Below are 115,343 nucleotides of genomic sequence, written 5' to 3' on the forward strand. Positions count from 1 at the left end.
TTCTAAAGTTTCTAAAATCATTTCGTAGCCGACAAAAAGCGATCAACAAAAAATTCCCATGAATACTGTAAATAGCAAAAGGTTCAATGTTTCGTATGGTTTGTTTATTTTCGGAAGAAATGTAATCGATTTTTAAGACTTGATATTTGGTAATAGCCGACTGAATCCGCATTAGGTTATTACTCGTTTTCTCCTCATTATTATTTCCGCCAAAGTAAATTCTGTCTACCAATAAATCTGCATTTCCTTTTTGGGAATATCTCAAGATGGCCTTTATTTTTTCTATGGCACTAGAAACGTTTTCAACTAACGATTGGTCTTTGTTTTTGATTATTAGCTGTTCTATTGTAATTAAAGCGTTGGCTTCGTCCTCCGAAAATAGAACTGGTGGAAGGTGATATCCTTCCATAATAGAATAGCCTTTACCTTCTTCTGTTACAATAGGTATTCCTGATTTCTCGAGTGTACGAATATCTCGATAAACGGTTCTTGTACTTACATTATGTCTTTCGGCAAGTTGCTTTGCCGTAATTATCCGTTTAGATTGCAGCTGAGTCAGAATAGCAGTCAGTCTTGAAAGTCTTGGTTTTTCTTTTTCTTCCATTTTCGTCTTTTCTGCTTGAGGCAAACGATCTCCTTTACCTTGATTTATAGTTAATGGCCAAACTTTAAAAGCGCAGAACTAAAACGGTCTTTAAGATTGGTTTAAGACGTACTAGCCCCCTTTCTCCCTTACTTGTCGCATAGAACCAGGAGTACTAGGTTACCTGAACCCGTTAAAGGAAATAGTTTATGCGACATCTTTAAATAACCAATTATAAAAGTATGGAAATTTATAAAGATGCAATCGATATCAACATTCACAAGTGTAGCTACCATAGCTTCAATTGTATGCAAAACGTCATTCGGATTATGAAATAACCAATCCTTATGATGTGCTTCCCTCATAAACTTATGACCATACAGATACCGGCTACGACCCATTAAGGGCTGATTACGCATAGGATGCAGAGCAAGTTATATCAAAAAAAAGGTGGTTTAAAGCAAACAAGAAAATGTTGATTAACTTTAGGGAACCGGACTAGGGCTTTTCATAAGAGCCATTGTTGGCAGTTGGCTTTAGTTCAGGTCCTAAAGTTATAAAGCCCTAATTCCGCTCAAAAGCAATTGTATTGTTACCGTAATATATTAAGAGCCTTGAGTTTCTAATCTCGAAGTTTTCAGCCGAACTAATGTGAAATAATTTCGTCCATTCGGGTTCGTTAATAAATGTTGTTGTAATTGGCCCAATTACTATTTTCCCCTCTTCTATAATGGTATAGTTTCCATTGTATCCGTTCGATACGGTAATTCCAGAAATCGTTCCCTTTCCATTACTATCGGGGTCTAGTGAAATTTGCGGTAATGTCCCTATTATTTATGTCCGGCCAAGTATTATCTTCAGTTTTGGTTATTTTTTTATTCCTATCCATAAAATAGATTACTTTCCAATCACCAGTCAAATCATAGGAAATTTCATCGTCATTTTTTGAACAACTGTAGAAGATAAATATTGCAACTATTAAAAGCACCAAATTTCTAATTAAGAAGTGATTTTCATATTTCAGCTGATTATATAATCAATAGATGCTCTATCATTCTTATGGTTGTGTAGAATGAGATTTTTAACTTAACTGCCAACAATTGTATAAACGTATCGAGGTACGTTTATTTCCTTTTTAAAAACACTAATCTAATCGATTTTAATAGGTTCATGTCCAAGTTTAATTAAGTTTTATATTCCAAACGGTATAATACGCGTTTAAAAATGGCCAACATTAAACCCTGGCTCGTATGCCGTACACCGGCAAAAGGAAAGTCCGTATACCAATATGGATAATGCATCAAGGAATTTACACAGGATCAAAGCTTAAAACAGCAACGTACTACCTTTATTCCAATTCTTTTCCCGTAGTTGGGAATATCATCAAGGATCAACAAAAGTTAATCCTGTACATCTGAATATGTTAGTTTCCTATATCCGTATCCTTGCTCAGCAATTGCCCAACAATGGGTGCATCCTCGTCCCTATCATTATATTTGCCACGTTCTTCCAATAATCGCTTTTTCATATCCTGTATAATAGTCTTATATCGGGAATCATGTATGGCGTTGTATAATTCCTGTGGATCTTTCTCCAAATCATAAAACTCCCATGCCGGATCGGTATTTACTTTTGAGGTTCCTTTTTTATCCAGTCCCCTACCGTAAAAAAAGGCAAGCTTGTACCTTTGGTCACGCAGACCAAAATGTGCGGGCCTATCCGGGTGGTGCAGCCAATACCTATAGTACATTTGCTTTCGCCAGTTTTCCGGCGTCCTGCCGGATAAATTGGCCCGAAAGCTCTCTCCTTGTATATAATCCGGTATCGGGATACCGGCAAAATCCGCCAATAATGCGGCAAAATCTATATTCAGGATGATATCATCAATACGTTTGCCCGGTTCAATTTCCTTGGGATATCTAATAACAAAGGGCATCCGTAACGACTCTTCATAAATCAGCCGTTTATCAAAAAACCCATGTTCCCCCAGAAAATATCCCTGATCGGCCGTATAGATCACTATGGTATTTTCCGCCAGGCCTTCCGTTTCCAAAAAGTCCAGTAACCTGCCTATGTTATCATCTATGGCGGCACCGCTGCGCATAAAATCCTTGACCAGTTTCTGGTAGATTTTTTTTCGCAATGGTACGCTGTCCAAATTTTCCAAAGGATAGGGCAAACCGGGGTAACTGGTCCAGAACTCCTCGGGGCTTTCGGTGGCCTTGGCCCATCTTAGTGCCAAATTTTCCAAAACCTGCCCCTTAAACGTCCTGCCCGTGGTGCTGGCACCAAAATCCAAAAGCGATGGTGGTTCCGGAATTTCCATACCGTCATATAAAGATTTATACCGCTCGGGATAGTCAAATGGTTCATGGGTCGCCTTAAAGTTGCAGAACATTAAAAAAGGGGCATCCGTATTCCTTTCTTTAAGATGTTGTATGGTCAGGTCCGTAATGACATCTGTTGAAAAACCCTCATAAACGGTTCCCCGGGACGAATCGTACCCGTCTACCCAGTCTTCTTCGGTCTTTAGAATGGGGTTCCAATAGCGCCCCTGGCCCGGTAATACATTAAAATAATCAAAACCCTCCGGTCGGGCTACCAAATGCCATTTTCCTATGATAGCCGTACGATAGCCATTCTCGGAAAAGGTCCTGGCTATATTGGGGTGCCCTTGAGGCAGTGGTTCGCTTAAGGTGTAAACATCGTTAACATGACTGTATTGGCCCGTAAGAATACTTGCCCTGCTAGGGGTACAGATACTATTGGTGCAAAAGGCGTTGTTAAGGACAACACCTTCATTCGCCAATCTTTTGATATTCCCGTTTTGAACATAGCCCGACAAAATACCACCGTATATACCCCATGCCTGTGACGTATGGTCATCGGAAAGAATAAACAGAATGTTCGGCCTGTTTTCCTCTTTATTTTGTGCATTTCCGTTACCACAATATAAAAGGCTCGTTATCGCGGTAATCCCGATACAAATAGTTCCGATAACCTTTCTTGCTTTCACACCAAAAACTTTACCATTTATTCTTCAACAAATAAATAATTCAATTTAAGCTTGTTGAACTCCGTATTGAATTCCTGTAGCTGTTTAGAGACCACTTCATCAAAAATCTTTAACTGTGCATTGATTTTCCCCGTAAGCTCATCTTTTACCGCAATATCCTGTTCTGTAGGCGGAAAATCGTCCAAGGCCACTAAACTGTTCAAATGCCCTAGCTTATTGGTAAGTTTGATCGGAAAATTCAATGGGTCTTGGTTGCTTCTGTTTTTTGTTTGGTACAAGGCTTTTTCCACCCCGGCCAAACGTTCCTTCATGGCCTTGGCTTTTTCGACCAATTCTTCGGTGCTCTCCTCGTTTTTGTACTGCTGTGCGAAAGCGTCCAATTGCGTACTGATCTTCCTGATTTTTTTAATGGATGTATGGGCATTATCGATCGTCATATTGATATCCGTAATAAAATCGAATTGCTTTTTCATTTCTTCTACGGAAACCTCCGCTCTGGGATCCGGAACAATTTTAAAGGTTTCGGATGTATTTTTTCCATTCACGTTTAAATGTACCTTATAATTGCCGGGGACCGCTTTTGCCCCTTTCAAACTGGCCCACCAAAGAATCATCCCGCCCAGTTTTTCAGCTCCCTTTCCACGGGTATCCCAAATAAAAGTATTGCCTCCCTTTTTAATCGTAAGCTTTTTATCCTTCTTTGCTAGGTTACTATACGTGGCCAGGGTATCTCCACCCACAGTAGTGTAGGTTAGATAAACACTGTCTTTTTCGGATAAATCCTTTAGGTAGAAATGCGTTACCACACCATTGGGATGGTTCTGTCCTGCGGTTTTGGATGGTGTTTTGGCGGCACCGCCCTTGGTCCTATAGGAATCTTTTGGTTTATACAAAATAGCATTGGCGGACTTCTTTGCTTCGTCCAATTGATGTAAAACCGTTAGGTCATCAATGATCCAGACACTTCGGCCTTGTGTGGCCACCACCAAATTATTGTCCCTGATCGTCAAATCCGTTATGGGGACTATGGGCAGGTTCAATTGAAACGGGTTCCAATTAACGCCATCATCAAAGGAAACGTACATTCCCGTTTCGGTCCCCGCATATAACAATCCTTGTCTTTTGGGGTCTTCCCGAACCACCCTTGTAAAATGTTCTTCATGGATGCCTTTAGTGATCTTCACCCATGTTTTACCATAATCGGTGGTTTTGTACAGATAGGGCCGAAAATCTCCTAACTTGTACCTGGTGGCCGCCACATAACAAGTACCTTCGTCAAAGGTCGAAGGTTCTATACTGTTTACCATGGCCCATTCCGGCATATGGGGCGGTGTTACGTTTTCCCAGTTGGCACCCCCATCCCTTGTAATATGGATCAAACCATCATCGCTCCCTACCCAAAGCAAGCCTTCTTTTAACGGACTCTCATTGGCCGCAAAAATGGTACAGTAATATTCTACGCTGGTATTGTCCTGGGTAATGGGACCCCCGCTTGACCCTAGTTTTGAAGGGTCGTTTCTTGTAAGGTCCCCACTTAATAATTTCCAACTTTGCCCCTCATTTGTAGAAAGGTGTACATGATTGGAAAAGGTATATAATTTTTTAGGGTCATGTTTACTGAATATGATAGGGAAATTCCATTGGAATCGATATTTCATCGCTTCGGCACCCGCTCCCATAGGATTGTCCGGCCAAACATTGATGCCCCTGATCGTTCCTTTTCCGTGGTTTACCCGGGTCAGGAATCCGTCATAACTACCACCATAAACAATGTCGTTATTGGTCGGATCCACGGCAATATGGGCGGATTCCCCTCCTGCGGTAGGTTCCCAATCATCCTCATCAATACTAAACCCGTCACCGCGATGATTGATCCTTAAGGTTGAATTGTCCTGTTGTGCCACATAAATACGGTAGGGGAACGCATTGTCCGTAGTTACCCTATAAAACTGTGCGGTAGGTTGGTTGTAATAGGTACTCCATGTCTCCCCGCCATCATACGAAACCTGGGCCCCACCATCATCGCCAATGATCATGCGCTTTGCATTTTCCGGTGATATCCATAGATCATGGTGGTCCCCATGTGGTGCATTGAACGTATTGAACGTTTTCCCCCCATCGGTGGATCTGTGATAGCGCACGTTCAGGACATAGACGACATCCTCATCTTCCGTATCCGCATATACCCGTGTATAATACCAGGCCCTTTGGCGCAGTTTGCGCTCACTGTTGACCTGTATCCATTTTTTCCCACCGTCATCGGACCGGTACAGCCCTCCTTTTTCTTTGTTTTCGACTATGGCCCAAACCCGTTCAGAATTTTTTGGGGATACGGCAACCCCAATAATCCCCAGGGTATCTTTGGGGAATCCCTCATTTTTAGAAATTTCCGTCCATGTTTCGCCACTATCCGTACTTTTCCATAGGGCTGAACCCACTCCTCCACTACTCAAACTATAGGGCGTTCTCTTGGCCCTCCAGGTAGATGCATATAAGATTCTGGGGTTGTTAGGGTCAAAAGCAAGGTCCACGGCACCTGCCTGATCGTTTACGTACAAAACCTGTTTCCAGTTTTCACCGCCATCTGTACTTTTATAAACGCCTCTTTCCTTGGTGGGCTTATAGATATTTCCCAAAACGGCAGCATATACGGTATTGTAATCCGTTGGGTGTACGCGCAACCTTGGGATATGCCGACTTGTCTTTAACCCGGCCTCGATCCAGGTTTTACCGGCATCCTCGGTCTTCCAAACCCCGTAACCCGAGGAAACATTGCCTCGCAAGGTCTTTTCCCCACCACCGACGTATATTACATTGGGGTCACTTTTAGCAACCTCCACGGCTCCGATACTGCCCCCAAAATAACCGTCCGAAATATTGCTCCAGGTACGGCCTCCATCCAGCGTTTTCCATACACCGCCCCCTGTTGCCCCAAAGTAAAAAAGATTGGGCTTTCCCGGTACTCCGGTCACAGCTGTGGAACGCCCTCCCCTAAACGGGCCTACAAGCCGATATTCCAAACTGGAATACAATTCCTCCGGATAGGATATGGTAACCCGATCTGTTTTTTTTCTTCTTTGTGCCTCTACTGGATTTGGAAACAAGGACAGGGCGAATGCTAAAATACCCGCAAAAATATAGCTTACCTTCATTTTTTGGTCGTTGGAATTAGTCTAGCTTAAATGTAATGAAAAAGAGATGATCCGAGCACGGGAGCCACTAAAACATTTCTTTGGCCACCCAACTTTCAATACCGTTTCTAACTTAAAATGGCACTATAAATTTGTCGAATCCTTGGGGTATCGGTTTTCCGAAAATTTTAAGCAGGCCGGGGCGGACAGATTCGTTTTGCTTAGAAACTCCAAGGTGCCTGTTTCAACATCTCGTTTAAAAACACAGATATTGTTACTTCTTTGGTTGGCTACCAATAGAAATTTCCCCGTTGGGTCCAAGGTGAAATTTCGGGGCCAATCCCCTTCTACCGATACCCTATCAACCAAGGTAAGTTGCCCATTGTCTTGATTTACCTTAAAGGCAACAACGGTATTTTCCCCACGATTAGATCCGTATAAAAATTTACCGTCCTGTGACAAATGAATATCCGCACAGAAACTTTTCCCTTTAAAACCCTGAGCAAGTGTATTTTTGGTTTCCACAACGGTATAGATTCCGTTATTTTCTTTTTTGAAAACGGTAATGGTGGAATTCAGCTCATTGATTACGTATAAAAACCGTTGTTCTTGACCGAAGACAAAATGGCGGGGGCCTGCACCTTTGGGCAATGAAATGGAGGGTTGGGCCTCAAAAGGAATATACTTGCCATCCTTTTTTACGTATCTTTTTACCGCATCCAGGCCCAAATCGGACACGAAGAGTTCATCATTCATAAATGAGGCCATATGGGCATGCGAGGTACTTGTACTATCCAGAATTTTATGGTCGATCACTTGTGGTGAACCTTTCAAACTACCCTTAGCCTCCAAATCGGCAACGATAAGATTGCCCCCGGTATAGTTGGAAACTACTAAATTGCCGTTATCGGACAAGGCTATATGGCAAGGGTGTGCCCCAGCCGTACCCATACTATTTTGATGTTCCAGAAGACCTTCTTTCAATTTAAACGCCGTAACACCTCCCCCTGAGCTATCAAAATTCGCCGTCTCCTGAATGGCATAGAGATTTTGACCATCTACGGAAATAGCCAAATACGAAGGGTTTGGCAGGGTCGCCACCAAAGTATCATGGGCAAGCTCCCCCGTTTCGGCATTAAAGGAAAATCTGTAAATCCCTTCACTTTCACCATCGGTATAGGTTCCTACGAACAAATTGGGCATCTCCACAGGTTTTCTCTTTTCGGTACAACTTACGGAAACAATGCCAATTACCAGCAATAGGATTTTCTTCATTTGAATTCTGATTTCTACCGAAAGTTAGTAAAACTATCGCTCACACGATCGTTTTTAATTTGGCCCTATCTCAACTCCGGTCGTACGACCTGCGTTAGGCCGGCAAAATTTCTTCTGTTTCCCATTGATCGATCCACCCTGCCATAGTGTTTACCCATGCATCGCTATCATTAAGACAGGGAATGTGTTTGTAGTCTTCGCCACCCGCTTCCTTAAACTGTGCTTTGCCTTCCATGGCAATTTCCTCCAGGGTTTCCAAACAATCGCTCACAAAAGCCGGGGTAATGACCGCCAATCGTTTTACACCTTCCTTGGCCAAACGTTCAAACTCAAAGTCCGTATAGGGTTTTAACCACGGGTCTCCCGCCAAACGGGACTGGAAAGAAGTACTTACCTTATCCTCGGACAGATCCAAATACGCCTTTACCATTTCCGTAGTGTCATATACCTGATGACGGTAACACGTATTGTGGGCAACGGAGTTTATCTGACAGCAACTTCCATTGATCTTACAATGGTAGCGTGTAGGATCGTTCTTGCGGATATGTCGTTCCGGTATGCCGTGATAAGAAAACAGGATGTGGTCATATTCAAAGCCTTTCAATCCTTCTTTTATACTTTCTGAAAGTGCACGGATATAATCCGAATTCTTATAAAAGGCGGGCAATGTGGTAATGTCCATTTCCGGAAAATCCTTTTGCTGTTCCTCCAAGACCTTTACGACCACGGTTTCATAAGAGGACATGGCATAATGCGGATATAGTGGAACCAACAATACCTCATCTACACCCTTATACCTTAGTTCTTGCAATGCCTTTCTTATGCTCATGCTGCCATAGCGCATTCCCAGGGCTACCGGAATTTGTGTACGTGTACGAAGTTTTTTGGCAAACCTTTTGGAAAGTACGATCAAGGGGGAACCCTCTTCCCACCAAATTTTGGTGTAGGCCTTGGCCGATTTTTTTGGCCGCGTACGCAGGATGATCCCGCGCACCAAAAGTGCCCTAAGCCATTTTGGTGCATCTATGACCCGTTCATCCATTAAAAACTCGTCCAAATATGGTTTTACGTCCTTAGGGGTAGGACTGTCCGGCGAACCCAAATTGACCAATAATACTCCTTTCATCGTTATACTATTTTCGTGTGCAAAAATAAGCTTTGCCTTTGTTTATTGTAGTTCGGACATAAAATACTTTTCAATAGCGTCATAGACATTGCCAATTTGTCCTCATTGATCCGTATTTTTGATAAAAAGTAGGACGGCATGAAATTCTTTTTCGGCATTTTTCTTATCATACAGTCAAGCCTGGCCCAAAATATCACCTGTTCCCCAAAAGACAGACAATCCGTTGAAGATAAAATTATAGAAATCAACGGTTTATTGAATGTTGATTTTGGAAAAACGGTCGTTGCCGTAGGCAAGACTTTTTTGGGAACTCCCTATGTGGGCAAAACCTTGGAAATTGGCGAAACGGAATCCTTGGTCATAAACCTACAAGGTATGGATTGCACCACATTTGTGGAAAATGTTATGGCCTTTAGCCTGATGCTCAAAAACGGACAAACTTTATTCAGTGATTTTACCGATATTTTAAAGACCATTCGGTATAAAAATGGCAAACTCAACGGTTATGCCTCTCGTCTCCATTATTTTTCGGAGTGGATCGCAAATAACGAATCCAAAAAACTGCTCAAGGACATTACTCAAGGAATAGGCGGAAAACCCATCGTTAAGGAAATCGACTTTATGAGTACCCATCGCGATCTCTATCCTTTTTTAAAGGATGCCAAAAACTATGAAAAAATTAAGGCTTCCGAAATGTATCTTAACAATGAACCTATTTACATTTTGGCCCAGGCTGAAATAAAAAGGAACGAGCATCTCATAAAATCGGGGGATATCATTGCTTTGACCACAGCTATAAAAGGGTTGGATATTACCCATACGGGAATCGCCGTTCGAGAAAAAGATGGAAGAATACATTTGTTACATGCTTCAACAGCAGGTAAGGTGGTGATTTCTAAACTTCCCTTAACGGATTATCTGAAGAATATAAAAAACAATACCGGGATTATGGTCGCCAGGGTAAAATCATAGTTCTTACCGAACATTGTTAAAACCTATCCTATCCACAATGATTGGATAGATTTCAATCCCCGTGGCGGGCCCAGCGTATCGCCCCCAAGGGAACAACTCTAAAACAAACTTATGGATTTGATAGGGCCATCACATACTTTTTTGGTGTAGTGCCGTACTTCTTCTTAAAAGCGGCTATAAAATGACTTGAAGTGCTATAGCCTATTTTATGTCCTATTTCGTTTACATTGTACTGACCCGACTCTAATAACCTCCGGGCATGTTCCATCTTATATTCAAACAGGAAACTATAGACCGAATCACCATAAATTTGCTTAAAACCTTCTTTGAGTCGTTTTAAACTAAGCCCTACTTCTTTGGCAAGATCTACCAAAGTAGGGGGTTCCGCCATATGATCAATCACCAATTCCTTGGCCCTTCTTATTCGTTTTACATTGTCCTCATCCACCAAAAAGGGACATTGTTCCACATCGGCATCCGTACTTCTATTGAAATAAAGGGATATCAATTCGTATATTTTCCCCTTTATATAAAGCTTTTTAATGGTCGGGTGCAGGTTATAATTAATGATTTGGCTTAAAACTACCGCAACGGCAGGGGAGATGGTCTCTTGTGCATAATATTTTTGCTCCTTGTTTTCATCGGTCAGAAAAGGGATATAATTGGCCTGGTCCGAAAAGAGCGAATGAAATTTCCGTAGGGTCATCACTATAGATACTATAGAAGAGTTTGGGGATACTTCCAAGTGCAGGGGCAAATCCATTTTTGTATTGTAAAGTAACAGCGAATTTTCCTCGGCAATCTCCAGTGCATAATTCCCCTGATTAAAAATAAACTTTCCGCCCCCTTTTAAACAAAAATGAAATTGAATGTACCTTTTGTTAATTTCCCGACATACTTGTGTATCACTGATCCCATTATTCTGAATTTTAAGCACATAGAACCCATCCTCTATCAAAATCTCCTCATATGAACCTTGAGCGACATTTTTAAATTCCATCCTTTTTAAAATTTCATGTAAGTTATTTAGAAAGCATCTAAATAATATTTTACCAAAGCACCGTATTTACTATAAAAATAGCGATATTTGCTCGATTAATATCGATTTATGCCTAAAAATACTTTAATCGATATTAATTGTTCTTCTAGCGTTATTTTTCTTTTGACCTTGCCTCTATTTTTGTGTCGCTTTATGAAGGATTACCATATTTCCAAACACAGCTCTTTTTATACCATTGGACTTAATTACAAAAAGGCCGATGCGGAAGTGCGTGGTAAGTTCAGTCTGGACGAGGTTTCAATGGACAAACTGCTCCTAAAAGCAAAAGAACAGGGCATAGATGGGTTGTTGGCCACCTCTACTTGTAATCGTACGGAATTACATGGTTTTGCACAGCATCCGTTCCAACTCATCAAATTACTTTGCGAACATTCTGCAGGTACCGTAGAGGAATTTCAGGAAGTGGCCTATGTGTACAAGAACAATGAGGCCATAAGCCATTTGTTTCGGGTGGGAACGGGGCTGGATAGTCAGATCTTGGGTGATTTTGAAATCATCAGTCAACTCAAACAAAGTTTTTACCGATCCAAAAAACTGGAAATAGCCAACCCTTTTATAGAAAGGCTCTGCAATTCTATCATTCAGGCCAGCAAACGCATCAAGAACGAGACGGAGATCTCTTCCGGGGCAACTTCGGTTGCCTTTGCATCGGTACAATATATTCTCCAAAATGTTGAACGTATTGGTGAAAAGAATATCTTATTGTTCGGCACGGGTAAAATAGGCCGGAATACCTGTGAAAACCTTATTAAGCATACCAAAAATCCACACATCACCTTGATCAATAGGACCAAGGGCAAGGCGGAGAAGGTAGGAGGAAAATTTAATCTGGCCGTTAAGGATTATGGGGATTTACCGGCCGAGATCAGAAAAGCGGACGTTCTGGTAGTCGCCACCGGTGCGCAACATCCTACCATTACCAAGGAATTGATATATACAAAAAAACCATTGCTTATCCTTGATCTTTCCATACCCAAAAATGTGGATGACACGGTCACGGAATTGGATCATGTAACTATGGTTCATTTAGACCACCTCTCCCAAATTACGGATGAAACCCTGGAACGTAGAAAGCTGTTTATTCCAAAGGCGGAAGCTATTATCAATGAAGTCAAGACAGATTTCATACAGTGGTTGGAGACCCGGAAATTTGCCCCGGTCATTAAGGCCTTAAAAAAGAAATTGAATACCATGAAGGAAGAGGAATTGGATTACCAATCCAAAAAAACAGCTGATTTTAATGCGGAACAGGCCAATGTAATCTCCAACCGGTTTATTCAAAAAATCACGAAACAATTTGCCAACCATCTAAAGGACAACAGTGTAGATTCCGACTCCAGTCTAGAGTTGATCCAAAAGGTTTTTCAAATTGAACTGGACCAACAATGAGCAGAACGATCCGAATAGGCACACGTGATAGTGAATTGGCACTATGGCAGGCCAATACCGTTAAAGAACAACTGGAAGCCCTAGGGCACCAAACCAAAATAGTGCCCGTAAAATCTACCGGGGATATTGTTTTGGACAAACCCCTTTATGAACTGGGCATCACCGGTATTTTTACAAAAACCCTGGATATTGCCCTATTGAACGATGATATAGATATTGCCGTGCATTCCATGAAAGATGTGCCCACGGCCTTACCACAGGGCATAGTGCAAGCGGCCGTATTAAAAAGGGCCAATTACCTGGATATTTTGGCCTATAAAGGAAATGAAGAATTTTTAGGCCAACGGGAGGGTATTATCGCTACAGGGAGCTTACGGCGAAAAGCACAATGGCTAAACCGCTATCCCACCCACACCGTTGTGGATTTAAGGGGCAATATTAACAGCAGATTGCAAAAACTTACCGATAACGATTGGAACGGAGCCATCTTTGCCGCAGCCGGCCTTGATCGTATTGCCCTTGAACCCGAAAACACGATTGGACTCACCTGGATGTTGCCGGCACCCGCCCAAGGTGCCATTATGGTAGTTGCCAAAGAAAATGATCCGGAAGTCATTGAGTTATGTGCGGCGCTCAACCATGAAGAGACTGAAATCTGTACCCGGTTGGAACGGGAGTTTTTACGTGAACTGGAGGGAGGTTGCACTGCACCGATAGGTGCCTTGGCCAAAATCGATGAAGAGAACAAAATTACCCTGAATGGTGTACTGTTAACCTTAGATGGCTCTAAAAAATTGGAGGTTTCCGATTCCGCTCCCTTGGGCAAACATAGAGATTTAGGAGTAGATTGTGCCAAAAACATCTTGAACAGGGGTGGCAGGAGGCTCATGAACGAACTCCATAATATGGGAACGGTACCCCATGTGTTTTCTACTAAAAAACTCACCGATGCCCAAATGAAACTTTTTACCCCGACCATTCGTACGGCTTCGGAAGATTTTATAAAAATCAGCCCCAATCGCATCCCTCCTTCGGTATTAAAACAACGGCACAAAAACGTCATCTTTACCAGTAAAAATGCGGTAGAAAGCCTCCTCACCAATAGCAGTGCCAAAGATCTGGATTTTGAGAACATCTATTGTGTAGGCCGTAAAACAAGGCGCCTGGTCCAAAAAAGAATCGGGGAAGTCAAACATTTTGAAAACAATGCCAACGCCCTGGCCAACTACTTGACGGACTATTTAGAGGGTACCGAGGTCACTTATTTCCGGGGCAACCTCAGTTTAGATGAAATACCCCAGATACTAACCGGCAGCAACATTACCGTAAACCAGATAGAGGTGTATGAGACCAAGCTCTCCGGGCAGGCAATACAAGATGATGTAGAGGGCATTCTTTTTTACAGCCCGTCTACCGTAGAAAGCTATTTAAAGAACAACGGAACGGACAAAGTAGCGTATTGCATTGGGGAAACGACCGCCAATGAGGCCAGAAAACACTTTAACGTTGTACATGTTGCCAAAATACCCACGGCAGAGAGCCTAATAGATTTGGTAAATGGCAACTATGCCTAAAAATGAGGGCTATTGGATTTTTTGAAACCGGACACCCGGGTCTTAAAAAAGAAATATGATAAAAAACGATTTATTCTTAAGGGCATTAAAAGGTGAAACCGTAGACCGGCCCCCGGTTTGGATGATGCGCCAGGCCGGACGTTATTTGCCGGAATTTATGGAAATACGGGAGAAATACGACTTTTTCACCCGTTGCAGAACGCCTGAACTGGCTTCGGAAATAACCGTTCAGCCTATACAGAGATATGGCATGGATGCCGCCATCCTTTTTTCCGATATTCTGGTCGTTCCACAGGCCATGAACATTGAGGTACAAATGAAGCCTAATTTTGGCCCCTATTTGCCCCATCCTATCCGCTCCGAAAAGGATTTGGAAAATGTAATCGTTCCGGACGTGGAAGATGCCCTGGGTTATGTTATGGAAGCCATTAAGGCCACGAAGGAAAAACTCAATGAGGAGATACCCCTGATCGGTTTTGCGGGATCCCCCTGGACCATTCTCTGTTATTGTGTACAGGGACAGGGCAGTAAAACATTTGACAAAGCCAAGGAACTTTGTTTTACACAACCCGTGGTAGCACACAAATTGCTCCAAAAAATTACGGATACCACTATTGCCTATCTAAAGGCAAAGATAAAAGCGGGCGTAAATGCCGTTCAGGTTTTTGATTCCTGGGGCGGTATGCTTTCCCCTACCGATTATCAGGAATTTTCATTTCAATACATCCAACAAATTATAGATGCCGTAAAGGACGAAGCTCCCGTAATCGTATTTGGAAAAGGCTGTTGGTTCTCTTTGAACGATATGGCCAGGTCGGGTGCTGCCGCCCTTGGTGTAGATTGGACCTGTTCCGCCAGGAACGCCCGGTACCTAAGTGGAGGGAATATAACGTTACAGGGGAATTTTGACCCTGCCAGATTATTATCGCCTCCATCAGAAATCAAAAAGATGGTCACGCGGATGATCAATGATTTCGGCAAGGATCGGTACGTTGTAAATTTAGGCCATGGCATTTTGCCCAATGTACCCGTTGAGAACGCCAAAGCCTTTATTGATGCGGTAAAAGCGTACAAACAACCATAAGTTCATTTGTTTTGCTACAGTTTGAATTTGACGACTTCATCATTTATCCCGTTCAAGAGAAGGATGCCTGGCGCCTATGCGATTTTGTCACCATAAATTCGGAACGGTTAAAAAAATATTTCCCAAAAACCTTAGAAGCCAATCAAACTCCCGATCTGGCAAAATATTTTACCATCAAAAAACAAAGGGAATTTGAACACAAAGAGGAGTTTTTATTTGTTCTAAAAGAAAAGGAAAACAGAACCATCATAGGGCTGGTTTACGTAAAAAATATAAAGGAAGACATTAAGCAAGGTGAATTGGCCTATGCCATCAGCTATAACCATGAAAGAAAAGGTTATATAACCAAAAGTGTTTCCCGCTTATGCCATTGGGCCTTTGAAGTACTGAAACTTAAGACGCTTCAAATAATTGCCCATAACGAAAACATACCGAGTATAAAAGTGGCGGAAAATTGCGGTTTTCGTTGGACGAATACTTTAGTGAAGAAATTTACCCCTCCAAATAGCATTGCTCTAGATATGGAGCTATATGAATTGAAGAATGAAAGATAAATTCTATCAATATATACAAGATTTGCAAAACACTATCACTTCTAAATTGGAAGAGGTAGATGGCAAGGCTACCTTTAAAGAGGATATGTGGAAACGTCCGGAAGGCGGCGGTGGTCGTACACGGGTCATTGAAAAGGGCAACGTTTTTGAAAAAGGCGGTGTAAATATCTCTGGCGTACATGGTGCGCTTCCCAAAAGCATGCAGGCATATTTTAAGGTAGGGGATGTAGATTTCTTTGCCTGCGGACTCAGTTTGGTATTGCATCCAAAAAACCCTATGGTGCCTACGGTACATGCCAATTGGCGTTATTTTGAAATGTATGACAAGCAAGGAAATACGGTGGACCAGTGGTTTGGGGGTGGCCAGGACCTGACCCCCTATTATCTCTTTGATGAGGATGCCCAACATTTTCATACCGTATGCAAAACAACTTGTAATCGGCATAATCCTAATTTTTATAGAACATATAAAGAAAAATGCGATGCTTACTTTTGGAACGCGCACCGCAACGAAGCAAGGGGAATTGGCGGACTCTTTTTCGATTATTGTAAAGCGACCGATACAATGCCCCTGGAAGCATGGTACGACTTTGTAACCGAAATGGGCAATAGTTTTTTAGACAGTTATATACCAATTGTTACAAAACGTAAAAAATTGAAATACACCCAGGAACAAAGGGATTGGCAGGAAATTCGTCGTGGCAGATATGTAGAGTTCAATCTAGTGCATGATAAGGGAACCTTGTTCGGCCTAAAGACCAACGGGCGCATAGAGAGTATTTTAATGAGCCTGCCCCCCCATGTACAATGGCATTATGACCATGAGCCTAAAAAAGGCAGTGAAGAAGAACGGCTGATCAAAGTTCTGAAAAAACCAAAGGAATGGATTTAACCATTACTTTTACGTTGTGAAACAGAAAATATATCAAATAGATGCCTTTACGGACCATATTTTTGGCGGCAATCCCGCAGCGGTCTGTATTCTTGAAAATTGGCTTCCAGAGGGTTTGATGCAGAACATAGCCGCTGAAAATAATCTGGCGGAAACTGCCTTTGCCGTTAAAAATAAGGAGAGCTATGAACTCCGATGGTTTACCCCGGAACTGGAAGTAGATTTATGTGGACATGCCACTTTAGCTACGGCTTTTGTATTGTTCAATTATTACGGACACATAGAAGACACCATTCGATTTTATTCGCCTAGAAGTGGGGAATTATTAGTTGAAAAAGGGAACGATGGAACGATGACCATGGATTTCCCTGCCGATGAACTACAAACCCTACCACCGGATACCACCATCGACAAGGCCATTGGCAAAGCACCTTTGGAAACCTTCAAGGGCAAAACAGATTATGTGTTGATTTATGGTTCACAACAGGAAATAGCCCAAATCCGGCCCAATTTTCATTTGTTAAATTCCTTAGATTGTCGTGGTGTAATCATTTCTTCGCCTGGCGAGAATGTAGATTTTGTATCCCGCTTCTTTGCCCCCCAAAGTGGAATCCCCGAAGATCCGGTAACCGGTTCCGCGCACACGAGCTTAACTCCCTATTGGGCCAAAAAATTAAACAAGACCAAACTTACGGCCCGGCAAATCTCCTCCAGAGGTGGGGATCTACAATGTGAATTTTTAGGCCATCGCGTAAAAATATCGGGCCGAGCCGTTTGTTATTTAATGGGAGAAATAACCATTTAAGTCAATAACTATTAAATCAGAAGAAATATGTACCCACTCATACGAAATAGAAGATTACGACACACCAAGGCCATTCGGAATTTGGTACGAGAAACCGTTATAACACCAAATGATTTTCTTGTACCTCTTTTTGTAGTAGAAGGAAAAGGGGTCAAAGAAGAAATCGCCTCCATGCCCAATTATTATCGCCTGAGCCTGGACCATTTGGAAAAAGAGGTCAAGGAACTCTGGAATATGGGGCTTTGTGCGGTATTGCTCTTTGTAAAAGTACCGGATAAGTTAAAAGATAATAAAGGTACCGAGGCCTTAAACCCAAACGGATTGATGCAATTGGCCATTAAAACCGTAAAAAATGCCTGCCCGGATATGTTGGTCATGACCGATGTGGCCCTGGACCCGTACTCTTCCTATGGACATGATGGTATCGTAGCGGACGGGGAAATCCTGAACGATGAAACGGCGGACGTTTTGGCGGAAATGAGTATTTCCCATGCCCGGGCAGGGGCCGATTTTGTAGCACCCAGTGATATGATGGACGGTCGTATCCTCACGATCCGTGAAGCCCTGGAGGACGAAGGGTTTTCCCATACCGGTATTATGAGCTATAGTGCCAAGTACGCCAGTGCTTTTTATGGCCCGTTTCGGGATGCCCTGGATTCTGCCCCGGTAGCTATAAAAAATGTTCCCAAGGACAAAAAAACTTATCAAATGGACTTTACGAACCGATTTGAGGCCATTCGTGAAACCCAAATGGATATTGATGAAGGTGCCGATATTGTCATGATAAAACCGGGATTATGTTATCTGGACATTGTTCGTGAAATCAGAAACGAAGTAGATGTTCCCGTAGCGGTATATCAGGTTTCCGGGGAGTATGCCATGGTAAAGGCCGCAGCGGAAAAGGGGTGGCTTGATCATGATGCCGTAATGATGGAACAACTGATCGCCATTAAAAGGGCGGGGGCCAATATTATTGCCAGTTATTTTGCAAAAGATGCGGTAAAGTTGATTTGAATCCATCTCTTTAAAAGATGTTTTCTGGTTTAACCCTCACATAAAAGTTACTTTGTAGCTAAGGGATTATAATGTAAATTGGTATACTGCTAAATAATTTTCCAATCCCTTTAGGATGTAGAATAAATAACAGACCAATGAGAGCCTTTCTATATATACTTGTCGGTTTTTTTACTGTTCCTATTTTTGCCCAAGAGATTCCCTCTCTTGATATACAATTCCAAAGCACTTCTCGAAGTGCCCATTCATTGCTATCGGAAATCGATGTTTTGTCCGTAAACAATTATGTAGATTCGATTATAACCAACGGTATAAAAAATAAGGCCTTTCCGGGAGCACAAATTCTGGTGGCCGAAAAAGGGAATCTTATTTTTCATAAAGCCTATGGTTTTCATACGTATGACAGTGTACAGTCCGTTGCATTGGATGACATTTATGATCTGGCTTCGGTTACAAAAATTATGGGGCCTTTACCCGCATTGATGAAGCTTGTGGATGAGGGAAAATTGGATTTGGATGTTCCATTTAGTACCTATTGGGAACCCTGGCGCAAACGAAAGGATAAAAAAGACATTACGCTAAGGGAGATATTGTCGCATCAGGCCGGGTTACGACCATACATCGTTTTCTTGGACAAAGTGCTCGCTAAAAATGGAGCACTTAAAAAGAGGTTTATACGAAAATCAAAGAACGACCGATTTGAAAATGAAGCCTATGAAGGCCTGTACGTAAAAAATACATTCGCCAAAAAAATGTATCGGATGATTAACCGGTCCAAAGTTTCAAAGGACAAAAAATATGTCTATTCCGGGCTTACCTTTCTTATCTTTCCGGAACTGATCCGTCAACTTACGGGAGTTCCTTATGTAAAATACATCCAGGACAACTTTTATATACCTATCGGTTCCAAAACTTTGGGGTTTCTTCCCAAAACCAAGGTTTTTCCCAATAAAATAGTTCCCACGGAAGTGGATACCATCTACAGGCACACTACGACACAAGGTTGGGTACACGATGAAAATGCCTCTTTATTGGGTGGTGTTTCAGGTAATGCCGGGCTTTTTGGAACAGCCACCGATTTGGCCAAGATGATGCAGCTCTATCTACGGTACGGAAAGTATGGTCCGGATCAGATCATATCCGAAAATGTGGTCAGGGAATTTATTCAGGTCCAATATCCCGATAATGAAAATCGAAGGGGATTGGGTTTTGACAAACCACTTTTGAACAACTCGGAATTGCCATTGCCCGAAGCTTACCCCGCTCCGGAAGTCAGCCCCCAAAGTTTTGGACATGTGGGATTTACAGGTACTTTTGTTTGGGCCGACCCTAAAAACCAATTGGTATATATTTTTCTTTCCAATAGGGTCTACCCCTCCCGAAACCACCGTAAACTATATGAACTCCATATACGATCTGCGGTACAACAGGTTTTTTATACCGCACTTTCCAAAACGGGACAACATCCATAACTTATAATAAATCGGTATCTTAGATGCTTAAAATTGTTCTATGGGGCTGTTGGTCTTTTATGCATTGATTTCTATTTTTTTCTCATTTTTATGTTCCATTTTGGAGGCGGTACTCCTGAGTATTACACCCACCTTCGTGAATGTTAAAAAACGGGAAGGCAAATCCTATGCCGACACCCTGGAGTCCCTGAAAAATGATGTGGACAAACCGCTCATTGCCATACTTACCTTAAACACCATTGCCCATACCGTAGGTGCCATTTTGGTAGGGGTACAGGCCAAGGTTGCCTACGCCGGACTTTATGGAAGTGAAAAGCACCGTATTTTTGGCATTGACTTTACCGAAGATTTAATGGTAGGGGTCGTTTCCACCCTTATGACCATTCTAATTTTGGTTGCTTCCGAAATTATCCCAAAGACCATTGGAGCCACTTATTGGCGGCAATTGGCCAATTTTACCGCAAAATCGCTCAAGGCCATGGTCATTGCCCTTAAATATACCGGCCTGCTTTGGCTATTACAGCTCTTTACACGCCTGGTCGGCGGCAAAGGTCATCAAGGCAGTGTCTTGAGTCGGGAGGATTTTACGGTAATGACGGATCTGGCCCATGAAGAAGGGGTTTTTGAGAAATCGGAATCCAGGATCATTAAAAATCTATTACGGTTTGACGAGGTTTTGATAAAGGACATCATGACACCCCGCTCCGTCATGAAAATTGCCTCGGAAAATAGTACCGTTCAAACGTTTTTTGAAGAAAATCCCAAACTGCGTTTTTCCCGGATTCCCGTTTTTCATGAGACTCCGGACAATATTTCGGGGTTTGTACTCAAGGACAATGTTTACGAGGAAATTATTAACGATAACGGGGAAATGTCCCTGGCTGAAATCAAACGGGATATCCTGATTACCCGAAGGAATACCCCCATACCCAAACTTTTTGATATCCTTATAGCCAAAAGGGAGCAGATCGCCCTGGTCGTGGACGAATATGGCTCCGTAAGTGGACTGGTGACCATGGAAGATGTTATCGAAACTTTATTGGGCCTTGAAATTATGGATGAGACGGACAATGTAGCCGATTTACAGGTGTTGGCCCGTAAAAAATGGGAGAATAAAGCCAAGGAGTCGGGTGTCATAGAACAACCCCAAACCGCTGCGGAGAAAAATCCTTCGGCCAAAACAAAAACCAAAAAAGAATAGCATAAACCATGGATGTGGCCTTTATACAAACTCCCTTGGGCGTCGCCAAATTAGAAGGCGATGCGAACGGATTGGGCAGTGTCACCATTTTGGATACCAAAGAGCCGTTAACGGACATCATTCCCGAAAATCTGGAAGATGCCGCTTACCAACTCCATGAATACTTTGAAGGCAAACGAAAACACTTTGACCTTAAACTGAATCTTAACGGTACGGATTTTCAACAAGGCGTATGGAAAGCCCTATTGGAAATTCCTTATGGAAAAACGGCCTCTTATCTGGAACTTTCCAAAACCCTAGGCGATGTTAAGGCCATTAGGGCCGTTGCCGCAGCCAATGGAAAAAATCCGTTATGGGTCGTGGTACCCTGCCACAGGGTTATTGGCAGTGATGGTTCCCTGACCGGTTATGCCGGCGGCCTACACCGAAAAAAATGGCTCTTGGAACACGAAAGTCCCGTAAAGCAACAGTCTCTTTTTTGATTCTTTCTTACGGATGTTTTATTCGGGGTAAGTTTCCATAAAGTGTCCGAACCTTCCCGGGGTCAAAACCTCCCAAATGGATGCTACGGTCCATCCTACGGACATATGGGAATTGAGATACCCTTTTCCATTGGCCCCATAATCCCAGACCGTGTGCTGGATAATCTCTGGCATATACCCCTTTTTGCCCACACCTACCATATGACCTTCATAAGGCAACATCTGGTCTTTGATCGAGGAGGTTATGACCTCGGACATTTGTGCGAACCTTTCTTCCCCGGTCATTTGGGAAAGCCATTGCAATACATGGGGGAAATCAAAGGCCCACACATCAATATGGTTGTTCTCGGTGGATACATTGCCCCAGCCCCTAGTCTTTAAGTCCACTTCCTTTAACAAACTGCCCTCGGCAAAGGGCACATCGTACAAATAATACCAACTAAGCCCAAAATAGGCCGCTTTTTTAGCCAGTTCCACATAACGATCGTACTGTTCCCCTTTGGATGCCAGGGCCAAATGATAAAAAGACACAGCGGCAATGGCGGCCGCTTCCTTATCCTCGCAGTTGGCATCCAGGGTGGATGAAAAGTAATCCGCTTTATCAATGATATTTTCTTTCGCATAGCGACCGGCATTTATCGCCACTTCCAAAAACTTGGGTTCCTTAAAATAACGGGAGGCCATAACCATTGGGGTGATAATGCTCTGCGTGCTTCCTTTAGAATTGTCTATGGCCTTATAATCCATATCGAACTTTCTTGGAAGCCCACCATCCGCTTCCTGCATTTGGGCTATTTGATGCATCAGGGAAACGATGCCTGTTTCCAATTGTGGGTGCCGTATGCCCTGCCGTTTATCAAAATCCAAAAGAAATAAAAGGTTCTTCAGTCCCTCACTCTGTTTACGCAGCGTATAAACGTCTTCGGCATTGCTCCCGTACACCAATTCCCTGATCAGGCCGGTTTTAGTAAAACCGTTCTCGTAATAGGAATCCAATATCTTTCTGGCCAATGCTATATGTTCCGGGTTGTTCAATTGATGACCGTATTCCAATAGATTATAGGCGTTGGCAAAAATTTTACCACAGAAACCAATGGACAATACCCCCGTGGTCTCACAAGTACTAGTATTGAACCACAGACCCGAAAACCCTTTGAGGTCTTTTGTCTCAGCATAACTCTCGTAAAAATAGTTGCTAAGAATTTCCTTGATTTCAGGGTCTTTCTTTTTATTCGCTACCGGGGCAGGTCTATACTTGTCAAAGGCGGTCTCCCAGGTTTGGGCCACCAGGGCCGTAAAATCATTGGCCATACCTTGGCTTACCTTCCAACGAACGGTAAGCGTCTCTCCCTTTTTAATGGGATAGAACGCCTTCCAAGTCGGGTTCAGCTTTAGTTTGGACTGATAGGATTTGGGCACTTCCTCAAATGGAAAACCGGCATTCAACTGCACTTGATCATCACCCATCTTCCCTATTCCCAAGCTACCTATATCCGTACGCACCTTTATTTTTCCACCGGTAGCATCGGGGACACCTTCCTGGGCAAGAACATCCATGCGTTCCAACCTTACCCATCCTTTGGAGGTTGGGTCGTGCACCACGGCTAAAGGAGCACTCATTCTATCTTCCCTAAAAGACCATAAGTGGGCCGTTTTAAAAGAAGGGGCATTTTCCGGGGAGCGTAAATTGCGCTTATACCAAAATCCGGGAAGCAAGAATTCCGCCTTATCAAAAGAATAATCGGTAACGGACCAGACTTTATGTAAATGTATGTCCATATCCCGGGAAGCGGTCATTTGATAGGTATAGGTAAATGCTCCGTTTTCGTCTTTTTCAATGGTTTTTTTGACCGAAATGCCCGAATCCTGATCGTTGTCCGTATTTTCAGTGAAAATAACGGTCTCATTATTCCCATTATCATTCAAAACCGAAATTTGCATAGGGTGTTCCACAAGGTTTTCGGGAAGTACAGGTGTTGCATTTTTGCAAGCGGATATCCCTATTAAAAAAATGGCCGTTCCTAAGGTCTTGTTCATTATTTTCATCAGTGGATCTTTGTTATGGCAAGTACTTAAAAAAAATAAGGGTAACCTCTAAATATCGACGAAAGCAGGACTCTGGGTTACAAACGTACAATTTAGGGGTATAAAGTTTGGATCGTGGCCGACCCTCTTTACAACTCTCTTCCGTATTTCGGTATAAGAATAGACAGTACCGATGTTTAAGGGCCTTGTTTTATGGGAAAATCAAATTAATACCCTAAATTAAGGGCAGTATTCATAATGCAATTCCTATGCTCTATAAAATTAATCTGGAACATATTCTTTTTCTGGATATTGAAACCGTTCCCGAAACCGAAAAGTTTCAAGAATTGGACGATGCCAAACAAGATCTTTGGGAACAAAAATCACGATACCAGCGCAAAGACGAGTTTTCGGCAGAAGAGTTTTACGATAGAGCGGGCATCTGGGCGGAATTCGGAAAGGTCATATGCATATCCGTGGGGTATTTTAAATTGAACGGAGATTCCAAAATTTTTCGGGTTACCTCTTTCCATGGAGAAGAAACCAAACTGCTGCAAGAGTTTAAAAACCTGTTGAACTCGCATTTTAATCAACCCAAAAATTTACTCTGTGCCCATAACGGCAAGGAGTTTGACTTCCCCTATATTGCAAGGAGAATGATTATCCACGGTATTTCATTACCCTATAAATTAGACTTGTTCGGGAAAAAACCCTGGGAAGTTCCGCATTTGGATACCATGGACCTATGGAAATTCGGGGATTATAAGCATTACACTTCTTTAAAGTTAATGTCCCATATATTAGGGATCCCTTCCCCTAAAGAGGATATAGACGGTAGTATGGTGCGTGACGTATTTTATAAAGAAAAAAACCTGGACCGCATTATCACCTATTGCGAATTGGACGTGGTCACTACCGCACAGGTTTTTCTAAGATTACGAAATGAAACTTTATTGGAACAGGATGATATTAAAAAAGTGTAACGATCTAGTACTTATAAAACTTGGTGCTTTTACTCATTTCAAAATCTTGAACCTGTAGGATATACAATCCCGTTGCTATATCGGAAACATTAATTTTGGCGTTTTTCGCCTTTCCAAACTTTAGTACGACCCCTAAAGTGGAAACTATACGATACATAGCGGTATCGCTAAGCTCAATATTCAAACTGATTTCGTCCACCGCCGGATTTGGAAAAACCGAAAAATCGATATCCGATGTAGCCGCCAAAGCTTCATGGGCCTCTAAAGTACCGATGACGGTCTCCGTACCTTGAAAGGTAAATATATATTCCATGGTATATTCCGAAGCGATGTTCTGAGAACAAAAAGTACGCAATCTAACCACGTAATCCTTTCCTACCATAAGGCCATTCAATACACTGGAACCCGTGGAGGTATACTCCGTAATCCAATCATTATCTGAGGCATTCTTATATTGCACTTCATACAGACCATCAACGATTTTGTCCCAATTTAAATCGATACTTTCTCCGGTTGCTTCGTCCAAACTTAAATTTTCGGGTGCAACCACACTACATGCCGTCATTTTCGCCCCCGAAATCAATAGGGAAAAATCTTGAATACCGTTCCTTAAAGTTCCCTTATGGGTTATGGTCAGGGTATAAACACCCTTTGCGCCCGGTATTTCAATACGTTCAAAGGGATCAACTTTATTATCTCCTTTTGTGGCAGTCGCATTTGGGTCTGCCGGGTTCAATTTCCAAGGATAAAAGGTACTCCCATCTTTTGTGATGCGTATGTCCAGATCATTGACCAATGCGGGAGTTTTATCATTTAAGACACCCCTGTTAATATATTCCGATTCCGGATCTGTCCAGGAAATAGAGGTCGTTAAGGTCTCATTGCCCATAGCCTCTATGGTAAAACTTATGGTCTCGTTCTCGGAAATATTATCTTCGGAAATCTGTGTACTAAAACCTTTGTTCAATAGCACTTCCGCCGCTTTTTTGGTATTCATAATCCCCCATCCCATTTTGTAGTCCGGGCCTTGGGTACCAACATCATCGGCAGTATGCAATGCCAGGCCTTTTAAGGTAGCGGCTTTTAGGTAGGAACCGTACAACTGTTCATTATACTGTTGCAATAAAAGGAGTGAACCCGTAACTCCCGGCGTAGCCATGGAGGTTCCCGAAGAAACATTATAGCTTGTATCGTTCGTGGAATATGTGGAAAGTATGGAAGACCCGTCTCCTGCCAAATCAGGTTTAACTCTACCATCGTCCACCGGGCCAAAGCTACTATAAGAGGAAACTACGGCTTTTTTCAGTATTCCATTTCTATCGATCTCTGTATTTGCCGCCGCCACGGCAATCCCATTTTTGGCGAGGGTAAACCCGAGCATTACATCAAAACCATCTGTTTTAGTACCTGCGATGGGACTTTCGTTATCCCCTCTCTTTTGTGCATTTCCGGCGGCCGTAACCATTAAGTAATAAGGAGCATTGAACATAATTCTATCCCAATCCTGGGCCACCTTTATATAAGAACCAAAATACCAGTCCGGCACACGGTCCGTTTTAATACCATAGGAATGATTGGAAACCAAAAGTCCGTTGGTAGCAGCTTCCGTTACCTCCAACTTATCACGGGTCCAATCATGGGAAATAGCATTGGCGGCATAAGCAACGCCCTGTGCCTCTTTTTTTATCCCGGATGAAATAATACTGCCGGTCACCAATGTGGCATGGGCATCTATTTCTGTACTGCCATCTACAACTTTGATCCTAGTATCGTATTCTTGGTGCGTAACACGTGCCACGCCGGCATCCCATATACCTACTTGCATACCAAAACCATCAATATCCAATTTTGACTGGAGGGCATCGGCCCTGGAAACTTGACTGGCATTATCCGAATAAGTCTCATAATAAATAGGGGTGCCATCTTCACCCACTTCCTGCAATTCTATCTTCTTGCCATTGGGAAGTTTTTCCTTGATTTTCCAATTGTTCACTTTGGCCAAAGCCAATGTCCTTGCCCTGTTCTTTTCAAAATCAAATTCAAGATCAACATGGAGTGCTCCGATTTTTGAAAAATCGTACTCCCCTTTTATCATTGTTTTCAACTTTTCGGATTGTGCAAAGATATGTGGCCCAACCAACAAAAAGAGCAATAGAAATCCCGTAAAGGCATTCCAATTGTTCGTAGGCTTTTGGCAGTCCATAGTTTATTTAATTAAGGTAAGATTTGGACTACAAATATATTATAATGTCGGTCGTTTCCGACAAAAAGATCCATTTATTCGATGAAACGTATAGTGAACCCTATACTATTGTTGTGAAAGTGCCGATTTTAGATGTTTGTATAGTTTTTCCTTTGTACTAATATCCTCAAAGCAGTAGCTAAACGTTGTATTTTAATAGAATATAAACCGGAAAGTGATCACTGTACCCACCCAAATATTTTTTACCCGCATAGGTCCTGTATGGGTTTCCTTTATATTTTCCAGCAAATTCCTTCAAAGACCTATCATCATAAATATTGGCTTTATCAAAACTATGGGAACCTTTTTTATAGTTAAAAAAACTATGCGAAAGGATTATCTGATCGAACAGGCTCCAATTTCTTTTATAATGCGAACTTCCCCTTTCTTTTGGGGAATGTAATTTCTCCATGGGATTGTACAGGCCGGTTCCTTCGATCAGGGTCTGTATGCTCAAAGAGCTGGGATCATCATTAAAATCGCCCATGACAATATAGTTGGGGTCTTGATTCAAAGCCGCAATCGCCAACATTTTTTGTTTGACAACCTCGGCGGCCTTTAACCTCTTATATTCTGTAAGTTGGCCCCCATCCCTTCTGGACGGCCAATGGTTTACAAAAAGGTGTACCTCTTCTCCGTTCAGCGCACCATGTACATACAATATGTCTCTAGTGGTATCCCGGGCACCATCGGTATTATCGATAAGTAAGGGTATGGGTTCCGAGCTGATTACCTTAAAGTACTTCCGGTGGTATATAAGTGCGGTATCTATGCCACGCTCGTCCGGCGATTGATAATGAACAAAACCATAGTCAACGTGTTCCAATGGTTTGGTGTTCAGCAAATCGTTTAGAACGGTACTATTTTCTACTTCCGCCACTCCTACCAAAATGGGGGCATGGGGGTTGTTGTCTCTTCCGATCGCATAAATGGTCCTGGCCAATTTGGCCAATTTTCGTTCATACCGTTTAGGGGTCCATTTTTTAAATCCTCCGGGCGTAAAATCATCGTCTAGGGTATAATCATCATCCCGGGTATCAAAAAGATTTTCCAAATTGTAAAACGCTACCGTATAAAGTTGTTTGTTCTTTTTCTTTTTAAATAGTGAAAACCGCATAGGAGAAAAATATTGAGTCAATAAATTTACTAAAATAGCTCGGGGACTTTTACTTAATTTTGCAGTTTACGGAATTATGTTAGAGAAGAAAACAACGGAATACGAAAAGGCGGTACTCATTGGGGTCATCAATAGGGAACAGAACGAGGAAAAAGTAACCGAGTATCTGGATGAATTGGAGTTTCTTACCTATACGGCAGGTGGGGAGGTCGTGAAAAGATTCGTACAACGCATGGATGTTCCGAATCCAAAGACCCTGATCGGTTCGGGAAAGATGGAAACGGTGGAAGCTTATGTAAAGGAACATGAAATAGGTTCGGTGATTTTTGATGACGAACTTTCTCCTGCGCAACAGCGCAATATCGAAAAACAATTGCGCTGTAAAATCATAGACCGTACCAGTCTTATCCTGGATATCTTTGCCCAAAGGGCACAGACCAGTTATGCCCGTACCCAAGTAGAGCTGGCACAATATGAATATTTATTGCCCAGATTAACGGGACTTTGGACGCACCTGGAACGCCAAAGAGGGGGTATTGGAATGCGTGGGCCCGGTGAAACAGAAATAGAGACGGATAGACGTATTGTTCGGGACCGTATTAGTTTACTCAAAAAGAAACTGGAGAAAATTGACCGGCAAATGGGGACCCAGAGAGGTAATCGTGGTGCATTGGTACGAGTCGCACTCGTTGGATATACCAATGTGGGCAAATCTACCTTAATGAACGTTGTTAGTAAGAGCGATGTCTTTGCGGAGAACAAATTGTTCGCCACCTTGGATACCACTGTACGAAAAGTGGTCATTGGCAACTTGCCCTTTTTGTTGAGCGATACCGTTGGATTTATCCGTAAACTACCCACCCAACTGGTAGAAAGTTTTAAAAGTACGTTAGATGAGGTACGGGAAGCCGATCTTTTGCTTCATGTGGTGGATATCTCCCATCTGCAGTTTGAAGAACATATTGCTTCCGTCAACCAAATTTTGGACGAAATAAAAAGTGTGGACAAAAAGACCATCATGGTCTTTAATAAGATAGACCGTTATAAAAACGAAACCATTGATACCGATGATCTTGTAACCGAAAAAACTTCTAGACATTTCACTATTGAGGAATGGAAAAGGACCTGGATGGAAAAAGTAGGGGACAGGGCACTTTTTATCTCGGCCCTGAACAAACAGAACCTGGACGAATTTAGAAAGCGGGTCTATGATGAAGTCAGGGATATTCATGTGACCCGATTTCCTTATAATAACTTTCTTTATCCGGAACATTTAGATCAGTACTAACAACAAATGGAACTACAAATTATGTAGTTCATCGATCAATCCGATCCGTTGATATTTTTCACCACATTTTGAGATAGGTTCACAACATAAATTCTTCCAAAGCGAAACCTTGCTGTAGATTTACAGTGTGTTTAAGTGATAGTGTTGACCCCAAATCGATATTTAGCTTACAAGACAACAAGTAAAATCCCAAATTTTACGATACCTACTTAACCAAGAAAAGCCCTCTAAAAAGAGGGCTTTTTTACATGTCCTTCAACAAATCCTAGAATGCATAATTCAGACCGAACAGAAGGTATGTCTGAAGATCATTGTCAATGGTATCAAAAGTAGCCGTTGGATCTGGGGCTGGGCCGTTCAAAGCAAAGTTCAATGCTTCTTGTTTATTATCTCTTAACCCAAATTCAAAACCAAGGCCTATACCGTTCCAAAGGGTATAGCCGAAGGAATTGATCCAGGTAAAATTGGAAAGGTCGCCGCTCTTATAACTTTGGAACATGGAAAGGTTACTCTTAAAATTTACCTTTCCTATTTTTCTGGTATAATCCGCTACGATCTTAGCCCCCAAAGAAGATTCGAAAACGGCATCATTATCGCTAAATACAAAGTTATAGTTCAATGGATGGATCACCACCACCAAATCGGTAATCGGGGTCCAGGTAGCACCAACACCCAAATCCAGATACCCCGGGTCGTTAAAATTGTTCAAAAGTGTCGTCCGGTATTCCCCAAGTCCGGAAATAGCGAATTTATCACTAAGCTTACGGCCGTAAAGCGAGGTAATGGTAAATACATCCGCCGCTTGTTTAAAGCTGTCATCATCGGTCGGATCGTCCTTATCGTCAAATTTTACCCATCCCAAATTAACGTTGGCGGAATTTCTCCAAAAGAATTTATCCTGGGACAGGTTGGCAAAACCATTTACCGTAACCCCTATATTCCCGGAAGAGTTGTTAGGCGTGCCTTGGGCATACCAATTGTTAAAGGTGGAAAGGTTGGCCCCTATGGTACCGAAAGCTCCTGTTTTCCATCCGGGAAGGGCATCTATTTGCGCTTGCAAGGCATCTACCCTACCCTGGATAGCAGCGATCGAGTCCTTTTTTGGACCTATTTGAGTTTTTAATTCTTCTTCTGTCTGGGAGAATCCAAGTACACAGACGAGCAGCAAAACTGCAGTTAACAAAATGTTTTTCATTACGTAATAGTGTTTATTTTTATAGAAACACAAAAGTAAGGATAGTCACTTTTTTAACTGGAAAAATGTATTATTTTCTTTTGTAAAGCGGTACCGAGGAACACGCTTCGCCGTACATAATGGATTTTGCCACAGGTTGCAATTTCCGAACCGCCATCAAGTACGCATTTGGCGGAACCGGCAGGGTACTGCAGCCTTTTATGATTACCGGCCTGTCCTTAAATTCGGTCACCTCCAAATTTTCTATTATGGATCGATAAAGCATTGTTTCCAAAAGTTCCAAATTCCCCTCAACAACCTGTTTTGCATAAGGTTGAAGTTTGGTTACAATAAGCATGTAAGCCCACCCGGGAACAATGGCATCCGTAGAGCAGGACATGGCCACGTAGGCATCCTGATATTGTGTCCAATCATGTGCATTTACATAGGACCTGAATTCCTTTTCCCTTAAGATAAACCCTTCGTACAACCAATCCTTGATATCCAGGACCACCCGGGTACCTTGAGGATAGTAATCCTCCAAATTAAAAGTGATGAGATCACTTTGGGCAACTCTATTTACAATTTCATCCGGCATTTTCCGATTATAATTAGATAGTATTTTTTAGAGCACCTTGATTCCTAATAATTATTGGAGCCTCTAAAAGGAACAACATCTCATTAAAGCAGTCCGAGTTCCAATTTGGCCTCTTCGCTCATTAGATCCTGGGTCCAGGGCGGGTCAAAAGTAATCTCTACCTCGGCATCTTTTACATCGTTGAGGGATTTGACCTTCTCCTCTACTTCTACCGGTAAAGTCTCTGCGACCGGGCAGTTTGGGGATGTTAGGGTCATCAATATCTTAACATCGCTATCCTCATTGACCAACACATCATAAATGAGGCCCAATTCATAAATATCCACGGGGATTTCCGGATCATAAATGGTCTTTAGCACCTTAACTATCTTCTCTCCCAATTCAGGACTGTCTATTTCCTCTATTTCTTCGTTCATATTTTTTATGTTTTTGTTATGGGTCGAAAGATTAAAAAGATTTCTTAGATACTCTTTTTAACCACGCCATGGGCGGTAAACCTATAAACCGTTTTAGCTGAGTTGTGTCTGATAGGCCACGGCATATAATTTTAATTGCTTTATCATACTTACCAGACCGTTCGCACGGGTAGCGGACAAATGCTCCTTTAACCCGATTTCATCTATAAATCCGGTATCCGCATCAATAATATCCTGTGGTCTTTGATCGCTAAAGGCCCTGATCAATATGGCAATGATGCCTTTGGTTATGATGGCATCACTATCTGCGGTAAATACCAACTTATCATCTTCCAGTTCGGCATGTACCCACACCTTGCTCTGGCATCCTTTAATGATATTATCGTCCGTTTTATATTGTTCGTTTATCAATGGAAGGGATTTCCCCAATTCTATCATATATTCATACCGTTGCATCCAGTCATCGAACATGGAAAATTCATCTACGATTTCCTCTTGTATCTCCTTGATATCCATATACTTTTTTAGCCTCCCCAAAGGGAGAAATTTTTTACAAAAATACGATAAGAATCGGTTGGTTTCAACAGTTTTATAAAAGTATAAAACCTTCACGTGCCATGAGCGGGATAAACCCGTAAGATTATTTTCAGCTACTTCTAAAACAAAGGATACGATATCTTAAAGCAACATATTTCTAGCTCTTTGCACGCCTTCTACCAGCTGATCCACTTCTTCTTTGGTATTGTAAAAAGCAAAACTGGCCCGTACGGTTCCCGGTATCTTATAAAAATCCATAATAGGTTGGGCACAATGATGGCCCGTACGTACGGCAATCCCCAATTTATCTAAAATAGTTCCTATATCATAAGGGTGAATGCCCTCTATGTTAAAGGAAATAACGGAGGTCTTTTTTTGTGCCGTTCCATAGATTTTGAGCCCTTCTATTTTCAGTAATTCAGAAGTTGCGTATTCCAAAAGTTCCTGTTCATAACCGGCAATAGCATCAAACCCTATTTTATTCATATAGTCCAAAGCCGCCCCAAAGGCTATACCACCACAGATATTTGGTGTGCCCGCCTCAAATTTATGGGGCAGATCGGCATAGGTGGTCTTTTCAAAGGTCACTTCGGCAATCATCTCGCCCCCTCCCTGATAAGGTGGTAGCTTACGGAGCCATTCTTCTTTTCCGTAGACGATACCCACTCCGGTAGGGCCGCACATTTTGTGCGCCGAAACCGTATAAAAATCCACATCCAATTTTTGCATGTCCGCTATCAGGTGCGGTGCTGCCTGTGCACCATCTATCAAAACGGCCGCACCCATATTGTGCGCTTTTTCTATAATTTCTTCTATCGGGTTAATGGTACCCAACGCATTGGAAATATGGTTACAGAAAACCAATTTGGTCCTGTCCGAAAGCAAATCCCCATAAACATCCATGAGCAATTCACCCTGCTCGTTCATGGGTATTACCTTCAATTCGGCCCCCGTTCGTTCGCATAACATCTGCCAAGGCACAATATTGGAATGGTGTTCCATGGCCGAGACCAATACCTCATCCCCTTTTTTGATCAACGATGAAAATCCGTTCGCAATCAAATTTATACCATGTGTCGTTCCCGAAGTAAAAATAATCTCATGTGCCCGGGACGCATTAAAATGCTTTTGGATCTTGATGCGCGCCTCCTCATATTTATCCGTAGCCTCTTGTGAAAGGGTATGCACGCCACGGTGAATATTTGCATTATAGCCATGATAGTAATCTACGATAACATCTATGACCTGCTGCGGAGTCTGTGATGTAGCGGCATTGTCCAAATAGACCAAAGGTTTCCCGTTGACCTCTCTGTTGAGAATGGGGAAATCCCTACGTATCTTTTGTATGTCCAAAGATGTTTTGAGCATGAAAAGTTCTCCTATTGGTTAGGCAGGTTTACAGATTAAATCCAAGGTTAACCCCCAACTTCTTGGCAATGAGCTTATTGATCCTTGCCTTGACCTCTTGAATGCGAACACTTTCCAAAACGTTATTGGCAAAAGCGTACATGAGCAATGCCTGTGCTTCTTTTTTGGGAATTCCACGCGATTGCAGATAGAACAATGCTTCTTCGTCCAATTGGCCAATGGTACAACCATGGGAACATTTTACATCGTCCGCAAAAATCTCCAATTGAGGTTTTGTATTGATGGTGGCCTTATCACTGATCAGAATGTTATTGTTCTGCTGAAATGCATTGGTCTTTTGGGCGATCTTGTCCACAATGATCTTACCGTTAAAAACGCCTGTAGCACTTTCACCGTAAATGCCCTTATAATCTTGATGGCTTTCACAATTGGGTTCAATATGGTGTACCAAGGTATGATGGTCCACATGCTGTTTTTCACCTAAAATGGTCACCCCTTTCATAGTAGAGTCCACATGTTCCCCGTTCTGGAAAAAATTGAGGTTATTCCGGGTCAATTTGCCTCCAAAGGAAAAGGTATGTACTTTGACCGCACTTTTATCCTTCTGGTCAATATAGGTATTGTCTATTAAGGAGGCCGTACGGGCATCGTTCTGAATCTTATAATAATCTACGATGGCATTCTTGGCCGCAAAAATTTCCGTGACGGAATTGGTCAAAACCTCATTGGAGGTCAAACTTTGATGGCGTTCAATAATTTGAACCTCGGCATTTTCCTCGACTACGATCAGGTTTCTCGGCTGTAACATTAAGGAAGCCTCGTTGCCCGTTGCAAAATGTAATATCTCCACGGGTTTTTTGGGCATTTTATTTTTAGGGATATAGATATACGCTCCCTCCCTACTAAATGCTGTGTTCAAGGTAGTCAACGATTCATCTTTGGACGCTACCTTGTTAAAATATACATCGATAACGGGTTTGTACATTTCTTTGGTCAGGGCGGCGCTCATTAAGCAGATGTCCACACCGTCATGAGTGGTTTCGGACAGGTAGGAACTATAGATGCCATCAATAAAAACAATCTTATAGGTATCTATTTCATGGAGGAAATAGCGTTTTACCTCTTTATACTCCAGAGCATTTTCCTCTTTAGGAAAAATACTGAAATCTATTTTCTGAAGATTGTTGAGCGATGTATATTTCCATGCTTCCTCCTTTTTATTGGGGAATCCTTTTGCTTCAAAATTCTTAATAGCGGCCATACGGACTTCGTGAACGGGGTGATCCAGGTCCACGTTGTTCTCAAAGGCCATAAAGGAAGAAATTAATTTATCTTTTAAATCCATTTTTTTCGGTTTTCAGTTTTAGCCTGCGGAAAAACCGTATGCTAAACCACTGCTTCGTTCTTTATCCAATCGTATCCTTTTTCTTCCAACTCCAATGCTAGTTCTTTACCCCCGGATTTTACGATTTTCCCATTGTGCAATACATGCACATAATCCGGAACTATATAATCCAACAACCTTTGGTAATGCGTAATCACGATGACGGCATTGTCCTTGCTCTTCAACTTGTTCACCCCGTTGGCTACGATACGAAGGGCATCAATATCCAAACCGGAATCGGTCTCGTCCAAAATGGCCACTTTGGGCTCCAACATGGCCATTTGAAAAATTTCGTTTCTTTTCTTCTCTCCCCCCGAAAAACCTTCGTTCAGCGATCGTGACAGGAATTTTCTATCGATTTCCAACAACTCGGATTTTTCACGAATCAACTTCAGCATTTCATTGGCGGGCATATCTTCCATGCCCTTTGCTTTCCTGGACTCATTAATGGCCGTTTTCATAAAATTGGTCACCGATACCCCGGGGATTTCCACAGGATATTGAAAAGAAAGAAAAATACCTTTATGCGCCCTTTCCTCAGGGGCTATATCTTCCAAATTCTCACCATCCAACGCTACGGAACCTTCCGTAACTTCAAACTCTTCCTTTCCTGCAATTACGGAGGCCAATGTACTTTTACCTGAACCGTTAGGCCCCATAATGGCATGTACCTCTCCTGCCTTTACCTCTAGGTTTATTCCTTTGAGTATTTCCTTATCCTCTACTTGTGCGTGTAGATCATTTATTTTCAACATAACGGGTTACTTTAAATATTCTGGTGCCTTCGGCATTTTATTAAAATCTTCTTTTTGATGTTGCAAATACACTTTTGCATTTTTTTCTTTGGCAAACGCTTCAAAGCTCTTCATACTGGCCAACGTTTGATCTACGTCATAATTAAAAATGGGCACTCTTTTATGTTCCCTGTTTTCATATAGATGATATAGATCTCCGGTCAACAATGTCGGGCCATTCTCCTTTAGCCCCAAATACAGGACCTGATGTCCGGGCGTATGTCCCGGCATGGATTTAATAACGACCGTACCATCCCCAAAAACATCAAAGTCCCCTTTTAGTTTTTGAACACGGGTCAACTCCTTTATAGCTCCATAAATGTCCGCATTGTTCTTTTGAACTTCCTCACTCGTAATAAAATCATATTCGGATTCCTGTACCAACCAAGTTGCATTTTTAATCGCATTTGCATGACCGCTATGGTCAAAATGGGTATGGGACAATGCAATATATTCAATGTCTTCTGGTGCCATTCCTATTTTCTGCAACTGGTTTGCAACGGAGTCCTTTCTGGAAACGGTAAACGCACCGCTGGGATCGGTAAATTCGGGCTGGCCTACCAACATTTCGGGTAGCCCGGCATCCCACATTAAAGTTCCTTTTGGATGGACTATTACATAAAACGGATCTGCAAATTCTTTGGTCCGGCCATGGTAGGTGGTATCCTGGGAAAAGAGTTCCAAATTATTGACCATTACCGTTCCGCCACTGAACGTATAGAGCTTTACCTCCGGCCCGACAACTTCGACAGCTTCTTTTTTTACATCCTTCTTTGTTTCTTTACAAGAGAAAAAGGTGAAAGCAAAAACGCCTATGAGCAGTATTTTTTTCATTTTGTATCGTTTTTGGTCCTTTAAATAGGGGTTAGGACATTTATCCCACCGACCCCTCTAAACTTATCTCCAATAATTTTTGTGCTTCGACCGCAAACTCCATGGGCAATTTATTCAGTACTTCTTTACTGAACCCGTTTACGATCAAGGCTATGGCCTTTTCCGTATCTATTCCTCTTTGGTTGCAATAGAAAATCTGGTCTTCACCAATTTTACTGGTCGTAGCCTCGTGTTCTATTTGGGCCGATCTGTTTTTAGCTTCTATATAGGGAAAGGTATGTGCTCCGCATTCATTTCCCATCAAGAGGGAGTCGCATTGCGAAAAATTACGTGCGTTCTCTGCCCTGCTATTTACCTGTACCAAGCCCCTATAACTATTCTGGGATTTTCCGGCCGAAATACCTTTAGAAATGATGGTACTCTTGGTATTCTTGCCCAAATGCACCATTTTGGTCCCGGTATCGGCCTGTTGATAGTTATTGGTAACGGCTATGGAATAAAACTCCCCTATGGAATTATCGCCCTTTAAAATACACGAAGGGTATTTCCATGTTACGGCCGAACCTGTTTCTACCTGTGTCCAGGAAATCTTTGCATTTTTCTCGCACAGCCCTCTTTTGGTCACAAAATTGAAAACGCCTCCTTTTCCATCTTTATCGCCCGGAAACCAGTTCTGAACCGTGGAATATTTTATCTCCGCATCATCCAGTGCAATCAATTCAACAACTGCCGCATGTAGTTGGTTTTCATCCCTTGATGGAGCGGTACAACCTTCTAAATAGCTTACATAACTGCCTTCATCGGCGATTACAAGCGTCCTCTCAAACTGCCCCGTCCCCGCCTGATTGATCCTGAAATAGGTAGATAGTTCCATAGGACAGCGAACACCTTTGGGGATGTAACAAAAGCTTCCATCGGAAAACACGGCCGAGTTTAAGGCGGCGTAAAAATTGTCTTTTTGGGGCACCACGGAACCTATGTATTTCTTTACTAAATCCGGATGTTCCTTTATTGCCTCGGAAATGGAACAGAAAATAATCCCTTTTTCGGCAAGTGTCTTTTTAAACGTAGTGGCAACGGAAACGGAATCCATAACGATATCTACCGCAACCCCGGCCAGTTTCTTTTGTTCATCCAAAGAGATGCCCAATTTCTTGAAGGTATCCAACAGCTCCGGGTCCACCTCATCCAAACTTTCGTATTTGGGTTTTTTATTGGGTGCGGAATAATAAGAAATAGCCTGAAAATCAGGCTTTTTGTAGGTAACGTTTGCCCATTCCGGTTCCTCCATTTCCTTCCAAATCTTAAAGGCCTCTAAACGCCACTGGGTCATCCATTCCGGTTCTTCTTTCTTTTTGGAAATGGCCACTACAATTTCCTCGCTCAAGCCCGTTGGCAGCGTATCCGACTCTATATCCGTATAGAAACCATATTCATATTCCTTGGTTTCCAGTTCTTTTTTTAATTCCTCTTCTGTATATGCCATAAATCTAAAATAAGTTAAGAGTTAAAAAGTAAAGAAGTTAACGTTTAGCTTACCCTCTTTTTAACATACTTAATATAATTAGCGAGCTGTTTTGATATATTAACAACATCATTTTTAAGCACTAATAATGCCTCTTTATCAAAATATCCAATCTGTTCCATTATATTAAAAAGATTCCTTACCTCGCCCGCAGAACCTTTTGAAAAATAAAGAAACCTAATTAGTTCCTTGTCTGTTTCCCTTTCAAAACCTTCGGATATATTGTTTGAAATTGAAATGGTTGCTCTTCTTAATTGATCAACCATCGCAAAATCATTTTTTAAAGGTTGCTTTTCAAGCAATTTGTAAATTTTTCCAGTAAAAATAATAGCTGCTTTATAAACATCTAAATTTTCAAAAGAAACATATTTACCCATTCAACAACATTCACTCTTTTATTACCTTTACTTTTTCATTTTCTATAACGAAAAACTTTCTCCACAACCACAGGTACGTTGTGCATTGGGATTGTTAAAAACAAAGCCTTTCCCGTTAAGCCCGCCCGAATATTCCAAAGTGGTCCCTACCAAGTACAAAAAGCTTTTCTTGTCCACTATTATACGTACGTTATTATCCTCAAAGACCTTATCGGCCTCATCCATCTTATCATCAAATTTCAATTCATAGGACAGTCCGCTGCAGCCTCCACTTTTAACACCGACCCGTACATAGTCCTTTGCGGCATCAAAACCCTCCTCTGTCATTAGGTTGATGACTTTTTGTTTTGCCATTTCCGATACTTGTATCATTTCTTAATTGGATTTGGTCTAAATAGTTTACAAATATAGGGGATAAGTAGGTTTATAACCTATTTACTAACATTATTATAACGTATATTTTGATAAGCTTTTTCTATGGAATGGTTCAACGGAACCTTAAAAAAGCTATTTGATCTTAAGAACGATCAAGTCGGATTTTCCACGGGACGTTATCGTCGGAAAGTCGGTGCTTTCGCTTTGGCCTACCAATAAAACACTACCGTCCGGATTTTCCATTACGTCAAAACCAAAATCGATTCCCGCTCCCCCAAAGGATTTTTGCCATGTCATATCACCTGCCGCATCGGTTTTTACGAGCCAGATATCATTCTCCCCTGCATTGGAACTGGCATCGCCGTTGGCACTTTTGGAGTTTCCGACTACAAGGTATCCGCCGTCAGCACTCTGAACGACCGCCTGGGCGGCATCAAACTGGGCACCCCCAAAACTCTTTTCCCAAAGTAAGCTTCCGGCATCGTTCACCTTGATCATCCAAATATCGGACTCCCCGTTATTATTGGAGACATCGCCATCTGTACTAAAGGTGTTGCCCACGATTACATAGCCATTATCGCTGGTCCTGGCGATATCATAAGAAATTTCGATTCCTGTACCGCCAAAGGATCGTTCCCAAAGCATATTTCCCTTATCATCTACTTTCACCATCCAAAAGTCATAGCTCCCCTGGGTATCACTGATATCAAAATCGTCACTCTCGGAAAATCCGGCCATAACAAAACCTCCATCCTCAGCTCGTACCACGGCATGCGCCCTATCATTATTGGTACCTCCAAAGTACCCTCGCCATTGCAATGCCCCCTCACTGTCTATTTTGGTCCCCCAAAATTCCCCTACGCCATGCCTTGTTAAGGTATTCGTTTTCTCCGTATTGCCATCCGCACGAGCGGAAGTAATATCCAAAAAGCCCGCAAAAAAGAATCCACCGTCCTCTGTCTGCAAAATATCGTAAGAATGGTCATGTCCGGAGAATCCATAGCTCTTTTCCCATATGATATCACCGGAAGCATCCAGCTTTAACAGCCAATTATCATGAAAACCTTTATTAACGGAACCGTCACCATCACTACTCATGGCATAACCTGTTAGGGCATAACCGCCATCAGAGGTTTGTACCAGGCTTTGTCCACGATCGTCTTTACTGCCCCCATAAGTCTTGTTCCACATCAATTCTCCATTGGCATCCAATTTTAACAACCAGTAATCGTTCACCTCGGTCGTCTTATCGGAGATATCGCCATCCATACTATTTGTAAATCCAAGCACGGCATAGCCCCCGTCCGTAGTCTTTATAACGGCCTGGGCCGTTTCTTCTCCGGTTCCCCCAAAATTTTTCACCCAATCCAACTCTCCCAAAAATGAAGTTTCCAAAATCCGTATATCTTCTATTGCTCCATTTTTGGAACAGGAATAAATGAACAGTACAACTGAAAGAAGCAATAGTTTTTTCATAAACCTTAACTTGATTTTTTAATAACGAAGAAACCTCTATTGATATCGCTCACCAGAATTTTTCCGCTTGAAAAGTACGGATAAACACTCCACACACCGTCAAACTGTGTGTTGTCGCTCTCTGGGAACGTATCAAAAAAACCGGTTTCCCCAATGTTCTTTCCGTCTATTTGAGAAATATCCAAAATCCGGACCCCTGCGGTATAATTCGCCAAATAGAACTCATTGCCCAACACATAACCGTTATGGTCTATGGCACTTGTTGGCCCCAAATAGGTGTCATGTAATATCGGATTGTCCAAATCGGCCATATCAAAAATCAATGTTCTTGACCTAAATCCTGAATTTACCTCATCCAGTTCATCCCCAAGTATAAAATAACGCTGATCCTCGGTAAACCATCCCTGATGAGTATAACCAATATTGGGATAGGGTAACGTAGATAGCTCCACGGGTGCGGATTTATCGGAAATATCGACTACCACCACTTGGTTCTCATTGGCCCCTACAAATATCTCTGCACCCGTATAATCGGAATCCGGACCACTATAGGTAATCACCTGGGCATCATGGGTATAACCGTTATCCCCCCAACCACCGGCAGCGGTTGGGGATGCAGGATCCTGAAGGTCCAAAAAATGTACCCCGCCATTGAAAGTATCGTTGCGGGCGGTGCCTACGGGATACGCAAACCCCGAAGTTTCGTTGATCACAATGTTATGGGCATTACCAATGGCCGTATATCTCCCGTCAGCGGAGAATGTTTGGGGCGGATTGGAAACATCCCGTAATTTTTTCAGATCGAATACCTGGACTCCATGGCCATTAGCTTCTGATACGATATAGGCAAAATCTCCATAAACTTTAATATCTCGCCAAGAACTGGACGTTGTTGCCGTGGGCAGTTTCCCTAAATAAATTAAATTTTGAGTGTCGGAAATATCGATGAACGCAGTTCCATTGTCCAGTCCCATTAAAGCATACTCCTTGTCCGTAGTAACGTCCGTCCATCCCCAAATATCATTTCCCATATCGGCCTGAAAAGTAGCTAGGGAAATTCTCCCGAGCAGGTCAAAGCCGTTACAAGGATATTCTCCGGCCATTCCATTTTCGCAGGGCGTAAAAGCCGTTTGAGGACCATCCGTATCCGGTATTTCTCCAGGCCGAGGATTGTCATCGTTTTTGGAACACGAAAAAAAGAATAGTAGGACAAAAAAAGAAATCAGATCTTTATGGCGCATATCAATTTTATTAACAAAGATATCCATAAGAAAATATATCACATTTACTATGCCAAAATTCGATTAAATAATTTAAATTGAAAATCTTATTACAATCAATATAAAAGTCCAATTAAATCATGTCCAAAAAGAAGAATTTCATTAACAACAAATCAAGAAGATCATTTATTAAGAATACGGGGATGGCTTCCGCCGGATTTATGATCGTGCCCAGGCATGTCCTTGGCGGAAAAGGTCATATTCCTCCAAGTGACAAGCTTAATATAGCCGGTATTGGAGTGGGTGGAAAAGGACAGAGTGATATTGCTTCGTTTGCGAAAAGCCCCAATGTAAATATCGTGGCACTGTGTGATGTCGATGACAGACTGGCCCTAAAATCCAGGGAGTCTTTCCCAGGCGCAAATTACTATCACGATTTTAGAAAAATGTTGGAAAAAGAGGGGGATACCATTGATGCCGTTTCGGTATCCACCCCTGACCATAACCATGCCGTTGCCGCCTATCAGGCAATGGCGATGGGCAAACATGTGTACGTGCAAAAACCGCTTACCCATGATATCTGGGAAGCCAGAATGCTTACCGAGGCCGCAAAGAAATTCAAGGTAGTCACCCAAATGGGAAACCAAGGGGGTTCGGGAGATGATGTGCGAAAAATGAAGGAAATCTATGATACCGGAATTATAGGTGACGTACATACCGTTAAATGTTGGACAAATCGTGCTATATGGCCGCAAGCCTTACAGACGCCTACCAAAAAAGACAGGATCCCAAAAGGGTTACATTGGGATCTTTGGTTGGGTACTGCGGCAATGCGGGATTATAATGATGCTTATCTTCCATTTGATTGGCGAGGATGGTCGGATTTTGGCACGGGAGCCCTTGGAGACATGGCATGCCATGTTATGGACCCTGTATATAGAATACTCCCCATTCTATATCCCGACCAGGTAGAATGTAGTGTTTCCGATTCTTTTAAGGGCAAGTTTCAAACGACCGATTACCCCAAGAGCTTTCCCAATTCGAGCAAGATACATCTGAGCTATCCCAGAACGGACGGGAAAGGAAAGATAAAAGTAACATGGATGGACGGAGGGCTTTTACCAGAACGCCCGGATGAGTTGGGAGATGATGAAGCTTTGGGCAGCTGGGACGGTGGCGTACTATTTATAGGTACAAAAGGAAAGTTACTGGCCGATTGCTACGGTGCCAATCCAAGATTGCTTCCTTTGAGCCTGAACGAACAATTTGAAGTGGAAGAGACATTGGCCCGTGTGCCGGAGGGGCATTACCTACAATGGGTAAATGCCTGTATGGCGGGATACGGTAATGCGGAGACCAGTTCTTCTTTTGACTATGCGGGTCCCTTTACAGAAAGTATATTGATCGGTAATTTGGCATTAAAGGCCTATTTTGAAGTTGATCCCACCGTAGAGAGTCCGGGCTTTTGGGGCGGGGGAAAACAATATTATGGGAGAAAGCGCCTACTATGGGATGCCAAGAATATGAAGATTACCAACTTTGAGCCTGCAAATGCATATGTGAAACGTAACTACAGGGATGGTTATTCTTTAGGGTAATCTTTAACTTATAAAGTATATAAAAGGCCGGAACTGTAGGTTCTGGCCTTTTTATGTCCCAAAATATTGTATTTCCTCCTTACTTTTGCAAAATACCGGGAAACCTCTTCCATCACCTCTAAAGGAAAGGGGGAACTTGTAACGTGTTTATTATTAAAAAGAATCTATGATCGAAGATAAAGACCCTCAAAAAACCGATTTGGAAAAATTAGGGGAGTTTGGCCTTATCGACCATCTTACCAAAAACTTTTCCATTACCCAAAAATCGACGGTAAAAGGAATAGGGGACGATGCGGCCGTTTTAAATTTTGAAAGGCAACAAACTATTTTATCTACCGATCTGCTGGTGGAAGGTGTCCATTTTGACCTGAGCTATATGCCCTTGAAACATTTGGGATATAAGGCCGTGATCGTGAACCTATCCGATGTTTATGCCATGAATGCCAGACCTACTCAGATTACGGTTTCCCTAGCGGTATCCAATCGCTTTCCCTTGGAAGCCCTTGAAGAACTCTATGCGGGCATACAACAAGCCTGTAAAATTTACAATGTGGATCTAATTGGTGGAGACACCACCTCTTCCAAAACAGGAATGCTGCTCAGTATCACGGCCATTGGGGAAGCCGTTGAAAAGGATATCGTATATAGAAAAGGAACCAAACCAAACGATTTGTTAGTAGTTTCGGGAGATTTAGGCGGTGCTTACATGGGGTTACAGGTATTGGAAAGGGAAAAAGAAGTATTCAAAGTAAACCCGAACAATCAGCCCGATCTGGAACCCTACTCCTATATCGTTGAACGCCAATTAAAACCTGAAGCGCGTAAGGACATTGTGGAACTTCTCGAGAAATTGGAAGTACATCCTACGGCCATGATCGATATTAGCGATGGCCTATCGTCCGAAATTTTACATCTCTGTAAAAACAGTCAAATAGGCTGTAATCTTTTTGAGGATAAAATCCCGTTAGATCCGACCGTTATCTCAGCTTGTGAAGAATTTAAAATAGACAGTACCCTGGTCGCTTTAAGTGGTGGAGAGGATTATGAACTGCTGTTCACGATCGATCAGGATGATTACGATAAAATTAAAGGAAACCCTAACCTTTCCGTAATCGGCCATATGACCGATGCCAATGAGGGCACAAATTTAATAACACGGTCAGATACTAAAATTCCATTGACGGCACAGGGCTGGAGTTCGTTCCGATCTTCGGATTAAATTTACGGGCCTAAATAAAAGACCCTGCCATAAGAGGGAATCATTTCAACTATCAAATTTGCATGGGCATTATATGCTTTGCAAAACTATGGTATTATTAAAAAATTCCCGAAAATCAAGAGCGATCCTTACTTATCCGTTGTGGGGCATACGACAGTTAAGAATATTGACGCTTGCTTGATCTCCAGGAATAATTTGTGGGTTCCCTAGATTAAAAAAGATCGCAACCTGTTAACCTTTTAAGCTACTTGTTGGGCATTATGCCTTCTTTGATAAATACGTTCCAGGGTTCTGTTGATGTCTTCAAGCTCAGGGGTAAGTGTAGAAAGATTACCGCTAACATCCGTAGTTACCCGTTTTTGGCAATGAATGCACTTATATTCCTTAATATGCGAAGTGATTTTTTTGGAGATGGAGTAGTGATGGCCAAAAATATTGCAAAATACTTTTTTCATGATGTAGGTTTTTTTAGTTGCATTGGTTCGATTTGGGGAATCGGGAAAATGCTTATGTTTTATATTGTTGTTTTGGTAAAGCCGAATTAAATAACGGGCAATTTTAATATTCACTGTTAAAGTAATATAATTTAAGCAACTGAAACATAATTTGTTGTGATGTGATCGAATGTTGTTGTTAACTTTCCGATTTTATAGGTGATGCTTTTTTGAGTGTTCAAATTCCCTTATTTTCATTTATCTTTCCTCTCAATATTGAGCCATGGACAACCGCAAGAAAATACTCGTAACCGCCTTTGCTTTGTTCTCTCTTTTTTTTGGGGCCGGCAATTTAATTCTACCTCCCAAGTTAGGGTTTCAATCCGGTGAACTCTGGTTATTGGTCGCACTGGGGTTTTGTCTTTCGGCCGTGTTTATTCCCATCCTTGGAATATTGGCCCATGCTAAGTTACAGGGCACTATTTTTGATTTTGGCAAAAAAGTTTCCCCTGTTTTTAGTTTGGTCTACTCCTTTATCATTTATGCCATTTCCATAAGCCTGCCCTCGCCCAGAACGGCATCGGTAACGCATGAAATGGCCATTCAGCCTTTTTTTGATAGTCCGCCCTGGGTAACCAGTATCATCTATTTTACGTTGGTCTTCCTTTTTGTCATGAACCGCTCCAGGATTTTGAACATTATAGGCAAGTTCCTTACCCCTGCCATTATCCTAATTTTATTATGTATTATCGGGGTCGCTTTTTTCAATTTTAAATTTGAATTTTTATCCTTGGCCTATGAGAATCCTTTTTCAAAAGGAATCTTGGAAGGTTACCAAACTTTTGATGCCATTGGGGCCGTGGTGGTGGGTGGAGTCATTATTGTCTCCATAGACCTGCAATATAAAGAGGATTCCTATGCCCAAAAGAAGGTACTGATCCAAAAAGCGGGATGGTTGGCAGGATCGGGATTGTTCCTTATTTATACCGGTCTTATCATTACCGGGGCACTATTCCGAAATGGGTTTGGGGCATTGACCACAAGAACGGAGTTATTACAGGGCATTAGCCTGGAGACCTTGGGAGCCATTGGCCACCTCTTTTTGAGTGCCTTGGTAAGCCTGGCCTGTTTTACCACGGCGGTGGGAATCGTTGCCGGAGCGGCCGACTTTGTAAAATCAAGATTTCAAAACTCCCAAAACGCCTATTTATTAACCGCGATCATCGGTGCCATTTTAGGTGTGGTCATGGGGCAGTTAGATGTAGGGGCTATTATAATGATAGCTTTCCCTTTTTTAATGTTGATCTACCCCATTACCATTGTACTGATCATTTTAAATGCTTTGCCGGACAAATACGCTCCGCCCATGGTTTTTAAGGCCGTAGTCATCACGACCCTGATTTTGAGTATCCCCGATTTTCTAATTGCCATTGACCCCTTGGGCATCCGTAAAGACACTTTTCATTGGATTCCCTTAAATTCATATCAAATGGGCTGGGTGTTGCCGGCCTTGGTAGTTTTTGGGGTTGCCAATATCTTTTCTATAAAGCAAAGTCGCTGAAGAATATACGGTAATGCCCATTATGAGGCAACATTGTCTGTTTATCTTACCGAAATAGAGATCGACAATGAGACTGTTACTTGACGAGAACCTTCCAAGAAACTCAAATACCGTTTTAGTGATATACACGAAGTCCTGACTGTACCTGAATATGGTATGGAGTGGTATCAAGAACGGTGATTTGTTAAAGTGTATGCAAGAAAAAGGTTTTAAAATACTTTTAAATGTTGATAAGCACATGAGTCGCCAACAGAACTTGCAAAAATATAATGTAAGCTTGTTGGTATTTAGGGCGAAAGATACCCGATACGATTCTCTCGTTCCCTTTGTTTCTATAATAGAAAAGCTATTGAAAAAGATATTCCCCCGGGACTTGCCATTTAAAATAAAATCTGTTTTCACAACAGGCAAAAAGCAATTTTTACGTCCAGCAAAAATCTTTTGAACACCCTATATTATCCAGAACCATACTTCTTTTTTGAATAACGATAAAACAGATATGCGATTACCACCAATATCACAAAAGGCAAATAGGTGCCAATAAAAACCCCTATTTCGTAGGCACCATTAGGGGCCTCTTGCATTTTCTTTTCAATGTCGGTTTCTTGAAGTAATGATAAAAATGTTGCCATGATTATAGGTTCCCCCATATTCTTTTTATTCCATTTGAAAATGACAAAACTGTCTATGCCTGCATTAATCCCTCTATCTCCTCCACTTCTATGGGGATATCCACCATTAGGTTAAAAGGTGTTCCCTTTTCCTGGATGACCACATCGTCCTCTATACGAATACCAAAACCTTCATTCGGGATATAAATGCCCGGTTCCACGGTAAAGACCATATTGGCTTTCATAGGGGTCTTCAGTGCTCCATAATCATGGGTGTTAAGCCCAATATGGTGACTGGTCCCATGCATAAAATATTTTTTGTAGGCTGGCCGTTCCGGATTCTCATTTTGTACATCGGCCTTGTCCAACAGGCCAAGCCCTAAAAGTTCGGAAGTCATAATTTTGCCCACTTCCTTATGATATTCTGCCCATATGGTTCCGGGCACCAACATATTGGTCGCTTCGTTTTTTACCCGCAACACGGCATTGTACACTTGTTTTTGACGGTCCGTAAATTTTCCGTTTACCGGAACGGTTCGGGTCAAATCACTTGAATAATTGGCATATTCGGCGGCCACGTCCATTAAGATCAAATCCCCATCTAAGCATTGCCCGTTATTTTCAATATAGTGTAGTACGTTAGCATTGTTCCCCGAAGCCACTATGGGCGTATAGGCAAAACCCTTGGAACGATTACGGACAAACTCGTGCAACAGTTCCGCTTCTATTTCATACTCCCAAACACCGGGTTTTATAAAACCTAAAAGCCGCCGAAACCCTTTTTCGGTAATATTGCAGGCAGTCTGCATCAATGCAATTTCTTCGGGCTCCTTTACGCCACGTATCTGCTGTAAAATAGGGTTGCTCTTGGCTACTTTATGCGCCGGGAACCTTTGTTTGCAATCCAATATAAACCGGTCTTCGCGGGTCTGGGTCTCTACCGCCTGACGGTAATGTTCATTCGTGTTAAGATAAATGGTCTGGGCCTCGGTCATCAAATCAAAGAAAACGGCATCAAAATCCGACAACCAATACACGGTTTCGATCCCTGAAACCCCGGTCGCTTTTTCCTTGGTCAATTTTGCTCCTTCCCAGATAGCAATATGCTCATTGGTCTCACGAACAAAGAGTATCTCCCGATGTTTTTTATCGGTGGCATCTGGAAACAAAACCAAAATGGTCTCTTCCTGATCCGCTCCGCTCAGGTAAAAAATATCCCGATGCTGCTCAAAAGGCATCGTGGCATCCGCACTGATCGGATAAATATCATTGGAATTGAAAACCGCAATACTGTCAGGGGCCATCTGAGCCATAAACTTTTTGCGGTTTTTTATAAATAAGGTATTCGGAATCTGTTCGTATTTCATTTATTTAAAAATTTTATCTCGGTCGGGATTCAAAAGTATTTATCCTTATGATATGTTCGTTTTACACAGCGCCTAAAATTACAAATACATTCTATACTCCATTGAACTCATCTTGACTTTTTATATCTCGCCCTATTATCCGATCAAATACAATTCCAAAAGTTACGGCAATAAAAAAGGAGGCTTATGAAAACCTCCTGTGTCCTAAGTTAGCCGATTGACTTCTTCTATTTGGCCATTGCTCCCTTAACGGCTCCGATAATTGCCATAATCACACCACCGCCGACACCGCCGCCAGCAACACTACCAAGGATTCCGGCCATGTCCATTCCACCATCTGTTCCCAAACCTAGCATACCTAATAGATAGCCTCCCAATCCTCCCCCTAAAATACCGGAGATAGAATTGCCCAAGGTTCCCAGATTTAATTTAGGTAATAGTTTCCCTGCTACGTTTCCTCCGACCGCTCCGGAGATCAATTGGATGATTAACGGTAAATATTCTTCCATTTTTAAAGTGTTTAATTGGTTACATATGCAATAAATTAACAATATTTTAATGTATTAGACAATTTTATGTCCATTTATTTATACAATTGACTATTAAAGTGTTATAAAGATGTCACAAGTTAATTTCTTGTAACCGGTTATAAGAATCACTAACTTTCGGTCTTTATTTTAACCTTGGAATACTATGAGATTTTTTTATCTATTTGCCTTTTTGTGGATTCCCCTTGCAGCCGCACAAGTAAAACCGACTCCTGCCCAAAAAATCCTCCAAGGTTTGGAGCAGAAAGCCGAAATGGAATCAACATCCATCATACAACATATTCCGTTAAAAAATATTGGCCCATCCGTGATGAGCGGCCGTGTTGTGGATGTGGCGGTAAATCCTGAAAATCCAAATGAATTTTATGTTGGCTATGCCTCTGGTGGTGTCTGGCACACCATTAACAACGGCACTACCTTCGTTCCCATCATGGATAATTCCGGGACACAGAACATAGGGGACATTGCCGTACACTGGAATTCCCGTACCATTTGGGTGGGTACAGGAGAAAACAATGCTTCCCGCTCCTCCTATGCGGGTATGGGCCTTCTTAGATCCATGGACAATGGCAAAACCTGGCAACATATGGGATTGCAGGATTCACACCACATTGGCCGTATCCGGATCAATCCTGAAAATCCGGATGAAGTGGTAGTTGGTGTCACAGGACATTTATATTCCCCCAATGCGGAAAGGGGTATTTATAAAACAACAGATGGCGGGAATACATGGAAAAAGACACTTTTTGTTTCTGATGAAACAGGCATTATAGACGTAGCACATGCCCCGGAAGATTTCAATATCATGTTTGCGGCGGCCTGGGAAAAAGACAGAAAAGCCTGGGATTTTAAAGGTAGTGGCAATACTTCCGGTATCTATAAAAGTACGAATGGTGGAAATACCTGGATCAAAATATCTACTGTAGAAAGCGGTTTTCCTACCGGGGAAGGCGTGGGAAGAATAGGATTGGCCGTATTTAATGCAACTACTGTTTATGCTGTTCATGACAATCAGTTTAGAAGACCCAAAAAATCTGGAGAGCAAAAGAAAACAGACGGACTGGTCAAGGAAGATTTCAAGACCATGTCCACCAAAGATTTTCTATCCCTTAATGATAAAAAACTGAACACTTTTTTAAAAACCCATAATTTTCAGGAAAAATATCGTGCGGACAATGTAAAGCAAATGGTCCGCAGTGGGGCCGTCCTGCCCATAGATTTGACCAAGTATTTGGAGAATGCCAACTCCAGATTATTTGACACCCCGGTTATTGGAGCGGAAGTCTATAGGAGTAATGATGGTGGAAAAACCTGGAAAAAACAAAATGAGGAGTATATAGATGATCTTTTCTACAGTTATGGATACTACTTTGCCCAAATAACCGTAGATCCATCAAACGTTGATAAAATCTATTTGGCAGGGGTGCCTATTATAAAATCCAATGACGGTGGAAAAACCTATAGCGCCATAAACAAGGATAATGTGCATGCGGACCACCATGCCCTATGGGTAAATCCCAGAATGTCCGGGCATCTTATTAACGGTAATGACGGCGGTATAAATATTTCGTATGACGATGGTGAAAATTGGATAAAAAACAACGCTTCTTCTGTGGCCCAGTTCTACGCCATTAATGTAGATAACCAAAAACCTTATAACGTTTATGGAGGATTGCAGGATAATGGGGTATGGAAAGGACCCCATAATGGAGAAGAAAATAGCAAGTGGCACCAAACGGGTCATTATCCATGGGAATCTATTTTGGGAGGTGATGGTATGCAGGTTCAAATAGACAACAGAAATTCGGATATCGTCTATACCGGTTATCAATTTGGAAATTATTTCCGTTTGGACCTACAGCACAAAAAACGAAAGTACATTCAGCCCAAACATGAATTGGGCGAAGTTCCATACAGGTTCAACTGGCAAACGCCTATATTGCTATCTCCCCACAATCAGGATATCCTATATTTGGGTGGCAACAAATTGCATCGTTCCATGAACCAAGGGGATGACTGGGAAACCATTTCCCCTGATTTGACCAAAGGAGGTAAAGAAGGAAATGTAGCGTACGGCACCTTGACCACCTTGTCCGAATCTCCATTTAAATTTGGATTGATCTATACGGGTAGTGATGATGGTTTGGTACAGGTAACCCATAACGGTGGTGGAAGTTGGGAAAATTTAAGCATTGGGATTCCTTTTGATTCCAGTAAAATCAAAATTGGGGTTTCATCCAATGGTTTAAAAGCTAAAACCCCAGAATTGTGGGTGAGCCGCATAGCAGCTTCCATACATAAGAAAGAGCGGGTATATGTAAGTTTAAATGGTTACAGATGGGATGATTTTACGCCCTATATCTATGTAAGTGAAGATTATGGGAAGTCATGGAAGAACATTGCCTCAAACATTCCAGCTGCCCCTGTGAACGTGATTTTGGAAGACCCCGAAAATGAAAATCTTTTATTTGCGGGAACAGACAATGGGCTTTATGTTTCCTTTGACCAAGGTGCATCCTGGGAAGTATTCCAGAACGGCATGCCCAATGTGGCCGTTCATGATCTGGTCATCCAACCGAGGGCAAAACATTTGTTGGTAGGAACCCATGGGAGAAGTATCTATAAGGCCGATATTTCCAAACTACAGCTAATGACTCCTGAACTTATGGACAAAAACCTACATGTATTTCCTTTGCAACCTATTAAACATTCCAAAAATTGGGGAAATGCTTCCAGTCCATGGACCAACCCAAAAACTCCGGGTGCAGACCTTGTTTTTTATAGTTCCCGATCGGATAATTTTACAGCACGAGTTATGTCTTCTGACGGTATTGAATTGAGCAAAACAATAGTAAAAGCCGATCGTGGGTTAAATATCCTTTCATTTGATATTGCATTTTCCAAATTGGGAAAAATGAATTACCTGAAAAAACATAAAACAGCGTTGACCCAAGCCAAAAATGGAAAAACGTATCTTCCCAAAGGAACCTATACTATTATTCTTAACGGTAATGGTACAAAAGAGAAAGTCGACCTTAATCTTAAATAGCTTAGCTCTTTTCAAAAAGAAACCAATCAAAGAATGGAACTCACGCTAAGTATTCCCGCCCTATTATTTCCAGCAATTTCTTTGACCATGTTGGCCTACAATGCCCGATATTTGGCCATTGCGGCCTTGATAAGGCAATTATATGCAAAATATCAAGAAACGGCATCCACGCCCCTTGAACGGCAAATAAAGCTATTGAGAAAACGCTTACGTATTATCAAGAACATGCAGTCCAGTGCGATCATCAGTTTTTTATCCTCCGCCATTACCATGCTTTTGATCTATATTCAACTAACCGTTTGGGCCTATATCATTTTTGGGGCAAGCCTGGTTTTTTTAATGCTTTCTTTGGTGCTATCGCTTGTAGAGGTGCAATTGTCCACAAAAGCCTTGGGCATTCAGCTCAAGGATATGGAGACCTGACTTCCACATCATCATAACGTCAGAAACTTCATCGTTTTCCGTATTTATTTATTTGCGAAAAAAGACGAAGAATAATGATATATTTACCCTAACCATTAACATTCTTATCGTGAAAAGCGTTAAACAACTTGATTTTTTTAAAAATATCAGGGAAGTTAGGGAGTTTGAATTCGGGATTTTTTATTATTTCAATGAATTCGTTATTTCCGAAATAAAGGAAGGTGTCGTTTTTAGTTGGAACATGGCCGAAAAAGCAATAAGGGCAACCCATGAAATATACGGTAACGAAGCACCCTTTGTTTACATCTCCAATCGTATAAACAATTATTACATTATGCCCATTGACTGGATGAAATTCCATAGAAACAGGGAAAAACTAAACTTTTATTCCGTTGTCGGAAACACAAATGAAAGTTTAACGAGTATTGTATTGGAACGTTTCTTTTTTAGAAAGCCCATTCCTAAATTTTCTGATTTAGAGCAGGCCATTGAATGGAGCCTGGCTAAAATAAATGCCCAGAAAGGATAGCCGTTAAGGCTTCATGCCAAAAAGTAGGACAAAATACACATTTGGCATTAATATTAAACCGTGGTCATGGAGTTTTAGCACTTAAACCAAAGAGGAAGAGCATGGTGTATTTCATTAATATTATTCCCTCTTATTTTAAGAAAATAACGCTCTTTTTTCAAATCGCCTACATTCATTTTAAACGCTTCTCCAGATTCCTTAAACTCTATGGCCCTTTCCAAAATTCCGCTAAATGTTTATTGGCTTAATGATTTTATTTCCGTCAATTCAAAAAAATCCGCACATATATTCTCTGTATCAAAAGATTCATAGATATACCCACTGAATATTACTCTTTTCCCATCTATCTGGAAGTCTTTATCCAAATTGCATGGGACCAAGATTCCTATTGGGTTCTTTTCCAGTTGCTCGTCCGGCTTAATCGTAAAAATATCGGAACATCCATCTTGTTGAACGATAGCCCCACTAATGGTTTTAACCATACTGACTATATCCCTTCCGCTTTCTTGAAAGCAACCCGGTTTCAGGTCATCGTTCGAACATGCCGAAAAAAACAGGATTATAATAAGTATTGTCAAACAGGTCTTTATAATTGGCCTTGAATTCATAGCTGTTTTTTTTTAAATCCCACAATAATTACAGCGCGGAAAAAAGTCCATATACGTTTAAATGAACGGAATATCTGCTATAATTTTCTCATATGATAGATGCAGGATTGTCCAATAAGTTGCTTGCCAATATGGTTTTTCGTTACATTCCGATCAATGTCCAAACGCTACAGACATTTATACGAGTTTATAAATTGGCCTTCATGGCTTATCTATCAAAAAGCTCATTTTCAAAATTTTGTACCTTTAAGATATGATAGTCGATATGATTGATTATTTTAAAAAACTCCCCACTCCGAATAAATTGGAAGGTGATAACTTTCTATTTCTTGAATACAATTGCCCCATTAATATCGAGGATTTTCAATTATGGACAGATTCCAATATCATTGTCTATGTTCTTAGTGGAAGAAAAGACTGGATCGCGCCAGAGGGTACCTATGAGATACATAAAGGTGATGCCCTTTTTATAAGAAAGGGAGTTTATGCCACTAAACAATATTTTGAAAGGGACTATTGTGTTTTGGTCTTCTTTTTGAACGATAAGTTCATTTCAAATTTTCTAAGGGAACACAAAACGTTACGAAAGGAATTAATAGAAAAAGAAACCCATAAATATATCTACAACATCAATGTAGATGATGGTTTCAAAGCCATAATATTAAGTATGTTCAATTACCTGACATTGGGTAAAAGAATGCCCAAAGCATTGGTAGAAATAAAATTTAGGGAACTATTGTACAACATTCTGTTAAATTCCAAAAACTACGGTTTGGTTTCCTATTTAAGTGCTATTGCAGGGCGAAACAATGCCGATCTGGAAACCGTTATGCTCCAAAACTTTAAGCACGATCTGAGCCTGGAAGAATTTGCCCGCCTTTCCGGTAAAAGTCTTTCCAGTTTTAAAAGGGATTTCAAAGCCAGTTTTGGGGAAACACCGGGCCATTGGATAAAGAACAAACGTTTAGAACTGGCCAAAGGATTACTTTCAAAACCCCACATGACCATTAACGAGATCTGCTATGAAAGCGGATTCAAAAACCCTTCCCACTTTAATAAGGCCTTCAAGGACAAGTACCGACTTCCTCCGCAACAGTATCGTCTAAATAATCCAATGGCGTAAAATCACCCCTATAATCCTTTTGGACCCTAGAACAAACTATTTGAACTTTTAGGAAAACCTTTCCAAAATTGGTTGTTACAATTTTGCATGGTAATCATATAACAATACCATGGAAACAACTGTACGAACAAAAGACTGGAAGCAGCTAACACATAAATTAGGGCCCTCCTTCGCCAAAAATGTAGATCAAAACGATGCCGAAGGCCGTTTTGCACATGAAAACTATGCACTGCTAAAATCCGAAAAGTTCTTCTCGGCATTAATCCCGACCGAGCTTGGAGGCGGTGGTGTTACCTATAATGAAATGTGTAACATTATCAGAATTATGGCCCATTATTGCGGATCTACGGCATTGGCCTTTTCAATGCACCAACATCTGGTCGCCACGACCGTGTGGAAGTACAAACACAAAAACGAAGGGGCCGAAACACTTCGTAGAATTGCCAAGGACCAGCTGACCCTGGTAAGCACGGGCGCCAAAGACTGGTTGGGTTCCAATGGCGAATTGATACAAACGGAAGGTGGTTACCTTTTGTCCGCAAAAAAACATTTTGCGAGTCAGTCCGTAGTTGGCGATATAGCTGTTACCAGTTCCATTTTCAAGGATTTGGAAGGAAAGGAATCCGTGTTGCATTTCTCTACACCATTACAGCAAAAAGGAGTGACATTTTTGGATGATTGGAACACACTGGGAATGCGTGCAACAGGGTCACAAACCATTGTTTTCAATAAGGTTTTTATCCCAAAAGGAGCAATAGCCTTAAAAAGGGATGGAAATGAATTCCATCCTGTTTGGAACGTGGTCCTAACCGTAGCAATGCCCTTGATCATGTCCGCCTATATTGGCCTGGCCCAGAAAGCGGAAGCACTGGCCATTGAATCCGCAAAGAGACGATCGCAAAACCATACGAACTATAGTATTGGTCAATTGCATACTACTTTCTTAGGCTGTAAAGTACAATGGAACGCCATGTTGGAAATGGCAAACAACCTCGATTTTAAACCATTATCAAGAAACACGGCAGATACACTAGCCTATAAAACGAACGTTTCGAATTTGGCAAAAGAAACGGTATCCCAAGCCCTTGAGATTATCGGAGGGCAGGGTTTCTACAAAGAACACGAGATAGAAAGGTTATTTAGGGATGTTCAGGCATCCACATTTCATCCACTACCTAAATGGAATCAATATGAATTCACGGGAAAACAAATTATCGGAAACTAAAAAGGAATTAAAAACAAGAAGTATCTTAAAAATTAGAAATCATGAAAAATACAATATTATTTTCGGTTATTCTTTTCGCACTGACTATGCATTTAAAAGCACAAGAACATAATCTTTTAGCATTGTATACGCCTGCTATAAGAAGCAAGGCCGGGGTTGTAAAAAACACGATTAAAAACAGCGTTTATTTATCGAACATCCATAAAAGTGACCAATCAAAATTTATAAGTGATCTTCAGAAAAAAATAGCTCATTATAATTTGGAACCACATAAAATTTATTCAAAAAAAGAAAAGTCGTTCTACGATCTGGTTATCGGTGAAAAAAACGCAAAACTCTACATAAGATACGATCAAAAGGGAATTGTTCTATATTCTGTGGAACAGTATAAAAATGTAAAAGTTCCTTATGAAATAACCCAAAAAATAGCCAGGGAAAATCCCGGATGGTTCTTTGGAAAAAACAAGTATACCATAACTTATGGGAAAGAGGATAAGGTCAAAAGAGGATATAGGATACAGCTCAAAAAGGGAGGTCAAAAAAAGGTCTTAAAAATTAAAACCGTACATGCCCTATAAAAAGGCCATGTACGGTTTTTTATCTGCCGATATGAAAAAGGGCATCACCCTGGTTCACTACCGCCTGATGATTGGTACAAATGACATATCCATTAAAAGGTGATTTAATCCTTTTTGTTTTTTTGGCGTAGGTGTCGGAGACCAGGCCTATTTCCTGTCCTTTCTCAATTTCACCGCCATTGACCACCTTTGGCACGAACATACCCGCCGTTGGGGCCCTGAGCCATTTTCGTTCATGGAGTTCTATGGTATCGGTCCGCTCTATATATTTCGGTTCAATTTTAGAGATCATCCCCAAATGGTGGAGAATGTTCAAAATGCCCTGTATGCCTTCCATAATGGCAAAATCATCAAACCGCATACTTTCCCCCGCCTCGTAAACAATAGTCGGTTTGTTCATCTTATAGGCCGCATTCCTAAACGACCCCCTGATTAGCTTTGCCGAAAAAGTAATCGGCGCATTAAAGGCTTTTGCCAATGTTATACTTCTTTCATCTTCTTGGGTAAATCGTATCTGAGGGTAATTATGGCGTTGGCCCCCTCCGGTATGCAGATCAATGGCCACATCGATCTGATGCATAATTTCAGAAACATAATGATAGGCAATCCGGCTGGCCATGGAACCGGATTTGATACCCGGAAAACTCCGGTTTACATCCTTTCCGTCCGGCACATCCCGGGAGAAATGAATAAAGCCGAAAATATTCAAAATGGGTACGGCTATCACCGCTCCCGAATTCGTTTTAAACTGTTTTTCCTCCAGCATCCGCCTCACTATTTCTATCCCGTTTATCTCATCGCCATGCAAGCCGGCCTGTATCAATACTATAGGTCCGGGTTTCTTTGCATTGAAAACATATACCGGAATATCTATCAAGGTTCCCGTAGGAAGGCGATCTATCCTTATTTTTAAAAGTTTTTCCTGCCCCGGGGAAACCGATTCTCCGCCGATGACGATATTCCTGTTTTCTTCCATACTTCTATGTATTGCATCCACCCTTATCGTCTATTTTCGCTTGCGTCGTGCGTTTTTCTCCACAAATTTTATGATCTCCCCCGCCACGTTGATTCCCGTTGCGGCTTCAATACCCTGTAGGCCTGGAGAAGCGTTGACCTCGATCAGCAACGGGCCTCTCTTGGAACGGATCAAATCTACCCCGGCCACCCCCAAACCTAAATATTTAGCGGCATTAAGTGCTATGAACTGTTCTTTGGCGGATAATTTTACACTTTCCGTAATACCCCCTCGATGTACATTGGAACGGAACTCTCCCAGTTCGCTAGTACGTTTCATACTGGCTACAATTTTATGGCCCACAACGATAATGCGTATGTCCTCACCATTACATTCCTCAATATACTCCTGCAAAAGAATACTGGTGTCCATTTTATAAAAAGTATCGATAATGGATTTGGCGGATTTTTTCGTTTCCGCCAAAATGACCCCCATCCCCTGCGTGCCTTCCTGTATTTTGATAATAACGGGGGTTCCTCCCAATATCTCGATTTGCTCCTTGATGTTGTCCGGATTTATGGAAAATAGGGTTTGGGGAACAGGAATCCCCTTTCTGTCCATAATCTGAAGCGTTCTTACCTTATTGCGGGCCCTGGCAATACTCAAAGAACGGGCCGTGCTAAAGACACCGTTCATTTCAAACTGCTTTACTATGGCTATACCGTGCCGTGTTACCTTGGTTCCGATCCTTGGGACAATAGCGTCAAAATCATGGGTAATATCCTCTTCCTTAAAATAAATTTTGGGTTTTTGGGAACCCAGTTTTACGGAACACTTGGTGTGATCTATCTGTTCAATATAATGGCCCGCTCTTTCGGCTTCCTCTGCAATTCGCTTGGTAGAGTAGACATTCATGCTTACGGAAAGAAGTCCGATATCCATTTTTAATAAAGTACGATGGTTCTAATATATGAATATCGGTGAAAAAATGGATCCTTGCTATCGATATGGCCTATAATTTTGTCCTGGGGGTTTTTTTGCGCTATCCAATGCTTTCTTTTCCATTAAATCCTGAAATCAAGTTCCAGAATAGTTTCAACAATGGAAATAAGGTCGTTAAATTCTTTCTAAATACCATACGAAAACCTTTTAAAAGTTGTTAATATCTAGTTCGAACCTTAAATTTGTTAAGCTAAAAAATCAACAGATGAGTGGATTGTTAAAATCTTCAATAGCCCGTAAAATACTTATGGCCCTTTCGGGCCTATTTCTGGTTTTCTTCCTTGGGCAACATTTTATCATTAACATAACTTCCGTGATCGCGCCGGATACGTTCAATTCCTGGTCCCATTTTATGGGTTACAATCCTTTGGTGCAATATGTCCTGCAGCCCATTTTGATCGCCGGGGTAATCGTCCATTTTGTGATGGGTTTTGTTTTGGAAATCCAAAACAGAAATGCGAGGGGCACCGGTTATGTTAAGTATAAAGGTGCGGCAAATGCATCGTGGATATCCAGAAACATGATTATTTCCGGAGCGGTTACCCTAGCTTTTTTAGGGCTTCATTTTTATGATTTTTGGTTTCCGGAAATGGCATACAAATACGTAGAGGGCAATCCTGAAGACGCTACAAGATATTACGAAGAGACGGTTCATAAATTTGAATCCCCGATACGGACACTACTTTACGTTGTCTCTTTTGTTCTTTTGGCGTTGCATCTTTTGCATGGTTTTGCTTCCTCCTTCCAGACTATGGGAGTAAACAACAAATACACCCCGGCCATAAAAACATTCACAAAAATATTTGCTATAACCATTCCCCTAGGGTTTGTATTCATAGCCGTATATCATCATCTTAACCCAATAACACATTAAGTATGGGCATATTGGATTCTAAAATTCCGTCCGGGCCATTGGCCGACAAATGGACCAAACATAAAAACGAAATTGACCTGGTTAACCCGGCCAACAAACGCAACATAGATATTATTGTTGTAGGTACCGGATTGGCGGGGGGATCTGCTGCTGCAACTTTAGCGGAGCTAGGCTATAATGTGAAAACTTTCTGTTATCAAGATTCGCCAAGGCGTGCACATTCCATTGCGGCGCAAGGTGGTATCAATGCCGCAAAAAATTACCAAGGAGACGGGGATAGCCCGTACCGCTTATTTTATGACACGGTAAAAGGTGGTGATTACCGCGCCCGGGAAGCCAATGTATATCGCCTGGCCCAGGAATCCGCAAATATCATCGATCAATGTGTGGCACAAGGGGTCCCCTTTGCGCGGGAGTATGGCGGATTGTTGGATAACCGTTCTTTTGGGGGTGTTTTGGTTTCCAGGACCTTTTATGCAAAAGGACAAACCGGGCAGCAATTGCTGTTAGGCGCATATTCCGCTATGAACCGTCAAATAAACAGAGGAAAAATAAAGGCCTATAACCGTCATGAAATGATGGATCTGGTCAAAATCGATGGCAAAGCACGTGGTATTATAGCGCGTAACCTGGTCACTGGCGAAATTGAACGCCATGCCGCCCATGCCGTTGTTTTGGCGACCGGTGGTTACGGAAATGTATTCTTCCTTTCTACCAATGCCATGGGAAGTAATGTAATGGCCGCTTGGAGGGCACATCGCAGGGGAGCATATTTTGCCAACCCCTGTTTTACACAAATTCACCCGACCTGTATCCCGGTTTCCGGGGACCATCAATCCAAATTGACATTGATGTCGGAATCCTTGCGTAACGATGGGCGTATTTGGGTGCCAAAAAGATTGGAAGATGCTGAAGCGATCCGCGAAGGCAAACTAAAACCCACACAACTTAAAGAAGAGGACCGGGACTATTATCTGGAAAGACGTTATCCCGCTTTTGGCAACCTAGTGCCCCGTGATGTGGCTTCCAGAGCTGCTAAGGAACGTTGTGATGCCGGATTTGGCGTGAATAAAACGGGTGAAGCCGTGTACTTGGATTTCAGTGCCGCCATTATGCGCTATGGAAATGAAAAAGCCCTGACTTCGGGTATGAAGAATGCCGATGAGCGAACCATTCGTGCTTTAGGAGAAGATATTATCGAGGCCAAATACGGAAACCTTTTTCAGATGTACGAGAAAATCGTGGATGAAAACCCGTACAAAACACCTATGATGATCTACCCTGCCGTACACTATACCATGGGCGGGCTTTGGGTAGATTATAATTTACAGACTACAATAGAGGGTTGCTATGCGGCAGGTGAAGCCAACTTTAGCGACCATGGTGCGAACAGATTAGGAGCATCTGCCCTAATGCAGGGTCTGGCCGACGGTTATTTTGTATTGCCCTACACTATAGGGGATTATCTGTCCAAAGATATTAGAACAGGAACCATCCCGACCGATACCCCCGAGTTCGAGGCCGTTGAAAAAGAGGTCCGGGACAGAATGGAGAAACTTATGGGTGGTAACGGATCCCATTCCGTTGATTATTATCATAAGAAGTTGGGCAAAATCATGTGGAACAAATGCGGCATGTCCCGTAACGCCAAAGAACTCCAAGAGGCTATTGACGAGATTTCGGAGCTGCGCAAGGATTTTTGGGAAAACGTTCGAGTTCCCGGAACTATAGATAGCAAGAACCAGGAATTGGAAAAAGCGGGCCGTGTGGCGGATTTTCTGGAATTGGGAGAACTATTTGCCAAAGATGCCCTAACGCGGAACGAGTCTTGCGGCGGACATTTTAGGGAAGAATACCAAACTCCGGAAGGTGAGGCCCTACGGGACGATGAAAATTTCAAGTTTGTATCTGCCTGGGAATATAAAGATGAGCCAAAGGATGCCGTTTTGCACAAGGAAGAATTAACGTACGAAAATATTGAATTAAAGACGAGGAGCTACAAGTAGCTCGGTTAATTGTTATGGGTTAAAGGTTACAAGATTTTAAATGGATATAGCAACTATTTGATCAAAGCAGACGATACCAAATAACATTTAACCCATTAATCAATAACTAAGAATAACGAAGTTATGAAGCTAACATTAAAAATATGGCGTCAAAAAGATGCCGGCTCTAAAGGTAAAATGATGAACTATCCCATATCCGGAATAGAAGGTGATATGTCCTTTCTGGAAATGTTGGACGTTCTTAACGAGGAACTTATAAACAAGGGAGAAGAGCCCGTAGAATTTGACCATGACTGTCGTGAAGGTATTTGTGGCACATGCTCCTTACAGATCAATGGCGAGCCCCATGGCCCGGACAGGTTGGTTACCACCTGCCAACTGCATATGCGCAAATTCAACGATGGCGACACTATCGTTATTGAGCCGTTTAGGGCAAAGGCTTTCCCCGTTATCAAGGATCTGATCGTAGACCGTGGTGCTTTTGACCGCATCCAGCAAGCCGGCGGATACATTTCCGTAAATACTTCGGGCAATACGGTAGATGCCAATGCTATTCCTATTGAAAAGCACACCGCCGATACCGCAATGGATGCCGCTACCTGTATAGGCTGCGGAGCCTGTGTAGCCGCTTGTAAAAATGCGAGTGCCATGTTGTTCACCTCGGCCAAAGTTTCACAATTTGCCCTATTGCCCCAGGGACAGGTAGAAGCTACGGATCGTGTACAGAATATGGTGCGCCAAATGGATTTGGAAGGCTTTGGAAACTGTACCAATACCGGAGCTTGTGAAGTGGAATGCCCTAAAGGGATCTCCCTGGAGAACATAGCCCGTCTAAACCGGGAATATCTTTCTGCCAGTGTAAAAGGATAACATTCCTGACAGAAATAAAACATATAGAAAAACCCAAACTCCAAATGGAGTTTGGGTTTTTCATGTTTTCAACCGCTGAAATCAACATAGTCGAAAAACCACGATTACTTCAAATTCAATGGCATCAGAAATAATCCCCTCCTTGACACTTCCAACAATTCCCTTGGATTCGTAACGGATGCCCCAACGCGTTCTATCAATTATAAATTTCGATTTAAATAAGGTTTCTCTAGGGCCTTTTTCAATAGTAGAACTAAACTTTATGGGTTTTGAAATTCCTTTTATCGTCAATAAAGCATCAATTTCCATCTGCCCGTTATCCCCAGGTTTTATTTGGCTAATCTCCAGCTTGGCCGTTTGATGTTTTTCAACATCAAAAAAATCTCGATGCTTTAGATGGGAAACCAACATTTCATTGTATTTGCCATCGGTATTCATAATGCTGTTCATATCCACAACAAATTTTCCTCCAGATATGGAACTCCCATTCATGGAAATTTCCCCACTCAAAAACTTTACCGTTCCATAATGCTGGTTAAACTTAAAAAGATTGGAGCCTCTCCATTTGATCATGCTCTTTGCCGTGTCAATTTTTATGTTACCTTGTCCTTGCGCTAGTGAAATAGTGCCGATGCTTACCAATAAGATGATGATTTTTTTCATTGTCCTGTATTTTTGGACAAATCTATAACCGGGCAACTCCCGAGTTGTGAATAAAATGTAAACGAAGTGCAAAAAATTGCAATTTTTGCATTCTGAATTTAATAAGAATGAAAACGGTTACTTATTCATTTTGTACTCTTTTCTTGTTGGTGCTTTCCTTTGTAATAAGCAGTTATTCAACAAAGGCAGAAAAAGAAACTTTCTCAAGTTTGGTCAAAGTGGCACTAAGAAATACTGGAAATACGTTGCTATTACAAAACAATGACTCCACTTCTTTGGTATTACCAGTGACTGAATGGAAGAAAAACAATTTCCAACTATCATTTGAAAAAGAATTGCGGATAACACCCGATAGTCTCGTAAAGATCATAAATAGAAATTTTAAGGCCTTGGGCTTACCGAACGAGTATATCGTTGAAGTAATCGATCGTAATAGTAAGGAGGTTTCTTATAGCTATTCTGTATCCAACAACAAGGAAAAAAGTATTATTCCCTGTTTAGGGCGAAATCTACCTTTAGGTTGCTATACTGTACATGTGTTCTTCGAGAATAGTGTTTCATTAATGGGGTTGAACTTTGGCCTCTCGTGGTATGCACTGGTTCTTTTGGGCATAATGGGCATAGCATTGCTTTATTGGACCAAAAAGAAGCAAGAAACCAAATTACATGATGTACTATCTTTTATAACTCTAGGAGATTACAAATTTTATAAAGACCAAAATGAACTGGTGAAAAATGACCTGAATATTAAACTTACCTCCAAAGAATCCGAGTTATTGCAAATATTCTGTGATAATTCTAATCAAGTTGTAAAGCGTGATTTTCTGCTTAAAGAAGTTTGGGAAGACAAAGGGGTTTTTGTGGGAAGAAGTCTGGACACTTTTATTTCAAAACTTAGAAAGAAATTTAAAGATGACCATCACATAAATATTATTAATGTCCATGGCGTGGGATATAAACTCGAAATTGTAAAGAAAACCCGAAGATAATCTTCAGTTATGCCCAAAAAGTACCCGGAAGACCGTATAAAAGTCCCTCGTTTTAACGAGGAATCGGGGTTTTATACTACGCCCCAACGGTCTAAGATCATGGGGAAGATCCGAGGGAAAAACACCAAACCGGAATTGGCCTTTAGAAAGGCCTTATATGCCAAAGGCTATAGATATCGCATCGATTACAAAAAACTGATCGGCAAACCGGATATCGCCTTAAAAAAATATAAAACCCTCATTTTTATTGATGGTGAATATTGGCATGGCCACAACTGGCAGGAACGCAAGCCCAAGATCAAGACCAATCGGGAATTTTGGATCGCTAAAATTGAGCGTAACATACAGCGGGACCAAGAGGTAAATACGGAACTACAACTATTGGGCTATAAAGTATTCCGGTTTTGGGAAAGTGAAGTAAAAAAAGAATTGGAACGTTGCATTAAAGAAGTAATATCCCATTTGGAATCCGTTGAAACAGAATAATCCTCTTTTCCATCCCGTTATTGCGTTTATATTTAAAACCATGGTCTATCTTAAACAGCGTGAACAATCACCCTCAGTACCGATCATCTTAACTAAACTCAGCTATTCACCTGTTTTTTAACGACCAGAAAAAGTTTTTTGATATCCGCTATCGGAATCTCAAAATCCGCAAATTCGGGAGATGTGTTAAAACTATGGCAAACTATAGTTTTGTTCGATCGGTCCGCAGTTATGATTTCCTTACAAAGGATTCCATCCTTATACACTATGACATAAATCTTTTGTGTCAGAGAAGGTTTTTCGATCATATGTACGGGAATTGATTTTCCCAGTATAATTGAATTGCCCGGAATATCCCTAACCCCGTTATTATTCACCATCGCATTCCCGGTTATTTCAAACGCGGTATACTCCACATCTTCCCACTGGTTCATAAAAAAGCTAATCTGTGGCAATTCACTTAAAACCTCATTGGCAATGTCTATATTTTGAATGTAATTTTTCTGTTGGGATTCCAATATTAAAGGAACGGCCATTAAAAACTTCCCCTCATCAATACAATTGATTTCCGTTCCGTTACTCGAAATTGTACGCTTGTCACCGTAATCTCCATTCGTTTCGTTTACTTCATAAGAATATAACTCGGCTATAGTAACATCAAAATATTGAGCAATCTTGGTAAGGTTCTTTATTGGAATATTGGCATTTTCCCGCTCATAAAGTTGAATTGTACGCAGGCTTACACCTATGGCTTCCGCTAAATCTGTCTGATTAACATTTTTTTTGCGTCTTAATTGCTTTAATATCAACATTAAATTATAGTTTTGCGTAATAATCTTACATATATTGTAGATTACACCTAATCAAATTGCATATATCTGTAATCGGATTACAAACAAATATAATGAAATATGCAATCTTGTTAATTATTACGAACAAATACACCTATATGCCTAACATCATAAAAAACGATAAAATCTAAACACGTTAATACCATGTTCAATACAAATCATTATGGAAAGCCAATAGACGAACAATTGTCTACAACCCTAAGAAGAAACACTACAAAAGAAGATTACGCCAATGTGGCCTCAAGTACCAGTATTAGTTTTTCGACCATTAGAGATGTGGTCTACAGGACCAATAGTCTTACTAAAGGAAATTCCAGGGCTATAAAGGCCCTTATTAAAATTGCATTGGACAATGCATTGGCCAAACAGTTACAGGCAGAGGGCGACAAAAAGTTCCTGAACGGTTTATTGTAGATATGCGATTCACCGGTGTTGGAATTTTTGATGGCTAATGCGTACTTTTGAGTTAGTACTCAAATTGCCTTGTTCGTCTTGAAAAAAAGTTCGCGTTCCAAGCTACCGGATATTAAAACCTCCATATTTACCACAATAGGTAATCTGGCCAGGCAGCACAATGCCATTGACCTGTCACAAGGTTTTCCAAACTTTGAAGCGGATCGTAACTTAATGGATCTGGTTTCAAACGCCATGCACAAAGGGCATAACCAGTATGCGGCCATGCCGGGTTATTTTGGCCTGCGGGAAACCATCTCGGGGAAAATAGAAAAGTTGCATCGGCGTTATTATCACCCCGAAAGTGAGATTACGGTTACCGTGGGTGCTACCCAGGCTATTTATACCGCCATCTCGGCATTTGTTCATCCAGGGGACGAGGTCATCGTAATAAAACCAGCCTATGATTGTTATGAGCCGGCCATTTTGGTAAATGGCGGCATTCCCGTATATGTTCAATTGGATACCAACGGTTACCAAATAGATTGGGAAGCCCTTAAGAATAAAATTACCGCTAAGACATGCATGATAATCTTAAATACGCCACACAACCCAAGTGGCCGTATTTTTTCAAAGGAAGAGATGCTGACCTTACAGGAAATACTGAAACCTACCAATATTATCATGTTAAGTGATGAGGTGTACGAGCATATTATTTTTGATGGCAGACAACATGAAAGCGCCTCCCGATTTCCCGATTTGGCCACCAGAACTTTTGTCTGTGCCTCCTTCGGCAAGACTTTTCACGTAACGGGCTGGAAAATGGGCTATTGTGCAGCTCCGGCGCAACTCATGAAAGAATTTAGGAAAGTACACCAGTTTGCTGTTTTTTGTGTAGATCATCCTGTACAAAGGGCCTTGGCGAGATACCTGAAAAACGAAAACCATTACTTAGCGTTAAATGCTTTTTATCAAAAGAAAAGAGATTTTTTTTTGAACGGATTAGCATCTTCCAAATTTAAATTTTCTCCTTCGGAAGGTACATATTTTCAATTGTTGGACTATACTAACCTAACCCGGGAACCTGATGAGGATTTGGCCAAAAGGTTGATTGTTCGCCATAAATTGGCCAGCATCCCTATTTCCTCGTTCAATCTTGACCATAGGGACGATAAGGTGCTGCGTTTTTGTTTTGCCAAAAAAGAAGAAACCCTGGAGCGGGCCCTAGAGATTTTAAACCGCCTTTAGTTAAAACTGGCCTCCACCTTGGCCATAAACTCCCCTATTTTACTCGGTTCCAACCAGCGGGTGACTACAACAAGGTCTTTTTCCTTATCTATAACGATAAAATTACCACCAAAACCGGCCGCATAATAAATATTTTCTGAAAGTCCTTTCCAATGCCGACTTCCCTTCTTATTCAGCCACCACATATAGCCATAATTGTTATTGGGCTTGGAAGGTTCAATGGCTTTTTTTATCCAATCCTCGCTCAGTAGTTCTTTGTTTTTCCACTTTCCATTGTTTAGAAACAGTAATCCAAATCTGGCCATGTCTTCCGTGCTTATAAAAAGTCCGGCCCCTGAATGGCCTCCACCCGTAACCGATTTCATTTTAATCCCATCTATTTCTGTCCAGGCATGCCCATACCCATACCATCGCCATGTAACGGAGGCACCGATCTGATCCATAATACGTGCTTTGAGTACTTGGGGCATAGGTTTGCGCCATACATGGGTCAGGGCATAGGCCAACACGTTTACACGAACGTCATTATATTCCATAACGGTACCGGGTTCGTTCAGTTTCCGGAATTTCCAATCATCCAGCTTCCCCGTTCTGGGAGGTCTGTCCGCCCAATCCTTCCCACCCCAAAGCTCGCCGGACCAATCCGAATTTTGTTGCAAAAGATGTTCCCAGGTAATCTTTGAGTTATGTGCACCGTCAAAGGTTCCGTCCCAAATATAGGTTCCCACTTTATCGTCCGTACTCGAAATCAAACCTTTGTCCACCGCCAAACCGGCCATGGTACTTAAAAAACTCTTGGTTACGCTAAAAGTCATATCTACTCTTTTGGTATCTCCCCATTGTGCTATAAGGTATCCATGCTTTAAAATCATCCCCGCGGGCCCTCCTCTTTTCTTCGTCGGGCCCAAAATTTCATGAAAGGGTTCCCGTTCAAAACCTTTTAAAATAGCAATACGCAAGTCTCTAGATCCGGAATACTCATTTGCATTTGCAAAAGAAACGGCTTCATTTAATCGCTGCCCGTCAATTTTATAGGTGTGGGGAGACCTTTGTTCCCATTGTACATTTCTTTCCGGAAAATAACACTCCTGCGCCCTACTTAATAGGGAAGCAAGGCAAAGAAGAACGATACCGACAGCTTTTTTCATCCTATATTAAATTATTGATGGTTGAAGTTAACCAAATCATAGCGCATTAACCAATCTGTTTGTTCATCTGTTCCAATGAAATATGGATGGGTTCCAAACTTCACAAATCCATTCTTTATGTAGAATCGAATAGCATCCTTATTTTTCTCCCAAACTCCCAACCATAAAAAGTCCTTGTCTTTTTTATATGCCATTTCCTTCACTTTGTGGAGAATGATCGTTCCCAGACCGGCATCCTGAAATTCCACAAGTATATAAAGACGTTCCAGTTCCATACTTTCAGGCAGCTTTAAATCGGTTTGAGCCAGATTCTGATTCAATTTAAAATAGCCGATCAATTTTCTATCCTTATACACAAAATAGAAATATGTATCGGGATTTATTAGTTCCGTGGTCATTTTATTTTTCGTGAACGCCCCATCCATGTAGATTTTAAAATCCTTAGGGTCATTGCCCTGTTCAAAAGCGGCCCTAAACGTCCGTTTTGCTATTTTGGTCAACTTTGGGATATCATGAAGGCGACATTTTTTAAATTCCAGGTCCATAGCCCTAAAATAAAAAAAGGAGCAAATCGCTTTGCTCCCTCCGGGGGATTTTTACCATAAAGTTCTTTACTTTTTGGTAAGCCCTAAGGCACCTTAAAAAATCTCTTAAATCGATTTAAAGGCCTCTGGCATCAATTAATCCATGGCTAATCCGGGTTTCTCCATAACAGTAGGCATTGGTATTAAATTTTCTAATATGGTATAAATATCATTTCTATGATAATGTCCAATATTATAAATGTAGGAAAATTCCTTATTTTAAAAGAAAGATTGTGGTAAAAACTCAATTTTTTGTTGTGAGTTCCTTAAAATACCATACTTCATCAATTACGTGCTTCCTTTATTCGCATAATAAATTAAACAAGAAATGGTATTAATGCCCCTTGGCTCAAAAAAAGACATAAAAAAAGAGCAACTTGGGGAGGTTGCTCTTTTCATTAATTTTTTAAATGATTTAAAACATAAATAATTTTTTGGTCAAAAGTACAATTCCACTAAAAAAATCGGTTTTATACACTTGTACTTTTTCTTCCGGTGCGATGTGATTCTGGGATTCCATTTCGGTTAAATTATATTTAATTTGGGTCGTTGTTTACTTCTGTGCTATAAATATACTATCAATAACGGTTTTTTTCTAAATTATTGTTGTAAATGTCTCCTGAAATGTTGTGAAAATTAAATAGCCTTCATTATTTGATAAAATATTCGTTTTATCCATCGATTGCCATTTCCGGAACATCATCGGGGATTATGAGTTTTCCCAATGTAGCGGCCTTAATCTCTTCTACGGTTACCCCAGGTGCTCTTTCCACCAACAAAAAACCTTTATCCGTAACTTCTATGACCGCTAAATTTGTTACTATTTTCTTAACACATTTTACCCCCGTTAATGGTAGTGCACAGCTTGGCAGCAATTTAGATGCCCCGGCCCTATTGGTGTGCATCATGGCAACAATAATGTTTTCCGCAGATGCCACCAGATCCATGGCTCCACCCATTCCTTTTACCATTTTACCCGGTATCTTCCAATTGGCTATATCCCCATCTTCCGAAACCTCCATGGCTCCCAAAATGGTTAAATCCACATGCTGGCCCCTGATCATTCCAAAACTTGTTGCCGAATCAAAAAAAGAGGCCCCCGGCAAGGTGGTTATCGTTTGCTTTCCTGCATTAATAAGATCTGCATCTTCTTCTCCTTCCAAAGGGAAAGGTCCCATACCCAATACCCCGTTCTCACTCTGAAATTCCACATTAATATCTTCTCTTACAAAATTCGCCACTAGTGTAGGTATCCCTATTCCCAAATTTACATAGTAGCCGTCCTGTACCTCTTTTGCAATTCTTTTGGCAATTCCGTTTTTATCTAACATAGCTTCAATTTTTATAGAAGGAACACTCTTGATCCAACTAGTTACCGGGGTTCCTCAAAGGAGCAATTCCTTTAATACATTATTCGGGTTTACGAACGGTTCTTTGTTCAATTCTTTTTTCGTAATTCTTTCCTTGAAAAATTCGTTGTACGAATATGCCCGGAATATGTATTTGGTTCGGGTCAAGCTCCCCTGCGGGAACTAATTCCTCTACTTCCGCTACCGTTATCTTGGCCGCTCCGCACATGCAAGGATTAAAATTTCTTGCCGTTCCCTTAAAAATAAGATTTCCCGCTTCATCTCCTTTCCAGGCCTTCACAAATGAAAAATCAGCTCGATAGGCCTCCTCCATAACATACATTTTTCCATTAAATTCCCTGGTTTCCTTTCCTTCGGCCACCTCGGTACCATATCCTGCGGGTGTGAAGAAAGCCGGAAAACCCGATTGCGCCGCGCGGCATTTTTCCGCCAACGTACCTTGTGGTGTCAACTCTACCTCCAGTTCCCCGCTCAGCATCTGACGTTCAAATTCATCGTTCTCGCCAACGTATGAGGAAATCATTTTTTTAATTTGATGGTTTTGCAACAACAATCCTAAACCAAAATCATCTACCCCGGCATTGTTGGAGATACAGGTAATATCGGATACGCCCAGCCTTGCCAATTCAGCTATGGCATTCTCGGGTATTCCACAAAGCCCGAAACCACCCAACATAAATGTCATTCCATTTTGCACTCCTTCCAGCGCCCTGGTCACATCTTTTACTGTTTTTTTGATCATAATCCGATTACATTACGGTTCCACTAATTTACTTATTTTAACCCGTATTCTACATTAGAAAACCTTTTACATCTTGAAATTGGTCAAAAAAATAACCTGCTATTCGCAGGCTATTTTATATGCTCAAAGATAGAATATAAATCCCTTCCTGTTTAAAAGTCCAAATCCTCAAGGTCTTCCTCAATATCCGTATCCGTATTCTGTTCCTTTATGAATTTGGCACAGTCCGTAACAATGGACATATCTTCGGGCTCTTCAAAATCGTCTTTGGAAATCCCCAGGTCCTCGTTCGCATAATTCTTTTTCATATAAAGCCCCCAAATAGGCAAGGCCATGGAAGCTCCCTGCCCATAAGCAATACCCTTAAAGTGCGTAGCCCTTTCTTCTCCTCCTACCCATACACCCGTAACCAAATTAGGGACCATTCCCATAAACCAACCGTCACTTTGGTTTTGCGTGGTTCCTGTCTTTCCAGCTATAGGGTTGGTAAATTCATAGGGGTATCCGGTAATCACCTCTTTGTACACCGTGTTATCCTTATTGGAACTGTGGCGAAGCCTGGTTCCTGAACCTCCTTCGGTTACACCCTTCATCAAATTTATCATAGCGTAGGAAACCTCTTTACTCAATACATCTTTGGTTTCCGGCACATATTCATACAATACGGTGCCGTTCTTATCTTCTATACGCGTTACCATAACCGGTTTTACGTATACTCCCTGATTGGCAAAAGTACCGTAGGCACCTACCATTTCATAAACACTAAAGCCCTCGGTTCCCAGTGCAATAGAAGGCACTTCCAGTATTTCCCGGGTCAATCCCAAATTTTTTACGATGGAAACTACGGATTTTGGCCCCACTTTGTCTATAAGCTGTGCCGTTACCGTATTCACGGAATTGGCCAAGGCATGCCTTAGGGTCATCTCTTTCCCGGAATATTTTCCATCTGAATTTTTAGGACACCAAGCCTCCATATTCCCATGCTTCCCAGCTTCAATACAATAGTGGGTGTCCGGGAGTGTTTCACAAGGTGATAATCGCAATTGATCTATGGCCGCTGCATATACAAAAGGCTTAAAAGTAGAACCCGGTTGATGAATCCCTTGTATTACATTATCATATTGAAAATGGGTATAATCAATACCCCCGACCCATGCTTTTACATGGCCCGTTTGGGGTTCCATGGACATCATGCCCGTTCTTAAAAAGGTCTTATAATATCGGATGGAATCCAACGGGGTGAGTATGGTATCTTTTTCCCGGGTCTCGCTCTTCCAATCAAAGACCGTCATTTCCGTCTTTTTGGTAAAGGAGGTTCGGATTTCTTTTTCGGATTTGCCCGCAGCTTTCATCTTTCTCCAGCGTTCCGAAGTTTTCATGGCCCTTTCCATGATCCTATTGGTCTCTTCCGGGGTCAAATCCAAAAAAGGTGTCGTGGGGTTTCGTTTTTTGGTGTTCTGATTAAAAAACTCCGCCTGTAAACGTTCCATATGTTCTGCTACGGCTTCTTCGGCATTGGCCTGCATTTTGGAGTCTATGGTGGTGTATATACGAAGCCCGTCCAAATAAAGGTTCCATTTATCCCGTTCACCCTCCAAGGCCGGTTTTGGGTTTTTATTGATCCAATTTTTCATAAACCGTTGCAGGTACATCCTAAAATAAGTGGCCAATCCTTCCCTATGGTTTTCGGGATTAAAATTGATATCCATTTTTAAGGCCTGTAATGAATCTTTTTCTTTTTCGGTTATAAAATCATATCTGGCCAATTGGCCCAAAACAATATTTCTTTTATTCCGTGTTTTTTCCTCTCTTCGTAACGGGTTGAAATACGATGAATTCTGAAGCATGCCGACCAACATGGCCGATTCCTCTATTTTTAAGTCCTTAGGCTCCTTGCCAAAATAAATTCTTGCCGCGGAACGGATCCCATCGGCATTATTCCCAAAATCATAGATATTCAAATACATGCTTATGATTTCCTCCTTGGTATAACTGCGCTCCAAACGTGTGGCCAAAACCCATTCCTTGGCCTTCTGCTTAAGTGTTTCAAATTTATTCCTTGACCGGACCCCTACAAAGAGTTGACGTGCCAACTGTTGTGATATGGTACTGGCCCCTCCTCTTTTTCCCAAAAAGAAAGCCGCTCTCAATGTCCCATACCAATCAATGCCCGAATGTTCTTGAAAGCGAATATCCTCACTGGCCATTAAGGTATTTACCAAATTCTCCGGCAAATCTTCAAACTTTACATCGGTCCGGTTATCTTCCAGATAGAACTTGCCTATCAATTTTCCGTCCGAAGAAATAATTTGGGAGGCCAAGTTGGTCTGTGGATTCTCTAAATGTTCATAGGAGGGCATTTCCCCAAAAAGACCCCATGAGGCCGAAAGAAAAACCAAGGCCGCCAGCATAAAGCCCGAAATAAATAAAATCCAAAACCATTTGATAAACCTGCCGAAGCCAACAGTGGTATTGGTCTTCTTTTTTGTAGTTTTTGCCATTCTTTAGAGGTTGCTTTTGGTAATCTCTATCCCAACGTCCGTAATGCCTTCCAATCCAACAACACCATGTACGTTGCCATTTTTCCGCATGGCATGGGACAGTTCTATGGTATATACGCCAAAAGAGGAAAAAACGATGTTTTCCTTATACCATAATTTATTTTCCTTAACACTACCATTCCCTTTACCCAACCATGTACCGTCCGGTAACGCCATGGTATATTCCAATGTATCCCGTACAACCTCCCCCTTTGGAGAAGTAAGCGAGGCAATTATAAAAAGGTTACTGTACGGAAAATTGGCATCGTTCCTAAGATTAATGAACACGTGATGTTTTTGTAGGGTATCTATTTGCGAAAAATTGAATTCCAATACATCATCTTTATTCCAAACACCTCCTTTTAGAGATCGGTATTCGGACTTTACAATATTGGTATTACAGGAAATAATACTCAACATAACAACAAATAGACAGACGGGGTTACGCATTCTTTTGATTCTTCTTCCTATTGTTATTTTTTCTTCTGTTCCTATTCTTATTTCTATTATTCTTTCTTTTACCTTTGGGCCTATCAAAACGTGTTAAACTGTCCTGTCCCACTACATTTTCAAAAACCACCTTTTCCCCTTCTTCTTCATCAAGCACATACATTTCCAGACTGGCAACTTTTTGTTTCTTTTTGTTTTTTTCCAAAATCTCCTTTACCTGGTCTTTGGAAAGTACATGCCAATTTGCCGGATCTTCTTTATAGGAAAACCACAACATTTCCTTGAAAATATCGGTCTTTTGACAAAATGCCAATCCTTTTTCCGTAAAGAGTTTGGTGTCCTGTGATGGAAAATCCTTTAAGGCATCCAGATAAACATCCAACTCATAGTTCAGGCAGCATTTAAGTTTACCACATTGCCCCGCCAACTTTTGCGGATTCAAGGATAGTTGCTGATAACGGGCCGCCGAAGTACTCACGGAACGGAAATCCGTTAACCAGGTGGAACAACAAAGCTCCCGGCCACACGAGCCTATCCCCCCAAGTCGTTGGGCCTCTTCCCGATAACCGATTTGGCGCATTTCTATGCGAATGCCAAAAGCCTTGGCCATATCCTTTATCAGCTGACGAAAGTCCACACGTTCCTCCGCCGTGTAGTAAAACGTGGCCTTGGACCCATCGCCCTGAAATTCCACATCGGAGATTTTCATCTGTAACTTTAGGATAATGGCTATTTCCCGGGAACGCTTCTTTATCTCTTCTTCCCTTGCCCTACATTTTTGCCAAATATCAATATCCTTCTGGGTAGCTTTTCTATAGATCTTTGAAAAATCCTCCCCCTTAAAATCAACTTTTTTACGCTTCATCTGTACACGCACCAATTCCCCGGTGAGTGTCACCATACCAATATCATGGCCAGATTTTGCCTGCGTGGCCACAATGTCGCCAATGGCGAGTGAACTATTTTCAGGATTTTTAAAAAAGGCCTTTCTACTGTTCTTAAATCTAACCTCAACAAATTCAAAAGGACGTTCCCCGCTGGGAAGCGCCATATTGGAAAGCCAATCAAAAACAGTTAATTTATTACAACCATCCGTACCGCAAGTACCATTGTTCTTGCATCCCTTTGGTTGCCCATCGGTACCGGTGGAACAACTGCTACACCCCATATATTATATATTGATTTGATAGAACCCATGCGTATCTACCAAAAAAGGTTCATAAAAACTAACGGTAAAGATAGTGTTTTTTTGATGCGCCGTACAGGGCGTAAAGTCGTTCATTGGGTAGCAACGGCAGTTTGTGCCAAAATTCCGTTCCCCCAAAAACTTGCCGCTGAACACATGCTATAAAATTGTTTCCATTTTACAACGAGATTTTCGTCTTATGCCGACCGGAACCAGAAACCATTACTGCCTATTTTTTGAATTTCAACACTTCTGAACGTCCTTTTTTAAAAATTTTATTACTTACCGTTTTTCCCTTGCGCAAGGCTTTTTGTTCTTCAAAAGGAAGCGCATGTATTTCCTTACAATCATTGGAGCAGCAATCGTTCATCTGCCCCGCACAGGATTTGCATTGGATAAAAAGTAAATGACAGGCTTCATTGGCACAGTTTACGTGGGTATCGCAGGGAGCACCACATTGGTGACATTGCGCAATTACGTCATTACTTATACGTTCTCCCCTTCTGTGGTCGAACACAAAGTTCTTGCCCCTATATTTGTTCTCCAGATTCTTATTCTTGACCTGTCTTGTATATTCTATGATTCCCCCTTCCAGTTGATATACTTGCTTAAAACCCTTATGCTTGTAATAAGCACTGGCTTTTTCACAGCGGATACCTCCTGTGCAGTACATCACCAGTTTTTTATCCTCTTTGTAATCCGTCAGGTCTCTTTCTATAATATCCAGGGAATCCCTAAACGTATCCACATCCGGTGTAATGGCGTTTTTAAAATGCCCTATTTCACTTTCGTAATGGTTGCGCATATCTACCAAAATGGTATCCGGATCTTCGATCAGTTCATTGAACATTAAGGCATCTACATGGATTCCCTTATTGGTCACATCAAAAGTATCATCGTCAAGCCCGTCCGCAACAATTTTGTTTCGGACTTTGACCTTTAATTTCAAAAAAGATTTATTATCCTGCTCAATGGCTATGTTCAACCGAACATGTTCCAAAAAGGAAATACTGTCCAAGTGCATTTTAAATGCCTCAAAATTTTCTGCCGGAACGGACAATTGCGCATTAATGCCCTCCTTGGCCACATAGATTCTGCCCAAGACATCTATTTCGTTCCAATAAATGAATAAATGATTTCTAAAAATGGCGGTATTGCCAATATGTGCATATTTATAAAAGGAAATAGTAAGGCGCTCCTGCCCGGCCGCCTCTATTAATGCTTCCCTTTCTTTTGCACTTAATGTATTGTACAGTTGCATGCTATACCAATATTTAAGTTAAAGAATGTTTTAAGGGGCAAAAATAATAAATTCATGATTTTTAAGAAACAAGTCCCTACAAATACAAGGTGAATTATGGTTATAAAAAAAGAGTCTTGTTGGTACAAGACTCTTCATCGGCCATTCCATTTCTTCCTTCTTCACAGCATTCTTTCAAAAATTTAAAAAGGACCTGACCACCAATACCCATTGCCACTAAAAACAACGGTTTATATCTAATTAATTTACATCACTTTCACTATAAGATGGGATTTTATCAAAAGGGTTGCGTAATGCCTTGTACAATTCTTAATTTTCCAAAAAGAAATACTAATTTAGCTGCTTGTAAATTTTCTCGAAATTGCTAATCAATTTTAACCGGGAGAAGTTTATTGGTCATCCCCTCCGGAACTTTTTTAAAGTTCCGACCCTTTCCTAAAAAAGAGGATATAGAATATTTTTAAAATTATAAAACAGATGAGTTCCGAAAAAGACGCAAAATTAAAGGCATTAAAGCTTACCCTGGATAAATTGGACAAAACCTATGGAAAAGGGGCGGTAATGAAAATGGGGGATAGTGTAGTCGAAGATGTAGAGGTGATTCCATCGGGATCTTTAGGGCTTGATGTTGCGTTGGGAGTGGGGGGGTATCCCAGAGGACGGATCATTGAAATTTACGGTCCCGAGTCTTCAGGTAAGACCACGCTCACCTTGCACGCCATTGCAGAGGCCCAAAAAAATGGGGGAATTGCAGCTTTTATTGATGCGGAACATGCTTTTGATCGTTTTTATGCCCAAAAACTCGGAGTGGATATTGATAATTTGATCATTTCACAACCGGATAATGGGGAACAGGCGCTTGAAATTGCGGATAACCTCATCCGTTCGGGAGCCATTGATATCGTAATTATAGATTCCGTGGCCGCATTAACACCTAAAAGTGAAATAGAAGGTGAAATGGGCGATTCCAAAATGGGGTTACATGCTCGTTTAATGTCGCAAGCCCTGAGGAAACTAACCGGTTCCATTAGCAAGACCAATTGTACGGTAGTATTCATTAACCAGTTGCGGGAAAAAATTGGCGTTATGTTCGGAAATCCCGAAACAACCACTGGTGGTAATGCCCTAAAATTCTATGCTTCCGTTAGATTGGATATAAGAAGGTCTACCCAAATAAAAAATACGGACGGAGACGTACAGGGAAACAAGACCCGTGTAAAAGTGGTCAAAAACAAGGTAGCTCCCCCGTTTAGAACAGCGGAATTTGACATCATGTACGGAGAAGGTGTCTCCAAAGTGGGGGAAATCATTGATCTGGGCGTAGAATATGAAATTGTAAAGAAAAGCGGTTCCTGGTTTAGTTATGGCGATACTAAACTAGGCCAGGGGAGGGATGCCGTAAAAGCCTTGCTCTATGATAATCCGGAACTTTTTGAAGAGTTGGAAGGTAAAATTAGGGAGGCAATTAATGCACTTAAACCGTAAAAAAGTCATTTTGATCCATTTTTATAAGGGGTTACGCAACCTTTAGGCCTTGCACTCATCTTAAAAGTAAAAAGAAATTACTATGATGAGGAAAATAGCATACTTCTGGATCGTCTTTTTCGCCTTGGTCTTAAACGGTTGCTCTTTAGGCGATGATGCCTCCAATTTTCATTTTGAGGCTTTACGGATTACCGATGCCGAACTCCCGGATTCTTTTGAACTTAATGAAACCTATGAAATAAATGTTCATTACGTTCTACAGAACGGTTGTACATCTTTTGAAGGTTTTGATTTTGTCCGAGAAGATACTACGGTAAGAAACGTAACGGCGATAGGCTCCGTAAGGACCGATGAAAACCTCTGTACTCAAGCCATCATAGAAGGAGAGACTTCCTTCAGTTTTGTTGTCCTTTACGATCAACCCTACGTATTTCGATTTTTTCAAGGAGAAAATGATAACGGTGAGCGGGAATATTTGGAAATAACGGTGCCGGTAATTAGAATTAATTAATAAACAAACCCTAACCAACCTTGGTGAGTCTAAAAGAGCTCATACATAAATGCAAAAAGGGCGAACGAAAAGCTCAGGAACAATTGTATAGGACCTATGCAGCTGTGCTTTTCGGTATTTGCCTAAAATACTCACACAATAAAGCCGAGGCAGAGGATAATCTACATGATAGTTTTATGACCATTTATGAAAAAATAGGTCAGTACAAATCACAAGGGTCATTTGAAGGATGGATGAAACGTATAACGGTAAACACCATTCTACAAAAATACAGGAAAGAAGAACCATTGAATGTTGTACATGAAAACACCAAGGATACGGTAGAAATAGACAATATTTATTTGGATATAAGCCTCCAAACGTTGTTGGAATATATAAGGGAGCTTCCGAACAAGTACAGAACAACGTTCAACCTTTACGTTCTTGACGGATATACCCATAAGGAAATAGGAGCTTTGTTGGGAACAACGGTGGGTACGTCCAAATCCAACCTTGCCAGGGCAAGAATGCTTTTGAAGGAAAAAATAGAAACCAAATTCTCGCAATCCATGATAGGCTTTGTCCTCATGATGCTCGGGAATTATATGTGACCTAAGTATAGGTTTAAAAAATTATAGTCTTAAAAAGATGGGCAAAAAAAAATTAGATGAACTGTTCCGGGAAAAATTCTCGGGCTTTCAGGAAACGCCAGACGAGCGCATATGGCATTCCATAGCGGCTTCATTGGACAAAAAGAAAAAGAAACGGATTATTCCCCTGTGGTGGCAATGGGGTGGTATTGCAGCCGTGTTGGCCATAGGTCTGTTATTGTTTAATCCCTTTGCGCAGAACAATACCCCTTCCGAGGAGACCATTACGGATGTAAATCCAAAAGAAGAAATACTTGAAAAAGCCAGGCCTGAAGCCTCCAAAAAGATTCCTTTGGACGAAAACACTCATGAGACGGCGACAGAAATAACGAGTGCCGGGAAAAAAGAGCGTCTTTTGGAGGAAAATAAGGGTGGTGTTGTAACCGTTCAGAATAACCATGTAAAGGAACATTCCGATAATCTGGGCCGATCAGACCAAGAAACCGTTCCTTTTAAAGAAAAGTATGATCAGGAAGACGCCGTAACCCAAAAAACCGGGAAGGAATTGCAAAATTCAATCGGAGATGAGGAAAAAAAGGAACTGGGTTTTCAAAAATCCATTTTAACCAAAGACGCAGTGACCGTAACCGAACCCCATTTGGATACAACTAAAGGGAATACGGTTGCAGATTCAGATACTTCGGGAGCCATAGACGAATCCAAAATCGACAATCCCCAGGATTTTCCCGTGAATAAGGTGCTAGAAGAGGCCGTGGCCGATGTAAAGCCCGAAGGGAAAAGGGAAAAAGACATTTCAGGAATAACCGTTGTTGCGGAGGGGTCCGAGAAAAAAGATATTTTCGAGGAAATTGAAAAAGAAGAGGAAACCATAGCGGAAAAATCCAATAAAAAATGGTCGGCAGGACCAAGTATCGCACCGGTTTACTATAATGCCATAGGCCAGGGTTCCCCTATAAATTCCAGCTTTGTATCCAACTCAAAATCAGGAGACACCAATTTAAGTTATGGCCTTTCCGTAGCATACGAACTAACGAACAGGCTTACGGTCCGATCCGGAATCCATAAAGTGGATTACGGTTACGATACCAATGATGTGGTGTTTTCTTCCTCTTTGTCGGCGTCTACAAATACACAAATTGATCGTATAAACTATAGCACTACTTCTGAAAATCTAGTGGTTTTTAGCAATACTCAGGAAGCCTCGTTCGACAAACTGGCAAACAGTCTTATAGATGTTACGGCCAGAAACCCGACCAGAGAAGGTTTTATGTCCCAACGTTTTGGTTATTTGGAAGTACCCGTAGAACTTAATTATGCATTGATCGCCAAAAAATTTGGGGTAAATATTATTGGTGGGATAAGTTCCTTATTCTTGATCGATAACTCCATTGCGCTAACTTCGGGAAATTTGACCACAGAAGTGGGTGAAGCCAATAATATAAATAACGTTAATTTTAGTACCAATATAGGTCTCGGTGTTAATTATAGGCTTTTACAGAATGTGCAGATCAATGTGGAGCCCATGTTCAAGTATCAGCTAAACACCTTTTCCGAAACCGATGGTACCTTTAGGCCTTATTCCATAGGAATATATAGTGGCCTGAGATTCAAGTTTTAGGCTTCGCCCTTTAACTCGTTAAGAATCGTATCCCGAACCTCTTCCCTAAGCGTGGATTTATCCTCCTCGCCCAAGATTCCCGTTTCAAAAAAAGAATGGACCTTTGCTCTACTCATGCCAGGACCTCCGCTAAAGAAGGTAAATGGAAAACGTTTCTTGTTGTCATAGAATGTCATAGGGACGACCGGAATTTTATGGGAAATGGCCATTTTAAAGGCTCCGTCCTTAAATGCATCCAAAACAACATGCTCTTCGGGAACACCACCTTCAGGAAATATACAAATGCTCAAACCCTGCCGCAACCTTCTTTGTGCTCTCCGATATACCCCCGTCCTGCTCCGAGTATCTTCCCTATCGACCATAATACAAACGCGTTTATAAAAAAACCCAAAAACCGGAATCTTTACCAATTCCTTTTTTCCGACAAAAACAAATGGGTTTTTGCTCGCATACAGCATGAGCATAATATCCAGCATACTGGTATGATTGGCCACGAGCATATAGCTTTTTCCCCTGATCAATTTTTGTTCAAAGATTACCCTGGGAGGGCAGGCCATACCATATAGGATAGGTTTGGCCCAAAAGTTTCGGGCAAGCCAGAAAAACCGGGGGTACCATTCTTCCTTTGAAGCGAACAGTAACAAAAAAGGGAAGCACAAAAAGATAGGAACGGCAACCAAAATGTAAAACCATACCCTGTACAGCGCCTGGCCTGTTCGTTTAACTATTTTGAGCATGGATCAAAAATAGTTATTTGCATTTGTTTTTTGCTATTTGTTTTACCTTTGCGCACTTAGACAAGCATCCAATGGCAAGAATTTTAACAGGGATACAGAGTACGGGAACGCCGCATTTAGGCAATATACTGGGAGCCATTATACCGGCTATAGCAATGGCCCAAGATCCGGAGAACGAATCCTTTCTTTTTATAGCGGATATGCACTCGCTTACCCAAATAAAAAATGGTGGGGAACTGCGAAACAATACCTATGCCACGGCTGCCACATGGCTGGCTTTTGGACTGGATATTGAAAAAACGGTCTTTTATAGACAAAGTGATGTTCCCCAAGTCACCGAACTTGCCTGGTACTTGAGTTGCTTTTTTCCATACCAACGGTTGACCCTGGCCCATTCCTTTAAGGATAAGGCTGATCGGTTAGAAGATGTAAATGCCGGGCTATTTACCTATCCCATGCTCATGGCCGCGGATATTCTGCTCTATGATGCCAATATCGTCCCTGTAGGGAAGGATCAACTACAGCACTTGGAGATGACCCGGGACGTGGCTTCCCGCTTTCATGCCAAATTAGGGGAGACCTTTGTGCTGCCCGAAGCAAAAGTACAGGAAGAGACCATGTACGTTCCAGGTACGGATGGGGAGAAAATGAGCAAAAGCAAGGGAAACCTCATTAACCTTTTCCAGGCCGATAAAAAGCTGCGAAAACAGATCATGGGCATAAAAACGGACAGCATTCCAATGGAAGAGCCCAAAAATCCGGCAACCGATAATGTATTCGCACTGTATAAACTTTTGGCTTCCCAACCGGAAATTGAGGAGATGAGCGCCAATTACCTAGCCGGAAATTATGGTTATGGCCATGCTAAACAGGCACTTTATGATGTCATCTTGAATAAATTTCAAGAACCCAGGGAAAAATTCGATTACTACATGAACCACTTACCCGAAATTGACAATGCCCTTGCCATTGGTGCCGAAAAAGCAAAAAAGGTAGCGGATAGTGTATTGGGCAGGGTACGAGAGAAGCTGGGGTACTAAGCTTCTTTGATTCTTCCAAAATCGGAGAATTGGAAATTTACGTTGCCATGGCAATTTTTAGCCTTCGCCAAAACCGGCAGCACAATTTTTCGGGTTCCGGTCAAAGTCTTCTCCATCAACGCAGTAGGCAAGATTACTAAAATCCCGTTTCAGTACTAAAAAAACTGTTTAATCAACTATAAAGACCGTGTGGTCTGTCATCGGTTTTTTATAACGTGATCTTTCTAGTGTAAATAAGGTGAAAAAAGTAAAAACCCGTTAAAACACACTTTATTTTAAGCCAGCGAACACTTAAAGTTTCTTTTACGGACCAATCGGTCTAAAAAACCTATACCGCTTCGAACAATTTACCGGGCAATGGCCGTACAATCCCCTTCATTTCCATAGTCAAAAGTGTGGAGGAAGCCTTAAAAATAGGGATTTTACATGCCAGGGCAATACTATCCAATAATTGCTTCCCATTGTTATGTAAATAGGTGTAAACCGTCTGTTCGGTTTCATCCAAATCCACGAACAATTGTTTTTGTACAGGAAGGGTTTTCTTTTCTTCTACTTTCCAATCCAATAGATAGACCAGATCGGCCGCAGAAGTAAGCATATGGGCTTTTTGTTGTTTGATCAGATTATTGCATCCCAAACTGTATCTATCGGAACTTCGGCCGGGCACGGCAAATACGTCCCTATGGTAACCATGAGCAATATCTGCGGTAACAAGACTACCTCCTTTTTCTGCGGATTCAACAACAATAGTCGCTTCGCTCATCCCCGCAATAATACGGTTTCGTTTTAAAAAGTTCTCTCGATCTGGATTGCTCGTACTCCAAAATTCGGTAAAAAATCCCCCATTTTTAAGTACATCTTCTTGATATTTGGCATGTGCCTTTGGATATATCTGGTTTAGACCATGTGCCAAACACCCAATGGTCTGCAGGTTATTTTTTATGGCTTCCCGTTGTATGCAAATATCTACCCCATAGGCAAATCCACTGACAATAACAGGGTTCAAAGGAGCTATGTCCGCAATAAATTGCTCGCAAAAAGCCATACCATATGAAGTAATCCGGCGTGTACCCACAACACTGATGATTTTCCGATGTTCCAAATGCACATTCCCCTTTCTAAATAAAAGTATGGGGCCATCTATGCAATGTTTAAGATATTGGGGGTAATCGGCATCCAGAAAATAAGTCCATTCAATTTCATTCCCGGTCAAAAAATCAAATTCCCTTTCTGCGGCCTCCAAATGTTCGGCATCAAAAAGATGCCTTATCGTATGCGTCCCAATACCATCGATCTGTAGTAACGTACTCTTTTTATCCTCAAAAATTGCGGCTGGACTACCGCAATGGGAAATTAATTTTTTAGCAATAATATCCCCAACGTTAGGAATGCGTTGTAACCGTAAGGTCGCAACGAGTTCGGTTTGAGTAAGTTGAAAATTTGACATGATTATTCACAAAACAGGACAAATATAATGTTAATAAAAAGTTACGACATCCGTTTTTAAGCCCCTTATTTTTTTTCATATTTGTGTTCCATGGTTATAGAACATTATATAAGCGATTTGTTGTATCGATACAACTGTGTGACCATCCCTAATTTTGGGGCGTTCTTGGCGCATCAGGTATCGGCGCATATCAATACGGACACGAACACCTTTTTTGCTCCCTCTAAATCACTCGCTTTTAATGTACAATTGACCTCCAACGATGGATTATTGGTTTCCTATATGGCAGAAACCGAAAAGATTTCCTATGAATACGCATTGGGCAAACTTGAAGAAGTCATCGCTATATGGAAGACAACCTTAGAATCCGGAGAAAAACTCAGTTTGGTCAATATAGGAGAGCTTTGGATCAATCAAGATGATAAAATACAATTCCAGCCAGGGCAAAAAGTCAACTACCTGACTTCATCCTTTGGTTTTAGCACTTTTAATACGGTTCCCATAACCCGGGAAATCTTAAAAGAGGAAGTAGTGGCCCTGGAGGAAAAAATACCGTTTGTTATAAGTCCTGAACGTAGAGAAAATAGGGGTTTTAGACCTTATTTAAAATATGCTGCCATTTTTTTATTGGCCTTGTCTACGGGACTTACCGGATATCATTTTTATAAAAATGGCATAGTAACGGAGCAACTGGTCAGGCAAGAGGCCCAGGAGCAAATTGCCAAGGAAATACAGGAAGCCACTTTCTTTGATATTGCCCCCGTTGAATTACCTGTGGTAAATATTGATGCTACGGTCATTTCTAAAAACAATGACTTATCGGGAATGCACCATATTGTTGCGGGAGCATTTCGGATAAAAGCCAATGCCGATCGAAAAATAACGCAGTTACGAAGATTAGGTTATGATGCCGCCTACTACGGCACCAATGCCTATGGGTTGCACATGGTAACTTATGACAGGCATACGGATCCCAAAGAAGCTTTAAAATCCCTTAGGGAAATCAAACGTACCCAGTCTCCGGATGCATGGTTGCATTCCGAAAAATAAATTGTGTGCTATTACAGTATTTTAATTGACCGTATCTTTGCGGAAAATTTTAGCATATGGAACCCAAAACTCCATCAGTTTCTAGAACAACGATGACCGATATGGTCCTCCCAAGTGAGACCAATGCCCTTCAAAATTTATTCGGTGGTGAGCTTCTGGCTCGAATGGACCGTGCCGCCAGCATTGCAGCAGGCAGGCATAGCCGAAGGATTACGGTCACCGCTTCTGTGAACCATGTTGCTTTTAATCTGGCCATACCGTTAGGCAGTGTGGTAACGGTTGAAGCAGCTGTTTCAAGAGCATACAATACCTCTATGGAGGTTTATCTGGACGTTTGGATCGAAGATCGTTATAATGGCAAGTGCACAAAGGCCAATGAGGCCATTTACACCTTCGTGGCCGTAGACGATACGGGAAAGCCTACCGAAGTACCTCCCCTGGAACCTGAAACCAAACTGGAAAAAGAACGTTTTGCCGGAGCTTTGCGAAGGAAACAACTGAGTCTGGTATTGGCCGGAAAAATGAAACCCAAAGATGCTACGGAGTTAAAGGCTTTGTTTACGGAAGGGTAGTAACTAAGCTCTCATTAGTTCAAAAAACAATTTCCGTTGTTTACTTCTCTCCCCAAAATTATCTTGGCGGTTTCGGCATCCTTCCAGAAAAAATGGGATAGGAACTCCCGGACGAATCCCGAGAAATCCTTTTTGATCAAAGTCGATATACCCACTCCTCAGGATTCAACCTAGAAGTGTTTTGGTATAAATAAAACTTTAGACGTGTCTGCCCATTGGACCGATTGGTATAAACAGTGCCCAACTCTTCTTTTGCCACTACTTTGTCCCCTTTTTTTACGAATAGCTCCGATAGGTTGTAGTACGTACTGATATAGTTCCCATGCTTGATCTGTACGCCTTTTTTTCCGCCCGGGACGGATAAAATGGCAATGACTTCACCCTCAAAAATGGCCCGTGCCTTTGCCCCGGTGTCCGTAGCTATGATTACGCCATTGCTCTGGTGCTTGATACCGGGATAGACGGCATCGTTATAGATACCAAAACCTTGGCTCTTAATGCCCTTTTCCACAGGCCAAATCAATTTTCCCCTGTTGGCCGAAAAATTTTTGGCGATCAAGGTCGCCTCTGGCGTAAGCGTAAACTTGCTCGAACTCGTATTTGCCTTGCCCGATTTTTTATTGGAGGCCGCAATGGCACTTCTGATAAGTCTTTCTATTTGCCGGTCGATTTTTCGGGCTTCCCGTTTCTTTTGGTCAATGGCACGGGCGTATTTACTTTCGTTCTGTCTAATGGTTCCCAAAAGTGCCTTTTGATCCTGTATTTCATCGAACAATTGGTCCTTGGCTTTCTTGTTTTGGGCCAAAAGCACTTCTTTTACTTTTCGTTCCTCGTTCAAGTCACTGTTTAACCGCGTTAATTCATCCGTTTTTACCAGTATCCGTTGGCCCTGTTCCTTTCTATGGTCCGTATATTGTTTCATATACTGTAGCCTCTTAAATGCCTGATAAAAACTTTCTGAGGACAACAGAAACATCAATCTATTTTGTTTGGAACGGTTCTGATAGGATTTCTGGATCATTCGTCCATATTCTTCCTTAATTTCCCGAAGTTCGGACCTTAGTTTGCCAATGTTTCTAATGTTCGTATTGATTTGCCTATTAAGCAAGTTCGATTGTTGGTTGGTGACGCGGATCAATTGTTGACGCACGGTGATTTTTTTATCCAGGGCTTCCATCTGATCCAATACGGATCCCCTTTCTTTTTTTTCCGCAAAGAGCAACCGGTTAATGTTTCTTATCTCATTTTGAAGTTGCTCTCTTTTTTCCTCTAGGGCTTTTTGTTCACTAGTTTGCCCATAAAAACTTTGACCCCACAGGATCATAAATAACACGAATAAAAGTTTTTGTCGCCTAGATCGTTTCATGTTACTTTAAGACAATCTTTTTAAAACCTTTTGGTATTTTATAAGGGAAATTAATGGGTTGGTTCAAGGTTATGTTCCGATATTCCAATGAAATTTTGTTTTCGGTCTTCTCCTCCATAGCCATGATGTCTATTTTATTGGGCAACACCGCTTCACCTATTTGCTGATAGTTTTGGTATTTAATTATGAGTGTTCTTTCTTTTAAGGGTTGCGAAAGTTGTTGTAATGCCATCTTAAAGTTCTGCGGTTCTACTTGAAAAAGGGTTTTGTACAGGGTTTCCTGTACTTTTGGGGTTAGCCGGTACTTTTCCCCTGCAACGGACAACTTGTATTTTTGATCTCGTAAATCCGATAAGGCCTGGCCCAAAAGTAAATTCTGCACAATGTTAAAATCAACTTCGGTCCCCAACAAATTGCTCAGGTATGAAAAATCCCCATCAAAATATTCATTTTCCAATTTATTATAGAACGAGACCCTTTCCGGTGTTATATAGGCCTTGACAATGCCCAAAGGGGCACTCATCCAAATTCCCCTGTTTTTTTCCATACGTAGGCTAACGGTAAAGTTCTGCGAAGATTCCCCATCAGAATATCCAATCTTTACTTTTCCCCTTAGCGTATTGAAATCCAAGTTGTTTTGATAGTGTCTTTTTATAACTGCCCTTGCAGATAACCTACTGTCTACGGTACCGTCCGATACCACTTTTGTACTTCTACAGGAAGCAAAAAGAACAAGGGTGAGGGCTAATAAAAAATATGGTGGTTTAAGGCTATTGTAGATGCTCATTGTTAAAATCCGGGTTTTATCTTACTAAGATACATATTTGCCTTTGATGGGTCTAAAATGGCATTGTAGGCATCTGCCAGTTCCTTATATATCTTGTTCGCCAAAGAAACATCGTCGATAAGATAATCTAGGGCCGTTTCTAAAATTTCTATGGCATCTTTTGGTCTATTGCCCTTGTTTAGAGCATACCCATTGGTATAATAAAAATAGGGCTGCAAAGGGTACTTTTCCAGGGCTTCTCCCGAAATTTGGAGCAATAACGGCACATCCGTTTTGGTCATCAGCAAATTTTCCAACTTCGTTTTATATTGTTGCAGATTAGTAAGGCCATTGTTTTCCACAATAGCCCGATTGTTTACCGCCGTTTTTTGCTTTTTGTTTTTAGCAATGGAATCATTTATTTTTTCCCTTAGCCTTTTAACCTCTTCTGAACCGCCCAACTCTTTTAACAATATGAGCGCCGATTCATATTTTGCCTCCTTATAATATATAGTAGCCAAATTTTCTTTCAAAACTCTATTTTCCCACGGAATACGGTCTCGTACTTCTTCCATAGTGCTTCTTTGCGCAGCTAAAAGTGCTGTCAACGTATTCAGGTACCAATAGTTTTTAGGCTCCCCGTTTAAAGCTTCAATAGCATATTCCCTACCTTGACTGTATTTCTTGTCCAGAAGATATGCCTTGGCCAATTCGTGGGACACCACCTCGTTTTCCGGCTCCAATTGCCTGCATAACAACAGGTGATTAACGGCTTTATCATAGTTCTGGATTCCCTTTTGTTTCAACGCCTCAAAAAAGTTCTCCTGAAAGGCATCCGAATACTCCTCTAAAAAGACTTCGGCACTTTCTTCCATGCCTATTTCTTCTTGCGCAGAAGCCGTTAGAGAGACCATAATTGACCCCAAACAAGTTATCGATATAACCAATATTCTTTTCACTGTATAAAAATACCCTTAATTCCAATTGCCACCAGCAGCCTCTCAAGAAAGCAATAATTCAATTTTTACGAAAAGATAAACACTTTTCTATTCCAATCTTTCATTTAAAAAAATCGATAATTTCCCTATAGGGTCCCCTTATTTAACCCCAGTACTCCCAAAGCCACCGTCACCCCGTTGGGTCTCGGAAAGCACGGTTACTTCTTCCCATACGGCACGTTCATGCTTGGCGATTACCATTTGCGCAATACGTTCCCCATTTTCAATGGTAAATGCTTCATTGGAGAGGTTTGCCAAAATCACGCCTACCTCTCCCCTATAATCGGCATCAATTGTACCGGGTGCATTCAGAACGGTAACTCCCTTTTTTGCCGCTAGCCCGCTTCTAGGCCTTACTTGTGCCTCAAAACCTACGGGCAGCTCCATGAAAAGACCGGTAGGTATAATAACCCTCTCCAAAGGCTGTAAGGTGATATTTTCGGTGATGTTGGCCCGTAGATCCATTCCTGCGGATGCACCTGTTTCATAATGGGGCAGTTTATGGGACGATGTATTGATTATTTTGATTTTCATAGTTACGTTGCGTATGTATTTTCAATTTGGATATAAGGGGTTCGGATGTCTGAAAGCAGAAAGGTTTAACTTTATGCCCGGAGCATCTTGTATTAAGTTTTTATCTTTCCTTTTTCATAAAGACCTTTTTGAGATTGGTTATTTCCAATTTGTACACGAGCCCCAGAAATATCAATAATAAAGAAACCCCTATTAAAAGGTTCCTATCAAAGATATAGAACGATACGGTGGAAAAGAGTATCGAAATTCCTAAGTAAAATATAATTTTTCTAAAATTATAGGGTATCGGGTAATACATGCGGCCAAAATAAAAAGAAAGCAACATCATACTGCCATAGGCCGCCAAAGTTGCCACTGCGGATGCTACATACCCAAAATACTGTATTAATGCCAAATTGATGATGATGGTCAATATTGCCCCGATCAAAGAAATATAGGCCCCAAATTTGGTCCTGTCCGTTACCTTGTACCATACCGAAAGATTATGGTAAATGCCTAAAAAGAAACTCGCCAGTAAAATTATAGGCACAACGGACATAGCCTCCCAATAGGCTTCGTTCCTAACAAAAAGAAGTTTTAACACATCCGCAAAAACCACGACTGCCAATAAAATAATACTGCCCAAGACCACAAAGTAATTCGTAATCTGTGCATAGGCTTTCTGTGGGTTCTTTGAATCTGAATGATTGAAGAAAAAAGGTTCTATTCCCATTCTAAATGCAGTTGCAAAAAGGGTCATGAATACGGCCAATTTAATACAGGCCCCATATTTACCCACTTCCGCACTGGCAATATCCGCTGGCAATAACCTTTCCAACATAATCTTGTCCAATACTTCATTTATGGTAAACGCAATCCCGGCTATCATTACCGGCACAGCATATCTTATCATACGGTTCCAAATAACGATATCAAAAACATATGGTCTTCTTACATATACCCGAAACATTAAAAATAACGTAACCGCACTTGCGATCAGGTTTGAAATAAGAATATAGGATATTTCAAAGTTGGATTTATATATCCATGCAAAAAAACCTGCGGAAGACGATTGCGCAAGTCCCGGAAGAATCAAAAGGAAAAATACGTTCAGGCCCAGATTAATGATTACGTTCAGGATCTTGACCATGGCATACCTTTTGGGCTTTTCATTGGCCCTAAGCCAGGCAAACGGAATAATGACCAAGGCATCCAACACCAATATCCCCATAAAATAACCCATATATTCCAGGGGTATTTTCAAAAGACCGGCAATACCCGTTCTAAACCACAGGCCAAAAATCAAAAAAAACAGTGTTGACCCCAAGATGGAAATTAAGGCGGTAGTCACTACTTTTTTACGATTATTCGCTTCTTTATAAAAACGAAAAAACGCCGTCTCCATACCATAGGCCAAAAAAACATTGAAAATAGCAAAATAGGAGAAAATAATAATGACCTGCCCATAGGAACCCGGAGGCATGACTTCTGTATATATGGGCACAAGGATAACATTGAGCATCCTAGGCAACACTGTGGCCAGACCATAAACAGCCGTCTGTTTAAAAAGTTTTTTGAGCGGATTCAACTATTTCGGATTGAAGCGTTAAAAGTAGCCATTAATCCCTTGTAAAAAAAGAGCTCTAACGTAAGGAACCCAAAACACTATTATTGAAGCTCTTGGACCACGTCTTCCGCCTCCAGGTCTACTTTTCCCATAGCCCTAGATGCCAACATAAAAGCGATCAAAAGCAATATGGAGGCCAAGGCATAAGGTGCCCCGGGAAAATAGATATTGCCTTCCGGACGAATAAAGAAATAGAAAACCGGCGAAAATATCAGTTGGCCCAATATGGCGGTAACACTTACCAAACCTGTAATGGCGCCTTGGAGGTTGCCCTGCTCTTTTTCCGATACTTGATTGGAAATAAGTCCTTGTACCGTTGGCCCTGCTACGCCACCCAGGGCATAGGGGACCAAAAAGGCATATAACATCCATGGCTCTTCCGCTACAGAAAATAGAAACATGCCAATGGTCCATAATAGAAAACCGGACATAACGACCGTTTTTTTACCGAATTTTTTAACCAGCATGCCTACTAACGCCCCCTGCACAATGGCCACCAACAAACCTACTACCATTAATGATATCCCTATTTCCTTAGGGCTCCAGTCATAACGCTCAATACCATAATAAGACCAGGTAGATGGCAATGCCTGCCCCGCCAAATTGGCCAAAAAGAAAGCCGAGATAAGTAATAACACCCCCTTGTAATTCCTCAAGCTTACCAAAGATACCCCTGGGACCATTTTTAAAACTTGAATAGCTCTTCTATTTTCCGGCACCAAGGATTCAGGAACAAAAAACCATCCGAAAAGAAAATTGGCAAAGGTTAATCCAGCAGCTATGTAAAAAGGTAATCGAATATCCAACTCACCAAAAAAACCTCCTATTCCGGGGCCAATAATAAAACCAAGGCCGAATGCGGCACCGATAAGGCCAAAGTTCTTCGCTTTATTTTCCTTGGTACTTATATCCGCAATATAGGCCGAAGCCACGGTAAAGCTCGCCCCCGTTATCCCGGCAAGAAACCTGCCCAGAAACAACCATATTAAACTGGGTGCCCATGCGTGTATCAAATAATCGATACTTAAGCCCAAAAGCGAAAGTAACAGTATGGGACGCCTTCCATATTTATCCGAAACCTCTCCTAAAACTGGGGAGAATAGAAACTGCATTCCCGCAAAGGCGGTAGTCAACCACATGCCATAGATAACCGCCATGTGCGTGCCTTCCCCGGTCAATTCCATAATCAGGTCCGGAATAATCGGTATGATGATGCCAATACCTATTACATCCACCAAAATAGTAATGAATATAAAGAGTAAAGCGGATTTCTTTGATTGCATAATCGCGCAAAAATCGGTTAAAAAAGGGAATTACAGGGCTTTGAACACAAAAAAACCTCACGTTGCCGTGAGGTTTATATGCTATATGGTTTTCCTGATAAACAGATTGCTTCTCCCGATAGGTTATCGGAATCGTAATGACCTTAGTTATTTAACGCCTCAGCTCCACCAACAATTTCCAAAATCTCATTGGTAATGGCCGCTTGCCTTGCTTTGTTATACGTTAATTTCAATTGATCTCTAAGTTCCGTAGCATTATCGGTCGCTTTATGCATGGCCGTCATACGGGCCCCGTGCTCACTGGCAAAGGAATCGCGAATACCCTTATACAATTGGGTCTTCAACGATTTTGGAATCAATTGTTCCACAATTTCCTCTTTGGAAGGTTCAAAGATATAATCCGCATTGGACCCTTCCGTACCTTCCACCGGCACTATCGGAAGAAACTGCTCCGTCATTACAATTTGCGTAGCGGCATTCTTGAACTTATTATAAACGACCTCTATTTTATCATAGGAACCGTCCGTGAATTTTTCCATTAAGCTTTCGGCTATGATAGCACTATTATCAAAGGTCAAATCATCGAAAATAGTACTGTGATTGGCCAATACGGTATATCGTTTCCCTAAAAAATCGTTCGCTTTTTTACCTACAGCGATAAAATCTATCTGCTTTCCTGCATAAACGGTTTCAGCAAGATTCGTACATTGCTTGAGTATATTCGAATTAAAAGCACCACATAATCCCCTGTTGGAGGTAATGGCAACTACCAAAACCTTATTTACGGGCCTGTTGTCCGAAAACTTACTCCCGGAATCGGCATCCAAGCTAGCACTTAACCCCTGCAACAATTCTGTAAGCTTATCCGCATAAGGTCTCATGGCGGTAATGGCATCCTGGGCTTTCTTTAATTTAGCAGCGGACACCATTTTCATGGCACTGGTAATCTGCATGGTTGAAGAAACCGATGCTATTCTATTCCGTATTTCCTTTAAATTGGCCATCTTTCAAGTTATGAGTTAATGGGTTATGAGTTATGAGTTTTTGATAATGCTACCAAAATCCTGATTAACTCCTCACAATTTTCTTTCATTCCTTTTGGAACATTTCTTCTAGTGGCATTCAAAAGTTCCAACCAATACATGGTTTCATCTGCCTCTTTTAGTGCTATTCCGAACTTATTTTTAAAATCCTTTGTACTAACTCCTCTTTGCGCTTCCCTAGTATTAGCTCCTATACTAGTTCCACTTCTTAATAATTGAGAAGCAAGTTCAAAATCTTTATGCTCTTTTAGATTGTCACAGTAACAAATTATATCGCAGGCAAATTGAAAACTCTTTATCCGTATAGGACTATTGTTCAATTTACTCATCGCTCATAATTCTGAACTCTTAACTAGTTATATTTTGAAGCTAATTCTTTACAAACGGAAGTTAACGTATCCGTTACTTCATCTGTAAGTTTACCCGCTTTAAGACTATCTAAAACATTTCTATGTTTTGCATTTAGGAATTCCAAGAAATCCCTTTCAAACTCTTTTACTTTTTCAACCGGAACGTCCCTTAGCAAGTTTTTGGAACCGGCATAGATAATCGCTACTTGATTTTCTACGGTAAAGGGATCGTTCTGCGCCTGTTTTAAAATCTCAACGTTTCTTCGTCCTTTTTCAATCACGTTCAAAGTAGCGGCATCCAAATCGGAACCAAACTTGGCAAATGCTTCCAATTCACGGAACTGTGCCTGATCCAGTTTTAGCGTACCCGCAACTTTCTTCATGGACTTTATCTGAGCTGAACCTCCAACACGGGATACAGAAATACCCACGTTGATCGCCGGACGAACCCCCTGGTTGAACAAATCCTGCTCCAAGAATATCTGACCGTCCGTAATGGATATTACGTTGGTAGGGATATAGGCCGATACATCACCCGCCTGTGTTTCGATAATAGGTAGTGCCGTTAAAGAACCTCCACCTTTTACTTCGGACTTTAAAGATTCCGGCAGGTCGTTCATATTCTTTGCAATATCATCATCGGCAATTACCTTAGCGGCACGTTCCAATAATCTTGAGTGCAGATAGAAGACATCACCTGGGTATGCCTCTCGCCCCGGTGGCCTTCTCAACAACAGGGATACCTCACGATAGGCAACAGCCTGCTTGGACAGGTCATCATAGATAATCAATGCCGGGCGACCTGTATCACGGAAATACTCCCCGATAGAAGCTCCGGCAAAAGGAGCATATACTTGCATTGGTGCGGGATCGGAAGCATTTGCGGCAACAATGGTCGTATAGGCCAATGCGCCTTTATCTTCCAATGTTTTGGCAATGGCGGCAACAGTCGATGCTTTTTGCCCAACGGCCACATAGATACAATAAACCGGTTTACCGGCATCATAAAATTCCTTTTGATTCAAAATGGTATCGATACAAACCGTCGTCTTTCCTGTTTGACGGTCACCGATCACCAACTCACGCTGACCTCTACCTACAGGAATCATGGCATCGATCGCTTTGATACCTGTCTGCAACGGTTCGTTTACCGGCTGACGGAAAATTACCCCTGGTGCCTTACGCTCCAACGGCATTTCAAATGTTTTTCCGGCGATAGGGCCTTTACCATCTATGGGTTGTCCCAATGTATTTACAACACGGCCAACAATTCCTTCACCAACCTTGATAGATGCAATCGTCTGTGTACGTTTTACGGTAGCGCCCTCTTTAATTTCTTTAGATGGTCCCAATAATACAACCCCTACGTTATCTTCTTCCAGGTTCAATACAATACCTTGCATCCCACCTTCAAACTCTACCAATTCCCCATATTGGGCATTGGCCAGACCATATACACGGGCAATACCATCACCTACTTGCAATACGGTTCCTACCTCATCTAAAGAAGCGGTTGCATCAAATCCTGATAATTGTTCCTTCAAAATTGCTGATACCTCAGCGGCTTTTACTCCTGCCATTTTTAATTAGATATAAGATACGGGACATACGACGCCGTGCGCCCACTGTCCGATATTATGTTTATAGACTGTTTGTAAATTCTCTTTTTAAATTGCTCAATTTATTGGCGATGCTCGCATCGTATTGCAAATCGCCCACACGTAAAACAAAACCTCCGATAATACTTTCGTCGATCTTATTCTCTATGGTCACTTCATTCCCGGTAATAGCGGTAACTTGTTTCAACACCTTTTTCTCCAAGGCACCGTTCATAGGAACGGCCGTGGTTACATAGGCCACATCTTTCCCCTTTAATTGCTCATTGAGGATGATATATTTTAACGCCACTTCATTTAAAATGGAAATCCTTTTGTTGTCCACCAATAAATTGGTCAACCCTTCTGAAATGGCATGGCCACCTTTGAAGATTCGATTTAAAACTTCCTTTTTAGCCGTACTGGAAATAACGGGGCTGGACAACATATCCTTAAGGTCTTTGCTCTCGGAAATTGTGCTTACGATGGCACGCATATCCTCTTCTACCTTATCGGTCGCCTTTTTATCTACCGCCAAATCCAAAATAGCCTTGGCATATCGTACCGCTACCCTAGAATCACTCATATTCTTTACCTTATTAAGTTATCCGTTACTTGGTTATTGTGTTTCTGTTTCTTTAATTCCATCTAATCCCCAAGTAATCCGGTAACTTTTTATTTAGCTTAATTTGATATCGCCCAACATATCATCTACCAACTTCAATTGCCTGTCCTTATCGGATAATTGTTCTTTGATGACTTTTTCGGCGATGGCTACCGATAGGTCGGCCACTTGATTTTTAATATCGGCAACGGCAGCCTTTTTCTCACTTTCGATAGTGGCCTGTGCCTGCTTGATCATTTTATCGGCTTCCACCTTGGCTTGTTCTTTTGCGTCCGATACAATGTTCTCCTTCATCTCCCTAGCTTCCTTCAACATTCCGTCCCTTTCCGCTCTGGCCTCCTTTAAAATACGTTCGTTGTCCGCCTGAAGGTTCTGCATTTCTTTCTTTGCCTCTTCCGCGGCGGCCAAAGCTCCTTTAATAGATTCCTCTCTCTCACTAACGGCTCCAAGAATAGGTTTCCATGCAAATTTTTTAAGGATGATCAATAAGAACAGAAAAGTAATTACTGTCCAAAAAACTAATCCAAAACCAGGGGTTACAAATTGAGTACTGTCCATTTCTAATAATTTTTTAAAACATCATTAAATTAAGGCGCAACCAACCGTTACGCCTTAATCTTTTTACTTTAAGAATGATACAACCACCGCAAATAACGCTACCGCCTCAACAAAGGCAGCCAAAATTAAAGCAGAGGATTGAATCTTTCCATGCATTTCTGGCTGACGTGCCATTGCTTCCATGGCTCTACCACCAATGTTACCAATACCAACGCCTGCTCCAATTGCCGCCAAACCGGCTCCGATCGCTGCGATTGCGCCATAATCCGCTGCGGCAGCAACTTCCTGTACTAATGCTAGACTCATAGTTCTAAAATATTTAAATTAATTAATGATGTTCTTCTTCTGTTGCCATCCCAAAATAAAGGGCGGACAATACGGTAAATATATAAGCCTGAATAGCGGTAACGATAATCTCGATAATTCCTATGAACAAAGAGAAAGCTACGGATACCGGTGCGATCCAAACAGATTTGAATATAAATATGAGGGACATTAAGGCCAATACGATAATGTGTCCGGCGGTAATGTTGGCAAACAAACGAATCATTAAGGAAATCGGTTTAACGAACATCCCTATCACTTCTATAGGTGCCAAAAATATTTTCATGGGAACGGGAACGCCTGGCATCCAAAAAATATGTTTCCAGTAGTTTTTATTTCCGCTAAATGTAGTAATGATGAACGTAAAAACAGCCAACGTAAACGTAAAGGCGATATTTCCACTTAAGTTTGCCCCATTAAAAATTGGAATCAATCCAAAAATATTGTTTAACCATATAAAGAAAAAGATGGTCAACAAATAAGGCATATATCTTTTGTACTTATGCTCGCCGATCATAGGAATACCTATCTCGTCCCGTACAAAAACCACTAAAGGCTCAACAAAACCAGCTATTCCAGTAGGTACATTATCGGCAGATTTTTTATATCTCTTAGCTGCTGCCGTAAAAATGAGCAATAACACTATTACGGATATCCACATCATAAAGACGTTTCTTGTTATGGATATATCCGTAGGTTTTTTAGCATTTGTCGGGTGGCCCTCACTATCAAACTCAACTACTCTGGCATTATCATTTAATTGATATATTTTTTCATGAAGCTTTACAAATTTCCCTCCATTGCTTTCAACTATAACACTACCGGAGTCATCATGGTGAAATGCGCTGGACATGAAGGTGGTCAACCCATTATCCGTCCATAGGATTATCGGTAAGGGAACAGAAATCGGCTTGTCGTTCCAATCGATAACATGAAATTCATGGGCATCCAGGACATGATGGATAATCATTGATTGGGGGTCAAATTCCTCGCCTTCTTTTTCAGAATCAGTGGCAAAAGTGAAACTTGAAGCAAAAAGTGTTAGTGCAAGTAAAAAAAGTAATGACTTTGAGTTGTAAAACTTCATTCCGAATCAATTAAAAATACGCCTCTTAAAATTCGGTGCAAATGTAAGTACAATTACCGAATTGACAAACAATATTTCAATTGACTTCCAGACCTTTATTTTGCCTCTTCCCGAACTTACCGTTCATTTTTCAAGAAGACCGTTAAACAGTAGATTTCAAATGCCAAAAACAAGAAGTAGGGAATAAAAAAATTGATGACATCGGGCTTCTTGTTCTCTATATCGGACAATAACATTGGCAGTAAAAAAAGAATGGCAAGAATCATTTTAACCAATGTACCTAACATGAAACCGTTAAAAACAAATTTATTCCCTCTGGAGAATCTATAATTGATAACGGTAAAGAGTAAGGCGACCGCAATTATATTAAACATATAAATCTGCCATAGTGGAAAATGCAGTAGGGTGTCAGCAAAAAAACTATAATATAAATAAAAGTGAACACCTCCCAATATGAGGGTCGTCAACGATAATTTTACAAAAAAGGAAATCTGCCTTTTATCAAACTTTGTGTCCATCTCAGGTTACTTTGAGGCCGCATTAATACTTCTGATTACAAATATCACCGATATTATCACGGCCGTAAACGCCAAAATTATGGTAAATAAATTGTTTTCATTGGGAAAGTGTTCATCTAATTTTATACCAATAAAGGTACCTGCCACTATTATGGCGATCATCTGAAATACTATTCCCGAAAATCTTGCGTAAGAATTAAAAGGCTTCTCTTTACGAGGCTTTTGCTGGTTCATTCTTATTATTGGCGTTTCCGCTCAAAGAAGGTTTAAGGCCAGAACCGGAAGAAGCATTGGAACCTATACCGCCTTTGCCTTTCATGGTACAAGCGGCATTAAAGGTAGCACCGGGCTCAACGGCCAATTTTGTAACCGCTACGGTACCCTCTATTACTGCCGAGGATTTAAGGGACAATAGGTCCGACACCATAAGCTCACCATTAAAACTACCTTCTATATCCGCATTAACGCATTCTACTTTTCCGTGGATATAGCCACCTTTTCCTATAACGACTTTTCCGGAAGTCTTTACGTTACCGTCCAGTTTTCCGTCGATCCTAAAATCGGCCTCGGAAACAATATCTCCTTTGATCTTTGTATTTTTCTCAATTCTGTTGGGCTGCCCTCCTATTTCGTTCATAGTTCTAGGTTTTTGTTTGTCTGAAAACATTAATCATGGTTTTGGGGTTAAAAGTGTATCTCTATACTCCTGTAGGTTTTTGTGCACCTGCACAATCTTATAATTGTCCGATAAAATTACAAAATTCTCATCAGCGATCCTGTAATCTTTATTGTTTTTTAACAGCTCTACATAACCCAGTGCAAATTCCCTGGACCCAAAGCCGTGGACCACTACAAATTGGTCTTCTACATTATATACATCCTTGGAAACGATGTTCCTATATCTTAAATCCTTGACGGATTTTTCCAAAAGCCCCTTTAACTTAATCGCTCTTGCATTATTGCTTCTTTTGAACGGAAAAACGACCTTCCAATTGGCGGTTCTCTTGGAATCTATTTCTTGTGAAAAATTTTTGGGTTCCAATTTTGGCAGTTGTTCGGCTATCATTTCTTCCGCCTTTTTACCCTCTGGGTTATTGGGATACGTCAAAGCCACGTAATTCAATGCTTCCTTAAAAGCATCAAACCCCTGTAATCTTCCAATGGCATTGGCCTTCAGCATTTCAAACTTGGGTACGATAGGGTCTCCGGTATATCGATTGATATTGGTCTCTGCCCCTGTAATGACCTGCAAGAACTCCTGGTTCCTGAATTTTTTAAAGAGATCTGCATAACGCTTATCCGGACCGTCCGAATCATCGGCCAATACGGCTTGCGGATTCAATAATATTTCGGCATAACGGGAATCGCCATGATTGGCGACAATATCGGTTTTCATAGTATTGGCCAGTGCGCTTCCTTCTGCTTCGTAAATCTTGTATAAATTATATTTTGAAGGAAGTATCAACCGTTCCTCAGGGTTCGATGCCAATACGTTCTCCAATTTATCCGCCGCAAGGAGGTTTTCCTTGAATTTCTCTTTGTATATCAACCCCAATTGATAATTGGCAAAATTTCGTTCCGTTCTTAAGCTATCCATGACCACAATATCGGTAGGTATCCTGTCCATATAAAAATCCAGCGAGAACCGTTCCGTATCCGTTGGGTCCAATCTGGTTTCCGTTTTACCTGCCAAAGGCTCGCCCGTGATCTCGGAAGGAGCGGAAATGGATTTATTGGACCACCGCCAATCATCGGAAAGTGCCCTATTGCCCCATTTGTTCTTAAAATCATTCTGGCCATAGCCCAAGCTGGTAATATTATAAAAATAGAACTTGCCCTTGTTTTCCTTTCCGCCCTTACTTTTTATAAAAGAAGCGAACCCTTCCGTAATACGGTCCTTTTCTTTTTTTTGTGCCGCTTCTTGCGCTTCTTTTAATTTTGCAATGTACTCCTCAAAATAGGCGATCTGATCGTCTTTGGGCATTTCATAGAGCGTAATCACACTATCCGCACATTGAACGATGTCCTCGTATTTGATGACATCTTCCAAATTGTCCAATTTCTTTTTGATCGATCGGTATTTCCTCGTGTTTTCATTCAAATTCACCAAAACACTGTCATAATAGGCTCCTGCATTTTTGTAACTGTTCTGGTCAAAATTGTATTCTGCCAGATTTTCGTAGTTCAGTGCATTCAATTTTGGTTCATTTTGGGTTGCACGAAGCGACCGGTTAAAATACACCAACGCCAAACTGTCCGACCCCTGTCCCAAATGAAATTCCGCCACTTGACGATAGATTTTATCCAAAAAAGGCCTATTTTCCCTATGCTCTTCCAAACCCGTCAAATATTCGTAGATATGTTCCTTATTTTCCGGAGTGATCTTGGTATTCTTTATTTTTTGGATTTCGGCATTGATCATATAGACCCGAGGTGATTTCCTGTTCAGGTCGATTACCTTGTCAAAAGCATAATTGGCACTGTCCTTAAAGCCCAGTTGATTATACAATTGTCCGATAATGTAGTAGTATCTTCCCTTTTCCGAATTCTTTTTAGTATAATACGATGCTATTTTGAGGTTCTGGATGGCGGTATCGGGAACGTTCAGGTTAATGTAGGCCTGGGCCAGCATGGCCCTGGCATCTGCATGTTCTTGATTTTTTAACGTCTCGAATTTCATGAGACGTTTCAAATTCTTGATGGCAAGCTCTTCGTTCTGAAGCCTTATGTTCACCTTTTCCCGCCAAATGGTGGCTTCGTTCAATTTATCGCTCGTCACATATTTATTGAGTATGTAATTGAAGGATTCCAATGCCGGAATGTAACGTTCATCAAAATAACGGGCCTTGCCCAATAACAGGAAAGCCTCGTCCGTTTGTGGATTACGCTCCTCGTCCTTAATATCCATACTGTGTTTCTGTATGGCTTTGGTAGCCTTTTCTTCGGCAATGATAAAATTGGGGTTGTTGTTCTCGGAGTCCAGTTCAATTTCTCCGGAAACCTCCAAACGTTCTATGGGGAGTATTTCCCAATAGTCGTCCTGATAAGTATCATTGAGTGTTGCACGGCCTTCTTCAAAAGCGATATTGCCATTGTACAGCACATTGTACTTTGTATTTAACGCATGCCAATTACGATTGATGAATGCGTCTTTTTTTGTAGAACAGGCGTTAAAGAGTACCGTTCCCAAAAGTCCAGCGAAAATAAGTTTATATCCGAGTTGCAAAATAGATGATCTACGTATGTATGTTTAACTTAAAAACATCCATATTATTATGCGGTTCATCGACAAATGACCATTTTATTTCCCCTTGGTTCAACATGATCTGAAAAGTAATACGATCTAATGACAGACCCATTGGTCTAAAAGGCATTTTTTTTGGACAATAATTACCGGTATTTTAACGGTTGGACGAAGTTTTTTTGGTCAAAATCGAAATGTATTCACCATGAACTCCGTATACGGCATCATAAAACCGACTTGGAAGTCAGGTTTTGAGTTTTTTAGGTCTTTATCTTGTTTTTAACTACCAAGCGGTAGGGCTGTCCAAAATATTCACCATACTCCTATTGTATTTGCCCTTATAGGCCACTGGGGATAGCCCGGCATATTTCTTGAACACGTTCCGAAATGCCTTTTGATCCGAATAGCCTACACCGAACATAACTTCCGTCACATTATGTTGCGTAGATTCCAAACGTTTCTTGGCCGCCTCTACTTTTACCCGTTGAATATACTCCAAGGGCGTATTCTGTGTGGCTTTTTTAAAGCGTCTTACAAAGTTTCGCCTGCTAATAGCGTACATTTCCGCCAGGGCATCCACTGAAATCTTTTCCGAGACATTCCCTTCTATATAGAGCTGTGCCTGACGGATAGCTTCGTCCTCATGGTCTTTTTGGCCTTGAAAAATAGCGAACTGGTGCTGATTGTCCCGATCCATTTCGATCTCAAAAAACTTGGAAATATAAATGGCCGTTTCCCGTCCACAATATTTGTCCACCAAATGCAACATCAGGTTCAAAAAGGAATAGGCTCCACCACTGGTATAGATTCCGTCCTCATCCGTAACCACTTTATTGGAAATCAGGTCCACTTGAGGATACCGTTTTCTGAACATATCCATCCCTGCCCAATGGGTGGTGCACTGCCTGCCATCTACCAAACCTGTTTCCGCCAGAACAAAGGCCCCCAGGCACAGGCTGGCCACCTCGGCATTATGAACCTCTTTTTGTCTCCTTATCCAATGTACAAATTCATAATTTTCCTTTATGTCCTCCGATAATTTTTCCGGTCTTCCGGCAGGGATAACGATCAAATCCGTTTTTTTAACATCATGGACCGTACAGTTACAATGAACACTAAAAGCACCTTCATACAAGGTTGTTTCCTTCGACAATCCTACCAAATGGATATCAAAAAAAGGAGTTTGGGACCTTCCTGTATTGGTCATAAACATATTTGCTGCCTTAAAAATCTTATACGGCCCTACAATACTACTTAAAATAGCGTTCCCTTTGGGAACTAATATGCTGACGTGTTTCATCGGTATCTAATTTGATGGATGTACCATCCTCAAAGTTACTTGATTTTCTTGGCACAATCAACCCTTAAAAGTGTCTTATTTGCCCTTTATGGAGCCTGTTCAACTTTTGTAGTTTTGGGTATGGCCGCGAAAAGAGCAACAGCTTTTGAACAATTTGACAACATCAGAAAATATATGTGTTCCAAAGAAATAGCCATAACCGAAGGCAAAATGATGAGCTCCCCGGCCATACATTATAAAAACAGGGTTTTTGCGTTCTTTTCACGAAAAAACAAAATGGTCTTTAAATTAGGTAAGGAATATACCGGGATCGGCCTTGGTGTTCAATTGGAAGAATTCAGTCCCTTTAAGACAAAGAAAACCTTATCAGGATGGTACGAAGTGGGTTTTGACGAGTGCCAAAAATGGGAAATGTTGGCCTTAAAGGCATTGGAATACATAAAATCATGAACTGTGGGCATAAAAGGGGATAAGATTACACAAGGTTCGGTTTTGGCAGCGGCGCAGCTGGTAAAGGCATTAGATTCCGTAGGGGCCATTTCGTCCAAAAAGATGTTCGGGGGACATGGCATCTTTCATAAAGGGAAAATGTTCGGGATTGTAAATTCCAAAGGAACGGCCTATTTTAAAGTAAATGACACCAACCGAAAGGAGTATGAAGAAAACGGTGCGCAAAAACATGGCAAAATGCCTTATTTCTCGATTCCGGAGAGTATTTTGAACAATCCTGTCCTATTATTGGAATGGGCCAAAAAAGCCTTGAAAACCATAAAATACGATACGCCATGATCCATGTTTTTGTTTCTTATAAAGTACGGTCAAGATCTATTGAGGCCACAAAAACCATTATTGGCCAATTCATTGCCTCTATCACGAAGAATGAACCCCAAACCTTGTTGTACAAATCATTTCAGGAAGCGGACGACCCGACTAAATTTGTCCATATCATGACTTTTACAGATGTTACGGCAGAGCATCTGCACAAGAAATCCAGTTATTGTCATGAATTTACGGACGCACTGTATCCTTTGTGCGAGATAATGCCCAAACCTGTCTATCAAATTGAAGTTGACTAAAATGCCTATAAATACCCATATAGAGGTGATTCTTTTTCTAAAAGGGAAAAGCCCCATGTTCCATAAAGAGACATTGATCCAGGACAAGACCGGATCGTTGAAAGATGATGAACCAAACTCCAAGATAACCAATAGCGTAAAAATATATAATGACACCGGCATACAGTACATTTTTTAAAGAACTCGCCAAGAACAATAACAAGGCATGGTTCCATACCCATAAAAAACGCTATGAAAGTGAGGTAAAAGCCCCATTTGTTGAACTTCTTGAACAGCTATTATCCGTACTTATAAGCTGGGACGACAGAATTCTTCCCGACCCTAAAAAGGCATTATTCCGAATCAATAGGGACCTACGGTTCTCTAAGGATAAATCACCCTACAATACTCTTATGAAAGCCGGTTTTTCCCCCAATGGCAAAAAATCTATTTATCCGGGTTATTATCTGGGCATTGATACCGAAAATATTCATGTAGGCGGTGGCCTGTTTATGATACGACCTCCCGAGCTGAGAAAAGTAAGGGCATATATTGCAGAAAACCCTCAAGAACTATTGGGGATAACGACCAATATTGATTTTACGTCCAATTTCGGGAAGTTAAAAGGCGAAAAGGCTAAACGACTGGATAAAGATCTGATTGCCGTAGCGGCAAAAACCGATTGTATTTTTAATAAACAATTTTATGCCATGGCCGAATTTCCTTTGGAACCTTTTTATAATTCCAGTAAATTGTATAATGAAATTTTGGATCATTTTAAGGCGGTAAAACCGCTGAACACTTATTTGAACAGTGTTTTTGAATAACACCTAAATATAATAATCATTAAAAACGAACAATTATGACAACACAGGAAGTTGCCGACAAATTAGTCGGTTATTGCAGACAAGGGCAATTTGAAAATGCCATTCAGGATCTATACGGTCAAAACATTGTAAGTCTTGAACCGAAGGGGTCTCCGGCCGAAAAAACGGTAGGGATGGAAAATGTCCTCAAAAAAACGGCCCAATTCAATGAAATGGTAGAAGAGTTTCACGGCATGGAGATTTCAGACCCCATTGTAGCCGATAAATTCTTCTCTTGTACCATGAAAATGGATGTCACCTTTAAAGGCGCTCCAAGAAATACCATGGAGGAAATCTGTCTTTATAAGGTAGAGGGCGGAAAAATTGTGCAGGAAGAATTTTTCTTTACCCCTGCACCACAGGCGTAACCATACATCAGTTAACTCGAACCACAGGTCTGTCCTGTTTTTGAAACAGGACAGACCTATTTCTTAACCGGCAAAAAAGGTCTCCAATTCCTGAAGTGTTTCCGTGGAAGTCCGGATATCTTTTACGATTTCACCCTTATTTAGCACAACGATACGTTCGCAGACTTCCGTAACATGGATCAGGTCATGACTGGAAATCAAAATAGTTACTTGGTTATTGGATGTCAGTTCCTTAATAATAGCCTTTAACCTAATTTGCGTAGTGGGATCCAAATTGGCAAAGGGTTCGTCTAAAATTACCACTTGTGGGTCACCGATAAAGGAAGCTACGATACCCGCTTTTTTCTGATTCCCCTTGGAGAGGTCCCTTAAATATTTTTTCTGCCCCAGTATCTCCCCATGGAAAAAATCCTCAAAATGACCCAACAAAGTATCTACATCTGCTTTATTGGCCCCTCTTAAGTCCCCAATAAAATAAAAGTACTCTTCCGGGGTCAGGTATCCTATTAAAAAGGTCTCATCTATAAAGGAAGAGGTGAAGGGCTTCCATGTCTCGCTTGCATTAACCTGGACTTCATTATTGATAATATGGCCGGAAGTAGGCTGAATCAAATCCAACAACAAACTAAAAAAGGTCGTTTTTCCCGCACCATTATTTCCAACAAGGCCAAAGCTTTGGCCTTTGGGTATTTCCAAACGGTCTATATTCAATACGGTTTGTCCACCGTATTTTTTGGTCAAATTCTGTGTCGTTATCATAGTTTAAAATTCAAATATCAATTTCAGGTTCATTGGATTCCCATCGGGCAAAAATCAACTGTTCTTTTCCCTAAAGCCGGCGATCATACCATATTTTTTACTGCGATATTGCTCAGTAATCCCATTTAAAAGATAGTTCTTCAGCGCAAATCCAATAATTCCCATAATAGAAAGTACCAGGACCGCAGCTTCCATGGAAAATAGGTAATACACAGTGGTGAAAATCAATATTGGCGCCCCCAAAACGGGTAACATGATCAAAAATTGGGTGGCACTGATACCTTGCATATTTCCAAACGGACTCTTATCCAGTTCTATACGCTTTTTGTTGAAGGAGCCAAAAAATAGAATGACCGGTATATTTATGCCCAGGTTGTACAAGGCGCATCCAAAGTTAATGGCCAGGGCGTGCCAGCCGAAATAGACATAGGGTATGGTCAATAGAAACATGGCCACCACACTTACCGAAATCAGGGTCGCCTTTGACTCCAAATATTTCCGTAGGGGAATATTCTGTGTCATTATCATGCTGTAATAACTACTGTCCCAGGCCGGAATAAACTGCCCAAAATTGGTCAGGAAAATTCCGGTCATAAAAACCCCTAAAAATGCAAATATGGGCATCATTGTACCGTAAATTTCCTGGGTATAGAATATCAATCCGTAAAAAATCATGAGCAAGGATATGAATACTTGTGATTTTGTTCTTTTATTACGCCAGATCATTTTCAAGTCCAACTGTAAAAAAGGCCCCATTTCCCCAAATTTTTTGGTCCAGTCGAGATTGGATGCCCTGGCTTCTGCGGTTTTGGCCTTTAAGCTGGCATCCAAATAAATCCTGCCCCTTAAAAAGCGGTAGTTGCCATAATACATTAAAAGAGCCAGGCCAATAGGGATAAGAACCGTAACCGGATACGCATAGAGCGCATGGAAAACCGGCCTAAATAATTCCATGGCCGAGAAAACCCCAAAATACTCCAAGCCATAAAACACTGCAATTATGACTACAATGATAAGTAATATCTTATCATTTTTATTCATTAAAAGGTTGATGTAGTTCAGGCAGAACACCATCGCCAAAATAGCCACGACCCATAGGACTACATTCAAAAAAGGATAACCGTTTAACAACAGGATCACGGCAAACGGCACAAAAAGGAACAAGGATAGGAAATTATAGATAGAAGCTCCCGAACGTCCTAAAATGTAATGGGCAATACTGCCTTTTTTTATCGGGGCCACCAAAAAAGGCTTGATGTCCATCACTGGAAGTTTTTGCATAAAATACCGTAAAAAGAGTTCTATAAGGACCCAATACACAAAATACCCGCTCAAGGCCCAGATGGGGTTCTCATGCGGAAAAAATTTCTTTAAAAAAAAGTACATTCCTATTCCCGCCCCGATCAAAGAAACCAGGATATAGATTCCGAAAAATAACATCAAGATCTTAAGGGCCAACCCTTTTCCAAAGTTGGAAGACCTAAAAAACGATTTCCATTGAAGCGAAATAAATTTAATGAACATAAGGGTCGGTTTCTAATTTCAGATAATTGGTAACGGATAAAGAAGGTTTGTTACAAAACTTAATTCATTTTGTATTCTGGATAGGTTTCTGCCAATAACTCTTCTGCTTTGGCGGGAATAATTTTTAACGTTACATAACCAAAAAGCAAAAGACATACAATTAATGAAGCACAGCTCAAAAGCATATAAAAATCCGTCATATCGATTATATCCCAAAAATACTTGTTGGAAAAAACCATAGGAAATACATTAACGATCTGCACAATGTTTCCCAGCCGATATATTTGGTCCTCCAACATCCATTTTCTTTCTTCTTTAACTTGCTTTGGCCCTTTATTTTTTCCAGAAATAAAAATATAACATATGAGTGTCCCTGTTATTAGAAAAAGGCTTCCGATAAAAACCCAATAACGATAAGGTATGGGAATGGCCCAAAAAATAACGGTTAGTATAAAAATACTTGTCAAAGTCAATACTACCTTGGGCAACCTGAAATATTCTTTATAAAAACGTAATACTACTTTATAATAACGAACGGCCATAGCACTCCTTCGTTCTTGAATAATATCGTTAAAACCCGTTATTCCAAATTTCCTGAACTCTTTATGCATTGCCTCAGTAAAACTTATCCCCGGGTCCTCCTGCCATTGCGCTTCAATGCCATTGGCCAAATGATCCACTAATTCTGTTTGCAAATCATAATGTTCAACGTAGTGGGCCCGGGTAAATTTGTAGAGTTGTTCTATATGGTCCTGAGTCAATTTCATGCTAATTGGTATTTTTTAACATAATACTTCTTACGCTCAAAAAAAGCCAGTATAAAAGCAAGGCAGCACACTCCAAAAGCAGCAACAAATACACTGATTAAAGGGGGGTATATTTTCTTGTACAATGCATTGGCAGACCAAAATTGAAATAAGAACTGTGCCACATAGCTCATGAGAAAAAGGCCCCAACCCAATGCTTCCAAATAGGAAAATCTATACTTTTTGGGTGGAACCATAGAGAAGTAATAAATACCCATGGCCAATAAAAGACACCCCCATACAAAACTCACATAAGGAAAGGTTATGCCAAACCAATTATTGAAATTGTGCGTCAGTATCCACAAAATCAAAAACAGGCCCAAGCTCCATGGTCTTTTTAGGTAGGGCCATAACATAGAAAGGCTTTGGCGTTGTTTCTTTTTCCTTAACTTTTCATATCCGGACAACAAGCCTCTTTTATGCTGTATCATATAATCCTTGAAGGCATTATAAAACGTTTTTCCGTTCTCCAACATATCCGCTTCCACGGCAGTGGCTACATGATCCACCATTTCCATCCGTACATCAATATACAGGGCATCCGAATTTTTTAAATAGGTATCTACAGATTGGATATCTTCTTTGGTCAACTTGCCTTGTTCCATTTTAAATAGAATTGTTGGTATTTTTTAGTGTACTTATGGGTCAATACAATAATTGCCATATCTAGTCGCAAACAAACCATAGTCATGAAAAAATATATCCAAATTGAAACAAGATTAAACCCAAAGGCTTCAGGAATATATTCGACCAATTGAAACAAGGTAAGGCCAAAAAGTGGTAGTGTACTCAATACATCTATATTTAAACTTCTCTTCTTTTTGGACCAAAACCAAAGGGTATACCCCATTGGCATTAGACCTGATAATATAATTGGTAAAAAAATGGCCAATTTTACCGTTTGTTCAGTAGCTCCATTTTGAATAATAAAATACAAAGAAGCCATTACCGCAAAATAAACTACTATAAAAAGTGGATGCTTTATTAAGTTCATTATTTCTTGCCAAAGCTTTTTCCGAAAACCCCTGTTCAGTTCCCTTTGCTTATCCATGATCAGTTTTTTGTATCCTGAACTGTCTGCATAAATGGATTCCGTGAAAATCCATTGGGTTTGGTCCTTGCTCAATTTTTTGGATCGTAACTTATTCCCAAAGGCCACATGCACTTCTTCAAGAGCTCGGTCAAACGTTTGTCCATGGTGCATGCGGTTTTCCACTTCGGTCGCCACATGATCCAATAACTCTATGCGCACATCCCAATATTTTACTTTGTTCTTAATCAGGTAATCTTCAAGAAAATCGATTTGTTTTTTGGTTAATTCAACACTCATTGTATGCTCCATTTAGGGTTGACCAATTGCTGCATGTTCCGTATAAATTCTTCCAGTTCGGCCAACCGGTTAACGGTTTCTTTTTCACCCTGTTCCGTTAATTTGTAATATTTGCGTAAGCGGTTGTCCACTTTGGCCACCTCAACATCCAATAAGCTTTCCGCCTCCAACTTATGTAAAGCGGGATATAGGGCTCCTTCGGTAATTTTTAACTCTCCTTTCGTCAGTGCTTTTACTTTTTGCGTAATTTCATAACCGTACATTCTTCCCTCTTCGTCCAAAAGTTTTAGGATAATCGTATTTAAACTTCCTTTATACAGTTTTGAATTTGGCATTCCTTGATTTTATTTTAATCTCGATTCAGTATAAACCTATAATGAAATCCATTGTAAATATATGCATAATCTTCTTATGCATAAGATTTTTAGGTATGTGTTTTTTAAATTTTCCATTTTTTATCGCTTGGGCAATCCGTAATTTTGCAGTCCATTAACGAAAAAGAAATTATGGCCGATTTTCATGCGCTTACCGTAAAGCACGTAAAAAAATTAACTCCCGGTTCTGTGGCGGTAACACTGGAGATTCCCAAAGCATTGATACAGACTTTTACTTTTGTATCCGGGCAGTATATTACCATCAAGAAAGCAATTAAAGGCAAAGAACTCAGAAGGGCGTATTCCATCGGTTCTTCCCCTAAAAAGGGCGATATTACCATAGGTGTTAAGAAAGTGGACCGTGGAGGCTTCTCGGACTATGCCAATACCAAACTCAAGGTGGGAGACGTTTTAGAAGTTATGCCACCGGAAGGTCGTTTTGTCTTTGGTCCTTCCGAAACGCCAAAAAATATAGCTGCTTTTGCAGCGGGTAGTGGTATTACACCCATTATGAGTATTGCAAGAACGGTACTGGAGAGCCATTCCAAAAATAAAATGGTTTTGGTCTATGGGAACAAATCCTATGAAGAGACCATGTTTTATACGGATTTGGTAAAATTGGAACTGGAATATCCCAATCGGTTTTTTGTGTATTTTACCAACAGCCAAACCCGAGAGGACAAGGCACTTTTTGGGCGTATAGATACCTCTACCGTGAACTATGCCTTGAAGAACAAGCATAAGGACGACGCTTTTGATGGGTATTACCTTTGTGGGCCGGAACAAATGATCCATTTGGTTACGGACGCCCTGATCGAGAATGACATCGCCAAGGGTAAAATTCATTTTGAACTCTTTACCACTACTGAAATCAAGGATGAAATGCCCGTTTCGGAGGAGGGTCAAACCGCATTGACCGTGGTCGTGGACGATGAGGAATTTCAGCTCTCCATGAACAAGAGTACTTTGGTATTGGATGCCGTACTCAAGGAAAATATCGATGCTCCCTACTCCTGCCAAGGCGGGGTCTGTAGCAGTTGTATTGCCCGTGTTACGGAAGGAAAGGCGGAAATGGTAAAAAACCAGATCCTGACCGATGGGGAAATCGAAGAAGGGTTGATCTTAACCTGTCAGGCGCATCCTACCACACCCATCTTAAAGGTGGATTATGATGACGTTTAAGAATATCGAATACTTAAGGTGTTCCTAAATTTCAGAGGTTGTTCCGAACACTATTGAAATCAAAATATATTTTGATTGAAGGTTTATAGCGAAGCTAATAAAGGAGGAAGTTCTTTTGAATCGGATTTCTCGTCGCTCTTTAAATCACTATGTCGAAATGACGTTTTGGCTATGGTATGTTGTCGTTAACTTGCTATATTTTTCCATTAGTCATGTCTTTTATCATCTTTAACTCAGTCAGTAAAACGCTTACCTACAATATATTACGTCCATTTTAGGCAATTGTTTTATTAATCAAAATTATTGATTTGTAATGCTAATTTCTTCAGCCAAGATTTCCAAATTCTAGATGACCAAAAAAACGCTTGTATTAACACAATAATTCCAAAAAGTAAAATCCATTTTTTTTCACTATTAAAATTGATTGTACTACTAAAAAATAATAATAAACAACTAACATAGAATATAGATATTCCTAAAGATATTTTTGAAACATTTTTGATTTTATTAAAATAATTCTTTATCGAATTTTTCAAACTATCTCCTTGAATCGGCTTTTGAATTGTCTGAAAACTTAACACTCCATTTAAAATATATGCAATAGCACCTAATATTAGAAGAACATTAGCATAAATCGGTTTTTCAACGCCATCAAATCCACTGTAATATAACATCAAAAAAAGACTTATTGACAATGTTTCTATTATGAGTTTGATTTTAATTTTTTTTAAGACAGGGTGATTTTTTATAGCTGTCATTTTTTCTAATTCCAGCTCATTTTTGGGAGAATAATTTATTTTATTCCAGCTTGTTTTTAAATTTTGTAAATCCATGTTATTTATTTTTTAATTTATTTTTTATTCTGTTTAATTTTACGCCAACATTACTTTCAGAGATTCCAATTATAGATGCAATCTCTTTATACGTATATTCCTCAAGGTGTAATGTGATAATAGATTTTTCAATACTATTCAATTTTTGAAGAAGTTTAAATATCCCTTCTTCATTTTCCAGATAGGTGTTCTCTGAAGTAGGATGAAATTTTTCTGGAATATTATCATAGTTAGTAACAGAAATTTTCTTTTTTCTAAATCTTACAATTGCGGTATTAAATGCAATTCTATACATCCATGTGCCTATTCTTGATTTCCCTTTGAATTTGGGATATGATTTCCATAATTGATAAACAATTTCTTGAAACAAATCTTCTTGGTCTTCAAGATTGTTCCTATATAACTTACAAACTTTAAAAATTATTTTTTGATGTTCGTCAATAGATTTTATAAACTTTTCTCTCATCAATATTCATAGCGATTTAATTACACTAACACTCTATTAGTTGTTTTCTTGGCAAGAAAAATTACACTTTTTTAAACTATTCTAGAAGTTAATATTTTGAAGGTGATTTCTGGGTGTCTAAATTGTTGCCAATAAAAGAACTGACAGTAATCCGTACCAATAAATTTCTGGAAGCACCATGGTGAACTTCAAGGAATTATTTGGAATAAAAATGCCGTATGGAAAACTCCACACGGCATAAAATCAATTCGGTAATTCTTTCTTTAGGAATCCATTCCGAAGGCATAATAGTATTTGTCGGTACTACCTTCATAAACACCTTCTAACAAAACACCTCCTTTTTTATCCTCGAGGATTTTTGCCAGATCATCAACCTCCTTTATACGCTTGCCATCCATATGGGTTATGATAAAGCCTTCACGCATTTGGGTCTCTTTTCTAATCTTGCCGGGGTACAGCTTACTTACCCTTACTCCGCCATCCAAATCCAGTTTTCTGGCCACATCCTTATCCAGGGTCTCAAGATCCGCCCCAAGCAGGTTTAAAACTTCTTTTTTCTCCTTGCTGACTATTTCCATATTCCCCTTGGCATTCTTTAGAACTACCTTGATTTCCCTTTTCTTTCCACTTCTATCTATCAATAAGGTTACTTCATCTCCCGGTCTTTTTCTGGCAATCATTTCCTGTAATCTCGGCGAGGTACCGGTTTCCATTCCATCTACTTTAAGGATAATATCCCCGGATTCCACACCTGCTTTGTCCGCCGCACTATCTTCCCCTACTTGTTCCACCCAAACACCTTTGGTAAAATCAACATTCTTCTCTTTTGCCAATGCCCCGTTCATCGTTCTGATGGTCACACCCAACAGCCCACGTTGTACGGCGCCATATTTTAGAAGGTCTTCTGTTACCTTGGTTACAATATTACTGGGCACGGCAAAACCATATCCCGTATAACTGCCTGTACTGGTAGCAATTGCCGTATTGATCCCAATTAGATTTCCATCAAGGTTCACCAAGGCACCACCACTATTTCCTGGATTTATAGCGGCATCGGTCTGGATAAAACTTTCTACGGCCAACTTTTCCCTATTGATATTGATGCTTCTCCCTTTGGCACTCACGATACCGGCAGTAACCGTAGAATTTAACCCCAACGGGTTCCCAACGGCCAAAACCCATTCTCCCACTTCTACCTCATCGGAATTTACCAGGGCCATCGTCTTTAAATCGTCGGCTTTTATCTGTATCAACGCCAAATCCGTAGTTGGGTCCGTGCCGATTACCGTGGCCTTATATGACTCATTATTATAAAGGGTAACCTCAACCTCATCGGCATTGTCAATAACATGATTGTTGGTTATTATGTATCCTTTTTCATTGATGATAACCCCTGAACCCGTACCAATTCTGGGGCGTTGCTGCATTCGTCCTTGTGGAGCTTGGCCTTTGAACATATCACCAAAAAATTCCCGGAACGGATCGGGCAATTCTTTTCCACCGGCATTGGACCGTGAACTTGTCTGTGTGGATTTAATGTGCACCACGGCATCTAAGACCTTATCTGTAGTTTCCGTAAAATCCAACGGCTTTATATTACCATCATTATCCGCAGTGTACAATACCTTTTTCCCTGGTACAGCCTCTATTTGGGTAATCATAGTCGGCTCTTCCGAACCCGTTTTGTTGACCCCTATTACCGCTAAACTCACCCCTAATGCGATAAGTGCGGACAATACATAGGTTTTCCAATTGTTTCTGTTTGATCTATCTTCTTGCATAGGATTAAAGTTTTTATTTGAAATTTTATGCAATATTGACAAATCTTATGCCATTTTAAAGCCTTGCATAGCTAAAGTTTTTTTAAAATTCCTTGATTTTTTAAGTCTTTTTTTAGAACTCCTCTTGACATTTTCTGCTCCCTAAAAAATGGTGCTCTATTAAATTTTAATCTTTGTGTAAGTTGTCTAATCTTTGGACGACTGAGCCTTTACTGTACTTTTATCGTAAGTTTGCAGTAGCAAAAGAAAGGGGTTTTGATTTCTTCCAAAAAAACAGCAGTTCTCGTATTTGCCAATTCTTCCAAAGAAGAGGTACGCCATAAAACTATTCCGAAAGGGGAACGGCTTTTTGACATACTCACGCAAGAAACCCTTAAAAAAGTATCCCGAACAGGATTGCCCTATTTTCATATTTCAGAGGTCGAGCAGCAGGGTTCGTCCTTTGGAGAACGGTTTATACATGCCATAAACCGTGTTTTTGAGCAAGGTTATGATAATGTTATAGCCATTGGTAATGATACGCCTACACTTAAAACAAGTCACTTATTAGAGGCCCAAAGGCAATTGCAACTCGGAAAGACCGTTTTTGGACCCTCCAGAGACGGTGGATTTTATTTAATGGGGCTGAACAGGGGCGATTTTAATCCTAAAACCTTTACCCGACTCCCCTGGAAACGTTTTAGTTTGTTCGATAGAATATCCGACGTTCTTAAAAATACCGATTGTTCTATTTTTAGACTGCCCGTACTTCGAGATATTGACACTACCGCCGACATCATTTTCTTCTCGGGTTTTACACGTACTATTTCCGGACAATTATTACGCATTTTTGCACATATATTACATAACAAAGACCAGAAAGTTTTATACCTTAAAAATTGGTTTTCATCCATTTCGCTTAAGTTATATTTCAATAAAGGTTCGCCCATGGCGTTTTCTTCCTAATCTTTACTGAATCGATTGTTGTTACATTCGTTTTTCATCCATTCAATATTTTATAAAGTGCTTTTTTGATGGCCATGATCTTATTCAGGACAACATAGCATTTATAGCGGAAATCAAATTATTGTTAAATATCCATTACAAAATATAAAATCTATTTACATCAGCTTTTTTAGCATATGCAACAATAAAACCAATTGGTGTTTTACAAGTAGAAGAAGATTTATTCAAACTTAGAGAAAATCAAACACAGAAAAAATGGCAGACTCCTATTATGACCCCAAAGACCTTAGAAAATTTGGTAAAATCACCGAATGGAGCGAAGAATTGGGCAAAAAATTCTTTGACTATTACGGTACCGTTTTTGAGGAAGGCGCACTGAGCGCCCGGGAAAAATCCCTAATCGCCCTAGCCGTTGCACACGTAGTCAAATGCCCTTACTGTATAGACGCCTATACCAAAGACGGCCTGCAACGTGGCATTACTAAAGAAGAAATGATGGAAGCGGTACATACCGGGGCCGCTATCGAAAGCGGAGCCACTCTGGTACATGCCGTGCAGATGATGAACAAACATGATAAATTATCGATGTAATCGACGGAACACAGGAACTTGCTAGGCTTTCCAAAACCTGACAGGCTCGTGTTCAAAAACAAAAAGATGGCTACAAAATCATTAAAAGCAAAAGGGAACGAGCTTGCGGGAAGCAATAAGCAACTAGAAGTCCTGAACGGAGGCATATTTGCCGATGGGGAACTCCCTTATTTCAAGGATAAAATAAATGAAATCGGACATTTTCCACTTCGACCGAAGAAATTGGAAATCCTCCAGATCAATGTTGGGTATATGTGCAATCAAGTATGCGAGCATTGCCATGTGGATGCAGGCCCGGACCGAAAGGAAATCATGACCCGTGAAACCATGCAACAATGCCTGGAAGTCATTAAGAATACAGG

General features: G+C 41.0%; 115 protein-coding genes (2 of these 115 cut by a window edge). 47 read left to right on the top strand and 68 right to left on the bottom strand.

Annotated features, from left to right (window positions below):
* From ACKWB9_RS03610 to hemH, 5 genes are all read right to left on the bottom strand, one after another.
* Positions 1 to 604 carry the 5' portion of a helix-turn-helix transcriptional regulator gene (locus ACKWB9_RS03610; protein ID WP_414001626.1) on the bottom strand. It extends 107 nt beyond the left edge of the window, so 604 of the gene's 711 nt are visible here — the first part of the coding sequence; the start codon lies at positions 602 to 604; its stop codon lies off the left edge, out of view.
* A gap of 1,402 nt (positions 605 to 2,006) precedes the next feature.
* Positions 2,007 to 3,599, bottom strand: a complete 1,593-nt coding sequence (locus tag ACKWB9_RS03615; protein ID WP_414001627.1) for a sulfatase family protein — start codon at positions 3,597 to 3,599, stop codon at positions 2,007 to 2,009.
* A gap of 17 nt (positions 3,600 to 3,616) precedes the next feature.
* Positions 3,617 to 6,751 (bottom strand): WD40/YVTN/BNR-like repeat-containing protein, encoded by a 3,135-nt coding sequence (locus ACKWB9_RS03620; protein WP_414001628.1) that lies wholly within the window; start codon positions 6,749 to 6,751, stop codon positions 3,617 to 3,619.
* 123 nt (positions 6,752 to 6,874) lie between these two features.
* Positions 6,875 to 8,005, bottom strand: a complete 1,131-nt coding sequence (locus ACKWB9_RS03625; protein ID WP_414001629.1) for a lactonase family protein — start codon at positions 8,003 to 8,005, stop codon at positions 6,875 to 6,877.
* A 94-nt stretch (positions 8,006 to 8,099) separates the two neighbouring features.
* On the bottom strand, positions 8,100 to 9,131 hold the full coding sequence (hemH, locus tag ACKWB9_RS03630; RefSeq protein WP_414001630.1) for a ferrochelatase: 1,032 nt from the start codon (positions 9,129 to 9,131) through the stop codon (positions 8,100 to 8,102).
* A 138-nt stretch (positions 9,132 to 9,269) separates the two neighbouring features.
* On the opposite strand from hemH, the gene ACKWB9_RS03635 reads away from it, so the two are divergent.
* The gene (locus tag ACKWB9_RS03635; RefSeq protein WP_414001631.1) at positions 9,270 to 10,103 is read left to right on the top strand and encodes an N-acetylmuramoyl-L-alanine amidase-like domain-containing protein; all 834 of its coding nucleotides are present in this window, start codon (positions 9,270 to 9,272) and stop codon (positions 10,101 to 10,103) included.
* Positions 10,104 to 10,212: 109 nt separating this feature from the next.
* On the opposite strand, the gene ACKWB9_RS03640 is transcribed toward ACKWB9_RS03635, so the two are convergent.
* A complete protein-coding gene (locus ACKWB9_RS03640; RefSeq protein WP_414001632.1) occupies positions 10,213 to 11,103 on the bottom strand; it encodes an AraC family transcriptional regulator in 891 nt (296 codons plus the stop codon).
* Positions 11,104 to 11,295: 192 nt separating this feature from the next.
* On the opposite strand from ACKWB9_RS03640, the gene hemA reads away from it, so the two are divergent.
* From hemA to ACKWB9_RS03690, 10 genes are all read left to right on the top strand, one after another.
* Complete coding sequence (gene hemA / locus ACKWB9_RS03645) at positions 11,296 to 12,552, top strand: glutamyl-tRNA reductase (protein WP_414001633.1); 1,257 nt, start codon at positions 11,296 to 11,298, stop codon at positions 12,550 to 12,552.
* The gene (gene hemC, locus ACKWB9_RS03650) at positions 12,549 to 14,126 is read left to right on the top strand and encodes a hydroxymethylbilane synthase (RefSeq protein ID WP_414001634.1); all 1,578 of its coding nucleotides are present in this window, start codon (positions 12,549 to 12,551) and stop codon (positions 14,124 to 14,126) included. The genes hemA and hemC overlap by 4 nt, the downstream gene beginning before the upstream one ends.
* A 55-nt stretch (positions 14,127 to 14,181) precedes the next feature.
* Positions 14,182 to 15,210 (top strand): uroporphyrinogen decarboxylase, encoded by a 1,029-nt coding sequence (gene hemE / locus ACKWB9_RS03655; RefSeq protein WP_414001635.1) that lies wholly within the window; start codon positions 14,182 to 14,184, stop codon positions 15,208 to 15,210.
* Between the two features lie 11 nt (positions 15,211 to 15,221).
* Positions 15,222 to 15,764 (top strand): GNAT family N-acetyltransferase, encoded by a 543-nt coding sequence (locus ACKWB9_RS03660; RefSeq protein ID WP_414001636.1) that lies wholly within the window; start codon positions 15,222 to 15,224, stop codon positions 15,762 to 15,764.
* A complete protein-coding gene (gene hemF, locus ACKWB9_RS03665; RefSeq protein ID WP_414001637.1) occupies positions 15,754 to 16,656 on the top strand; it encodes an oxygen-dependent coproporphyrinogen oxidase in 903 nt (300 codons plus the stop codon). Before ACKWB9_RS03660 ends, hemF begins: the two co-directional genes overlap by 11 nt.
* Before the next feature lie 16 nt (positions 16,657 to 16,672).
* Positions 16,673 to 17,461 carry a PhzF family phenazine biosynthesis protein gene (locus tag ACKWB9_RS03670; protein WP_414001638.1) on the top strand — a complete coding sequence of 263 codons (789 nt, stop codon included), beginning with the start codon at positions 16,673 to 16,675 and terminating at the stop codon, positions 17,459 to 17,461.
* A 27-nt stretch (positions 17,462 to 17,488) separates the two neighbouring features.
* A complete protein-coding gene (gene hemB, locus ACKWB9_RS03675) occupies positions 17,489 to 18,475 on the top strand; it encodes a porphobilinogen synthase (protein WP_414001639.1) in 987 nt (328 codons plus the stop codon).
* 137 nt (positions 18,476 to 18,612) lie between these two features.
* A complete protein-coding gene (locus tag ACKWB9_RS03680; protein WP_414001640.1) occupies positions 18,613 to 19,947 on the top strand; it encodes a serine hydrolase domain-containing protein in 1,335 nt (444 codons plus the stop codon).
* A gap of 40 nt (positions 19,948 to 19,987) precedes the next feature.
* Positions 19,988 to 21,148, top strand: a complete 1,161-nt coding sequence (locus ACKWB9_RS03685) for a CNNM domain-containing protein (RefSeq protein WP_414001641.1) — start codon at positions 19,988 to 19,990, stop codon at positions 21,146 to 21,148.
* Between the two features lie 8 nt (positions 21,149 to 21,156).
* On the top strand, positions 21,157 to 21,630 hold the full coding sequence (locus ACKWB9_RS03690; protein WP_414001642.1) for a methylated-DNA--[protein]-cysteine S-methyltransferase: 474 nt from the start codon (positions 21,157 to 21,159) through the stop codon (positions 21,628 to 21,630).
* Between the two features lie 18 nt (positions 21,631 to 21,648).
* Here the strand turns inward: ACKWB9_RS03690 and ACKWB9_RS03695 are convergent, their stop codons facing one another.
* A complete protein-coding gene (locus ACKWB9_RS03695; RefSeq protein ID WP_414001643.1) occupies positions 21,649 to 23,667 on the bottom strand; it encodes a hypothetical protein in 2,019 nt (672 codons plus the stop codon).
* A gap of 257 nt (positions 23,668 to 23,924) precedes the next feature.
* Between ACKWB9_RS03695 and ACKWB9_RS03700 the strand changes: the two genes are divergently transcribed.
* Positions 23,925 to 24,638 carry a 3'-5' exonuclease gene (locus ACKWB9_RS03700; RefSeq protein WP_414001644.1) on the top strand — a complete coding sequence of 238 codons (714 nt, stop codon included), beginning with the start codon at positions 23,925 to 23,927 and terminating at the stop codon, positions 24,636 to 24,638.
* Positions 24,639 to 24,642: 4 nt separating this feature from the next.
* On the opposite strand, the gene ACKWB9_RS03705 is transcribed toward ACKWB9_RS03700, so the two are convergent.
* Together ACKWB9_RS03705 and ACKWB9_RS03710 are read right to left on the bottom strand one after the other, a co-directional pair.
* Positions 24,643 to 26,841 (bottom strand): S8 family serine peptidase, encoded by a 2,199-nt coding sequence (locus ACKWB9_RS03705; protein ID WP_414001645.1) that lies wholly within the window; start codon positions 26,839 to 26,841, stop codon positions 24,643 to 24,645.
* 178 nt (positions 26,842 to 27,019) lie between these two features.
* On the bottom strand, positions 27,020 to 27,997 hold the full coding sequence (locus ACKWB9_RS03710; protein ID WP_414001646.1) for an endonuclease/exonuclease/phosphatase family protein: 978 nt from the start codon (positions 27,995 to 27,997) through the stop codon (positions 27,020 to 27,022).
* 76 nt (positions 27,998 to 28,073) lie between these two features.
* Here ACKWB9_RS03710 and hflX point away from each other — a divergent pair, with 76 nt between their 5' ends.
* Positions 28,074 to 29,285: a GTPase HflX gene (hflX, locus tag ACKWB9_RS03715; protein ID WP_414001647.1), complete on the top strand. Its 1,212-nt coding sequence runs from the start codon at positions 28,074 to 28,076 to the stop codon at positions 29,283 to 29,285.
* A 265-nt stretch (positions 29,286 to 29,550) separates the two neighbouring features.
* Here hflX and ACKWB9_RS03720 read toward each other — a convergent pair whose 3' ends face one another.
* The 13 genes from ACKWB9_RS03720 to ACKWB9_RS03780 all read right to left on the bottom strand — a co-directional run bounded on the left by ACKWB9_RS03720 (position 29,551) and on the right by ACKWB9_RS03780 (position 41,384).
* Positions 29,551 to 30,480, bottom strand: a complete 930-nt coding sequence (locus ACKWB9_RS03720) for a DUF3078 domain-containing protein (RefSeq protein WP_414001648.1) — start codon at positions 30,478 to 30,480, stop codon at positions 29,551 to 29,553.
* A 70-nt stretch (positions 30,481 to 30,550) separates the two neighbouring features.
* Positions 30,551 to 31,057, bottom strand: a complete 507-nt coding sequence (locus tag ACKWB9_RS03725) for a DUF2480 family protein (protein WP_414001649.1) — start codon at positions 31,055 to 31,057, stop codon at positions 30,551 to 30,553.
* Positions 31,058 to 31,140: 83 nt separating this feature from the next.
* The gene (locus ACKWB9_RS03730; RefSeq protein WP_414001650.1) at positions 31,141 to 31,473 is read right to left on the bottom strand and encodes an SUF system Fe-S cluster assembly protein; all 333 of its coding nucleotides are present in this window, start codon (positions 31,471 to 31,473) and stop codon (positions 31,141 to 31,143) included.
* 93 nt (positions 31,474 to 31,566) lie between these two features.
* Positions 31,567 to 31,989: a SufE family protein gene (locus tag ACKWB9_RS03735; RefSeq protein WP_414001860.1), complete on the bottom strand. Its 423-nt coding sequence runs from the start codon at positions 31,987 to 31,989 to the stop codon at positions 31,567 to 31,569.
* 162 nt (positions 31,990 to 32,151) lie between these two features.
* Positions 32,152 to 33,378, bottom strand: coding sequence for an aminotransferase class V-fold PLP-dependent enzyme (locus ACKWB9_RS03740; protein ID WP_414001651.1), 1,227 nt, complete (start codon positions 33,376 to 33,378; stop codon positions 32,152 to 32,154).
* A gap of 28 nt (positions 33,379 to 33,406) precedes the next feature.
* Positions 33,407 to 34,723, bottom strand: coding sequence for a Fe-S cluster assembly protein SufD (gene sufD, locus ACKWB9_RS03745; protein ID WP_414001652.1), 1,317 nt, complete (start codon positions 34,721 to 34,723; stop codon positions 33,407 to 33,409).
* Positions 34,724 to 34,764: 41 nt separating this feature from the next.
* Positions 34,765 to 35,517, bottom strand: coding sequence for a Fe-S cluster assembly ATPase SufC (gene sufC / locus ACKWB9_RS03750; protein WP_414001653.1), 753 nt, complete (start codon positions 35,515 to 35,517; stop codon positions 34,765 to 34,767).
* Positions 35,518 to 35,523: 6 nt separating this feature from the next.
* Positions 35,524 to 36,390 carry an N-acyl homoserine lactonase family protein gene (locus ACKWB9_RS03755; RefSeq protein WP_414001654.1) on the bottom strand — a complete coding sequence of 289 codons (867 nt, stop codon included), beginning with the start codon at positions 36,388 to 36,390 and terminating at the stop codon, positions 35,524 to 35,526.
* Positions 36,391 to 36,430: 40 nt separating this feature from the next.
* Positions 36,431 to 37,876 carry a Fe-S cluster assembly protein SufB gene (gene sufB / locus ACKWB9_RS03760; RefSeq protein WP_414001655.1) on the bottom strand — a complete coding sequence of 482 codons (1,446 nt, stop codon included), beginning with the start codon at positions 37,874 to 37,876 and terminating at the stop codon, positions 36,431 to 36,433.
* 44 nt (positions 37,877 to 37,920) lie between these two features.
* A complete protein-coding gene (locus ACKWB9_RS03765) occupies positions 37,921 to 38,292 on the bottom strand; it encodes a four helix bundle protein (RefSeq protein ID WP_414001656.1) in 372 nt (123 codons plus the stop codon).
* Between the two features lie 42 nt (positions 38,293 to 38,334).
* Positions 38,335 to 38,664 (bottom strand): HesB/IscA family protein, encoded by a 330-nt coding sequence (locus ACKWB9_RS03770; RefSeq protein WP_414001657.1) that lies wholly within the window; start codon positions 38,662 to 38,664, stop codon positions 38,335 to 38,337.
* Between the two features lie 135 nt (positions 38,665 to 38,799).
* Positions 38,800 to 40,143: a hypothetical protein gene (locus ACKWB9_RS03775; protein ID WP_414001658.1), complete on the bottom strand. Its 1,344-nt coding sequence runs from the start codon at positions 40,141 to 40,143 to the stop codon at positions 38,800 to 38,802.
* Positions 40,144 to 40,148: 5 nt separating this feature from the next.
* Positions 40,149 to 41,384 (bottom strand): choice-of-anchor B family protein, encoded by a 1,236-nt coding sequence (locus ACKWB9_RS03780; RefSeq protein WP_414001659.1) that lies wholly within the window; start codon positions 41,382 to 41,384, stop codon positions 40,149 to 40,151.
* Between the two features lie 119 nt (positions 41,385 to 41,503).
* On the opposite strand from ACKWB9_RS03780, the gene ACKWB9_RS03785 reads away from it, so the two are divergent.
* Positions 41,504 to 42,961, top strand: a complete 1,458-nt coding sequence (locus tag ACKWB9_RS03785) for a Gfo/Idh/MocA family protein (protein WP_414001660.1) — start codon at positions 41,504 to 41,506, stop codon at positions 42,959 to 42,961.
* A gap of 166 nt (positions 42,962 to 43,127) precedes the next feature.
* On the top strand, positions 43,128 to 44,180 hold the full coding sequence (thiL, locus tag ACKWB9_RS03790; protein WP_414001661.1) for a thiamine-phosphate kinase: 1,053 nt from the start codon (positions 43,128 to 43,130) through the stop codon (positions 44,178 to 44,180).
* Between the two features lie 239 nt (positions 44,181 to 44,419).
* Here the strand turns inward: thiL and ACKWB9_RS03795 are convergent, their stop codons facing one another.
* Positions 44,420 to 44,635: a hypothetical protein gene (locus tag ACKWB9_RS03795; RefSeq protein ID WP_414001662.1), complete on the bottom strand. Its 216-nt coding sequence runs from the start codon at positions 44,633 to 44,635 to the stop codon at positions 44,420 to 44,422.
* Positions 44,636 to 44,897: 262 nt separating this feature from the next.
* Here ACKWB9_RS03795 and brnQ point away from each other — a divergent pair, with 262 nt between their 5' ends.
* Both brnQ and ACKWB9_RS03805 read left to right on the top strand, forming a co-directional pair.
* A complete protein-coding gene (gene brnQ / locus ACKWB9_RS03800; RefSeq protein WP_414001663.1) occupies positions 44,898 to 46,175 on the top strand; it encodes a branched-chain amino acid transport system II carrier protein in 1,278 nt (425 codons plus the stop codon).
* A 193-nt stretch (positions 46,176 to 46,368) separates the two neighbouring features.
* Positions 46,369 to 46,620, top strand: a complete 252-nt coding sequence (locus tag ACKWB9_RS03805) for a hypothetical protein (RefSeq protein WP_414001664.1) — start codon at positions 46,369 to 46,371, stop codon at positions 46,618 to 46,620.
* A 10-nt stretch (positions 46,621 to 46,630) separates the two neighbouring features.
* On the opposite strand, the gene ACKWB9_RS03810 is transcribed toward ACKWB9_RS03805, so the two are convergent.
* From ACKWB9_RS03810 to ACKWB9_RS03820, 3 genes are all read right to left on the bottom strand, one after another.
* Positions 46,631 to 46,807 (bottom strand): hypothetical protein, encoded by a 177-nt coding sequence (locus tag ACKWB9_RS03810; RefSeq protein ID WP_414001665.1) that lies wholly within the window; start codon positions 46,805 to 46,807, stop codon positions 46,631 to 46,633.
* Between the two features lie 53 nt (positions 46,808 to 46,860).
* Positions 46,861 to 48,153, bottom strand: a complete 1,293-nt coding sequence (locus ACKWB9_RS03815) for an aminopeptidase P family protein (RefSeq protein ID WP_414001666.1) — start codon at positions 48,151 to 48,153, stop codon at positions 46,861 to 46,863.
* Positions 48,154 to 48,380: 227 nt separating this feature from the next.
* Positions 48,381 to 48,662: a hypothetical protein gene (locus ACKWB9_RS03820; RefSeq protein WP_414001667.1), complete on the bottom strand. Its 282-nt coding sequence runs from the start codon at positions 48,660 to 48,662 to the stop codon at positions 48,381 to 48,383.
* Between the two features lie 184 nt (positions 48,663 to 48,846).
* Here ACKWB9_RS03820 and ACKWB9_RS03825 point away from each other — a divergent pair, with 184 nt between their 5' ends.
* From ACKWB9_RS03825 to ACKWB9_RS03835, 3 genes are all read left to right on the top strand, one after another.
* On the top strand, positions 48,847 to 51,750 hold the full coding sequence (locus ACKWB9_RS03825; RefSeq protein ID WP_414001668.1) for a VPS10 domain-containing protein: 2,904 nt from the start codon (positions 48,847 to 48,849) through the stop codon (positions 51,748 to 51,750).
* Positions 51,751 to 51,783: 33 nt separating this feature from the next.
* Positions 51,784 to 52,173, top strand: a complete 390-nt coding sequence (locus tag ACKWB9_RS03830; RefSeq protein WP_414001669.1) for a DUF2721 domain-containing protein — start codon at positions 51,784 to 51,786, stop codon at positions 52,171 to 52,173.
* A gap of 109 nt (positions 52,174 to 52,282) precedes the next feature.
* Positions 52,283 to 52,702: a hypothetical protein gene (locus ACKWB9_RS03835; protein ID WP_414001670.1), complete on the top strand. Its 420-nt coding sequence runs from the start codon at positions 52,283 to 52,285 to the stop codon at positions 52,700 to 52,702.
* 236 nt (positions 52,703 to 52,938) lie between these two features.
* Here the strand turns inward: ACKWB9_RS03835 and ACKWB9_RS03840 are convergent, their stop codons facing one another.
* Positions 52,939 to 53,310, bottom strand: coding sequence for a hypothetical protein (locus tag ACKWB9_RS03840; RefSeq protein WP_414001671.1), 372 nt, complete (start codon positions 53,308 to 53,310; stop codon positions 52,939 to 52,941).
* Between the two features lie 265 nt (positions 53,311 to 53,575).
* On the opposite strand from ACKWB9_RS03840, the gene ACKWB9_RS03845 reads away from it, so the two are divergent.
* From ACKWB9_RS03845 to ACKWB9_RS03855, 3 genes are all read left to right on the top strand, one after another.
* Positions 53,576 to 54,433 (top strand): helix-turn-helix domain-containing protein, encoded by an 858-nt coding sequence (locus ACKWB9_RS03845; protein WP_414001672.1) that lies wholly within the window; start codon positions 53,576 to 53,578, stop codon positions 54,431 to 54,433.
* Between the two features lie 109 nt (positions 54,434 to 54,542).
* On the top strand, positions 54,543 to 55,658 hold the full coding sequence (locus ACKWB9_RS03850) for an acyl-CoA dehydrogenase family protein (protein WP_414001673.1): 1,116 nt from the start codon (positions 54,543 to 54,545) through the stop codon (positions 55,656 to 55,658).
* Positions 55,659 to 55,699: 41 nt separating this feature from the next.
* The gene (locus tag ACKWB9_RS03855) at positions 55,700 to 56,236 is read left to right on the top strand and encodes a hypothetical protein (RefSeq protein WP_414001674.1); all 537 of its coding nucleotides are present in this window, start codon (positions 55,700 to 55,702) and stop codon (positions 56,234 to 56,236) included.
* A gap of 19 nt (positions 56,237 to 56,255) precedes the next feature.
* Here the strand turns inward: ACKWB9_RS03855 and ACKWB9_RS03860 are convergent, their stop codons facing one another.
* Entirely contained in the window at positions 56,256 to 57,212 is a 957-nt protein-coding gene (locus tag ACKWB9_RS03860) for a succinylglutamate desuccinylase/aspartoacylase family protein (protein ID WP_414001675.1), read from the bottom strand.
* A gap of 30 nt (positions 57,213 to 57,242) precedes the next feature.
* Positions 57,243 to 58,133 carry a RimK family alpha-L-glutamate ligase gene (locus tag ACKWB9_RS03865; protein WP_414001676.1) on the bottom strand — a complete coding sequence of 297 codons (891 nt, stop codon included), beginning with the start codon at positions 58,131 to 58,133 and terminating at the stop codon, positions 57,243 to 57,245.
* A 265-nt stretch (positions 58,134 to 58,398) separates the two neighbouring features.
* Between ACKWB9_RS03865 and ACKWB9_RS03870 the strand changes: the two genes are divergently transcribed.
* From ACKWB9_RS03870 to ACKWB9_RS03880, 3 genes are all read left to right on the top strand, one after another.
* Positions 58,399 to 59,067: a succinate dehydrogenase cytochrome b subunit gene (locus ACKWB9_RS03870; protein ID WP_414001677.1), complete on the top strand. Its 669-nt coding sequence runs from the start codon at positions 58,399 to 58,401 to the stop codon at positions 59,065 to 59,067.
* 2 nt (positions 59,068 to 59,069) lie between these two features.
* On the top strand, positions 59,070 to 61,073 hold the full coding sequence (locus ACKWB9_RS03875; protein WP_414001678.1) for a fumarate reductase/succinate dehydrogenase flavoprotein subunit: 2,004 nt from the start codon (positions 59,070 to 59,072) through the stop codon (positions 61,071 to 61,073).
* 123 nt (positions 61,074 to 61,196) lie between these two features.
* The gene (locus ACKWB9_RS03880) at positions 61,197 to 61,943 is read left to right on the top strand and encodes a succinate dehydrogenase/fumarate reductase iron-sulfur subunit (protein ID WP_414001679.1); all 747 of its coding nucleotides are present in this window, start codon (positions 61,197 to 61,199) and stop codon (positions 61,941 to 61,943) included.
* An 81-nt stretch (positions 61,944 to 62,024) separates the two neighbouring features.
* Here the strand turns inward: ACKWB9_RS03880 and ACKWB9_RS03885 are convergent, their stop codons facing one another.
* Positions 62,025 to 62,606, bottom strand: a complete 582-nt coding sequence (locus ACKWB9_RS03885; RefSeq protein WP_414001680.1) for a YceI family protein — start codon at positions 62,604 to 62,606, stop codon at positions 62,025 to 62,027.
* Positions 62,607 to 62,713: 107 nt separating this feature from the next.
* Between ACKWB9_RS03885 and ACKWB9_RS03890 the strand changes: the two genes are divergently transcribed.
* Positions 62,714 to 63,595, top strand: a complete 882-nt coding sequence (locus ACKWB9_RS03890) for a winged helix-turn-helix domain-containing protein (protein WP_414001681.1) — start codon at positions 62,714 to 62,716, stop codon at positions 63,593 to 63,595.
* Positions 63,596 to 63,604: 9 nt separating this feature from the next.
* Positions 63,605 to 64,081: a very short patch repair endonuclease gene (locus ACKWB9_RS03895; RefSeq protein ID WP_414001682.1), complete on the top strand. Its 477-nt coding sequence runs from the start codon at positions 63,605 to 63,607 to the stop codon at positions 64,079 to 64,081.
* A 98-nt stretch (positions 64,082 to 64,179) separates the two neighbouring features.
* Here the strand turns inward: ACKWB9_RS03895 and ACKWB9_RS03900 are convergent, their stop codons facing one another.
* Positions 64,180 to 64,893, bottom strand: a complete 714-nt coding sequence (locus ACKWB9_RS03900; protein WP_414001683.1) for a helix-turn-helix domain-containing protein — start codon at positions 64,891 to 64,893, stop codon at positions 64,180 to 64,182.
* 183 nt (positions 64,894 to 65,076) lie between these two features.
* Between ACKWB9_RS03900 and ACKWB9_RS03905 the strand changes: the two genes are divergently transcribed.
* A complete protein-coding gene (locus ACKWB9_RS03905; protein ID WP_414001684.1) occupies positions 65,077 to 65,346 on the top strand; it encodes a hypothetical protein in 270 nt (89 codons plus the stop codon).
* A 78-nt stretch (positions 65,347 to 65,424) separates the two neighbouring features.
* Positions 65,425 to 66,573: a methionine aminotransferase gene (locus tag ACKWB9_RS03910; RefSeq protein WP_414001685.1), complete on the top strand. Its 1,149-nt coding sequence runs from the start codon at positions 65,425 to 65,427 to the stop codon at positions 66,571 to 66,573.
* On the opposite strand, the gene ACKWB9_RS03915 is transcribed toward ACKWB9_RS03910, so the two are convergent.
* The 8 genes from ACKWB9_RS03915 to trhO form a co-directional block, all read right to left on the bottom strand.
* The gene (locus ACKWB9_RS03915; RefSeq protein ID WP_414001686.1) at positions 66,570 to 67,721 is read right to left on the bottom strand and encodes a serine hydrolase domain-containing protein; all 1,152 of its coding nucleotides are present in this window, start codon (positions 67,719 to 67,721) and stop codon (positions 66,570 to 66,572) included. The genes ACKWB9_RS03910 and ACKWB9_RS03915 overlap by 4 nt on opposite strands.
* A gap of 11 nt (positions 67,722 to 67,732) precedes the next feature.
* A complete protein-coding gene (locus tag ACKWB9_RS03920; RefSeq protein ID WP_414001687.1) occupies positions 67,733 to 68,266 on the bottom strand; it encodes a GNAT family N-acetyltransferase in 534 nt (177 codons plus the stop codon).
* A 710-nt stretch (positions 68,267 to 68,976) separates the two neighbouring features.
* A complete protein-coding gene (locus ACKWB9_RS03925) occupies positions 68,977 to 69,636 on the bottom strand; it encodes a 3-oxoacid CoA-transferase subunit B (protein WP_414001688.1) in 660 nt (219 codons plus the stop codon).
* Between the two features lie 79 nt (positions 69,637 to 69,715).
* Complete coding sequence (locus ACKWB9_RS03930) at positions 69,716 to 70,417, bottom strand: CoA transferase subunit A (RefSeq protein ID WP_414001689.1); 702 nt, start codon at positions 70,415 to 70,417, stop codon at positions 69,716 to 69,718.
* Between the two features lie 152 nt (positions 70,418 to 70,569).
* The gene (locus ACKWB9_RS03935) at positions 70,570 to 72,918 is read right to left on the bottom strand and encodes a penicillin-binding protein 1A (protein WP_414001690.1); all 2,349 of its coding nucleotides are present in this window, start codon (positions 72,916 to 72,918) and stop codon (positions 70,570 to 70,572) included.
* A gap of 3 nt (positions 72,919 to 72,921) precedes the next feature.
* Complete coding sequence (locus ACKWB9_RS03940) at positions 72,922 to 73,407, bottom strand: gliding motility lipoprotein GldH (RefSeq protein ID WP_414001691.1); 486 nt, start codon at positions 73,405 to 73,407, stop codon at positions 72,922 to 72,924.
* Entirely contained in the window at positions 73,400 to 74,575 is a 1,176-nt protein-coding gene (locus ACKWB9_RS03945) for a PSP1 domain-containing protein (RefSeq protein WP_414001692.1), read from the bottom strand. The genes ACKWB9_RS03940 and ACKWB9_RS03945 overlap by 8 nt, the downstream gene beginning before the upstream one ends.
* A gap of 247 nt (positions 74,576 to 74,822) precedes the next feature.
* Positions 74,823 to 75,854, bottom strand: a complete 1,032-nt coding sequence (gene trhO, locus ACKWB9_RS03950) for an oxygen-dependent tRNA uridine(34) hydroxylase TrhO (RefSeq protein WP_414001693.1) — start codon at positions 75,852 to 75,854, stop codon at positions 74,823 to 74,825.
* Between the two features lie 477 nt (positions 75,855 to 76,331).
* Here trhO and recA point away from each other — a divergent pair, with 477 nt between their 5' ends.
* From recA to ACKWB9_RS03970, 4 genes are all read left to right on the top strand, one after another.
* Complete coding sequence (gene recA / locus ACKWB9_RS03955; protein ID WP_414001694.1) at positions 76,332 to 77,339, top strand: recombinase RecA; 1,008 nt, start codon at positions 76,332 to 76,334, stop codon at positions 77,337 to 77,339.
* An 82-nt stretch (positions 77,340 to 77,421) separates the two neighbouring features.
* Positions 77,422 to 77,850, top strand: coding sequence for a hypothetical protein (locus tag ACKWB9_RS03960; protein ID WP_414001695.1), 429 nt, complete (start codon positions 77,422 to 77,424; stop codon positions 77,848 to 77,850).
* A 23-nt stretch (positions 77,851 to 77,873) separates the two neighbouring features.
* Positions 77,874 to 78,440, top strand: coding sequence for an RNA polymerase sigma factor (locus ACKWB9_RS03965; protein WP_414001696.1), 567 nt, complete (start codon positions 77,874 to 77,876; stop codon positions 78,438 to 78,440).
* Positions 78,441 to 78,477: 37 nt separating this feature from the next.
* A complete protein-coding gene (locus ACKWB9_RS03970) occupies positions 78,478 to 80,058 on the top strand; it encodes a hypothetical protein (RefSeq protein ID WP_414001697.1) in 1,581 nt (526 codons plus the stop codon).
* On the opposite strand, the gene ACKWB9_RS03975 is transcribed toward ACKWB9_RS03970, so the two are convergent.
* Positions 80,055 to 80,795 (bottom strand): lysophospholipid acyltransferase family protein, encoded by a 741-nt coding sequence (locus ACKWB9_RS03975; protein WP_414001698.1) that lies wholly within the window; start codon positions 80,793 to 80,795, stop codon positions 80,055 to 80,057. The genes ACKWB9_RS03970 and ACKWB9_RS03975 overlap by 4 nt on opposite strands.
* A 71-nt stretch (positions 80,796 to 80,866) precedes the next feature.
* Here ACKWB9_RS03975 and trpS point away from each other — a divergent pair, with 71 nt between their 5' ends.
* Positions 80,867 to 81,835, top strand: coding sequence for a tryptophan--tRNA ligase (trpS, locus tag ACKWB9_RS03980; protein WP_414001699.1), 969 nt, complete (start codon positions 80,867 to 80,869; stop codon positions 81,833 to 81,835).
* Between the two features lie 328 nt (positions 81,836 to 82,163).
* Here the strand turns inward: trpS and dprA are convergent, their stop codons facing one another.
* On the bottom strand, positions 82,164 to 83,282 hold the full coding sequence (gene dprA, locus ACKWB9_RS03985) for a DNA-processing protein DprA (RefSeq protein WP_414001700.1): 1,119 nt from the start codon (positions 83,280 to 83,282) through the stop codon (positions 82,164 to 82,166).
* 90 nt (positions 83,283 to 83,372) lie between these two features.
* On the opposite strand from dprA, the gene ACKWB9_RS03990 reads away from it, so the two are divergent.
* The gene (locus ACKWB9_RS03990) at positions 83,373 to 84,332 is read left to right on the top strand and encodes an HU domain-containing protein (protein WP_414001701.1); all 960 of its coding nucleotides are present in this window, start codon (positions 83,373 to 83,375) and stop codon (positions 84,330 to 84,332) included.
* A 56-nt stretch (positions 84,333 to 84,388) separates the two neighbouring features.
* Complete coding sequence (locus ACKWB9_RS03995) at positions 84,389 to 84,904, top strand: acyl-CoA thioesterase (RefSeq protein WP_414001702.1); 516 nt, start codon at positions 84,389 to 84,391, stop codon at positions 84,902 to 84,904.
* Positions 84,905 to 85,040: 136 nt separating this feature from the next.
* Here ACKWB9_RS03995 and ACKWB9_RS04000 read toward each other — a convergent pair whose 3' ends face one another.
* The 18 genes from ACKWB9_RS04000 to ACKWB9_RS04085 all read right to left on the bottom strand — a co-directional run bounded on the left by ACKWB9_RS04000 (position 85,041) and on the right by ACKWB9_RS04085 (position 102,101).
* Positions 85,041 to 86,228 carry a murein hydrolase activator EnvC family protein gene (locus ACKWB9_RS04000; RefSeq protein WP_414001703.1) on the bottom strand — a complete coding sequence of 396 codons (1,188 nt, stop codon included), beginning with the start codon at positions 86,226 to 86,228 and terminating at the stop codon, positions 85,041 to 85,043.
* A 43-nt stretch (positions 86,229 to 86,271) separates the two neighbouring features.
* Positions 86,272 to 87,057, bottom strand: coding sequence for a lipoprotein insertase outer membrane protein LolB1 (locus ACKWB9_RS04005; protein ID WP_414001704.1), 786 nt, complete (start codon positions 87,055 to 87,057; stop codon positions 86,272 to 86,274).
* 2 nt (positions 87,058 to 87,059) lie between these two features.
* Entirely contained in the window at positions 87,060 to 87,962 is a 903-nt protein-coding gene (locus ACKWB9_RS04010) for a tetratricopeptide repeat protein (protein WP_414001705.1), read from the bottom strand.
* A gap of 171 nt (positions 87,963 to 88,133) precedes the next feature.
* Positions 88,134 to 88,568 (bottom strand): dUTP diphosphatase, encoded by a 435-nt coding sequence (gene dut, locus ACKWB9_RS04015; protein WP_414001706.1) that lies wholly within the window; start codon positions 88,566 to 88,568, stop codon positions 88,134 to 88,136.
* 100 nt (positions 88,569 to 88,668) lie between these two features.
* Positions 88,669 to 90,135 carry a lipopolysaccharide biosynthesis protein gene (locus tag ACKWB9_RS04020; RefSeq protein WP_414001707.1) on the bottom strand — a complete coding sequence of 489 codons (1,467 nt, stop codon included), beginning with the start codon at positions 90,133 to 90,135 and terminating at the stop codon, positions 88,669 to 88,671.
* Between the two features lie 80 nt (positions 90,136 to 90,215).
* Positions 90,216 to 91,457, bottom strand: coding sequence for a TCR/Tet family MFS transporter (locus ACKWB9_RS04025; protein WP_414001708.1), 1,242 nt, complete (start codon positions 91,455 to 91,457; stop codon positions 90,216 to 90,218).
* A 143-nt stretch (positions 91,458 to 91,600) separates the two neighbouring features.
* Positions 91,601 to 92,461 carry an ATP synthase F1 subunit gamma gene (gene atpG, locus ACKWB9_RS04030; protein ID WP_414001709.1) on the bottom strand — a complete coding sequence of 287 codons (861 nt, stop codon included), beginning with the start codon at positions 92,459 to 92,461 and terminating at the stop codon, positions 91,601 to 91,603.
* Positions 92,462 to 92,484: 23 nt separating this feature from the next.
* On the bottom strand, positions 92,485 to 92,829 hold the full coding sequence (locus ACKWB9_RS04035; RefSeq protein WP_414001710.1) for a four helix bundle protein: 345 nt from the start codon (positions 92,827 to 92,829) through the stop codon (positions 92,485 to 92,487).
* A 23-nt stretch (positions 92,830 to 92,852) separates the two neighbouring features.
* Positions 92,853 to 94,430, bottom strand: coding sequence for a F0F1 ATP synthase subunit alpha (gene atpA, locus ACKWB9_RS04040; protein WP_414001711.1), 1,578 nt, complete (start codon positions 94,428 to 94,430; stop codon positions 92,853 to 92,855).
* Between the two features lie 61 nt (positions 94,431 to 94,491).
* A complete protein-coding gene (gene atpH / locus ACKWB9_RS04045; protein ID WP_414001712.1) occupies positions 94,492 to 95,031 on the bottom strand; it encodes an ATP synthase F1 subunit delta in 540 nt (179 codons plus the stop codon).
* Between the two features lie 93 nt (positions 95,032 to 95,124).
* Positions 95,125 to 95,628, bottom strand: coding sequence for a F0F1 ATP synthase subunit B (locus ACKWB9_RS04050; RefSeq protein ID WP_414001713.1), 504 nt, complete (start codon positions 95,626 to 95,628; stop codon positions 95,125 to 95,127).
* A 63-nt stretch (positions 95,629 to 95,691) separates the two neighbouring features.
* On the bottom strand, positions 95,692 to 95,934 hold the full coding sequence (atpE, locus tag ACKWB9_RS04055) for an ATP synthase F0 subunit C (protein WP_414001714.1): 243 nt from the start codon (positions 95,932 to 95,934) through the stop codon (positions 95,692 to 95,694).
* Positions 95,935 to 95,956: 22 nt separating this feature from the next.
* Positions 95,957 to 97,039, bottom strand: a complete 1,083-nt coding sequence (atpB, locus tag ACKWB9_RS04060) for a F0F1 ATP synthase subunit A (protein ID WP_414001715.1) — start codon at positions 97,037 to 97,039, stop codon at positions 95,957 to 95,959.
* A 116-nt stretch (positions 97,040 to 97,155) separates the two neighbouring features.
* Entirely contained in the window at positions 97,156 to 97,557 is a 402-nt protein-coding gene (locus ACKWB9_RS04065; RefSeq protein WP_414001716.1) for a hypothetical protein, read from the bottom strand.
* Between the two features lie 6 nt (positions 97,558 to 97,563).
* Positions 97,564 to 97,791 (bottom strand): AtpZ/AtpI family protein, encoded by a 228-nt coding sequence (locus tag ACKWB9_RS04070; RefSeq protein ID WP_414001717.1) that lies wholly within the window; start codon positions 97,789 to 97,791, stop codon positions 97,564 to 97,566.
* A complete protein-coding gene (locus ACKWB9_RS04075) occupies positions 97,769 to 98,224 on the bottom strand; it encodes a bactofilin family protein (protein ID WP_414001718.1) in 456 nt (151 codons plus the stop codon). Before ACKWB9_RS04075 ends, ACKWB9_RS04070 begins: the two co-directional genes overlap by 23 nt.
* Before the next feature lie 3 nt (positions 98,225 to 98,227).
* Positions 98,228 to 100,783: a type IX secretion system periplasmic lipoprotein PorW/SprE gene (gene porW / locus ACKWB9_RS04080; RefSeq protein WP_414001719.1), complete on the bottom strand. Its 2,556-nt coding sequence runs from the start codon at positions 100,781 to 100,783 to the stop codon at positions 98,228 to 98,230.
* A 301-nt stretch (positions 100,784 to 101,084) separates the two neighbouring features.
* Positions 101,085 to 102,101, bottom strand: coding sequence for a GlxA family transcriptional regulator (locus ACKWB9_RS04085; RefSeq protein ID WP_414001720.1), 1,017 nt, complete (start codon positions 102,099 to 102,101; stop codon positions 101,085 to 101,087).
* Between the two features lie 48 nt (positions 102,102 to 102,149).
* Between ACKWB9_RS04085 and ACKWB9_RS04090 the strand changes: the two genes are divergently transcribed.
* Genes ACKWB9_RS04090 through ACKWB9_RS04115 form a run of 6 tightly spaced genes read left to right on the top strand, consistent with a single transcriptional unit; the run spans position 102,150 to position 104,390 of the window.
* Positions 102,150 to 102,551: a hypothetical protein gene (locus ACKWB9_RS04090; protein ID WP_414001721.1), complete on the top strand. Its 402-nt coding sequence runs from the start codon at positions 102,150 to 102,152 to the stop codon at positions 102,549 to 102,551.
* A 3-nt stretch (positions 102,552 to 102,554) separates the two neighbouring features.
* Positions 102,555 to 102,890, top strand: coding sequence for a TfoX/Sxy family protein (locus ACKWB9_RS04095; protein ID WP_414001722.1), 336 nt, complete (start codon positions 102,555 to 102,557; stop codon positions 102,888 to 102,890).
* Positions 102,887 to 103,177: a putative quinol monooxygenase gene (locus ACKWB9_RS04100; protein WP_414001723.1), complete on the top strand. Its 291-nt coding sequence runs from the start codon at positions 102,887 to 102,889 to the stop codon at positions 103,175 to 103,177. Before ACKWB9_RS04095 ends, ACKWB9_RS04100 begins: the two co-directional genes overlap by 4 nt.
* A complete protein-coding gene (locus tag ACKWB9_RS04105; RefSeq protein ID WP_414001724.1) occupies positions 103,164 to 103,355 on the top strand; it encodes a hypothetical protein in 192 nt (63 codons plus the stop codon). The genes ACKWB9_RS04100 and ACKWB9_RS04105 overlap by 14 nt, the downstream gene beginning before the upstream one ends.
* Positions 103,327 to 103,983 carry a DUF2461 domain-containing protein gene (locus ACKWB9_RS04110; RefSeq protein ID WP_414001725.1) on the top strand — a complete coding sequence of 219 codons (657 nt, stop codon included), beginning with the start codon at positions 103,327 to 103,329 and terminating at the stop codon, positions 103,981 to 103,983. Before ACKWB9_RS04105 ends, ACKWB9_RS04110 begins: the two co-directional genes overlap by 29 nt.
* Positions 103,984 to 104,018: 35 nt before the next feature.
* Positions 104,019 to 104,390: a SnoaL-like domain-containing protein gene (locus ACKWB9_RS04115; RefSeq protein ID WP_414001726.1), complete on the top strand. Its 372-nt coding sequence runs from the start codon at positions 104,019 to 104,021 to the stop codon at positions 104,388 to 104,390.
* A gap of 63 nt (positions 104,391 to 104,453) precedes the next feature.
* On the opposite strand, the gene ACKWB9_RS04120 is transcribed toward ACKWB9_RS04115, so the two are convergent.
* From ACKWB9_RS04120 to ACKWB9_RS04145, 6 genes are read right to left on the bottom strand one after another with little or no spacing between them, the layout of a single operon-like run.
* Positions 104,454 to 105,149 carry an ABC transporter ATP-binding protein gene (locus ACKWB9_RS04120; protein ID WP_414001727.1) on the bottom strand — a complete coding sequence of 232 codons (696 nt, stop codon included), beginning with the start codon at positions 105,147 to 105,149 and terminating at the stop codon, positions 104,454 to 104,456.
* Between the two features lie 54 nt (positions 105,150 to 105,203).
* Positions 105,204 to 106,673: a DUF5687 family protein gene (locus ACKWB9_RS04125; protein ID WP_414001728.1), complete on the bottom strand. Its 1,470-nt coding sequence runs from the start codon at positions 106,671 to 106,673 to the stop codon at positions 105,204 to 105,206.
* A 59-nt stretch (positions 106,674 to 106,732) separates the two neighbouring features.
* On the bottom strand, positions 106,733 to 107,440 hold the full coding sequence (locus ACKWB9_RS04130; protein WP_414001729.1) for a hypothetical protein: 708 nt from the start codon (positions 107,438 to 107,440) through the stop codon (positions 106,733 to 106,735).
* A complete protein-coding gene (locus ACKWB9_RS04135; RefSeq protein WP_414001730.1) occupies positions 107,437 to 108,084 on the bottom strand; it encodes a hypothetical protein in 648 nt (215 codons plus the stop codon). Before ACKWB9_RS04135 ends, ACKWB9_RS04130 begins: the two co-directional genes overlap by 4 nt.
* On the bottom strand, positions 108,066 to 108,809 hold the full coding sequence (locus tag ACKWB9_RS04140) for a hypothetical protein (protein WP_414001731.1): 744 nt from the start codon (positions 108,807 to 108,809) through the stop codon (positions 108,066 to 108,068). Before ACKWB9_RS04140 ends, ACKWB9_RS04135 begins: the two co-directional genes overlap by 19 nt.
* The gene (locus ACKWB9_RS04145; protein WP_414001732.1) at positions 108,806 to 109,144 is read right to left on the bottom strand and encodes a PadR family transcriptional regulator; all 339 of its coding nucleotides are present in this window, start codon (positions 109,142 to 109,144) and stop codon (positions 108,806 to 108,808) included. The genes ACKWB9_RS04140 and ACKWB9_RS04145 overlap by 4 nt, the downstream gene beginning before the upstream one ends.
* Positions 109,145 to 109,315: 171 nt before the next feature.
* Here ACKWB9_RS04145 and ACKWB9_RS04150 point away from each other — a divergent pair, with 171 nt between their 5' ends.
* Positions 109,316 to 110,365, top strand: coding sequence for a 2Fe-2S iron-sulfur cluster-binding protein (locus ACKWB9_RS04150; RefSeq protein WP_414001861.1), 1,050 nt, complete (start codon positions 109,316 to 109,318; stop codon positions 110,363 to 110,365).
* Positions 110,366 to 110,655: 290 nt separating this feature from the next.
* On the opposite strand, the gene ACKWB9_RS04155 is transcribed toward ACKWB9_RS04150, so the two are convergent.
* The 3 genes from ACKWB9_RS04155 to ACKWB9_RS04165 form a co-directional block, all read right to left on the bottom strand.
* The gene (locus ACKWB9_RS04155) at positions 110,656 to 111,198 is read right to left on the bottom strand and encodes a hypothetical protein (RefSeq protein ID WP_414001733.1); all 543 of its coding nucleotides are present in this window, start codon (positions 111,196 to 111,198) and stop codon (positions 110,656 to 110,658) included.
* Position 111,199: 1 nt separating this feature from the next.
* Positions 111,200 to 111,664 carry an RNA polymerase sigma factor gene (locus ACKWB9_RS04160; RefSeq protein ID WP_414001734.1) on the bottom strand — a complete coding sequence of 155 codons (465 nt, stop codon included), beginning with the start codon at positions 111,662 to 111,664 and terminating at the stop codon, positions 111,200 to 111,202.
* A 263-nt stretch (positions 111,665 to 111,927) separates the two neighbouring features.
* Positions 111,928 to 113,445, bottom strand: a complete 1,518-nt coding sequence (locus ACKWB9_RS04165) for a Do family serine endopeptidase (protein WP_414001735.1) — start codon at positions 113,443 to 113,445, stop codon at positions 111,928 to 111,930.
* A gap of 255 nt (positions 113,446 to 113,700) precedes the next feature.
* Here ACKWB9_RS04165 and ACKWB9_RS04170 point away from each other — a divergent pair, with 255 nt between their 5' ends.
* The 3 genes from ACKWB9_RS04170 to arsS form a co-directional block, all read left to right on the top strand.
* Entirely contained in the window at positions 113,701 to 114,390 is a 690-nt protein-coding gene (locus ACKWB9_RS04170; RefSeq protein WP_414001736.1) for a TIGR04282 family arsenosugar biosynthesis glycosyltransferase, read from the top strand.
* Between the two features lie 255 nt (positions 114,391 to 114,645).
* A complete protein-coding gene (locus tag ACKWB9_RS04175; protein WP_414001737.1) occupies positions 114,646 to 114,981 on the top strand; it encodes an arsenosugar biosynthesis-associated peroxidase-like protein in 336 nt (111 codons plus the stop codon).
* Positions 114,982 to 115,047: 66 nt separating this feature from the next.
* A protein-coding gene (gene arsS / locus ACKWB9_RS04180; protein ID WP_414001738.1) for an arsenosugar biosynthesis radical SAM (seleno)protein ArsS crosses the window boundary here: on the top strand, positions 115,048 to 115,343 show its beginning. The gene runs 760 nt beyond the window's last position; 296 of the gene's 1,056 nt are visible here — the first part of the coding sequence; its start codon is at positions 115,048 to 115,050; its stop codon lies off the right edge, out of view.

The sequence above is a fragment of the Maribacter spongiae genome, assembly GCF_047345125.1.
GTDB lineage: Bacteria > Bacteroidota > Bacteroidia > Flavobacteriales > Flavobacteriaceae > Maribacter.

Bases quoted from the DNA above. Each gene is read 5' to 3' on its own strand.
- ACKWB9_RS03775 (WP_414001658.1), bottom strand. From the start codon at position 40,143: ATGAAAAAACTATTGCTTCTTTCAGTTGTACTGTTCATTTATTCCTGT.
- ACKWB9_RS03700 (WP_414001644.1), top strand. From the start codon at position 23,925: ATGCTCTATAAAATTAATCTGGAACATATTCTTTTTCTGGATATTGAA.
- sufB (WP_414001655.1), bottom strand. From the start codon at position 37,876: ATGGCATATACAGAAGAGGAATTAAAAAAAGAACTGGAAACCAAGGAA.
- ACKWB9_RS04135 (WP_414001730.1), bottom strand. From the start codon at position 108,084: ATGGAACAAGGCAAGTTGACCAAAGAAGATATCCAATCTGTAGATACC.
- ACKWB9_RS03825 (WP_414001668.1), top strand. From the start codon at position 48,847: ATGAGATTTTTTTATCTATTTGCCTTTTTGTGGATTCCCCTTGCAGCC.
- ACKWB9_RS03640 (WP_414001632.1), bottom strand. From the start codon at position 11,103: ATGGAATTTAAAAATGTCGCTCAAGGTTCATATGAGGAGATTTTGATA.
- ACKWB9_RS03845 (WP_414001672.1), top strand. From the start codon at position 53,576: ATGATTGATTATTTTAAAAAACTCCCCACTCCGAATAAATTGGAAGGT.
- ACKWB9_RS03995 (WP_414001702.1), top strand. From the start codon at position 84,389: ATGGAACCCAAAACTCCATCAGTTTCTAGAACAACGATGACCGATATG.
- ACKWB9_RS04070 (WP_414001717.1), bottom strand. From the start codon at position 97,791: ATGAACCAGCAAAAGCCTCGTAAAGAGAAGCCTTTTAATTCTTACGCA.
- ACKWB9_RS03780 (WP_414001659.1), bottom strand. From the start codon at position 41,384: ATGCGCCATAAAGATCTGATTTCTTTTTTTGTCCTACTATTCTTTTTT.
- ACKWB9_RS04150 (WP_414001861.1), top strand. From the start codon at position 109,316: ATGGCCGATTTTCATGCGCTTACCGTAAAGCACGTAAAAAAATTAACT.
- ACKWB9_RS03920 (WP_414001687.1), bottom strand. From the start codon at position 68,266: ATGGACCTGGAATTTAAAAAATGTCGCCTTCATGATATCCCAAAGTTG.
- ACKWB9_RS03725 (WP_414001649.1), bottom strand. From the start codon at position 31,057: ATGCCGGATGAAATTGTAAATAGAGTTGCCCAAAGTGATCTCATCACT.
- hemH (WP_414001630.1), bottom strand. From the start codon at position 9,131: ATGAAAGGAGTATTATTGGTCAATTTGGGTTCGCCGGACAGTCCTACC.
- ACKWB9_RS03990 (WP_414001701.1), top strand. From the start codon at position 83,373: ATGGTTATAGAACATTATATAAGCGATTTGTTGTATCGATACAACTGT.
- ACKWB9_RS03620 (WP_414001628.1), bottom strand. From the start codon at position 6,751: ATGAAGGTAAGCTATATTTTTGCGGGTATTTTAGCATTCGCCCTGTCC.
- ACKWB9_RS04005 (WP_414001704.1), bottom strand. From the start codon at position 87,057: ATGAGCATCTACAATAGCCTTAAACCACCATATTTTTTATTAGCCCTC.
- ACKWB9_RS04115 (WP_414001726.1), top strand. From the start codon at position 104,019: ATGACAACACAGGAAGTTGCCGACAAATTAGTCGGTTATTGCAGACAA.
- ACKWB9_RS03735 (WP_414001860.1), bottom strand. From the start codon at position 31,989: ATGGATATCAAGGAGATACAAGAGGAAATCGTAGATGAATTTTCCATG.
- ACKWB9_RS03625 (WP_414001629.1), bottom strand. From the start codon at position 8,005: ATGAAGAAAATCCTATTGCTGGTAATTGGCATTGTTTCCGTAAGTTGT.
- sufC (WP_414001653.1), bottom strand. From the start codon at position 35,517: ATGTTGAAAATAAATGATCTACACGCACAAGTAGAGGATAAGGAAATA.
- ACKWB9_RS03940 (WP_414001691.1), bottom strand. From the start codon at position 73,407: ATGCGTAACCCCGTCTGTCTATTTGTTGTTATGTTGAGTATTATTTCC.
- ACKWB9_RS03890 (WP_414001681.1), top strand. From the start codon at position 62,714: ATGAAAACGGTTACTTATTCATTTTGTACTCTTTTCTTGTTGGTGCTT.
- atpH (WP_414001712.1), bottom strand. From the start codon at position 95,031: ATGAGTGATTCTAGGGTAGCGGTACGATATGCCAAGGCTATTTTGGAT.
- ACKWB9_RS03945 (WP_414001692.1), bottom strand. From the start codon at position 74,575: ATGGGGTGTAGCAGTTGTTCCACCGGTACCGATGGGCAACCAAAGGGA.
- ACKWB9_RS03785 (WP_414001660.1), top strand. From the start codon at position 41,504: ATGTCCAAAAAGAAGAATTTCATTAACAACAAATCAAGAAGATCATTT.
- ACKWB9_RS03795 (WP_414001662.1), bottom strand. From the start codon at position 44,635: ATGAAAAAAGTATTTTGCAATATTTTTGGCCATCACTACTCCATCTCC.
- ACKWB9_RS04140 (WP_414001731.1), bottom strand. From the start codon at position 108,809: ATGAGTGTTGAATTAACCAAAAAACAAATCGATTTTCTTGAAGATTAC.
- hemC (WP_414001634.1), top strand. From the start codon at position 12,549: ATGAGCAGAACGATCCGAATAGGCACACGTGATAGTGAATTGGCACTA.
- hemE (WP_414001635.1), top strand. From the start codon at position 14,182: ATGATAAAAAACGATTTATTCTTAAGGGCATTAAAAGGTGAAACCGTA.
- ACKWB9_RS03840 (WP_414001671.1), bottom strand. From the start codon at position 53,310: ATGAATTCAAGGCCAATTATAAAGACCTGTTTGACAATACTTATTATA.
- thiL (WP_414001661.1), top strand. From the start codon at position 43,128: ATGATCGAAGATAAAGACCCTCAAAAAACCGATTTGGAAAAATTAGGG.
- hemB (WP_414001639.1), top strand. From the start codon at position 17,489: ATGTACCCACTCATACGAAATAGAAGATTACGACACACCAAGGCCATT.
- ACKWB9_RS03880 (WP_414001679.1), top strand. From the start codon at position 61,197: ATGAAGCTAACATTAAAAATATGGCGTCAAAAAGATGCCGGCTCTAAA.
- ACKWB9_RS03805 (WP_414001664.1), top strand. From the start codon at position 46,369: ATGCAAGAAAAAGGTTTTAAAATACTTTTAAATGTTGATAAGCACATG.
- ACKWB9_RS04100 (WP_414001723.1), top strand. From the start codon at position 102,887: ATGATCCATGTTTTTGTTTCTTATAAAGTACGGTCAAGATCTATTGAG.
- atpE (WP_414001714.1), bottom strand. From the start codon at position 95,934: ATGAGTCTAGCATTAGTACAGGAAGTTGCTGCCGCAGCGGATTATGGC.
- dprA (WP_414001700.1), bottom strand. From the start codon at position 83,282: ATGTCAAATTTTCAACTTACTCAAACCGAACTCGTTGCGACCTTACGG.
- ACKWB9_RS03925 (WP_414001688.1), bottom strand. From the start codon at position 69,636: ATGTTAGATAAAAACGGAATTGCCAAAAGAATTGCAAAAGAGGTACAG.
- ACKWB9_RS04050 (WP_414001713.1), bottom strand. From the start codon at position 95,628: ATGGACAGTACTCAATTTGTAACCCCTGGTTTTGGATTAGTTTTTTGG.
- atpA (WP_414001711.1), bottom strand. From the start codon at position 94,430: ATGGCAGGAGTAAAAGCCGCTGAGGTATCAGCAATTTTGAAGGAACAA.
- ACKWB9_RS03870 (WP_414001677.1), top strand. From the start codon at position 58,399: ATGAGTGGATTGTTAAAATCTTCAATAGCCCGTAAAATACTTATGGCC.
- ACKWB9_RS03695 (WP_414001643.1), bottom strand. From the start codon at position 23,667: ATGAACAAGACCTTAGGAACGGCCATTTTTTTAATAGGGATATCCGCT.
- sufD (WP_414001652.1), bottom strand. From the start codon at position 34,723: ATGGATTTAAAAGATAAATTAATTTCTTCCTTTATGGCCTTTGAGAAC.
- ACKWB9_RS04000 (WP_414001703.1), bottom strand. From the start codon at position 86,228: ATGATCCTGTGGGGTCAAAGTTTTTATGGGCAAACTAGTGAACAAAAA.
- ACKWB9_RS04065 (WP_414001716.1), bottom strand. From the start codon at position 97,557: ATGGACACAAAGTTTGATAAAAGGCAGATTTCCTTTTTTGTAAAATTA.
- ACKWB9_RS03740 (WP_414001651.1), bottom strand. From the start codon at position 33,378: ATGCTCAAAACATCTTTGGACATACAAAAGATACGTAGGGATTTCCCC.
- ACKWB9_RS04145 (WP_414001732.1), bottom strand. From the start codon at position 109,144: ATGCCAAATTCAAAACTGTATAAAGGAAGTTTAAATACGATTATCCTA.
- ACKWB9_RS03855 (WP_414001674.1), top strand. From the start codon at position 55,700: ATGAAAAATACAATATTATTTTCGGTTATTCTTTTCGCACTGACTATG.
- ACKWB9_RS04160 (WP_414001734.1), bottom strand. From the start codon at position 111,664: ATGAGAGAAAAGTTTATAAAATCTATTGACGAACATCAAAAAATAATT.
- ACKWB9_RS03810 (WP_414001665.1), bottom strand. From the start codon at position 46,807: ATGGCAACATTTTTATCATTACTTCAAGAAACCGACATTGAAAAGAAA.
- ACKWB9_RS04165 (WP_414001735.1), bottom strand. From the start codon at position 113,445: ATGCAAGAAGATAGATCAAACAGAAACAATTGGAAAACCTATGTATTG.
- ACKWB9_RS03830 (WP_414001669.1), top strand. From the start codon at position 51,784: ATGGAACTCACGCTAAGTATTCCCGCCCTATTATTTCCAGCAATTTCT.
- trpS (WP_414001699.1), top strand. From the start codon at position 80,867: ATGGCAAGAATTTTAACAGGGATACAGAGTACGGGAACGCCGCATTTA.
- ACKWB9_RS03905 (WP_414001684.1), top strand. From the start codon at position 65,077: ATGTTCAATACAAATCATTATGGAAAGCCAATAGACGAACAATTGTCT.
- ACKWB9_RS03885 (WP_414001680.1), bottom strand. From the start codon at position 62,606: ATGAAAAAAATCATCATCTTATTGGTAAGCATCGGCACTATTTCACTA.
- ACKWB9_RS03900 (WP_414001683.1), bottom strand. From the start codon at position 64,893: ATGTTGATATTAAAGCAATTAAGACGCAAAAAAAATGTTAATCAGACA.
- ACKWB9_RS03635 (WP_414001631.1), top strand. From the start codon at position 9,270: ATGAAATTCTTTTTCGGCATTTTTCTTATCATACAGTCAAGCCTGGCC.
- ACKWB9_RS03690 (WP_414001642.1), top strand. From the start codon at position 21,157: ATGGATGTGGCCTTTATACAAACTCCCTTGGGCGTCGCCAAATTAGAA.
- atpG (WP_414001709.1), bottom strand. From the start codon at position 92,461: ATGGCCAATTTAAAGGAAATACGGAATAGAATAGCATCGGTTTCTTCA.
- ACKWB9_RS03820 (WP_414001667.1), bottom strand. From the start codon at position 48,662: ATGGAAGAATATTTACCGTTAATCATCCAATTGATCTCCGGAGCGGTC.
- ACKWB9_RS04025 (WP_414001708.1), bottom strand. From the start codon at position 91,457: ATGCAATCAAAGAAATCCGCTTTACTCTTTATATTCATTACTATTTTG.
- brnQ (WP_414001663.1), top strand. From the start codon at position 44,898: ATGGACAACCGCAAGAAAATACTCGTAACCGCCTTTGCTTTGTTCTCT.
- ACKWB9_RS03720 (WP_414001648.1), bottom strand. From the start codon at position 30,480: ATGAAAAACATTTTGTTAACTGCAGTTTTGCTGCTCGTCTGTGTACTT.
- ACKWB9_RS03930 (WP_414001689.1), bottom strand. From the start codon at position 70,417: ATGATCAAAAAAACAGTAAAAGATGTGACCAGGGCGCTGGAAGGAGTG.
- hflX (WP_414001647.1), top strand. From the start codon at position 28,074: ATGTTAGAGAAGAAAACAACGGAATACGAAAAGGCGGTACTCATTGGG.
- hemA (WP_414001633.1), top strand. From the start codon at position 11,296: ATGAAGGATTACCATATTTCCAAACACAGCTCTTTTTATACCATTGGA.
- ACKWB9_RS03850 (WP_414001673.1), top strand. From the start codon at position 54,543: ATGGAAACAACTGTACGAACAAAAGACTGGAAGCAGCTAACACATAAA.
- ACKWB9_RS03895 (WP_414001682.1), top strand. From the start codon at position 63,605: ATGCCCAAAAAGTACCCGGAAGACCGTATAAAAGTCCCTCGTTTTAAC.
- ACKWB9_RS03915 (WP_414001686.1), bottom strand. From the start codon at position 67,721: ATGAAAAAAGCTGTCGGTATCGTTCTTCTTTGCCTTGCTTCCCTATTA.
- ACKWB9_RS03705 (WP_414001645.1), bottom strand. From the start codon at position 26,841: ATGGACTGCCAAAAGCCTACGAACAATTGGAATGCCTTTACGGGATTT.
- ACKWB9_RS04130 (WP_414001729.1), bottom strand. From the start codon at position 107,440: ATGAAATTGACTCAGGACCATATAGAACAACTCTACAAATTTACCCGG.
- ACKWB9_RS03685 (WP_414001641.1), top strand. From the start codon at position 19,988: ATGGGGCTGTTGGTCTTTTATGCATTGATTTCTATTTTTTTCTCATTT.
- ACKWB9_RS03860 (WP_414001675.1), bottom strand. From the start codon at position 57,212: ATGGAAGAAAACAGGAATATCGTCATCGGCGGAGAATCGGTTTCCCCG.
- ACKWB9_RS03770 (WP_414001657.1), bottom strand. From the start codon at position 38,664: ATGATACAAGTATCGGAAATGGCAAAACAAAAAGTCATCAACCTAATG.
- ACKWB9_RS03970 (WP_414001697.1), top strand. From the start codon at position 78,478: ATGGGCAAAAAAAAATTAGATGAACTGTTCCGGGAAAAATTCTCGGGC.
- ACKWB9_RS04085 (WP_414001720.1), bottom strand. From the start codon at position 102,101: ATGAAACACGTCAGCATATTAGTTCCCAAAGGGAACGCTATTTTAAGT.
- ACKWB9_RS04125 (WP_414001728.1), bottom strand. From the start codon at position 106,673: ATGTTCATTAAATTTATTTCGCTTCAATGGAAATCGTTTTTTAGGTCT.
- ACKWB9_RS03765 (WP_414001656.1), bottom strand. From the start codon at position 38,292: ATGGGTAAATATGTTTCTTTTGAAAATTTAGATGTTTATAAAGCAGCT.
- ACKWB9_RS03680 (WP_414001640.1), top strand. From the start codon at position 18,613: ATGAGAGCCTTTCTATATATACTTGTCGGTTTTTTTACTGTTCCTATT.
- ACKWB9_RS04175 (WP_414001737.1), top strand. From the start codon at position 114,646: ATGGCAGACTCCTATTATGACCCCAAAGACCTTAGAAAATTTGGTAAA.
- ACKWB9_RS03975 (WP_414001698.1), bottom strand. From the start codon at position 80,795: ATGCTCAAAATAGTTAAACGAACAGGCCAGGCGCTGTACAGGGTATGG.
- ACKWB9_RS03865 (WP_414001676.1), bottom strand. From the start codon at position 58,133: ATGGATATCGGACTTCTTTCCGTAAGCATGAATGTCTACTCTACCAAG.
- ACKWB9_RS04155 (WP_414001733.1), bottom strand. From the start codon at position 111,198: ATGGATTTACAAAATTTAAAAACAAGCTGGAATAAAATAAATTATTCT.
- dut (WP_414001706.1), bottom strand. From the start codon at position 88,568: ATGAAAATCAAAATAATCAATACATCGTCCCATAAACTGCCCCATTAT.
- ACKWB9_RS04075 (WP_414001718.1), bottom strand. From the start codon at position 98,224: ATGTTTTCAGACAAACAAAAACCTAGAACTATGAACGAAATAGGAGGG.
- recA (WP_414001694.1), top strand. From the start codon at position 76,332: ATGAGTTCCGAAAAAGACGCAAAATTAAAGGCATTAAAGCTTACCCTG.
- hemF (WP_414001637.1), top strand. From the start codon at position 15,754: ATGAAAGATAAATTCTATCAATATATACAAGATTTGCAAAACACTATC.
- ACKWB9_RS03710 (WP_414001646.1), bottom strand. From the start codon at position 27,997: ATGCGGTTTTCACTATTTAAAAAGAAAAAGAACAAACAACTTTATACG.
- ACKWB9_RS03960 (WP_414001695.1), top strand. From the start codon at position 77,422: ATGATGAGGAAAATAGCATACTTCTGGATCGTCTTTTTCGCCTTGGTC.
- trhO (WP_414001693.1), bottom strand. From the start codon at position 75,854: ATGCAACTGTACAATACATTAAGTGCAAAAGAAAGGGAAGCATTAATA.
- ACKWB9_RS03755 (WP_414001654.1), bottom strand. From the start codon at position 36,390: ATGAAAAAAATACTGCTCATAGGCGTTTTTGCTTTCACCTTTTTCTCT.
- ACKWB9_RS03875 (WP_414001678.1), top strand. From the start codon at position 59,070: ATGGGCATATTGGATTCTAAAATTCCGTCCGGGCCATTGGCCGACAAA.
- ACKWB9_RS04110 (WP_414001725.1), top strand. From the start codon at position 103,327: ATGACACCGGCATACAGTACATTTTTTAAAGAACTCGCCAAGAACAAT.
- atpB (WP_414001715.1), bottom strand. From the start codon at position 97,039: ATGAAGTTTTACAACTCAAAGTCATTACTTTTTTTACTTGCACTAACA.
- ACKWB9_RS04035 (WP_414001710.1), bottom strand. From the start codon at position 92,829: ATGAGTAAATTGAACAATAGTCCTATACGGATAAAGAGTTTTCAATTT.
- ACKWB9_RS03730 (WP_414001650.1), bottom strand. From the start codon at position 31,473: ATGAACGAAGAAATAGAGGAAATAGACAGTCCTGAATTGGGAGAGAAG.
- ACKWB9_RS04120 (WP_414001727.1), bottom strand. From the start codon at position 105,149: ATGATAACGACACAGAATTTGACCAAAAAATACGGTGGACAAACCGTA.
- ACKWB9_RS03935 (WP_414001690.1), bottom strand. From the start codon at position 72,918: ATGGCAAAAACTACAAAAAAGAAGACCAATACCACTGTTGGCTTCGGC.
- ACKWB9_RS03815 (WP_414001666.1), bottom strand. From the start codon at position 48,153: ATGAAATACGAACAGATTCCGAATACCTTATTTATAAAAAACCGCAAA.